Below are 115,343 nucleotides of genomic sequence, written 5' to 3' on the forward strand. Positions count from 1 at the left end.
GTATGGCGTACATTCGTCGAAGATCATCACCACATCTGAGCCCAGCGAGTATTGGATCTGCATCGACTTTTCCGCGTCCATGAAGATCTTTTCGCCGTTGATTGGCGAGCGGAAATGCACGCCCTCTTCGGTGATCTTACGAATGTCACCCAGGCTAAATACCTGGAATCCGCCTGAATCGGTTAAGATAGGACGCTGCCAATTCATGAAGTCATGCAGATCGCCATGCTTGCGCATGATCTCTTCACCAGGACGTAACCAAAGGTGAAAGGTGTTCCCCAGCAGAATATCGGCGCCCGTGGCGCGCACTTCTTCTGGTGTCATCCCTTTTACCGTACCGTAGGTGCCCACAGGCATGAATGCCGGGGTCTCTACCGTACCGCGTTCGAACACTAAGCGACCGCGACGCGCGCGACCATCGGTTGTATCTAATTCAAATTTCATTTTTAACCTCGCCAGAGAAACAGTCTGACTCTCTTGTGCCATTAAAACAGACACAGCTGAACAACAGAGATAAGGGCAAACAACTCAGTATCAACCCTTATCAATAAAAATCTCTAAAAAAATACCCACCTCAAGTGTGGGTGGGTATTTTAAAGCAAAATCATCGCTTAGATCGCTTTTTTAGTCACAAACATGGCATCGCCATAGCTGAAAAAGCGGTATTTTTGCGCAATCGCGTGCTGATAGGCGTTTTTCACCTCATCGAAGCCGGCAAAGGCGCTGATCAACATGATAAGGGTCGATTCCGGCAGGTGGAAGTTAGTCACCATGGCATCGACAATTTGAAACTCATAACCTGGGTAGATAAAGATGTCGGTGTCGTTGCTGTAGGCCTTAAGCTCTCCTTCACTGGCCTTGGCCGCACTCTCTAATGAGCGCACCGAGGTGGTGCCTACGGCGATGACGCGTTTGCCGGCCGCCTTGGTGGCCTTAATGCTATCGACCACATCCTGAGGCACCTCGGCCCACTCGGAGTGCATCTTATGATCTAAGATGCTGTCGACCCTAACCGGCTGGAAGGTGCCCGCGCCCACATGCAGGGTCACGAAGGCAACGTTAACACCTTTCTCTTTCAGCGCGACGAGCAGAGCATCGTCAAAGTGCAGACCCGCCGTTGGCGCGGCCACTGCGCCAGGGTTCTGATTGTAGACTGTCTGATAACGCTCTTTATCGGCATCCTCATCGGGACGGTCGATATAGGGCGGCAGCGGCATATGGCCAACCTCTTCGAGCACCTCGAGTATGGTGGACTCGCTATTGAGCTCAAGCTCAAACAGGGTGTCGTGACGGGCAAGCATGGTCATCTCGTAGCCGCCGTCTAAGCAGATGATGGTGCCGGGCTTAGGTGACTTGGAGCTACGCACATGAGCCAGAATACGCTTGTCGTCCAGCATACGCTCAACCAAGATCTCCAGCTTGCCACCGGTTTGCTTCTGACCGAAGACGCGCGCCGGGATCACTCGGGTGTTGTTGAACACCATGAGATCGCCAGGGTTAACCATCTCCAGGATATCGGTAAATTGCTTGTCCGCCACCGCGCCGCTATTACCATCGAGTGTCAATAGTCGGGACGCCGTGCGATTAGGCATGGGGTAACGGGCGATCAACTCATCGGGAAGATCGAAAGAAAAGTCGGCAACGCGCATAGTCTGTCTCTGCTTAGCATAAATCGGCCGCTAGTCTATTGGCTGATGATGATAAGATCAAGACACACAGCTTAGCTGGCCTTCTTCTCCTTGTCGGCCACGACAATATTGGCCTGTAGATCTAAGCTAGCTTTTCGATAACTGTGCTGTTCGAAGGGGATATCGACCTCGACCCGCCGCCGTCGAGAGGAAGATTTTTTGCCTAGGCGTTTCATTAACCAGTTCCACATCATCCATGATCCTTTAAACCGATAATTAATATGAGGAGTCATAGGTGCACATCCTGTCGATCCCAATACCTAAGCAAGCCGTCGGTGAAAGATAACGTCGCGTAGAATAAAGGTTTCATCGCACCTTCTGGCATGATAACGTGAAAAGCGTGATTTAACAAAGCAATTAACTTTATCTAATGAACTTTTTGGCTCATCTGCACCTGGCAGATAACAGTAAAACCGATCTTGCCGCCAACCTTGCCGGTGATTTTGCCAAGGGCAATATCGCCGACCATCCCAAGGCCCTGCAACAGGGGATCTGGCTGCACAGGCAGATAGACTCGCTTACCGATAGCCATGAACTCACCAAAGAGCTCAAGGCGGCCTTCCCCAAGACGCTGCAACGCGCCGCGCCGATACTGATCGATCTGGCTTTCGACCATATGCTGGCCAAATATTGGGAAGAGTATCACCACCTGCCACTGCCCGACTTTGCTCAGCAGGCTTACCTAGCGCTCAGCAGCGCCGAGCAGCTGCCTGTTAATCTGAGCGATCTCATCATTCGCATGCGCCAGGAAAACTGGCTAATCGCCTATGAGAGCCGTGAAGGGCTGAATCAAACCATTAAGGCGGTAAGCAAAAGGGTTTCAAAGCCGGAAATTTTCGATGGCGCCATCGACACGGTTAAGCGGATGGATACCGAGATAGAGATAGCCTTTCGCACCTTCTATCCTCAGTTGATGGCCTACAGCCGCATCTGGACCCGCCAGACGCCGCCCGAGTTTCTCTAACCGGTGAAGCGCTAAACCTAAGGGTTCAATTCTGTGTTATCGACCTTCAAAAGCCTGGCAAGCAAGCTAAAGCCGTTCGTTAGGCCTAGGCGCAAGCGGTATCGCTATCTCAGAGATGCCGCATTAATGGCGCTACTTGCCTTTGCTCTGCTCAGCTATCAGCAGCGCAACATGATCTCAGGCGAGGCGCCGCCCCTGCGCGGCATCACCACCCAAGGTCAGCCCATTGCACTTGAGCGGGGGCAAGTTACTCTGGTCTATTTCTGGGGCACCTGGTGCCCGGTCTGCCGCGTCACCTCGCCCATGGTCGACGGCGTGGCCGAGCAGCACAAGGTGATCAGCATAGCCGTCGCCTCGGGCACAGATGATGAGATCAACCAATTCATGGCGGAGCACAACTATCGATTTGACGTCATCAGCGATGAGGAGATGCTGCACCAGACCTGGGGGGCAAGCGTTTTCCCCGCCATCTACATCATCGACAAGCAAGGGCAAATTCGTTTTAAGACCTCTGGCGCCACCAGCAGCTGGGGCATGAGACTCAGGCTGTTGCTCGCGGCCTGGTGAGCTATCGCTTTAATTGACATAGACGCTATCAATATTCCTCAAGCAACAGCAGGCCGCTAATGCGGCAACACAGCTAATCTAGACCAGCTGATATTTCTCCAGCCGATAGAGAAAGGCCTTGTAGCTCAGGCCTAAACACTTGGCGGCCTTGGTACGATTACCTTCGAAACGGTCCAGGGCCTGGCGCAGGCAATCTTTCTCGAAACTCTCCCACTCGATACCCGCCTCGGGCAAGACAAAACGCCTGGTATCCAGCGGCTGCGGCGCGGCGCCGAGTTCCTGCACCATCTCATCTTCATCGCCGAGTAACACGAAACGTTCGATGCGATTCGCCAGCTCGCGCACGTTACCCGGCCAGCTATGATCCAGCAGCGACTTTAAGGTATCCCGGCTTAGCTTGGGCACCTCCATGCCATATTGATTGGCGTGGAGTTTAAGAAAGTGCTCCACCAGTCGGCCGATATCCTCGGGTCGCTCCCTAAGCGCCGGCATATGGATAGGCACCACGTTGAGGCGGTAATAGAGATCCTCGCGAAAACGCCCCTCGGCCACCTCCTGCTGCAGATCCCTATGGGTCGCGGCGATCACCCTGACATCCAGCTTGATCTCGCTGTTCTGCCCGAGGCGGGATATCACCCCCTCTTGCAAGAAACGCAGCAGCTTGGTCTGTTGCAGCAGGGGCAGCTCGCCTATCTCGTCGAGAAAGACGGTGCCGCCATCGGCCGCCTCCAACTTACCTATCTTCTGGGTATTGGCCCCCGTATAGGCCCCCTTCTCGGCGCCGAACAGCTCAGCCTCGGCCAGGGACTCGGGGATCGCGCCGCAGTTGATGGCGACGAAGGGTTTATGGCTACGGCCCGACAGCTGGTAAAGCGCCCGCGCCGCCAGCTCCTTGCCCGTGCCACTCTCGCCGCCAATCAGCACGGTTGCATCTGTGGCGCTCACCCGCTGTACCCTCTGATACACCTTCTGCATCAGGGAAGAGCGCCCCACCAGCCCCACCAGCTCCTGCTGCTGAGACAGCTCGGAAGAGAGGCGGCGGTTCTGCCGCTTCAGCGCAATAGACTTGGCCACCTTTTCGATGGCCAACAATAGACTCTGGCGCTGATAGGGCTTGGCCAGATAGTCGTCTGCCCCCGCCTGCATGGCGTCTACCGCGTGAGTGATGGTGCCGTAGGCGGTGGCGATGATAAAGCCCATATCCGGGTGTTCGCGGCGCACATAGTTAAGCAGATCCATGCCGGTTAACTGTCCCAACTTCCAGTCGGAAAACACCAGATCCGGCGCAGATGCCTTAATCATCACGATCGCCTGCTCGACGCTGTCGGCGCTCTCCACCAAATACTGGTTGGCCGTCAACATCTGCACGATCAATGCTCTCTGATCCGGCTCATCCTCTACCACCAAAATATGCAACTTAGGCTGCTCCATCATACTTCCTCTGTCTGGGGCTTATCTTCTTGCTGTGTTTTATTACTATCTGGCTTGGCGAAATAGAGGGTCACCAGAGTGCCGCCGCCGGGATTATCAGCAAAGGTGATGCGCCCACCGTAGTGCCCTTGAATCAAACGCTCGGCGATATAGATCCCCATGCCAGTACCTTCAGCCTTGGTGGTCACATGGGGCTGCGCCAGCTTATCACGCACCTCAGGGCTGATCCCCTTGCCGGTATCGGCCACCACTAAGGTATAACTCTCATCATTTTCCGCCAGGGTCAGGTCGATACGGCCTGTGTCCGGGGTGGCCTCCACCGCATTGATCACCACGGCGTGCAAGATGCTGCGGATCTCAGACTCGGCGCCCTGCACCTGGATCCCTTGATCCTCACAGTGAAAGGCGATGCTGGGCTTGCTGCCGTTGATCGACAGTTCCAGCAAGATATCCTGCACTGTGGCCGCCAATGGCACCCATAACTGGCGATTCACCTGGGTGCTCGACAGTGTCAGCAGAGATTGAATGCTCTTATCCATCATGGCGATCTTCTGCTGCATCTGGCTAAGCAGCTTGTTTGCATCCTCTATCGATTCTGACTGGGCGACCGCCTCAGACAAGAGCCCCAGGGTATGCAGCGGATTACGCAGGCTATGGGCGATCCCCCGGGTCACCTCACCCAGTTCAGCCAGCTGCTTCTGCTGCGCCATCTGCTTCTTCTGCTCGCTAAGGGAGGCGAGCTGACGGCTCATCTTATTAAAGCCGTTGAGGATACTCTTTAGCTCTTTGACCCCACGCTCATCCACCTGATAGCCAAGCTCCCCCTGCCCCAACTTCTTATGGCCCTTCGCTAGGGCCGATAGCGGCGCGCTGATCACATGGCTGAGCATATAGACCAATAAGAGGCCAGCCAGTGAGCTCATCAGAATCGCCCCTATCATGGACTCGCTGAAACGCTCCAACTGCTCATTGGTCTCCTGATTAGGCAAGTTGATATCATGGGCAAATTCCAGCGCAACCTTACCCTTCTCCGGCGCAGTGGGCGAGATAGGTGCGTCTATGATGGCCACGTTGCCCTTGTCGAGCCAGCTGTTGGTGTCTATCTCAATCTGGCTCACGGCGTCATGCAGGCGCCGGCGATACTCATCGGCGGCCTCGCGCTTGGCCTCGGCAATACTCGCTCTTTGGCGCTGCTTAAGCTCCTTCTCGTAGGACATCATGGCGTTGAGATGATCCCTAAGCTCCTGCTGCTTGGCCGCCAATTTGGCGCGAAAGAAGGCTTTCTGCTCGGCGGAGGCATCATCCGTCTCCATCTCCATGCGCACCACCTCTTCGCTAAGCTGGGCAATCGCCTGGGAGACAGATTCGATATCCTGCTCAAACTCCTGCCTGAGCGCCTCGGCATCTTGAAGTGACTCCTGCAGGACCTGCTCATCAAACTGCACCACAAACTCTTGCTCTGTGCCGACGTTGTCGATCAACACCTTCACCAGGTTTTGCGACAGATCCCGCGAGCGCTCACCGAGCTCGCTCTGCAACTGCGCCTTATAGAAATGGGACACCAGCAGCTGGCTGCCTCCCAATATCAGGATGAGCGCGCCAAATAGCACAAACAGATAACCTTTAATCGACATAGAGCCCTCTAGTTTCGATAACAATGCCGCGTCGGCGCTTGAGAAGATTAGTAATAGAGCGCCCGCCTCTCAGGTTATACAAAAACAGTACCAAGATAAAACCCCTTGTGGATCACCCGATTAACCTCCGGGTGTCTCTAGCCATGCCCAGACTCAGCCATGAATTTCCCCATATAGGGAAATCCATGTCCCATATGGGGGTGAATCGCCTGGGGCGATAGGCGAGTTTTTACGACAACTGCTCGCGAATGCCTTATCCAGTCTGGATTTCGCTAGTTTGGCACGCCTCTAGCAATACATAGGGAAATCATAATTCATCACTATGGAAGGAAACACCATGAAACTCAATAAACTCACTTCGCTTATCGCCTGCTCTGCGCTACTGTCATTTACCCTGGCGGCGGCACCTACCGATGTACGTCAAATCGATTTTAATGACAACCAACTCAAGGCCAACCTGATTCAAGATGGCGACAAGGACACTAAGTTGACCCTGGACCTCCAGGGTAAACAGCACCACTACAGCTTCAGCAATGATGAGATAAAAGATGAGAAGCTCATCAGGCAGAAGCTCGCCAAGCTGCCTAAAGAGACCAAAGATAAGATGGTCCGCCTGCTCAAGCAGATCGACGGTCACGAGTCTCACTACCATTACCTGCGCCACAGTGAGCTATCTGAAGCCGATCAGGCCAGAATGGACGCGCTCACCAAGAAGATGGCCAAGAAAGAGGCCGAACTAGCCAAGCACATCGCTAAGATAGAAGTTAAAGTTGCGGCCAAAAGTGCTGAAATGGAGACCAAAAGAGCCGAAATGGAACGTAAAGCCGCAGAGCTTGAAGCTAAGGCCCGTGAATTTGAGGTGATTATAGATACGCAAGATGGCGAGTTTAATAAAAACATAGAGCTGTTATCGGACGATATCGCCGAGATCGCCACCGAGATTGCCGAGATCGAAATGAAATACCACGGTGACGGTGAGCGAGAGTTTGTGGTGATAAGAGGCGATGACCAAGCCGATGTGGAGCAGCTGATCCAGCTTATCGAAACCGGCAAGCTGAGCGATGACCAAAGGCGCAAACTTCAACAGGCGCTAAACAATGATGATCGCAAATAAATGAAATTGTGAACAATGCGATAGAATGCGCCGCTGCCCCAAGGTAATCTGCCACCAAGATGTTTACTCTCACTCCGACAACTTGAGGCAATTATTATGTGGTGGCGCATTCTCATCATCTTTCTCGCTTTCGCACTGCTCGGTGCCCACTTTATGCGCTTCGGCCAGACGCTGATCAGCGCGGCCTTCATCGCGGCGCCACTATTGTTACTCATTCGCCACGTGGCCATCACCCGCACCCTACAGTTGGTGCTTATCTTAAGCGCCATCTTCGTCTGGGGCCTGAGCGGCCTGGATTATGTGCAGATGCGCATCTCGATGGACGCCCCCTGGCTAAGACTTGCCATCATAATGTCGGCGGTGACCCTGTTTACCCTGCTGGCATCATTCTGCTGCCAAGGCGTGCAGCGCCTGAGACAGGCTAGGCGCTAGACTCTCATTTAATAGTCATTCGCTAACGAGTCATGCACTAACGAGTCATTCGCGAACTTGTCTTTGGCAAAAAAGTTAGACCACGCAAGATACCTGGCCGACCGCCATCCCTTGATTCAGGCGCTTGGCCAGCATGCGCCGCGCCAAACTATCCACCAGCACGTTGAGTAAAGCGGTCACGATAAGCAGATAGAAGGCGTTGTTGTAACGTATCTCGCTAAAGGCGCTATCGATATAGAAGCCTAGCGTCATCACCCCCAGCACGCCAAAGATGGCGGTCTCCCGCAGTATCACCTCGAACCGATAGAAGAGTAGCGACATCAGGTTGGGATAGATGCGCGGCAACACCTCATAACCATAGTGGTCGCTGCGGCGCTGATACAGGGCGCTGGGGTTGACCAGGCTGTCCTGGCGCGTCAGCAGATAGGCGATCAGGGCGCCGTTGTGCAGCCCCAGAGCCAAGATGGCGGGCAACATGGAGGGGCCACAGAGCATCATGAAGATGAAGGCCAGAATATACTCAGGCATGGAGCGCATGATCAGCAGTAAAAGCTGCCCTATGGGCATAGAAAACTTGCCACGGCTATGTATGCTGGCAAAACGATGGCCGAAAAGTGCCAGCAGATGGGTTAGCCCCAGTGCGCTTATCGCCAGCACTAAGGTGGCCCCCACGCCGGGTAAGGCCTGCTCAACAGTCAAACGCTGCCACCAGCTGGCAAATCGCGACAGTCCCTGTGCAAACTCTTGCTGCCCATAGATCACCTCGCGGATCCCAGGAGGCAGAATATCTACCGTTAAGAACTGCCAAACCAGCTGCAGATCCACGCTGGTCAGCTTAGGCAGGGTAAACAGCGCCGCCAACAGATAGAGCGGCAGCAGACGCCTGCGAGACCAGAACGGGATAGTGCCGATCAGGACCACGAAGAGGATGAGCAGCGCCGCCCCCTCGTGATACTTACCCTGACGAAAGGCGGTCTCCAAGTAGAAACCTAGAGTCGGCATGCCAATGAAGCCCAGTACAGCGCTGCTGCGCAGGGCACACTCGAACCGGTAGCGCACATAGGCCAGCATCAAAGGCAGCACATGGCCAAGCTTTCCGTAGAAGTAAGCACTCAGCCTGTCGCAACCGAAAGGCAAGGTGTCATTGGTGCTACTGGGCGCCTGCTGCAGTATGTCATGAAATACCCTGGCAAAGGTGGCGCCATAGGGTAAGGCGATCGCCAGCACACCCGTCACCGGCGACAGGCCAAAAACTTGCAGAAAGAGCAGTGCCCAGAAGATCTCATGGATCCCCCGCACCATGGCACAGATCCCAGCTATCCAGGGCGAGCGATAAACCAATGCCAAGGGGGAGCCGAGCAGCAGGCCGAAACTCACCCCGAGCAGGGCAAAGCTCACCGTCTGCCACAGGGCATTGACCAGCGACTCGGTGGCGAAGAAATCTGGCGTCAGCAGCCCCTGCCCCATGCGCAGCAGCTCACCCCAGGGATCCAGACTGATGATCTCAATATCGACAAACAGCAGACTGATCGCCACCAGCAGCCAGAGGCCCAATGTCAGCCGCTGCCAGGGCCCGACAAACTTAAACATCTGATCTAAACATCGAATGTGAACATCTAATTTTAAACATCCCCGCTCGCCGCCATCTGGTTATCGAAGAAGCAGGCCAGCTGCTCACCATCGAGCTCACACGTCGGCTTATCGAGCACCAACTTACCCTCGCTAAGGCCTATGATGCGATCGAAGTGACTCAGGGCTAAGTCGCTGTCATGCAGCACCATGATCACGGTTTCGTGACGCGCCTTGACCAGACTCAGCAGGCGCTGGGCCATCACGGGATCCAGGGCCGAAAACGACTCGTCGCCGATGAAGCTAGGTTTTTGCTGATAGAGCGCCCGCGCCAGGGCAACCCGTTGACGCTGGCCGCCAGAGAGCGAAGAGACAGGCTTCTGCAGCGGCGCCTCAAGGTACAGCTCGGCGCACAGCTTGGCCACCTCTTCACGCCTTGCCGCCAATGGCCAGGCGAGATTTAACAGGTTATAGGCAAAGGAGTGCCTGGCCAGCGCGCCCATATAGACGTTATGGAACACGCTCAGGGCATCAACCAAACCTTGGGACTGACTGCATAGGGCGGCGTCTTGCTTAAGCTGCTCGTAAATATAACTCAGCAGCGTCGACTTACCCGCCCCAGAAGGACCGACTATGGCTAAAGACTCTCCCCGTTTAATCGACAAGTCGAGATCGTCGATGACCCGAGTCTCACGATAACTCAGGGAGAGTGATTCTATGTGGAGCACAGAATTAATCTAGCAGGCCGATCGCCGTGGCCACAGATTCGATAGGCTCATAATCTGCGTTGTCTGCCTCAACAAACGACTGACGTGGGAAGCTGGCTAGCAGATCCGGATCTTTCATCTCCAGTAGCGCCTTGGTCAGCTTCTCAGTAAAGCCTGCACCGAAACGTTGATCGGCGTCGGCACGTACCGTCCACTGATAGTCTGGATAGGCTGGGGTTTCCCAGATCACCTTCACCTTGCTGGTATCCACAGTGCCATTGGCCACCGCCGTTTCCCATACCTTGTAGTTTACCGCGCCCACCTGGTAGGCACCGGCCTCGACTTGGGCGATGGTGCGGCTATGGTCGCCAGAGAAACCGATACGGGTAAAGATATCTTTCACCTGCTTGCCCATGTTGCGCTCAATGTAAAATTGCGGCATCAGGCGGCCAGAGGTCGATCCTTTCGAACCGAAGGTAAAGGTATAACCGTTCAGGTTAGGGAAGTTGGTCGACTGCTCGAGCGGAGTCGAGGCATTGGCGATGAAGAAGCTCTTAAAGTATTGATCTTCATAACCCTGAGCAATCGCTTGTGAGCCAGGCACCAGACGTCTCGCCTGCACGCCAGAGAGGCCACCAAACCAGGCCAGCTGCACCTGATTGTTACGAAACGCGGTAACGGCTGCCGAGTAAGATTTGACCGGTACATAGTTCACCTTAACGCCCAGCTCAGTCTCCAGGTACTTTGCTACCTTGTTAAAACGCGTCTTTAGCTGACTCTCGTTTTCATCAGGGATGGCGGTAAAGGTAAAGGTTTCGGCTAATGTCGCCGGCACAAACAAACAGGTAAAGATTAAGGGTAGAATTTTAGCGAAGGACATATCTAGGCCTAAACGAGTAAGAAATTTACCGGATTCTAACCATTTGACAGGCAAATTAACAGGCGGAACATGACCTTATTGCTCACAAAAATCTAACAACTAAACTTTGTTTGAAGATGAGTCAGTCCCTGTTAAGCTAACCTATTATAAATTAATGTTTTATAAAACGTCCTCCGCTTGGCTAACAATTGCCCTAACGGGTCGCCGAGCGAGCACTTAAATAAACATAGGCAAAGCATATGAGAATTTTGGTCGTTGAAGATGATCCCCTACTGTCCCACCACCTCAAGGTACAACTGAGCGAGTTAGGCAACCAGGTTCAAGTCGCCCAAACCGCCAAAGAAGGCTTCTATCAGGCGACTAACTATCCCATAGACATTGCCATCATAGACCTTGGCCTGCCGGATCAAGACGGTATCTCGCTGATCCAGTCGCTGCGCAAGGCCGAACTCAAGGCGCCTATTCTCATCCTCACCGCCCGGGTCAACTGGCAGGATAAGGTCGAGGGGCTCAACGCCGGCGCCGACGACTATCTGGTGAAACCCTTTCAGAAAGAGGAACTGGTCGCCAGACTCGACGCCCTGGTGCGTCGCAGTGCGGGCTTCGTCAAGCCACAGATCACCAGCGGACCGTTGGAACTGGACTTGGCCGCCAAACAGGTCACGCTGGATCAGAGCCCCATGGAGGTGACCGCGTTCGAATATCAGATCCTTGAATACCTGATGCGCCACTGTCACGAGGTGGTGGCCAAACAGCGACTACTGGATGTGATCTATGGCGATAAGGAAGGCGATCCCAACACAATTGAAGTAATGGTCAGCCGTCTGCGCAAGAAACTGACCAAGGGCGGACTGGAAAACCCCATCGCCACCATTCGCGGTCAGGGCTACAAGTTTAATCTGTCATGCAAATAAGGTTTAAGCCCAAACAGCGTCTGCTCACGCGGATGTTTCTCACCTCGCTCTCCATCATCGCCTTGGTGGGCTTCGGCCTCGCCTGGCTGGTCAACCTGTTGTATGCCCAGAATAGCTACAACGAGGAAACCGCCGAGCTTATCGCCGAGATCCCCAAGGTAGCCGCCGAGCTGCGGGAGCACGACCTGATCCCAGAGACCTCAGAATGGCTGGACGAGAACAACACCCCGGAAAAATATATCATCGCCAGCTGCAACGAGGAGTTTAAGCAGGTATGGACCTCCTCTCTGGCCGTAGACCGTGGTCTGTTCGATACCTGCGAGCGCTTCAACGAGATACGCTTCGACTCGCCGCCCTACTACCTCAATCTCGCCGACAATAAAAACTACTTCGTCTACCTGCTCTCGGTGGAGATCGCCAAGCAAAAATACAACCTGCTGGTGATGAAAGATGCCCAGAAGCTGGAGCAGGAGTTCGACAAGTTCAGTCGCCGCACCTACTGGCGCCTCGGCATGATCTTGGCCCTGGCCTTGGTGCTATTAATCAGTGCCGGCTACTGGGGAATGCGCCCCTTGGTGCGTATGCGTAACGAGCTGCACCAGGTCAGCAGCGGCAAGGCCAAGGCGCTCTCCGAGGATTACCCAGTGGAGCTCGAAGGGGTCACCCAGGCGCTCAACCAGTTGCTGGTGCAATCCAGCGCCCAGCAGGAGCGCTACCAGAACGCGATGAACGATCTCGCCCACAGCCTGAAGACGCGTCTGGCGGCGGTGCACGCCATCACGGACGATCAGACCCTGAGCAAGTCGAGTGCCAGCGAGAAGATCATGGAACAAGTCAGTCAGATGGATCAGTTGGTCAAGTATCAGCTCAAGCGCGCCATGCTCGGTCGTAAGGGACTCAAGCAGGAGCAGACCCTGGTCGCGCCGCTGATCGACCAGCTATCGCAGATGTTGTTTAAGGTCTACCGTGACAAGCAGATCCAATTTAGCGCCGATATTCCGGATGATCAGGTGTTCCCCGGTGACAAAGGCGATTTGATGGAGCTGTGTGGTAACCTGATGGAGAACGCCTTCAAGCTCTGTATCAGCAAGGTAGCGGTCACCGCCCGTTACGGCGATAACAGCGAGTTTATCTTGATCGTGGAAGATGACGGCCCGGGGGTACCCGAAGCCATTCGTCAAAGGATCATTGAGCGCGGCGTGCGCGCCGACACTCAGAAGGCCGGCCAAGGCATAGGGCTTGCCGTCTGTAACGAAATCGTCTCCAGTTACAACGGCAGCCTCAGCATAGATACCTCATCCCTCGAGGGAGCGAGGTTCACCATCAAGATCCCGCTTTAACCCACAGGGGCGTATAGCTTCTCGGCGCGGTTAAACATCACCCAAGAGGTGGCGATATACTTGTCGCCACTGATGGGCATATTGCCCCTGTGACTGTGGGTGAAGCCTGCAGGGGCAATCACCATGGTACCCTTCTTCGGCTTAATTTTACGCTGCTGATAGAAGAACTCGGTTTCCCCCCCCTCTTCCACATCGTTCAGATAAAACATATAGAGCACGACCCTGTGCAGCGCCTCGTTGTGTCCCATCTGCGGAAACTGCTCCGAATGCCAATGGGGGTAGCCCCCCTTGCCCTGCTGGTAGTGTTGAATATTAATGGTGCCGCTGCGATACAGGTACTGCACCAATGGCTGTACCCTGTGCCTTCCCAGGGTATCGAAGTTATCCGGGGTCAGAGTCTGTGGCTTACCCTGTTCGTCCGCCAGAGTGACCGCCACCGCCCCCATCAAACCCAGGGCATATTTTTCAAAATATTGCGCACTGTGTTTTAGCGTATAATTAAGGAGTTCGTTTCTCAGTGGCAGTAACTCCTGAAAGTTATCCATGGTTATGTCACGGCTAATTTTCTTTTCCAGGTCAACACCATGACCCGTAATACCATCAATGACACCAGGATGTGTGTTGACGGTCTCGATGAGACGATCGCACAGTTCATCTGGGATGGCATTGGGGTAGACTTCGATGAAATCCATGTACAACTCGCTAAATTAGACAAATTTGTGATGCAACTATGCTGACACATAGCTTAAGTAATTGTAAAGCCAGCTGGTTCAGATAAAATAACGCGCAACTTAAGGCAAACGTAAAGACACATGAGCAGAAGCTGTAAGGTAAACACAAACCAACTACAAGTGGGCAATTTTGTTAGATTACCTGTCTCCTGGAAAGACCATCCCTTTCTATTTAATTCCTTTAGACTCAAGCAAGAAGCTCAGATCGAACTGATCAAAAAACTCGGTATCGAGTATGTGTTTGTCGACCTGGATAAGAGCTCTGCGCCGCCACTGGGCAAAGAAGATGCCTACGATGCCCCAAGCTTTAAAGATGACGGCGACCTGACCAAGCTCAGCCAGCAGATGAATCAAAACAAGCAGGAGCGTATCGAGCACCTCAAGAAACTCAAGCGCGACCTAAAGAAAACCGAGCAGGAATTTGACCGCTCAGTTGCCATGATGCGCAACCTGATCGCCAAGCTGAGAAATCGCCCGCTTAACGCCATATCCGATGCCAAGGAGCTGATCAACAGCATCACCGAAGAGCTGCTTAACTCCGACAACCTGGTGCTGCACCTGATGAGTGACGCCAAAGACAGCGACGGGATCTACTATCACTCCCTCAACGTGGCGGTGCTCTCAATGATGATCGCCAAGGAGCTGGACTGGCCAAGAGAAGATATCGAGGCCGTCGGCATGGGCGCCCTGTTCCATGATACGGGCAAGCTCAAGATCCCGCCTCAGCTGCTTCGCAAGAAGACGCCGCTCACCCAGCCCGAGCTGAACTTCATCCGGCAACACCCCGCCATGGGGATAGAACTGTTGAAGCTGGCCAATAACTTCCCCGAAGATGCGGCGCCAATCGTCAGAGACCATCATGAGTTTCTCGATGGCAGCGGCTATCCCAGGGGATTAAAGGCGGACCAAATCAGCCTGCCGACCCAGCTGGTCGCCGCGGTCAACCTCTACGATCAGCTCTGTCACCCAGAGGGACAGGTTAAGGCGCGAACCCCCTATGCGGCACTGGGCTACCTGTATAAGAACTACAAGGAGCGGCTCAATCAAGAGGCTATTGGTAAGCTCATCAAGATGCTCGGCGTCTATCCGCCTGGCAGTGTGGTGGAACTTTCCAGCGGACAATATGCCATGGTGATGGCGGTGAATCTCGAGAAGATCCTCTTCCCAAGGATCTTGGTCTACGATGCGCTCGTGCCAAAAGAGCAGGCGCCTATCGTGGATCTGGAGAGCGAAGGCCTAACTATCGTCAGGTGTATCGCCCCCTCGGCGCTGCCGGAAAAGATCTTCAAATACCTGAGTCCCAGAGAGCGGGTCAGCTATTTCTTCGGAGGCGATAAGAAGGCGTAACGTACGCCTGACTGTCTTTCTCCGCGGGCCAGACTAAAATTAGAGTACTGGCCTTGCATTATGGCGTTTATGCGCTAGGGGGAAAGAGTATGGTAGAGCTACCCGATTTCGACAGCCTGAAATGGCTGGCGCAGCATGCGCCGCAGCAACTGGCCACCCTGCAGAAAAATCTCAACAAGGCCTTGATCAGCGAGGCCCATGCCAACAACCGCGCCCAACTGGAAACCATTCGTCATCATCTTGAGTTCAAGCTGTCGCGCTGCAGCACGCCTTACGCCCGCTGTTATATGGCGCTGCGGCTGATGAATGACAAGTTCATAACCTTAAACCAAGTGATCAATCAGCCCGACCTTTACACAGATAACAGAGCCAAGGTGCTCTGTTATCCTGGTAAATAACTCACGCCGTTAAGATGTGCGTTTGGCTGCCGGCCAAAACTTTAAGCTAGGCCAGTGCCAAGCTCAGGCTGATATTAGAGCCAGCCTTTACGCTTGAAGAAGAAATAGGTTGAGGCCGCGCTGCCAATCATCATCATGATCGCCATAGGATAACCCCACTGCCACTCAAGCTCTGGCATGTTGGCGAAGTTCATCCCATAGGCGCTGGCAATCACGGTCGGAGGCAGGAAAATCACCGCCGCAACCGAGAAGATCTTGATGATCTTGTTTTGTTGTAGCCCACTGAAACCCATGGCCGCATCGAGCAAGAAGTTCAACTTATCGAAGATGAACTGACTGTGGGGCATCAGAGATTCGATATCCGACAACATCTCCCGCAGATCTTTCAGATCTTCATCGGTCAACTTGCCGCGATAATAACGCTGCATGTAGCGCAGGGAGCGCTGGGTATCGAGCAAACTCAGGCGTATCTTACCGTTGGAATCTTCCTGCAAGGTGATCAGCTTAAACACATCGTCGAGTTCACTGCTCTCAAACACCTGCTCACCCACACTATCCAGCACAGAATAGACATCTTCGATCAGATCCGAGAGGTAATCCACCTTAAGGTTGAACAGCTCCAGGAACAGTGCCTGTGGAGTCTGTACCTCTAAGCGGCCTAAACGCAGATAGTTACGCAGTAAGCGGATCAGCCCCACATCATCTTCCCTCAGGGTCACCAGAAACTGTGGACGCAGGTTGAAGGAGACGTTCACCCCTTTAACATCTTGTCCCACACGCTGGGGGAATAATGAGTTGATGTGTAGACCGTCCTTGTTTTGATAGAAACGCGCCGAGGCCTCAATTTCGTTAATATCTTCCTCGTCCGGTAGCTCCTCTACCGAATAACCCCTCAGCCATTCACGTTCGTCATCTTCAGGTTTGTAGAGATCCAGCCATAAGGTCCCCTCAGGAACACTGTCTCGAATATTCAACTCGACAATGGATAACTTATTCGCTTGAAAGACATAAGCCGTGATCATAGGACCTCCTGAAAAAGACACTTAGATGAAAACGCACCACATCCAAGCGCAGGGTATAATTTGGCGTTATTCTACCGAATAACGCGCCATTGAACAGCCTAATCGACTGCTAATGAAGGGAATATAACCAAAATAAAAATGAAGCGGTGTTAAAAACCAGCCTACCTTATATTCGGCGGGGTATCGGCAATCACGATCCGCTCTTGGGTCGACAAGCGTACCTTGAGGCCGTCGACTGTGGTGAAGGCATCGCTCTGTAACTCGCGTTTACGTACCAGGTAGACCTCTTTCGAGGCCGACGCCGGCGAGATAATGGTGACATACACCAGCTGATTGCCCTCTTGCCAGGACCAATACCAGTAACCACCACTCCCCAGCAGCGCCAGAGCCGCGATACCAAAGGCAAGGTATTTAAACACGATTCGCTGACCCAACTGACTGGCCGTCGGTTGGCTGACCACCTTAGGTCTTCGAAGATAGGCGATCGCCGCGGCAATCACTAACAGAGTCACTAATATTTTAGTTAACACGCTAAGCTCCTGGAATTAATCCCCACCATTATAGAGTCTTAGCAAGCAAATTACTGTAACCCAACACTCAGGATGCTCAAAAAGCCTAATGGCCGCTTGTAAAGTTGTCCAACTGGGCCACGAGGTGCTATAACACAGATAAATTATTCTTTTCCCGGTTTACCATGAAATCTTTAATCCATTGCCTATTCTTGATCCCACTCTTTTTTGTACAAGCGCACGCCGAAGTCACCATCACACTGCCAGATAGCGCAGAGCCACTGCTGCTTAACGGTAAGGATATCACTAGCCATCAGCTGATCTCGCAAAATGGCCCGCAGCAACTGGTCTTTAATGCCCGCGCCAGCTACCGCGAATTTGGCCAACAGAAGCGCTTCGTCTCAGAGACCCTTATCGTCACCTTTTCTGGCGAAAACAATCACTATCGCGTCAGCCTACCTAAGATCAGCTCACCTAAATCGGCGGAGAAATTTAACAACGCTCCTCAAATTAGCCTCACAGATACTCAGGGCAATAATGTCACTTACAAGATAGATAAGTTGCTAAAGGATGGCATTCAGATAGGCCGAGATTACAGCGAAGAGATAAAGGCCTACAACATGGGCCAAGGCGTTGCGGCCATCGCGATCAATCAGCCGATCCAGATGGCGCCTAGCACCTCAAACAGAGCCTCAAGCAGTACCTCAAGTAGCGAGGCAAACCCTGCAGCAGCCTCAACGACCTTGGCAGCGCAGCCTGTTGGCCAGCCAACTAGTCAACCAAGCACTCAGCCTGTAACTCAAACAGGCACGCCACGCCGCGATCAGATCAATGTCGGCCAGATGCTAGATTTCTGGTACGAACAAGCGGATGAAGCCACCAGAGAAGCCTTTAAAAAGCGTATAGGACTCATCGAACAGGAGCAGCGAGACGGGCATTAAGCCAGCCGGTTGGATACTACCGGTATCGATAGGCGCCATGACTTTCAGTGAAACAGCTTTAAGTAAAATAGCTTTAAGTAAAATAGCTTTAGCCAGCATAACTTTATGCGGCGCGCTTCAAGGTGGAAAGGCCATCCTCTTTCAGGAACTTAAATCCCGCCTGCCGCCCAAGTCGATAATCCCTATCAAGCTCTGCCGTCGAACTGCCGAGTAACTTGCTCGCCAGTGCCCGGCGGGGGAATAGCTGAATGATCTCCACGCCCTCAGGTGGATTGTCGATAAAGGAGAGTGAGCGCTTATATTCGGCTTCATGGTGCAAGTAATACTCAATCGCCCTCGGGCAGCGATTCGAGCTACAGATCCAAGACTTGAGACGATTCACCCAGGGGGTATAAGCCTGGTATTCCTCTGGCATGGTACGTATCACCACTATCTTAGTCGCCCCGCGCCGATAGGCCTCCTCTACCGGCAGCGGCGCCGACAGGCCGCCATCGACATAAAAACTGTCCTCTAAAGGCACCCCTTGACGATAGAGAAACGGCAGCGCGCTCGACGCCTTGAGTAACTCGAGCCAATTCTGCATATTGGGCTGACGAAATATCGCCTGATAGTTAGAACCATTGGTCATGCTAAACAGCAGCCGGCGATGGGTCAATGCCCGCATCCCTGCTGACAGATCCAAGCCTAAGGACTCGCCTTGCACCTGATTAAAGTACCAATCGAGATCCACAGTACTCTTCCCGGCAAGACCGCGACTCACCTTCACAAATTGCGGATCGCGGGACAAGCCCTTAATCGCCTGCTTGGCAAAGCCAATCTGCCCAGTGAGATAACTCGAGAGATTCTGCGCACCAGCGGAGGTCCCAATGAGCAGCGCAAAAGGGTTATAGCCTCTCTCAAGCCAGGCATCTAACACACCCGAGGTAAATATCCCCCGCTGCCCACCGCCTTCGGCGATCAACGCAGTGTTGGCCTGAACGGGCGTAATTACTCGCTCAATCTGGCTGCCCTCTCCCTTAGGAGTAAAGGATTGCCCCATCAGAGAAAGCGAGCCGGTAGAATCAGTATTTTGAGAACCAGTCTTAGGAAAACTGGCAGTAGGAAAACCAGTATTAAGAGAATGCGTCACAGATTTAGTGCCCCAGTTAGCCATTAGCTTCATAACCTAAATCTAAATCCCCCTAGCTCCCCTGTATAATTGAATGATCAAATCGTGCAGATAGAAAACATCTATTAACGCCCAAGTAAGCTCAAAGTAACTTATCCAAGCCTCTCACATAGAGGCTTACGACATCTGCTAATTCAGTGCTTATTAACGGATGTATTAACGGATGGAGATAAACTGCTAGGTCAAAGCCCAGCAAAAGCAATGGCATACGCAGACGGCCTCTCACATGGGGGCGTAAGGCATCCGTATATTAAGCGCAGCTTGATGGATGACTGAAGCGCGAAGCAGCTAAGCAGGGGGTCTAATGAATAAAAAGGAAAGGCGCCTGTCATGGCCAGCTTCTAGCCAGACATCAGATACTAACTCCGTCAATCTCACATGGGGGCGTAAGGCATCCGTTTATCAAGCGCAGCTTGATGGATGACTGGAGTGCGAAGCAGCTAGGCTGCGAGCTGAGGGTCTATTGAATCAAGAGAAAAGGCGCCTGTCATGGCCAGCTTCGAGCAAAGCTCTCCGCGTTCACCCCTTGCATCAAACTTTGTTTGATAAACGCAAGAGCTTCACCCTACTTCACATGGAAATGTACCTCACTGTGTTCGGCTCTTTATATTCCCCATGTTCGAGTAGATATTTCAAAGGCTGTTAAACGAAAAAAAACCCCAACACTAGGTGCTGGGGATTTCTCGTTTATTAGGCGCCTGGAAATGACCTACTCTCACATGGGGGTGAAAGTGAGGCGCTTTAAATACGCAGTATTTAGCCTCACTTGAACGCGGAGAAGCTATGCTTCGTAGCCGGAGAACCCGCTCAGCGGTGGGGCGACGTCGGGAGTAGGCATTCATGCCTACATAAGTGAATAAGCCACCTGACTTTAATTAAGGTGGTTTCGAGAGGGGATACTGATAATTTCATAAACCTCAAACGCAAAAAAGCCACCTTATTCAGGTGGCTTCTTCACTTAATTAGGCGCCTGGAAATGACCTACTCTCACATGGGGAGACCCCACACTACCATCGGCGCGATTGCGTTTCACTTCTGAGTTCGGGATGGGATCAGGTGGGACCACAATGCTATGGTTTCCAGACAAATTATTACTGGTTAATTCTTCGTCTGACGGCATTGTTTCCTCGCTGCAGTGCTCATGTACTCTAGTACACTCCGCGCTTCGCTTCGTTACGGCTTTGTCAGCCAAACAATTACCTGCGTAATTAACCAAAATAGTAAATTTAGAAAGCTGCTTGAGTTCGCACTTCAATCAAGTACTTTTGTATTCTTTTGATTACGTAAAACCATTACTTACTTTGCAGTAAAAACCCTTTTGGGTTGTATGGTTAAGCCTCACGAGTCATTAGTACAGGTTAGCTCAACGCCTCACAACGCTTACACACCCTGCCTATCAACGTCCTAGTCTCGGACGGCTCTTTAGAGACCTTAAAGGTCTAGGGATGACTCATCTTAGGGCTCGCTTCCCGCTTAGATGCTTTCAGCGGTTATCGATTCCGAACGTAGCTACCGGGCAATGCCATTGGCATGACAACCCGAACACCAGCGGTTCGTCCACTCCGGTCCTCTCGTACTAGGAGCAGCTCCCTTCAATCATCCAACGCCCACGGCAGATAGGGACCGAACTGTCTCACGACGTTCTGAACCCAGCTCGCGTACCACTTTAAATGGCGAACAGCCATACCCTTGGGACCGACTTCAGCCCCAGGATGTGATGAGCCGACATCGAGGTGCCAAACACCGCCGTCGATATGAACTCTTGGGCGGTATCAGCCTGTTATCCCCGGAGTACCTTTTATCCGTTGAGCGATGGCCCTTCCATTCAGAACCACCGGATCACTATGACCTGCTTTCGCACCTGCTCGACGTGTATGTCTCGCAGTTAAGCTGGCTTATGCCATTGCACTAACCGTACGATGTCCGACCGTACTTAGCCAACCTTCGTGCTCCTCCGTTACTCTTTGGGAGGAGACCGCCCCAGTCAAACTACCCACCAGGCACTGTCCTCAACCCCGATTCAGGGGCCAGAGTTAGAACATCAACACTACAAGGGTGGTATTTCAAGGATGACTCCACGAGAACTGGCGTTCCCGCTTCAAAGTCTCCCACCTATCCTACACATGTAGGGTCAATGTTCAGTGCCAAGCTATAGTAAAGGTTCACGGGGTCTTTCCGTCTAGCCGCGGGTATACGGCATCTTCACCGCAATTTCAACTTCACTGAGTCTCGGCTGGAGACAGCGTGGCCATCATTACGCCATTCGTGCAGGTCGGAACTTACCCGACAAGGAATTTCGCTACCTTAGGACCGTTATAGTTACGGCCGCCGTTTACCGGGGCTTCGATCATGAGCTTCTCCGAAGATAACCCAATCAATTAACCTTCCGGCACCGGGCAGGCGTCACACCGTATACGTCATCTTGCGATTTTGCACAGTGCTGTGTTTTTGATAAACAGTTGCAGCCACCTGGTATCTGCGACTCCCGTCAGCTTAGAGAGCAAGTCTCATCACCAACAGGAGCGTACCTTCTCCCGAAGTTACGGTACCATTTTGCCTAGTTCCTTCAGCCGAGTTCTCTCAAGCGCCTTGGTATTCTCTACCCGACCACCTGTGTCGGTTTGGGGTACGATTCCTGCTAACCTGAAGCTTAGAAGATTTTCCTGGAAGCATGGCATCAACTACTTCATCACCGTAGTGACTCGTCATCAACTCTCAGTATTAGGTACCCGGATTTGCCTAAGTACCCTACCTACAGCCTTAAACGCGGACAACCAACGCCGCGCTAGCCTAGCCTTCTCCGTCTCTCCATCGCAGTTAGCAGAAGTACGGGAATATTAACCCGTTTCCCATCGACTACGCCTTTCGGCCTCGCCTTAGGGGTCGACTCACCCTGCCCCGATTAACGTTGGACAGGAACCCTTGGTCTTTCGGCGAGGAGGTTTTTCACCCCCTTTATCGTTACTCATGTCAGCATTCGCACTTCTGATACCTCCAGCGTGGGTTACCCCTTCACCTTCAACGGCTTACAGAACGCTCCTCTACCGCACTAGCGCAAGCGCTAGTACCCATAGCTTCGGTGTATTGCTTAGCCCCGTTATATCTTCCGCGCAGGCCGACTCGACTAGTGAGCTATTACGCTTTCTTTAAATGATGGCTGCTTCTAAGCCAACATCCTAGCTGTCTAAGCCTTCCCACATCGTTTCCCACTTAGCAATAACTTTGGGACCTTAGCTGATGGTCTGGGTTGTTTCCCTTTTCACGACGGACGTTAGCACCCGCCGTGTGTCTCCCGAGTAGTACTCATTGGTATTCGGAGTTTGCAAAGGGTTGGTAAGTCGGGATGACCCCCTAGCCTTAACAGTGCTCTACCCCCAATGGTATTCGCTCGAGGCGCTACCTAAATAGCTTTCGAGGAGAACCAGATATCTCCCGGTTTGATTGGCCTTTCACCCCCAGCCACAAGTCATCACCGCATTTTTCAACATACGTGTGTTCGGTCCTCCAGTTGATGTTACTCAACCTTCAACCTGCCCATGGCTAGATCACCGGGTTTCGGGTCTACACCTTGCAACTAAACGCGCAGTTAACACTCGGTTTCCCTACGGCTCCGCTATTCGCTTAACCTCGCTACAAAATGTAAGTCGCTGACCCATTATACAAAAGGTACGCAGTCACGGTCTCAAGAACCGCTCCCACTGCTTGTACGTATACGGTTTCAGGTTCTATTTCACTCCCCTCACAGGGGTTCTTTTCGCCTTTCCCTCACGGTACTGGTTCACTATCGGTCAGTCAGGAGTATTTAGCCTTGGAGGATGGTCCCCCCATATTCGAACAAGATATCACGTGTCCCGTCCTACTCGTTTTCACCTAAAGTTAGTTTTCATGTACGGGGCTATCACCCTGTATCGCTGTGCTTTCCAACACATTCCACTAACACCCTCTAGGCTTAAGGGCTAATCCCCGTTCGCTCGCCGCTACTAGGGGAATCTCGGTTGATTTCTTTTCCTAAGGGTACTTAGATGTTTCAGTTCCCCTCGTTCGCCTCACTAAGCTATGTATTCACTTAGTGATGACACCTTATGGTGCCGGGTTTCCCCATTCGGACATCGTTAGCTCAAATGCTTGTTACTAGCTCGCCAACGCTTTTCGCAAGTTACTACGTCCTTCATCGCCTCTGACTGCCAAGGCATCCACCGTATACGCTTAGTCACTTAACCATACAACCCAAATGAGTTTCATCTGAGTCGCATCGCAACTAACGGTTTCTACTTTCGCCAAAAGAATACTCAAGTCACTTGATTAAAGTGTGTTTTGAGAACTCAATTATTTTTCGCAATAATCTTTCGATTATTACTATCAGCTTTCCAAATTTTTAAAGAGCGGGCTTAAAAAAGCCAAAGATAAATTCTGCATTTATCTTTGGCATCTCTAACCATAACTGCATGCTCTCTTTAAGAGCAAATGGTGGAGCTATGCGGGATCGAACCGCAGACCTCCTGCGTGCAAGGCAGGCGCTCTCCCAGCTGAGCTATAGCCCCATTACATGCAGCGAACAAAGTATACTATTGCCAATTCGAGTTGAAACAAGGCATGTATTGAGGACGTTTAGCCTGCTAAACGACGAAATACATAACGCAGTATCAACGAAGAATTGGTGGGTCAGAGTGGACTTGAACCACCGACCTCACCCTTATCAGGGGTGCGCTCTAACCAGCTGAGCTACAGACCCATTTCTTTTTGGTTTTTTAATCCTTACTCGGCGTTACTCTCTTCGTTTCTCAGTCATGTGCTTAAGCACACTCCCTGCGAGACTCATCAAGTGCCTTGATTAAGAATCAAAAGCCTCAAAATATCTTTCGATACTTTGCTCTATCTTTCTATCAAGTAATCTGTGTGAACACTCAACAAATATCGATTCAATCGTATAGGTAAGGAGGTGATCCAGCCCCAGGTTCCCCTAGGGCTACCTTGTTACGACTTCACCCCAGTCATGAACCACACCGTGGTAAACGCCCTCCCGAAGGTTAAGCTATCTACTTCTGGTGCAGCCCACTCCCATGGTGTGACGGGCGGTGTGTACAAGGCCCGGGAACGTATTCACCGTGGCATTCTGATCCACGATTACTAGCGATTCCGACTTCATGGAGTCGAGTTGCAGACTCCAATCCGGACTACGACCGGCTTTGTGAGATTAGCTCCACCTCGCGGCTTCGCAACCCTCTGTACCGACCATTGTAGCACGTGTGTAGCCCTACTCGTAAGGGCCATGATGACTTGACGTCGTCCCCACCTTCCTCCGGTTTATCACCGGCAGTCTCCCTAAAGTTCCCGGCATTACCCGCTGGCAAGTAAGGATAAGGGTTGCGCTCGTTGCGGGACTTAACCCAACATTTCACAACACGAGCTGACGACAGCCATGCAGCACCTGTCTCAGAGTTCCCGAAGGCACCAATCCATCTCTGGAAAGTTCTCTGGATGTCAAGAGTAGGTAAGGTTCTTCGCGTTGCATCGAATTAAACCACATGCTCCACCGCTTGTGCGGGCCCCCGTCAATTCATTTGAGTTTTAACCTTGCGGCCGTACTCCCCAGGCGGTCTACTTAATGCGTTAGCTTGAGAACCCAGTGTTCAAGACACCAAATTCCGAGTAGACATCGTTTACGGCGTGGACTACCAGGGTATCTAATCCTGTTTGCTCCCCACGCTTTCGTACCTGAGCGTCAGTCTTTGTCCAGGGGGCCGCCTTCGCCACCGGTATTCCTTCAGATCTCTACGCATTTCACCGCTACACCTGAAATTCTACCCCCCTCTACAAGACTCTAGTTGACCAGTTCGAAATGCAGTTCCCAGGTTAAGCCCGGGGCTTTCACATCTCGCTTAATCAACCGCCTGCGTACGCTTTACGCCCAGTAATTCCGATTAACGCTTGCACCCCTCGTATTACCGCGGCTGCTGGCACGAAGTTAGCCGGTGCTTCTTCTGCGAGTAACGTCACAGCTAACGGGTATTAACCGTTAACCTTTCCTCCTCGCTGAAAGTGCTTTACAACCCGAAGGCCTTCTTCACACACGCGGCATGGCTGCATCAGGCTTGCGCCCATTGTGCAATATTCCCCACTGCTGCCTCCCGTAGGAGTCTGGGCCGTGTCTCAGTCCCAGTGTGGCTGATCATCCTCTCAGAACAGCTAGGGATCGTCGCCTAGGTGAGCCATTACCTCACCTACTAGCTAATCCCACCTAGGTACATCCAATCGCAGAAGGTCCGAAGATCCCCTCTTTTCCCCCGTAGGGCGTATGCGGTATTAGCAGTCGTTTCCAACTGTTATCCCCCTCGACTGGGCAGTTCCCTAGGCATTACTCACCCGTCCGCCGCTCGTCAGCAAAGAAAGCAAGCTTTCTTCCTGTTACCGCTCGACTTGCATGTGTTAGGCCTGCCGCCAGCGTTCAATCTGAGCCATGATCAAACTCTTCAATTAAAAGTTTTTGTGCTTCACTCTTTATTCAAAAGGAAGCGACTCAATGAATTCTGATTCATCACTTAGACTCGGAAGAATCTAAGGATGTTTGTACATATTGCTATGGACCCTCATCGTTGCATTGAGATTTAAATCGTTTTCGATTAACTCAATACCTGTGAGTGTCCACACAGATTACTTGATAAATTGTTAAAGAGCGTGCTCACGGTGGCTTAAACACCTTATGAGCGCTAGCACATCTCGGCAGTTCCAAGTGGCTAGGGCTGCGTATTCTACTCAGGGCGACCGAGGCGTCAAGGCCTTTTCTCAGATTGTTTTATAAATTCGGCTCAAATGCTCAAACATCGAACAATGTGACGATTTAGCCATCATAAAAGGCACATTTTGAGGAATGATATAGTGATTTTCGGTCGCTTGGTTCGTCTAATCTAGTCGAGATAAACGAGCAAAAGGGCGATTCTGACTAGATTCGCCCATCAAAGGCATATAAAGACGACTTAATAGCTATTGAAAACACATTCATCAGATAACACATTCATCAGATAAGGACTTAATCCGATAATGACTTCATCACGAGCTTATAAGGACTTGTAACTAGTTTAGCGACGCCAGGTAAGTCGGCACATCGGCGATAGAGTCTAAAACAACAGTAGCCGCGGCTATGGCTTCATCTGTTACCGTTTTGCCAGTGCGCACTAAGATACGTGTAGGCACCCCTGCGGCTTCGGCAGCTAGCATATCGTCACGCTTATCCCCCACCATAACAGAGCGGCTCAGGTCTATCTTTAAAAACTGCGCCGCACTCTTGAGCATGCCGGGTTTAGGCTTACGACAATCACAGTCCTGCTTATACTCGCCAATGCCTTTTTCGTTGTGATGAGGACAGTAATAGATGCCATCGAGGTCGACCCCCTTATCGGCGAAGTTCCAGTCCATCCATTCGGTCAGACTGTGAAACTGATCTTCAGTGTAGAGTCCGCGGGCGATGCCCGACTGATTGGTCACCACCACCAGCTTATAGCCTTGCTGCTTTAACGCGGCGCACGCATCGAATACTCCCTCGACATATTCGAAATCATCGACCTGATGCACATAACCATGGTCGATATTAATCACTCCATCTCTATCCAGGAAAACGGCACGATTCACGAAAACTTCCCCAATCCGACTGAAACCAAAAATTAGTTGGCCATTATTATCACACTTGAATCAACAAAATGCACCGAACAATCACGAATAAAGTCGATGAGGACTAGAAATGAATAAAATATACAAATATAGTTAAGCCATTCGCATACCGCTATAAAGAGATAGGGATAAAGATGCCCGCAAACAGCCAATATGTAATTAGACGCCAACGCCTCATGGATAGCCTACCCGAGGACAGCTTTGTGATCCTCGTGGGTTATCAGCAAAAGGTGCGCAGCAAGAACATCAAGTATCACTTTCGCCAAGACAATGATTTTCTCTACCTGACAGGTTTTAACGAGCCCGATGCGGTTGCTCTGCTCTATCGTGGCCCGCAAGGCGAGATAAATTACACCTTGCTATGTCGCCCAAAGGATCCTCAACAGGAGGTTAGTTTCGGTGCCAGAGCGGGCATTACCGGTGCTATCGAAATATTCGGCGCGACTCAGGCCTTTGACATCGCCGAGCTAGATACCGTGATGGCATCGAGTCTCACCCATCAGCGTCAGGTATTTATCAGCGACGAACTGGGCCGCTTTAATCACAAATTGATCGATTGGTGTAACGTCCAGCGCCAGGCCAGCGGTTTCGATACACCCAAATGCTACCGGAGCATCACGCCACTGGCCAAATACCTTCACCCACTGCGAGTGATCAAAGATGAGAATGAGCAGGCGGCAATACGCGCCGCAGTTAACGCTTCTGTCGACGGCCACAAGGCTGTGATTAAGGCCTGCCGCGCAGACATCAATGAGGCTCAGCTGGCCGCAACCTTTAACTATGCTATCGCCGCACACGGCGCTAACGAGGTCGCCTATCCCAACATAGTGGCGGCGGGCAACAACGCCTGTTGCCTACATTATGAAGAGAACTGCTGTCAGACCCAATCTGGTCAGATGCTGCTGATCGATGCCGGCGCCGAGCTCAATCACTACGCCGCCGATATCACCCGCAGCTTTCCGGTAGACGGCCGCTTTACGCAGGCACAAAAAGCGATCTACCAACTAGTGCTCGACGCCCTCGATGCCGCCATCGCCAAAGTCAAACCTGGCACGCCCTGGAATCACCTCTATGAGACCTGTATGCAGGTGATGGCCCGGGGCCTCATCGAACTCGATCTGTTACAGGGGAGCTATGAGGAGGTGATGGCCAGCGAAAGCTACAAGCGCTTCACTGTGCATAAGACGGGGCACTGGCTGGGAATGGATGTCCACGATGTCGGCCCCTATCACGATGAGAATGGCGAGTGGCGCAGGCTTGAGCCTGGGATGATCTTTACCATAGAGCCAGGCATTTATATTCCGGCCTCAGCCACAGATGTGCCAGAAGCCTATCGCGGCATGGGGATCCGCATCGAAGATGATATCCTAGTTACTACTGACGGCCATGAAAACCTGTCAGAGCAAGTACCTAGGTCAATTGCCGAGATCGAGGCCTTCATGGCGCGCGGCTAGTTTTTAATGACGTGAGCGCTATAACAGCACTAGGGCTCTAATGACTCGAGGTTTCTTGGGCTTAGAACTCTAAAGAAGCTAATACGCGATAGCGCTCGCCACCCTCGCCTTGAGCACAGGCAATAATTCGGTTTCAAACCAAGGGTTACACCTGAGCCAGAGATTATTGCGAGGGCTGGGATGCGGTAGCGGCATGATCTGACTTCCATGACTCTGCCAGCCTTGCACGCACTCGGTCACCCCACCACACTGCTTACCGAAATGATAAGCCTGGGCATACAGGCCAATCACCAGAGTTAATTGAATATTCTTAAGATGTGCCAGCAGAGCCTCTCGCCAAGCCGGCGCACATTCGCCCCTTGGCGGCAAATCCCCTGAGCGTCCCTTCCCCGGATAGCAAAACCCCATAGGGACGATAGCAAACAGGGAAGAATCGTAAAACTGCTCGCGGTTAACCCCCAGCCAATCCCTGAGCCTGTCACCGCTGGGATCGTCGAAAGGAAGCCCGCTGGCCGCGGCCTTAGTGCCCGGCGCCTGACCGACAATCAACACCTTGGCGCTTGATTCGGCCTGCAGCACGGGCCGCACCTTATGACTAAGATGCGGCTGGCAGATCTGACAGCGGGCTATACGCTCTAGTAGTTGTTCTAAGGATTCCATAAAGGCTCCGGCAAAATATTATTAACCAATATAATGCTACAGCAATGCCAAAGCTAAATCGCAATCGAATCTTCACCGAGATGCGATCTTACAGACATGCATACCCGCCTTTCTTTTATCTCGTTATCCTTAAATCACTTACTATGTCTCATAGTCCGCCACCTAAAATCGGTCGATGCGATAAGGGGTCATATCGACCAAAGCCTCCTCCCTCTTGATGGTCTTCGCCATAAGCTGTGCGCTAAAGGCGGCCCAGGTGAGTCCCAGGTGCTGGTGACCAAAGGCAAAGAAGATCTTATCACTCTTAGGTGAAGCGCCCAGCACAGGCAGGGAGTCGGGCAGCGAGGGTCTAAAGCCCATCCAGCGCTCTCCCTGGGAGGTTTTAGCACTGGCCAACACATCTGGCAGCAGCGCCTTGGCATGGGGCAGCAAACAATCGGCCCTTGCCTCGACCAGTGGCGCCTTGAGACCGCCAAATTCAACCGTACCAGCCAGACAGCTTCCTCGGTTCATGGGAGTGATGATGAACTTGCGCTCGAAAGATGCCACCGGCCGCTGCAGACGACTTTGCTGTGGCATCATCAGATGATAGCCACGCTCGGTTTCCAGCGGCACCTTAAAGCCAAGCTGCTGCGCCAAAGGCTTAGACCAAGCGCCGGCGCTGAGCAGCAACCTATCACTATGATAAGTTACTCCGCTAGCGACACTGACATTAACACCTTTCTCTTCCTTATCTCCCTGACATTCAGCAGCTAACTGAGTCACCTCAGCGATCACCAGCTCGCCCCCCAGCTTCTCAAACTGCGTTGCCAAGCGGTGACACAGCTCGGCCGGATCCGGCGTATGGCCGACCTGGGTAAACCATAGTCCGTGGTTGATATTGGGGCTGAGATCCGGCTCCAGTGCCCTCACCTCCTCACCACTGATTAGCTTAACCGCCACGCCAGTATCACGATAGCTCTTGTATACCCGCTCGACCTCGATAAAAGGCGTCTGCTCAAACACCAAGAGACTGCCCTCGAGTTTGAGTAGCTCGGAGCAGCCACAATCGCTCACCAGTTGTTGCCAGGCTTGGATACTCTTTTGATTTAAGGCCTTGATCGCCGCCGAGTTATGGGCGCGTCTTGCGGGCACCATATTGACTAAGAAGCGCATAAACCAAGGCAAGGCCTTGAGAAAATAGCGCGGCTGAATGCGAAACGGCCCTAATGGGTCGAGCAACATGCCGGGCAGTTTGAGTAACATGGCCGGGTCGGCCAAGGGAAACACCTGCTCGGTGGCGAAGTGGCCCGCGTTTCCAAAGGAGGCGCCCGCCGCCACCCCTTGCTTGTCGATGACGCGCACGCTAAAGCCCGCCCTTTGCAGGGCGATGGCATTGGCAAGGCCTATAACGCCAGCACCTATGACAGTGATATCCGCGTTTCGGGTAGAAGACACGTTGGCCGGTGAGGCTTTATCCTGGCCAGTTAACTCGTGGTTTGTCATGTGATTAACCTCGATCATCTGAGCATAAATCCCTGCTGAAACTGATCCTTGGGATCTAAGATAAACTCATGACGCCCGGTAATAAAGGCGCGGCCACTCACCTCGGGGATCACCGCCGCCTTGCCATAAAAGTCGGCGTTATCCAGCGCGCAAACCTGCATGGCGCCATCGACAATACTCTCAATCTTCAGGCGCTCACCCAGTACGACCTCGCCTCGAGCGTGAAGCAAAGCTATGCGACCGGCCACCCCAGTGCCTGTGGGCGAGCGATCCACCTCGCCATCGGCAAAGACGCACACATGGCGCGAGTGGGCATCATTGGAGCTGGTCTTGCTCGAGGTAAATATGGTGCCGTAGAGAAAGCCTAAATCCGCTTCTAATGGATGAGCTAACGGATGCTGAGCCATCACGGCGTGCTTGATGCGCCGACCCCAATCGATCAGCTGGGCGACATTATCCGGCGCGCAGCTCAACCCCAGCGCATCGGCATCGACATAGGCGTAATAGGCACCGCCGAAACCTATGTCGTAAGCCACCTCGCCTATGCCCTCGACGGTTACGCGACAATCCAGCGCCTCGGCCCAGGAAGGCACGTTACGAAAGCTCACCTTGAGCTCTCCCGTCTCATCACGATAGGCCTTGGCATGGATAAGCCCTGCCGGCGCATCAATCTTTATCTCTCTTGGCATATCGCCGAGCGCTAGGGTGCCCGTCTCGACCGCCACAGTTACCAAGGCCAAGATGCCGTGACCGCACATGCTGCTGTATCCCTCGTTATGGAGAAACAGCACGCCAAAATCGGCGCCCGGGGTGATAGGCGCAGTGATGATGGCGCCGTACATATCGGCATGGCCCCTGGGCTCATGCATCAAGAGCTTACGATAATGGTCCAGATGCGCTGTGAGATATCTGCGTTTGGCCAAAATGGTATCCCCGGGGATCTCGGGATATCCCTCCAGCAGGATCCGCAACGGCTCGCCTTCGGTGTGAGCGTCGAGGGTCTTAAATCGGGTACAGGCATCGAGAAAGCTAGGACTTAAATCTAATAGGCGCATCGGGACTTCCTTTGTTATTGTTTGTATGCAATATATAGTATTTACCGGTGAGAGATAAAAACATAAATAGCGGCAATCTCACCAAGGGGCTTTTCTTCCCCTCAAAATTGTATACAATATACTATAGCTTTTGGTAAACGCCAAAACTTGATATCACTTTTTCGCCGCGCACGTTGCACGGCAATATCTATAGAGGTCTGAACATGAAAGTAAACTGGCAAGGTGTATTCCCAGCAATTTCTACCCAATTTAATGACGATGGTTCGATCAACTATGAGTCGAACGCGAGAATGCTGGAAGACCTCATTCGTGACGGTATCGATGGGGTGATCGCCCTGGGTACCATAGGCGAGAACGCCTCCCTTTCTCCGGAAGAAAAACGTGAATTCATCAAGCACACGGTCGAGACGGTCAATGGCCGCATCTTGGTGCTGTCTGGCTGCACCGAAAACACGGCCCAGCAGGCGGCAAAATACGCCCAGGATGTCGAGGCGCTCGGCGTCGATGGCCTTATGTTACTGCCCGCCATGGTCTACCGCGGCACAGACCGTGAGGTGATCGCCCACTACCAACACGTAGCGCGCTCGACCAAACTACCAATCATGATCTACAACAACCCTGTAGGTTATGGCGTCGACATCAACCTGGAGATGACCGCCGTGCTGGCCGAAGAGCCAAACATAGTGGCCATCAAGGAATCGACCACAGATACCCGCCGCCTCACCGAGTTGCAGAGCCGTTTCGGCGATCGTTTCAACATCCTCTGCGGTGTCGACGATATTGCGCTGGAGAGCATTTTGCTGGGCGCCACAGGTTGGATCTCTGGCCTAACCAATGTCTTCCCAAGAGAATCTGTTACTCTGTTTAAACTGGCCCGTGCCGGCCGTATTGAAGAAGCCCGTGAGATCTACCGCTGGTTCATGCCGCTGCTGCGCCTGGACACCATTCCGACCCTGGTACAGTGCATCAAATTTGCCGAGCAGATCGTCGGCCGCGGCAGCGAAAATGTGCGCCTGCCGCGCATGACCTTGATCGGTGACGAGCGTGCCTATGTGGAAAAGGTGATGGCTGAGGCATTGGCTACCCGCCTGGATCTCGACAAGTACAACCTCAACTAAATCTAGGGAGTATGGCATAGATGTTAAAAGGTACCTTCTTTTGCGTCGATGCTCATACCTGCGGCAACCCGGTCCGTTTGGTCACCAGTGGCCATCCGGACCTCAAGGGTCGCACTATGAGCGAGAAGCGCCAGGATTTCCTGGCGCAGTATGACTGGATCCGCAAGGCGCTGATGTTTGAACCCAGGGGCCACGACATGATGTCCGGCGCCTTCCTCTACCCCCCTTGCAGCGACAACGCCGATGCCGCCATCCTGTTTATCGAGACCAGCGGCTGCCTGCCCATGTGTGGCCACGGCACCATAGGCACCATCACCGCAGCGCTCGAGTCTGGCCTGTTAACCCCCAAGATGCCGGGTCAGCTCACCATAGACGTGCCCGCCGGGCAAATTAAGGTGCAGTACCAGCAAACCGGCGCCAAGGTGGATTGGGTCAAGATATTCAACGTACCCGCCTATTTAGCCCATAAAGATGTGGTGCTGGATATCCCTGGGCTTGGGCCGCTCAAGATAGATGTCTCCTACGGCGGTAACTACTACGCCATCGTCGATCCCCAGGCCAACTTCCCTGGCCTGCGCCACTGGAACGCCGGCGATATCCTGCGCTGGAGCCCGATCGTGCGCGAAATCGCCCACAGAGAACTAAACTGCGTGCACCCAGACGACCCCACGGTCAACGGCGTCTCCCACGTGCTCTGGACCGGCGACACCATCAGCGAAGGCTCAAACGGCGCTAATGCTGTGTTTTATGGCGACAAGGCGATCGACCGTTCACCCTGCGGCACAGGCACCAGCGCCCGTCTGGCGCAGCTCTATAGCCGCGGCGAGCTCAAGGTCGGCGATGAGTACACCCATGAGAGCATCATAGGTAGCCAGTTTGTCGGCCGCATCGAAGCCGCCACCAAAGTGGGCGAGTTTGACGCCATCATGCCAAGTATCAAGGGCTGGGCGCGCATCACCGGGCACAACGCCATCACGGTCGACGATGACGATCCCTATGCCTTCGGATTTCAGGTGGTCTAACCGGCCAGCCCAAAAGGACAATAGCAATGACACTAAGCATCACCAACAGATTAACCGGTCAGCATTACATCAATGGCGAGTGGCAGGGCGAAGCCTCCTCCTTTCAAAGCTTTAACCCCGTCGCTAATACTCAGATTGATTGGCACTTTGCCAGCGCAAGCGACGAGCAGCTCGCCCAGGCCACCAAGGCGGCTAAGCAGGCCTTTAACAGCTATCGCAACAAGAGCGACAGCGAGCGCGCCGCCTTTCTGAGCGCCATTGCCGAGCATATCGAGGCCGACAAAGAGGCGATCATAGAAGCCGCCCACCTCGAAACCGGCCTGCCTCTGGCCAGATTACAGGGCGAAACCGGGCGCACCTGTGGTCAGCTGCGCCTGTTTGCCCAAAACCTTGTTAACCCAATAGAGCAGTCAATTGCCGACATGGCTCAGCCAGAGCGTCAGCCGCTGCCAAAGCCAGATACCCGCCTAGGCAAGATTGCCTTAGGGCCTGTGGCCGTCTTCGGCGCCTCTAACTTCCCGCTGGCGTTTTCCACCGCGGGGGGGGACACCGCATCGGCGCTCGCCGCAGGTTGCCCCGTTATCGTCAAGGGGCACCCGGCGCATCCGGCCACCAGCGAACTGGTCACTCAGGCTATCGACAAGGCGATCAAGGCTTGCGACATGCCAGCTGGCGTATTTAGTCTGCTGCAGGGACACACCCCGGCGCTTTCCACTGGCTTGGTCGAGGCGACAGAGATCAAGGCGGTGGGTTTCACCGGCTCGCTAAAGGTGGGTCGCATCCTGGCCGATCGCTGCGCGGCGCGCCCCGAGCCAATCCCCTTCTATGGTGAGCTGGGCTCTACCAATCCGCAATTTCTACTGCCAGGGACACTCGCCGAGCAGGCTGAGACGCTGGCCGAGACTCAGGTGCAGTCTATGATGATGGGCCATGGTCAGTTCTGCACCAGCCCTGGGGGGATTGTCGCCATCAAGGGCGAGGCGCTAACCCGCTACTGCGATAGACTCAGCCAGGCCCTGGCCGAGCAAGCCGCCAGTGCCATGCTCACCCCTGGCATCGCCGCCACCTATCAGCAGCAGACAGAGGCACTGCTGGCACACCCGCAGCTGACGCTACTTGCTCAGGGCAAGGCAGCCGAGGCCAGCCACCATACCCGCCCGGTGGCGGTAAAGGTGGATGCGGCAGGTTATCTGGCCGACAGCGCCCTGCAACAAGAGGTCTTTGGTCCCTTCGCGATAGTGGTCGAGTGCCAGGACGCCGCGCAGATGCAGGCCGTTGCCGAGCAGCTCGAAGGGCAGCTCACCGCCACGCTTCATGGCAACGAGGGCGATTGGACAAATGCCCATAGCCTGGTAGATGCCATTGGCCAGCGTGTCGGCAGGCTTATCTTCAATCAGATGCCAACAGGCGTCGAGGTGTGTCACTCGATGAACCATGGCGGTCCCTACCCTGCCAGCACCGACAGTCGCAGCACCTCGGTGGGCAGCATGGCGATACACCGCTGGACACGGCCCATCTGCTATCAAAACATGCCAACCGCTTTGCTGCCCGAAGCATTGCGAGATGGACAAAGTCTCCTAAAGCGCTTCTAACAGGCATATTAAATAAAGGGAAACCACGGTTTCCCTTTATTTATAGTGCTATAAGCGGTAATCTTATGCGGATCACATATAATAACGAAAAGACATTACGGGAACTATGAGCCGAACAACTCCAATCGTTCATAAAACGCGCACCCAGGTCGTGGTGGAAGTCTTAAGAGAGAAAATCCTTTCAGGCGAAATTGCCGCCGGCGAACCTTTACGCCAGAGCGCCTTAGCCGAGGCACTGAACGTCAGTCGCATCCCGGTCAGAGAAGCCCTGCTGCAACTCGAAGCCGAAGGACTCGTAAAGTTTGAAGCCCATAAGGGCGCTACTGCCACCGAATTGTCGGTCGATCAGGTCACCGAGCTGTTTGAGCTAAGGGCCCTAATCGAAACCGATCTGCTTGCCAAGGCGATCCCGAATCTCGATGATGAGATGCTGGCTCAGGCCCAGGGTTACCTGGATGAACTGGAGGCGGCTTTCCAACAGGAAGATGCCGTGAGCAGCTGGAGTGAACTCAATACCAAGTTCCACACCTGCCTGTATCAGGCGGCCGATCGTCCTCACACCATGGATGTGGTACACGGTCTAAATACCAACTGTGATCGCTACATACGTCTACAGCTTCTGCTGGCAGGCGGCATCCCCAGAGCGGCGCAAGATCATAGAGACTTGCTCACCTACTGTCGTAACCAAGAAATTGACAAGGCAGTAACGCTTCTGAGAGACCACATATTACATGCAGCCAACGCCATACGTGAGCTGGTTGCCCAACAGGTGAGCTAAATCACTGTAGCTTGCTTGACTTATTGCTAGGCTTATTAGATTAGTTTGATAAGGCAGAGCTGATGTACTCTGCCTTTTTATTTTTGAGAGAATATTCAGATGCAGTACGCCACCATTACCGGCTGGGGAAAATGTGTTCCCCCCGCAACGCTTACCAACCATGATCTTGCCACCTTTATCGATACTTCCGATGAATGGATTAAGCCGCGTACTGGGATCAGTCAGCGACACATCAGTCATGTCAACACCTCTGAGCTAGCCACCGTTGCCGCCCAGCGCGCCCTGGCCGCTGCCGGTATTAAGGGCGATGAGATAGATCTTATCATTCTGGCCACCGCCAGCCCTGATACGCTGATTCCAAACATAGCATCAACCGTACAGGCCAACATTGGCGCCAGCTGCGGTGCGTTCGATATCAACGCCGCCTGTAGTGGTTTCCTCTACGGCTTAGGTTTGGCCAGCTCACAGATCAAGAGTGGTCAGTCGAAGAAGGTATTGGTGATCGGCGCCGAACGTCTCTCCTTCTACCTCGACTGGTCTCGCCGGGAAACTGCGGTCCTCTTCGGTGACGGCGCAGGTGCAGTGGTCGTCGAAGCCACAGATCAGCCTGGCGGCGTATTGGGCTATGAGCTCAACAATGACCCAGCCGGTCGCGATATCCTCAAGGCGGGCTTTGGTACCGCCATGGACAGGTTCAACGCCGCTTCACTGGATTTCTACATCGAATTCAACGGTCAAGAGATCTTCAAGCGCGCCATCGCCGGTATGGGCAAGCTCAGCAACACAGTGCTGGAAAAATGTGGCGTCGACAAAGACGAAGTGGATCTGGTGATCCCGCATCAGGCGAACGAGCGCATTATCGATACCCTGATCAACCGCATGAAGATCCCGAAAGAGAAGGCTGTGGTGAACATTGCCAACTACGGCAACACCTCGGCGGCCACTATCCCTATCGCCATCTGTGATGCGCTGGAGAAGGGTCTGATCAAGCCTAATCAAACCATCTTGTCTTGCGCCTTCGGCGCCGGCCTAACCTCGGCAGCAGTGCTGTTCAAGTGGGGCGAGCGCGTGACACCGATCAGCGAATCGGATGCCGAGCTACCGCCATGCGATCAGACGGGTATCGAGCTGGTGAAGCGTGCCGTGAACTACTTCTGCGGCGAATAATCGCCAGATTGAGAACAGAAAATGCCGACATAATGTCGGCATTTTTTTTAGCTTAAGACTTAATGAATTGACCTTCGAACCAGGCCCAAGCTAAGCCTTTCTTAATCACACTTAGCTATTGCCGCCTCATCCCAATAGATCGCCTGGGCGAAATGACTGGCCAGCAGATGATTAAACTTATCGAAACTCGAGATACTCAGCTCCTCGCCAGTAAGACAATACCAGACGAAGCGATGGCAGTTGTTATCAAACAGATCATAGTCGCGATACCGATAGATGGCCTGCTGCGCCCTCTCCAGCACGGATTCACCAATTAAGGGTCTATGTTGATGGTCACAGGCGACAAAGATGCGGCTACCTGTGCGCCCCCCCAAGAAACGCTTAGATGACACGGGCCGGATCAGACCGCTGCCATGCAGCTCTACTAAGGTATCGTCGCCAAGCCAGATCCCGGTATGCTCTATCACCCCGAAGACGAAGCAACACACTAGGGCACCGGGGGGCGGCGTGACCTTGACCTCGCCGAGGTGCAACACACTGGGCGCGAGCGGGCTCACCCGTTTACCCTCTGGCGCCTTGGGCGCACGGCCTAACCGCCTGTCTAAGGTCAACTGTCGTTGTTTCTGCTTAGCGTCGGCGATAAAGGCGGCCCCCAGAGCGGCCCCGCCGAGCCAGAGTAAAGGAAGCGCCATGATTAACCTCTTTGCTTATTACTTATGCCATGACTCAGGCCATAGCCGGACAATACCATCTAAATGGCTCCATCCAAGCTCCTGTCTCTATTGAGATAATGGCGGAAAGTCGCCAAAGATAAAGGCGCAAAATGTAACCAAGTATAACCGAGTATTAAGGCAGCAGCTCGGCGATCTTTACCTTAGTTGCGCCGCCCATGGCAGCCACCTGTGCCAGCAGCAACTCGCCGCAGGCCAGCGCATCGATCAGCGCGTTATGAGCCGCATACACGGGCAGACCGTAACGGGCGCGGCTTCGCCCCAGGCGCAGACTGCCCTCTTGCAGATGTTCCTGTTGCCTCAGTAGTCGCTGCTTCTCCAGCAATAAAGTATCTATGGCGAGAAGGCGCGGCTTCTCTCCCAAACAGGCCTGCAGGCCAGATTGTAAGAAGGCGAGATCCAGCGGCGCATGGTGGGCCACCAACACCTTGCCCTCACTCACGGATAAAAACCAGGCCATCGCCTGCTCCGGGGTCAAGGCCGCATCCAGATGAGTGTCTAAGATGCCGTGTATGGTGGCGCTCTGGCCGACGCTGCCCTCTATCTGCACCAACTTGTGCTGCGCCTCGCTAAGAATAAGCTGCCCCTGACGGATAGGCACCACGCCGATACTCAAGATCTGATCGAAGCTGGCATTGAGTCCTGTCATCTCGAGATCTATGGCCAGCAGCTCCACCTCAGACAATGGCTTGTCGATAACCGGCATCAGCGCCTGCTGATAGGCCTTGAGCCCGGCATCTTTTGCCTTCAGGGCTCGCCAACAGAGCTGGGATCTGACCTTAATCCCTGCCAGCACCTAGAAGCTCCGGGTAAATTTAAGTTTTAGACCCGCCTGCGCGTCATGTACCACCTTGAAGGCGTCACGCAGCTGATGACGCACCAGAGAGGAGAGCTGCTGGGGCATCAGATAATTAGTGAGGGGCTGGTTGTGAGTATACTGATAGCCCTGATTCGACAGGCGCATGTGGGCGATAAACTCGTGGGCATCGGCGAGATTCAGGGCATCTTTGCGATTGATGATGTTCTGCTCCATCAGTAGGCGGATGCGCTTGGCGGTGTTGACCTCGCTGATGCCCGCCGACAGGGCGTAAATCCTGGCGATATCGTTGATGAGTGCGCTGCCCTTGTGCTTAAGATCGATCCCCTTCACCTCCTGGCCGTCACGCTCCAGAACAAACTTCTTGAAGAAGCCCAGCGGTGGTGACACCTGTAGGGCGTTGCCCGCCATCCCCGCGAGGAAGATATCGTTATCCTTGGTGGATTCCAGCACCTGAGACTGCAGCCCCTCAAACAGGCTCGAAGGCCCATAGACGCAGCGCATATCGAAGAAGATGCTGGCATGCATCAAGGCTTTAGGCTCGGGGTGCTCGACCCAGTTGGCAAACTTCTGTTGCCACTGGGCTAGCGTCATCCGCCATTTGGGGTTCTGCGCCATGATATCCCCAGGGCAGTAGACATAACCGCAGCGATCCAGTCCGGCGCAGACCGCCTTGGTCAGGGCCTCGAAATAGCCCTGGGCATGCTCGTCCATCTCATGTGCCAGCAAGAGGCCATTATCCTGATCCGAACACGCCGCCTGATCCTGCCGCCCCTGAGAGCCGAACGCCAGCCAGCAAAATGGCATGGGCGCCTGACCGAGGATCTGCTGATTGAGCACGATCAGCCGCCGGGTCAAGGCATCGGTTACCGAGGTCAGCACCCTGCCTATCTCCTCGGCCCTCGCATCGGCGCTGATGAGGTTTTGCAGCAGCAGTGGGATCTGTTTAGAGACATGGATCAGGCTCTCGAGATCATGCTGACGCTCTATCTCGCCAATGAGCAGCAAGGGCTGCGAGCTCTGGCCCCGCAAAATATCGGTGCTGGTGATCACCCCTGTGGGGTGTCCCTCGTCCATGATAGGCAGATGGTGAATGTTGTGCTGGCTCATCAGCAACATGGCCTCGAACACCAGGGCATTGGCACTCAGGGTGGTCGGGGTTACCGTCATCGCCTGATGCACAGGCAGGCTGCCATCGAGGGACTCGGCTAGCACGCGGTTACGCAGATCCCTGTCGGTGAGGATCCCCGCAAGCTTTTGGTTATCTATGATAAGTACCGATGAGACCCGGTTATCCCGCATCAGACGGGCGGCGTCGCTGACGCTGGCATTGATATCCAGACACAGGGGCTGCTTGGACATCAGGCTGCTGACCCTGTTGGTGGAGCCAAGCTCCTTGGCCTTGAAGCGCCCCTGATGACGCAGCCGCTTGGCAAAGGCGCGGTTAAAGAAGCGATCAAACTCGCGGCTCTCGCTTCTCAGCTGATTAAAGGTTTCTGGGTCTAAGTGATACACAAGACCATCTTCGAGGATCTGTACTCTGTTGCTCACCTTCTCGCCGGAGAGCAGCGAGGGAAAGCCGAAAAAATCGCCGTCGCCGAGCCTGTCGATCAGGTCACCATCTTCGCCGCGCACCTCGAAGGCGCCACTGCGGACGATATAGAGCTGAGGATGCTCCTCATCCAGCGGCACATAGACAGAGGAGCGGCTGTAATAACCGACGGTGAGGGCGCGGCAGCAGCGCTCCAGCGTCTGCTCAGATAGGCTGTCAAAGGGCGTCAGCTGGCCAAGAAATTGGGTAATAGGTTGCAGTTCGCTCGCGTCCATGATCTCCCTCTTACGCTATGGTCGGCATCTCGCCCTGGACTCTCGCCAAGCATCGGCCGTTTTATTCACTATAGCCTTAACAAACAAACTCTTGTATACGACTAAAGGCCAGCCGATTCCCTAGCGCCGCCTGGCAATGATGAAGAGATCCACATCGCCCCGCTCTGGATAGTCCTGACGGTGGCAATTTAGCAGCTCAAAACCTGCCGAGCTCAGCTCAGCGCTGAGCCAGTCGCCGCAGTGATAATAGATGAAGGCCTGATCGCCACTGCTGGAGGTCTGCAGCTTTGAGGCGGCATAATCCCCCTCCATGGTGCTCAAGTAGAGCAGCCCACCAGCATTCAGCCTTCTTGCCATCGCCAAGATCAATACCTTTGCCTCCTCTTTATTGAGGTAAGGTAGGCAAAATCCACACACTATGGCATCAAACATTTCCGTTAGACTGTCGATGGCCAGGCAGTCCATCACCTCAAACTTGCCGGTGGGGTTATTCTCTCTTGCCAGGCTCACCATCTGCGGCGCCAGATCTGTCCCCAAGTAATCGAGCCGTGGATGGCGCGCCAACAGATAACGGGCGATGTTACCCGGGCCGCAGGCAAGCTCCAGCACCTTATCTTGCTCGCCGAGTAACTCACTCAAGCGGGCATAGGTGGGCTCGTAGAGCGGCATCTGCATATATTTATCCTGATACTGGCGCGCCAGCTTATTAAAGGTCGCCACAGATAATTGATAGTTACTCACCCCTACTCCCCTAAAACTCCAAACACAAACCCTGAGACTGCCAGATAAGCAAAAGGTAAATCAATAAGATATGAAATAAAAAAAGGGAGCGCACTGCGCTCCCTAGGTCGATAAGTCTATCGATTAGTGGTCGTGGGCCTCACCGGCTCCCTTAGGGAAGCGGATTGATTCCACCATATCAACCACATTCTGTGGTACTGCAGCCGTTACCTTGCTGACGATAAAGGCTACCGCGAAGTTGATGATCATACCCAGCATGCCTATACCTTCTGGCGAGATGCCAAACAACCAGTTAGCCGCGTTGTTATCACCTGGATTCACAAACTTGAAGTAGATGATGTAGCTTGCCGAGAACAGCAGACCTATCACCATACCAGCAATGGCGCCCTCTTTATTCATGGTACGAGAGAAGATACCCATGATGATCGCCGGGAAGAGTGACGATGCCGCCAGACCGAAGGCGATTGCCACCACGGCCGCTACGAAGCCTGGAGGATTGATACCAAAGTAACCCGCCATGACGATACCCAGCGCCGCAGCGATACGGGCATAGAGCAGCTCCTGCTTATCCGAGATATCCGGCATGAAGTTCTTCTTCAACAGGTCGTGCGATACCGACGTTGAGATAACCAGTAGCAGACCCGCAGAAGTTGACAGCGCCGCCGCCAGACCACCTGCCGCAACCAGAGCGATCACCCAGGCTGGAAGATTAGCGATCTCAGGGGTAGCCAGTACCATGATGTCGCGGTCAATCTTCATCTCGTTGGTTTCACCCTTGGCATAGTAGATCTTGCCGTCGTTGTTCTTATCGTCCCACTTGATCAGACCTGTCTTCTCCCAGTTCTTGATCCAATCTGGTGCCGTTTCATAAGCCACACCCGTTGACTCAGGACCATTGATTGTCTCGATCATGTTCACACGAGAGAAGGCGGCCAGTGCTGGAATAGTGGTGTACATGATGGCGATAAACACCAATGCCCAACCCGCTGAGACGCGCGCATCTTTCACCTTAGGTACGGTGAAGAAGCGAACGATAACGTGTGGCAGACCCGCAGTACCGAACATGAGTGCGCCCGTGATGAAGAAGACGTCGATCATCCCCTTAGAGCCCTCTGTGTACTGAGAGAAGCCAAGCTGAGCTGACAGTCCGTCGAGTTTTTCAAGCAGGTATACCCCCGTGTTGTTGCCCGCAGCATCCACCAACTCGGCGCCGAAGCCAAGCTGCGGCAGGATATGGCCTGTCATCATCACAGAGATGAAGATAGCAGGAACCATGAAGGCGAAGATCAATACGCAGTACTGAGCCACCTGGGTATAGGTAATGCCCTTCATGCCGCCGAGTACTGCGTAGAAGAAGACCACGGCCATACCGATATAAACACCGGTATCGACCTCTACTTCCAAGAAGCGTGAGAACACCACGCCCACACCGCGCATCTGACCGGCGATGTAGGTGAAACAGATGAAGATGGCACAGACTACCGCAACGGTACGGGCCGCCTGGGAGTAGTAACGATCGCCGATAAAGTCAGGCACGGTAAACTTGCCAAACTTACGCAGGTAAGGTGCCATACAGAGCGCGAGCAGCACATAACCGCCAGTCCAGCCCATCAGGTAGACGGAACCGTCATAACCGACGAAGGAGACGATACCCGCCAATGAAATGAAAGACGCCGCCGACATCCAGTCTGCCGCCGTGGCCATACCATTCATCACAGGGTGTACGCCACCGCCAGCAACATAGAACTCTTTAGTTGAGCCGGCGCGAGACCAGATCGCAATGCCAATATAGAGGGCAAAGGTAAAGCCCACAATCAAATAGGTTAACGTTTGAACATCCATCTCATTGCTCCTTAGTCTTCATGAACATTGTATTTTTTGTCTAAGGCATTGGCTTTCGCCACGTAGACAAAAATCAGTGCAACGAATACATACATGGCCCCCTGCTGAGCAAACCAGAAGCCCAGTTTGAAGCCCATGAAATGGATCTCATTGAGTACATCGACCAATAAAATACCGCAGCCAAATGACACTGCAGCCCAAATTGCTAGCAGTCCGAGCACTAGACGTAAATTTTCACGCCAGTAACCTTCTGCCTTTTCGTTATTTTCAAAAGCCATTGCGACTCCCCTGTGCTGATTATTATTAAGTCATGAATTAATCTAGCAAGCGCAGTCATTAGGACAATCGCGACTTTGGTCTAACGCCAGCGTCAACCTGAGCGCGAATTAAAACATTTTCGTTACAAAACAATAAGATCAAAGTTGACGTCAGCGTAAACCTATAATTTTCATAGGCTTGCAAACTAGACTAAGGTCGAACAGGATTGTTAATAGATTGTACAAAAAAGCCGCCAAGTGGCGGCTGATGGGATAGAGAGGCTCCCAATTAAGAGACTCTCTATTGAGGGACTTCCTAGTAAGAAGTGACCTATTTCAGGGTCGAAAGATAGGCAAGCAGATCGGCCAACTCCTCGGCGCTGCGCTGCTTATTGCTCACCAGGTATTTACCGTTCACCAGTAGCGAAGGCACCCCGCGGATCCCAGATAATTGTGCCTGAGTATCATAGTCGGCGATCGCCAACTTGTTATCTACCGACGCCAGCGCCTTGTCGACCTCTGCCTTCGACAGGCCCTGCTCGACAAAGAACTGACTCAGCTCCTCCTGACGCTTAAAGGCGCCGTTACCCTCATGGATCCGCTTAAACAGATTACCATGGGTCTGTTCGGTCACATGAAACTTCTTCGCTAAGTAGTAGGCTTCCTGGCTCAACTGCCAGGCCGCACGACCGCCCGCCACCGGCGTGCGCTCAAATGCCAGCTTATCACCCAGCTCCGCCTTTAACTTGGACACGGCCGAGGTAATCAAGCCATCCTGACGATAACAGTGGGGGCAGTTATAAGAGAAGAACTCACGCACCACAGGCTGATTCACCTCAGGGATCCCCGCCACCTTCACATAGTCGACCCCTTCGACATACTTAGCCTGGGCGCTGACCTGAAAGGCGGCCAGGGCGATAAACAACAGACTCACATAACGACATAGATTCACGACTCTTTTCATAACCAACTCTTCTTATTATTGAAAAAATGTTTCTACCCCAGGCTTAGCTGAGGCTATTTATTTATCTTGCAACCTTCTCTCACAATCTTCTCTTGCTATCTTCACTTACCATCTTCTCTTACCAAGACAAGGACTCATAAATTCAGTCAAAAGCGCAACCAAATACGCTTCGGCCTTTTGAACGCAAACCTTTATGAACATTAGCCTTCACGAACACTGGCTTTCACAAGCATTAGCCTAGCAATCGGCCAACATGGCTAGGGGATCGGTAAACTTATACTGATAGTTTAGCTCCCGGGTGATAAGGCCTCCATCAACGCGCTTATCTTCAGCTAAGTCACCCTCAATAAAGTTTGGCGGCGTGAGCCCCAACTGAGTCGCCGCCTTTTGATAAAATTCGGCTTTGGTGGGATGCAGCGGCGCGCAGAGATTATAGGCAGGCGATAAAGGCCCCTCGGCTTTCAGCAGTGAGGTCACGGCACCAATGCAATCATCGAGATGCACCATATTTACCGCCAGGTTACCACCAGGCACATCCTCTCTTCCTGCCAGGAAGCGCCCTGGATGCCTTTTGGGACCTATGAGACCGGCAAAACGCACGACGACGCAGTTATTGTTAGACTCGCCACCAGCGGAGTGATTGTTAGACACGCCATCGGCAGAGTTAGCACCAGAGAAGAGCGCCTCGGCGGCCAGTAAGGTCTCGCTCGCCGGGCTGTGGACCTTAGCATCGCTCTCGACACAACCACTCTCACCACTCTCGCTCGAAAAACAACCGCCACAGGCAGGATAGACACCAGAAGTGCTGATAAAAATGATACGGCGGTATTCGTGGTTGCCCATTAACGCCTTGAGGCGCTTGAGACGGTCCAGATAACCGTTATCCCCACGGCGAAGTCCGGGGGGAATGTTGATCACTATGGCATCGCAAGTGAGGCCTTGGGTTATCGCTTCACGGGTCTGAGAGGACAAACCTTCACTCTCGAGTGCTTCTAAATCCAGCGCAAAGCCTGCTATTCCATCGGCTGATAAGGCCTCGGCCTCCTGTGGCGAGCGTTTGGAGCCCGTGACCTTTAATCCTTGGCTCACTAACTCCTTGGCCAAAGGCAGACCAAACCAGCCGCAGCCGACGACGGCAACAGAAGTTATCATCTTGAATGCTCTAAATTAAAATATTTTGAATTGAAACCAGACTTCTAAAATAACGCAAGGGGACTAGGGGGTGCCAGCAAAATAAAAACTAATTCCACTGTCGGCCTGTAACACGCGCATTGCACCTTCGGTTAATTCTTCAAGCTTAAGCACACTATCGACAAACACCTCCTCCTGGCTGAGGAAACGCAGGCCGGGCTCGCTGCCGTCGGGATGACAGGCCCACACCTGAGGCTGTTTCACCGATTGAGTGGTGACCATCACCTTGCCCACATCGCCATCGCTGAGACGCACCAGAGTGCCCGGCGGATAGATCCCCAGCAATTTAACCAACACGGCGATCAGCGTCTCAGAATGCTTCCCCGCATGGTTCTTAAACAGATAACCCAGGGCTATCTGAGGCGAGCGGCTCTCTTCGGCCCACAGCTGACCGTCATAATCATTCGCCAGGCTCACCAGCTGAGTGGTGATGGGGATCTTCTTCTCTGTCAGGCCATCGGGAAAGCCAGAGCCATCGATAAACTCGTGATGATGCAAGACAATACTGAGCACCGCCTTATTAAACAGGCCCGTCTTGTTGAGCATCTCGTAGCCAAAGTTGGGGTGCATCTTGAGGAAATTGGCTTCTGAGGCCGTTAACGGTGTCTTCTTGCGCCGGATAGACTCGGGGACCTTGAGCTTTCCTATGTCGTGAAACAGGCAGCCCAAGGCGATGTCGCGCATGTCCGATTTGGGCAGCTCCATGGCCCTGGCGATCATCAGCGCCAATACAGCCACCGAGATACCGTGTTGGGTCACGCTATTATCGCTCTCACCTGCGGTCACTAACGCCAGGTGGGTCTGTTCATACTCAAACATATGCTCGATGAGCGACTCCACCAGCGAGGCGGCCTCGCGATAGGCGCCCTCGGGATCGCTGGCTATCTTGCTAAAGGTCGAGCGGCACTCGTTGACACAATCGATGAAGCGTTTCTGACTCAGACGCAGGGATTTACGCACATTGCGTTTGGCTTCTATGATGGGATCCACCACCTCTTCTGCCTTTTCAGCCTGCTCGTCCCCCTCATCATTCTCCTCTTCCAACAGTTCTTCACCCGACACCAACAGAACATAGGGCACGCCAAGACTCTTGATCAGCTCTATCTGCGCCTCTTCTTCAATCTTGATGCGGTTAAAAAGGAAAGGATGGTTTTTCCAAGACAAGGGTAACTTAACAGTGATACCTGTTTGTAACTTAGACAGGGGTAATTGTATCGGCTCAGTTCTGGCCACTCGAAGCAACTCCATTGATTTTCCCCATACCCATTGGGTCCCCTGCTCCAGATCTGGATGCGGGATGATCCCCTAAGAATATGAAAAGCAACCTAACTTTAATAACATAACTATAGTCAATAGCAACTCAATTTGTACAATCTGTCATTAAATTGACCACTTACGCACAGATTGACGCCAAAGTGCACCGAGAGACAATTAGCTGCTGGTTATAAGATATGCAAAAAAGTCTAAACTAAGATTGAAATTATTTATTGTATACAATATTCAATTAGTGTTAGTATGCTTCTGTTCTTTAGAGATACGTAGCAACCCCGGATTATGTTTCTTTAAAGAGTGTTGCTGTCAATTGTCCTTAATATAAGTCCTGTGAATTTGTTGTTTTTCACATTGATTTATAAGGTATTTTGTAACATTCCGATATCTTGAGACTGAATTTTCATTCAAAGAGATATGCTTAGCGCTGCTTCTTGCAGCGCTTTTTTTTGGCCGGGATTCGCTAATCCGCCTGATTGCGCCAATCCTGCAGGTAGTATTTAAGGTGCTTCGACTTGCCGATGTAGAGCAGGCTCCAGAAGAGAAACAGCGCGTCCAGGCCAAAGCTCCAGCTATAGAGAAAATGGTTATGAATGAGGCGCTGCAACAAGAGGCCGGCATCTACCATCAAAAGCACAATCAGCAGAGGTTTAAGTTGATTAAAGGCGGGTCTTAACCAGAGTGGAGCGCGTTTGCGCTCGGCGATCACTAATCCATAGAGAAATAAGCCACCGACGCCTGCGGCCAAGGCCATCAGAAAGTCAGACTTTTGCGGATAGATGAGGGCGACCAAACCGGCTCGATCGCTGGCCTGAGTCAGGGAGGCGATAAACACGCACCATCCCCGGGCGATAAAGGCCAACATCAGGTACAACATAAGCGGCGGCTTAAAGTGTCCCTTATCGTCTAACCAATTAATATGTCCAAAATTCAATAGTGTTCTCCCTCCCCCGTTTCTCTCTATATGGTGATGATGTCGTGGATTTCAACATCTGATAACAAATGGTGGCGGTGAAGGATAAAAAAAGCGCCATCTCTCGATGACGCTCTCGTTTAACTTCGACCTAATTTAGTCGGCTAATTCACACAGCCAATTTAAGAGCCTAGGATTGCCAAGAGCTCTGCCTCATCGATCACCTTAACTCCAAGCTCCTGCGCCTTGGTCAACTTAGAGCCAGCGGCCTCTCCGGCAACCAAGCAATCGGTATTTTTCGAGACGCTGCCTGCCACCTTGGCACCTAATGCCTGCAGCTTAGCCTTGGCATCGTTGCGATTGAGTTGCGTCAGGGTGCCGGTTAATACCCAGGTCTGCCCCTTCAGGGAAAGCGCCTCTTCGGCAACCTCTTCGATGTCGGGCCAGTGCACGCCGGCCTGCAACAGGCCGTCTATCACCTCAAGGTTATGGGGCTGCTCGAAGAAATGCACCAGATGCTGGGCGACGATCACCCCCACATCGTCAACCTTCATAAAGGTCTCGGCGTCCGCCTGCTTGAGTTTCTCAAGGGTCTTGAAATAGTTAGCCAGGTTGGCGGCGGTGGCTTCACCTACCTCCCTGATCCCCAGCGAATAGAGGAAACGGGCAAAGGTGGTTTGCTTGGCCGCTTCCAGGGCATTGACCAAATTAGTGGCCGACTTCATCCCCATACGATCCAGCATAGTGATCGCCGAGGCGGTCAACTTGAAGAGATCCGCAGGGCTGGTCACCAGCTCTTTATCGATCAGCTGCTCCACCACCTTGTCACCCATGCCATCAATATCTAACGCCTTGCGAGAGGCGAAGTGCTTGATCGCCTCCTTACGCTGGGCCTCACAATAGAGACCACCGGTACAACGGGCAACCGCTTCACCCTCGACGCGCTCCACGTCGCTGCCACACACGGGGCATTGCGGCGGGAACTGGATCGGCTGGGCATCACTCGGGCGCTTCTCGGGCACCACGGCAACGACCTGAGGGATCACGTCACCGGCGCGGCGGATGATCACGCTATCGCCTATCATCACCCCGAGACGGGCGATCTCATCGGCGTTATGCAAAGTGGCGTTGGAGACGGTAACCCCGCCGACAAAGACAGGTTGCAGGCGCGCAACCGGGGTCACCGCGCCGGTACGGCCCACCTGGAAGTCTACCCCTTCGAGCAGGGTGATCTCCTCCTGGGCCGGAAACTTATAGGCGGTGGCCCAGCGAGGCGCCTTAGCCACGAAACCAAGAGTCTGCTGCTGGGCGATATCATTCACCTTAAGCACCACGCCATCAATCTCATAGGCCAGCTCGCTGCGACGGGTCAGTATGTCCTGATAATAGGCCAGCACGCTGGGGATATCCTCACATACCTTGACTTCACTGCTCACCGGACTGCCCCACTCTTTAAGCTGCATCAACTGCTCGAAATGGCTGGCTGCCAGCGGCCAGGTTTCTGGCTCCACCACGCCCAGGGCATAGGCATAGAATGCCAAGGAGCGGCTGGCGGTGATCTTACTGTCTAGCTGACGCAGACTACCGGCGGCGGCATTACGCGGATTGACGAAAAGCTTCTCGCCCTTGGCGCGGGCCTTATCGTTGACCGCCTCGAAAGCTGCCTTAGGCATAAAGACTTCGCCGCGCACCTCGAGCAGTGGCGGGAAACCGCTGCCTCTAAGTCTCAATGGCACAGATTTGATGGTGCGCACGTTCTCGGTGATGTCTTCACCGACGGTGCCATCACCACGGGTGGCGGCGCGCTCAAACACGCCATCGCGGTAGAGGATACTCACCGCCAGACCGTCGAGTTTAGGCTCACAGCAAAATGCCGGCGCCTCCGGCAGCTTATCGCCGACACGCTTATAGAAGGCGTTGAACTCCTCTTCGCTAAAGACGTTATCCAGGCTCAACATGGGCTTGAGGTGAGCCACCTGATTAAACTTGCTCAGCGCCTCGCCCCCGACTCTCTGGGTTGGCGAGTCGGCCAGCGCCAGCTCGGGATGCTCGGCCTCCAGCTCCTGCAGGCGACGCATCAGACGGTCATATTCGGCGTCGGGGATCGAGGGCGCGTCATCGACATAGTAGCGATAGTTGTGCTGATTAAGCTCGTCGGTTAACTGTTTAATCTCGTCTTGTATGGCTTGCATGATTTCTTATCCAGTTTAAGCAACAGAGGCCGCTGATGCGGCCTCTACTTCAATGTCGGTCTAGGGTCTGTTGACCTTTCCTGTTTGTTTTTGCAGCATTTTGTAGGCGATTTATACCAGGCAGAGCCCGTGTAGTGTAGTTACTCTACATAAATGAGCGATAACGCAGTAGAAATGGCCTACAAAAGCTGCCCGAAGGGTTCATCTAAACGCGCCCTGCTTTTTGTTATTCGCAATTTACATAGTGCAACTATGCTTCATTGCTCTCGCCTTGAGCAAAACGCGTTTAAATTGAACAAAAAGTAAACCTGAAAGATAAACAGACCCTAAAGATCACATCTGCGCGCGAATGCGCTGCAGGTAAGACTGTTTGGTCTGCTCACTCCAGGCGCCGCGACCACCGTCGAGCACTTCGCCGCCGAGATCGTCGGCCAGCTGATGGGCCGAGTTAAGCATGATGGAGAAATTCATCAGAGGATCGCCATAGCAAGGCAGCGTCATAAACAGCACTATGCCCTGAGTGGTGAACTGCTCCATCTCATCAGGGTTGAACACCCCAGGCTTAACCATGTTAGCCAATGAAAACAGTACCTTGCCTGTACCAGCATTATCCTCATGACGATGGAAAATATCCATGTCACCAAACTTGAAGTTAAGGGTCAACAGGCTAGGTAGCAGCTCGGCGCCATTAAGGGCCTCACCTTCTTTGGCCACCACGTGCAGCACCAATACATCCTGCGGATCGCCAAGCGGCGCCTCTTCGGCCACTTCTGGCGCTGGCTCTGGTTCAACAGGCACAGGCTCTACAGATGCAGGCGCTACTGACTGAGTCGCTTCGACTCTCGGTGCGGGGCGAACTGCTTCCTGCTTACGCTCGGTAACAGGATCTTCAAACAGCGAAGGCTGCGCCGGGGCCTGACCCAGGCCAAGCTCCATCTGCTCGAGATGGGCGTCGCTAACTTCTTCGTTAGGGGTTACCGACATCACCGGCTCTTGACGCGAACGCGGCGCCTTCTGCTTAGGCTCATCCGACAGAGAGAAGCTAGGCGAGACTTCTGCTGGCTCACTCTCTTGCGCGCGAGCACCGGCAGGTGTGGCACGACTGGTCGAGGTGGCCTTAGGAATGCTGCGATCTTCGCCGTTATTTTTAATTACTCTTACAGGGCCAACGCCATCTGCGTCGAAACCGTCACTGTCACGTGTCTTATCTGTGTATAGCCCTGTCATGGGCGATTCTTTTAATGATTTAGGTTGCTGCCGCCTAATGGACCAAAAACCATGCACAAGTACCGCGATAATGGCTACCGCGCCTAACACGAACAATACCAGTTGCAAATTTTCCATTGATTACCCTGTTTTTCCCAAAATTATACTGCGTCGGCTAATGCCACCGCCTCATCGATATCGACGGCAACTATGCGTGAAACCCCCGGCTCGTGCATAGTGACACCTATTAGTTGATCGGCCAATTCCATGGTGATCTTATTGTGACTAATATAAACAAATTGCACGCTCTGAGACATCTCTTTTACCAGCCGGCAGAACCTGTCGACATTGGCATCATCGAGCGGTGCATCGACCTCATCCAACATACAAAATGGCGCTGGATTCAGCCTGAAAATCGCAAATACCAATGATAAAGCGGTTAATGCTTTTTCTCCACCCGAAAGCAGGTGAATCGTACTATTCTTTTTCCCCGGCGGTCTGGCCATGATGGTGACCCCAGTCTCCAGCAGATCATCATCGGTCAGCGCCAGATAGGCGCTGCCGCCGCCAAACACCTTAGGAAACAGCACACCAAGATCTTGGTTGACCTTATCGAAGGTCTCCTTAAAGCGCGTCTTGGTCTCGCGGTCGATCTTGCGAATTGCCTCCTCCAGGCTGCCGAGGGCCTTGGCCAAGTCCGCATCCTGACTGTCGAGATAGGCCTTGCGTTGACTCTGCTGCTCGAACTCTTCAATTGCAGCGAGGTTAATCGCGCCAAGATGTTCGATCTGCGCCTTTGTGCGCTCCAGCGCCTTCTGACGATGGCTCAGGCTCACGGTCAGATCCAGCGAAGCTTGCACCTCGGCGATATCCACCTCTTGGCTCCTGATCTGGGCTAACTGACTGTCAATTTGACCTTTTATCCCTTCGCGACGTAACTTTAACGCGCTGATGGCTTGAGTCAAGTGCTCTAACTTGCCAAGTTGTTGTTTTTGCTTGGCGCCGATCTCGTCTGCTTGATTTTGCAGCTCAGCCTGCTGCAGACGCAGGGCATCGAGCGCCGCCTGGGCTTCCCCCTGACGCGCCAGCGCATCATTGAGCTGGGCTGTCATGGCATCGGCTTGCTGCTTACCATCTAGCTTATCCTGCCCCTCGAGTTGCCCCTGAAGCTCGCTCAGCTCTTGGGCCAGCTCTTTCATCTGCCGCTTGAGCTGCTCACCCTGCTGGCGGCTAAGCGCCTGCTCGGTATTGATCGCCTGCAGCGACTGCTGTAGCTGCTGGGACTGCTCCGCCAACGTCTGCCGCTCGCGGCCCAGCGCCTTATGCTGGGCGCGGCAATCGGCAAGTCCTGCCACCTGGCTGTCGGCTGAGCGCGTCAGCTCAGTCAGCTGCGCCTCGTCTTGATCGCGGCGACTTGTCAGCTCACTCAGGCTTTGCTCCACGGCTTCTAGCTCGCCAGTCTGCTCTTCGAGCAAGGCCTTCAGCCTGGCTTGCTGCTCACCTTGCTGGGCGATTCGCTCCTGGGTCGCCTGAGCCTGCGCCATCAGGCGTTCACGCTCAAGCTGCGTCCCCTGCAAACTGGTATTAAGCTGGGTGAGCGCCTCACGCTGCTCATCCAAGCCCTGATTGACCTCGGCAAGCACCGCCCTACGCTCATCGATCGCCTCGACACTGGCCGCTATGCTGAGCTCCAGCGCCTGCTGCTCGGCCTTAAGCTGCACCAGCTGGCTGCCCTGCTCGGCCTTTTGCAGCACAAAGCCTTTACCTACTATGTAGCCATCGGCGGTCACTATGCGCTCGTCATCCTCAAGTGATCCCAGCATGGCTTTAGCCTGACTCAGGCTATCGACCCAGTTGAGCCTGGACAGCCAGGGCGCCAGATTGACCTCGCTGCTGAGGCCAGTCCACTTTTGAGATCGGCTTAACGCAAAGCCGCTCTCATTATCTGTTTCCTCTGTGCTGTGCTTGTCACTCACCTTCTGGGTGAGCAGACCGTCGAGCAACAGGTCAACCGCCGCTTCCCAGCCGGGCGTGACCTGAATCGCCTGCCAGAGGGCGCGGCCCTGAAGCGCGTCTTCCTGAGGTAAGATACGCTTGACTACCGCCAGACGCCCCCGCTCCTCGGCCAGTGACTGCGACAAGGCTTCGACCTGCGCCTGGGTCTGGCGCGCCTGCTCCTGTCGCTGAGACTGAGTGGCAGCCCCCTGCTCAATCTCGCCCTTAAGCTCATCGAGCCGCTCGGCGAGACGTTCACACTGAGCATGTTGCAGCGCAAGATTGGCGGTTTCATCCTGATGGGATAACTGCTCAAGCTGGCGTAACGCGCTCTCGTATTGCGACTTCAGCTGAGCCAGGGCGCCCTGCTTATGCTTGAGCTCCCCCTTGGTGAGTTCCAGGCGTAGCTGACATTGGTTAACCGCCTGCTTGGCCTGACTCTCGGCCTCCTGTGCCTGCTCCAGTGATAACTCGACCTCGCCAAGCTGCTCATCGAGTAGCTCGAGCTGCAGCTGCAAGGTCTGATGGGCCTCCCGGGCATCGTGCTGTCGTCCATCGAGATCGCCGCGCGCCAATATAAGCGCCTGCTCCTGCGCCTTTAACAGTGACAGCTTATCTTCGTCCTGCTTGATACGCTGCTTGAGATGCGCATCTTGCTGCTGACGATGCTTGACCTCCTGTTCGAGCTTGGCGATCTGATTACCGTTAAGATAGAAGGCCTCGACCTGTTGCTGCTCCTGGCGCTCAAGCTCATCGAGTTTGAGTTTAAGCTCGGTCAAGTTGCGCGACAGGGCTTCTCGTCCGGCATCACCCTCGCTCAGGGTCAGCGTCTTGGCCTCTATCTCCTGGGATAACTTGTCAGACTGAGCGCTCAGCTCCAGATATTTGGCCACCTCGAGCTGGGCATGTTGATCCCGCTCCGTCTGTTTCAGCGCCCGATATTGACGCGCAGCCTCTGCCTGCTCGGCCAACTTGTCTATCTGTCGGCCCAGCTCCTGACGGATATCCCCTAAGCGTTCGAGGTTCTCGCGGGTATGGCGGATGCGGTTTTCCGTTTCGCGTCGCCGCTCCTTATAGCGGGAGATCCCCGCCGCCTCTTCGATGAAGACCCTCAGCTCCTGAGGCTTAGATTCGATGAGACGTGAGATGGTGCCCTGCTCGATAATGGCGTAGCTGCGTGGACCTAAGCCCGTACCCATGAAGAGATCGGTAATGTCCTTACGGCGGCACTTCTGGCCATTGAGGAAGTAACTGGATTCACCGTCGCGGCTCACCTGACGTTTTACGGCAATCGCCTGATAGCTGGCATACTGACCGCCCAGACGGCCCTGCTGATTGTCGAAGCTGAGCTCGACGCTGGCCACTGAGACCGGGCGTCTGGCCGAGGAGCCGTTAAAGATAACGTCAGCCATGGAGTCGCCGCGCAGGTGTTTGGCAGAGCTTTCGCCCAGCACCCAGCGCACCGCATCGATCACATTGGACTTGCCACAGCCATTGGGGCCGATAATTGCCGTAAGCGGTTGGTTAAAAGGGATTTTAGTGACATCGACAAACGACTTAAATCCAGCAAGTTTTATCTGTGTGAGTCTCATTGTGCCAGTTTGGTCGTCTATTGGGAGGCGCGCTTGGTATCGCTGTTATTATTGCTAGCCACTTTATCAAAGCATGCCGCATTTTGTAACGTTTTTTCTGTTAAGCGACGTGATTTCACCCTTGTTTTTACAACAGGGCTGACACACAATCGGCCTTAAGCAAGACATAAGGATATTCAGATAAGACTATGAATCAAAAAGCAAGCAAGCCCGCTAAGAGTGGCGTGAACTATTTTCTCGACGGCTTTCGGCTGATCAAACAGCCCGGCCTGAGACGCTTCGTCTTCGTCCCGCTGAGCGTCAACCTGGTGCTGTTTGCGGCGGTGATCTACTTCGCCATCGGCCAGCTGGAGCAGGTGTTTCAGTGGATCAATGGTCAACTGCCCGAGTACCTGAGCTGGCTGAACTTCCTGCTCTGGCCGCTGGCGGTCCTCACCCTCTTGGTGGTGCTCTCCTTTATCTTCAGCTCCGTTATGAACTGGATAGCTGCCCCCTTCAACGGCCTGCTGGCGGAGAAGGTTGAGCAGTACCTGACCGGCAAAGACCTCAATACCGGCGGCACCATAGATCTGATTAAAGATCTGCCGCGCATCCTGGGGCGTGAGTGGATAAAACTGAAATATTACCTGCCCAGAGCCATACTGTTTCTCATCCTCTTCTGGGTGCCTTTCATCGGCCAGACCGCCGCGCCTGTACTCTGGTTTCTGTTTAGCGCCTGGATGATGGCGATCCAATACTGTGACTATCCCTTCGATAATCACAAGGTGCCCTTTAATGATATGAAGTTTGCCCTCAATCAGACCAAGGGCAGCAGCTTTAGCTTCGGCGCCGCGGTCACTCTGTTTTCGATGATCCCCATCATCAACTTTATCGTGATGCCAGTCGCCATCTGTGGCGCCACCTCTATGTGGGTCGACAAATACCGCGCCGCCTATCGCAATGAGCAGATTGCCCCTGAATAAAGCTCACTTCAAAAGAAAAGGCCTGCAATTGCAGGCCTTTTTATCACGAATCAGGCGCCACCGTATACCTCAGGGGAGCTCTCCTCTGCTGGGATTTCTCTTGGCTTAGAGAGATCAACAACGACAGTTTCTGAGATCTTATCTTGAATCGCCTGACGGTTAGCATCCCAATATATCTGTAGGAATCCGAGTAAACCTGTGGCGAAACCGGCGCCATAGCCACCATATCGTCCAAAGGCATCCCATAACGAGATAGACGAAGCGTCCAGCGGCACCACCCGAATGTTGAGCAGCTTCTTACCCAGCGTCTGGCCATCGAACCAGGCGGTAAAGATAGTAAAGTAGAAGGCGGCCCAGCCAAAGCCAAGCCCGAGATCGTTTAAGATACCTTTGGCCCATTCGAGCAGGCTGTAGGGCGAAGGCTTATCTTCCTCCTCATCAAGCTTATCCGGGTCAATCCCGAGCGCTGCTGGCTCATCTATCAAGGCTTGTTGGCTTGACTCGCTTGCCTCTTGCTCCACCGTGCTTTGTTTCACCGTCTCTTGCTTCAGTGCTTCTTGCTGCAGTGCTTCTGGCTTCACCACGTCTTGCTTAACCTCGCCTTGCTTCGCAGCATAGCCATTAGGATAAGCCTGCTTTAGGCGCTGCATCAGTGCTTGTTTTTCCTGACTCGGCAGAGACAGCTCGCCGATTAGCTGAGATGCCAACGCCACTTTTTCCCTGTCGCTTGCCTTTAAGCTGTCCATCGCGCTAAGCAGCTTAGTTAATTTCTCGTCGGCGCAGCTTGCCTCCTCACACAGACTTAGGGCTATGATCTGCGGCATGACCTTAAGTGCATTCAGCGACTCCGCCTGCTGGCCTGTGGTCTGCGCCACTTTCTCCCCGTTCTTGCCTTTATCCGCATCGCCGTAGGAGATGATGTTGTCGCTGGTGACCCAGATTGTCATCAAGAGCATGGCAAGATAGAGCCCCCACTTCAGCGCCTTGCCCAGTTGATGGCTGCGACGCTCAATCACTAAGGTTAAACCGACTAGGAGAATGAACAGAGCGCCGGCCTGCTCTGCTAACACGCTAATCAGCAAACCATCGATCAGCATCGCCAGACCACGCTTGAGTGGCGAGGCCAGCGGGGTATAGAGCAGCTCTGGCGCCACATGAAAGGCGAAGGGGGTAACTATTGTCTTAGGGTCCTTGCTCTTAGGATCTTTGGTCTTACGATCTTTGGAGTTTGGAGCTTTTGTCTTAGATTTTTTAGCTGAATCAGGGCTCGAAGATCCATGCGCTGTGCTCGGCATATTTGCCACATCCCCTATCCTATCGTTTGTGCTGCTCACTCATCTGCTCCCTGCGATTTATTCTGCTTATTTTGGCTAGCGGGCTTGATACATTTCGCTAACTTATCAATAGGATCCCCATTAGACCAGCCCCCTTAGCGATGTAATTATGATATAAGTGACAGCTTTTATAACAGAAAAGAATAACGAAGATGAAACTATCATTTCTAATGCGCCCAAACCACACTATGATTTAGCTGTATACATTAAGGAGCAAGTAATCCATGAGTAAAATTTTCGAAGACAATTCATATACCATAGGTAATACACCTCTTGTTCGCCTAAATCGCGTCAGCAAGGGAAATGTGCTCGCCAAGGTTGAGGCCCGTAACCCTAGCTTTAGTGTAAAGTGTCGTATTGGCGCGAATATGATTTGGGACGCCGAAAAGAAGGGCTTGCTCACTAAAGACAAAGAATTGATTGAGCCGACCTCAGGCAACACAGGTATTGCACTGGCCTATGTCGCCGCGGCCCGTGGTTATAAGCTAACCCTGACCATGCCAAACACCATGAGCCTAGAGCGTCGCAAACTGCTTAAAGCCTTGGGTGCCAATCTTGTGCTGACCGAAGGTGCCAAGGGTATGAAGGGCGCCATCGACAAGGCTGAAGAGCTGCGTCAATCTGCGCCAGAAAAATATCTGATCTTGGGCCAATTCGATAATCCAGCAAACCCAGAGATCCATGAGAAGACCACAGGTCCAGAGATCTGGAACGACACAGACGGTGAAGTCGATGTGGTTGTGGCGGGCGTGGGTACCGGCGGCACCATTACCGGTGTGAGTCGTTATATCAAGCAAACCCAAGGCAAGGCTATCACCTCGGTTGCAGTTGAGCCTGCAGACTCTCCTGTCATTGGCCAGACCATGGCCGGTCAACCTGTGCAGCCTGGTCCACATAAGATCCAAGGTATCGGCGCAGGTTTCATCCCAGGCAACCTAGATCTTGACGTGATCGATCGCGTAGAAGCCGTGACCAACGAAGAAGCGATCGAGATGGCCCAGCGCCTGATGAAAGAGGAAGGTATCCTGGTAGGTATCTCTTCGGGTGCAGCGGTTGTTGCGGCAAACCGTATCGCCGACTTGCCAGAGTTTGAAGGCAAGAACATCGTAGTGATCCTGCCATCTGCGGCCGAACGTTACCTCTCTTCTGTCCTGTTCCAAGGCCAATTTGGCGACGCGGAAAACGTTCAGTAAGACTCGCCTAATAAGGCTGGTTAGCTAACTTGAGGCCCCGATAGTTTTAAACTATTGGGGCTTTATTTTATGGCGCGCAGGATCTTGTCGATACAGGCGCCAAGGGTCTGCTGCAAAAAGTCGTTGTTTAGATTGCCACTGATAATGCTCTGATACTCCACCCAACGAATCAGCCCCAACAGCTGATGGGCATCGGCATTGGCCGTGGTTGATCCTAAGGCGGTAAAAAACTGCTCGATAGTGCTGACAAAGCCATTGTCCAACAGTTGAATCGCTTCGGCGAGCGCGGGATTACGCAGCGCCTCTTCGTGAAACGCGACCTCGAGAATGCGATCGTCCCTGTGACTCACTTGGGTTTGAATATGTTCACAGAGAAATTCGGTCAGATGCGCCACCACCTTGTCCGGGGCCATCTGGTGACTGTCTGCCTTAAGCGCCTCAAGTAGCTGAAAACTCTTCTGCTCCAGAGTGTTGTTCATCCACAGGGTCTTTTCGGCAAAGTAGGTTAAGGCGTCGCTAATCAGATCTTTGATATCTTTAAAATAATAGGTGGTCGAGGCAAGCGGTACCTGCGCCTCTGTTGCCACGGCGCGATGACGCACGCCGCGAACCCCCTCCTTGACGATCAACCTTAGAGTCGCTTCTAAGATGGCCACGCGCCGCGCCTCACCATCGGCCCTGTGGGTGATACGTCCAACATAACTAAGAGGTTGCTGCATTTATCCATCCTTATCGATCTAAGCCGTCGGCGACAGAGCTGATGCTATGTTAACACCTGAGTAACACTTGACCTAGCACAGCATCGTTACACGCCCCTCTCAACGATCAATAACGCCTTGTATCGTAGATAATTTCGGCTATCTTGGAACTGTTTTCGCGAGCCAGGTCGATAAAACGACATAGACTTGATGTCCTCAGCAGGGGATCGGGCTAGAGTGGATGGCATTTCACTCACTCAAGCGTCAAGACTCTGATGGACTTTTACCAATCGCCGAAACAGATATCGGCATTTGATGCCAAATTTGAAGCACAAAAAATCGCATTCGCTCCCATAACTTTCCAGGTTGCCCGTTGCCTGCTGAAATTCGATCTCTTAGCCCAAATCGAAGCTAAACCTGGCTCGAGCCGCGCACAGCTCGCCAGTCTGGTTGAACTTTCAGACTATGGCGTCGGCGTCCTGCTGGATATGGCCCTGAGCATGGGACTCGTCTGGCAAGATGATCAAGGCTTTCACCTAGACAAAATTGGCCACTTCCTGCTTCACGATGAGATGTCCAGAGTCAACCTTAACTTCAACCATGACGTTTGTTATCAAGGGATGTTCGAGCTCGACAAGGCATTGGAGAATGGCGAAGCCAGTGGGCTTAAAGTATTTGGCGATTGGCAGACCATCTATCCTGGTTTAAGCCTGTTGCCACCGGCGGCCAAGCAGAGCTGGTTCGAGTTCGACCACTTCTATTCCGATCACGCCTTTGGCACTGTGCTGCCGCTGATCTTTAAGACCAAGCCGAAGACACTAGTGGATATCGGCGGTAACACGGGAAAATGGGCCCTTGCCTGCACCCGCTACGATACCGACGTCGAAGTCACCATCATGGATCTCCCGGGTCAGCTGAAGGTCGCCATGGAAAATGCCAAGGAGAAGGGCTTGAGTGAACGTATCCATGGCTTCGAATGTGATCTGTTAAAGGCCGATACGCCTTTCTTTAAGGGAGGGGATCTCTACTGGATGAGTCAGTTCTTAGATTGCTTCTCCGAGGAGCAGATACTGACCATATTAAAACTAGCCGCCGCCAATATGGCTTCCCATAGCGAACTTTGCATCTTAGAGACCTTCTGGGACAGACAACCCTGCGAAGCCGGTGCCTATTGTGTCAATGCCACCTCGCTCTACTTCACCGCCATGGCAAACGGCAATAGCCGCATGTACCACTCGAAAGATCTGCTCAAGCTGATCTCATCGGCGGGCCTCTATGTCGACGAGGATATCGATAATATAGGCTTGGGCCATACCTTGCTGCGCTGTCGTAGAAAGCCTTAAATACTTAAACCTAAATTCTTAAATCTTAAATCTTAAATCTTAAATCTTAAATCTTAGGTAGACCAATGACCTCACGCTTGCGGTCTACCTAGCTCTCTATTTTCTCTAGTCTCTATAGTACCGATGTGTACTCTGTTAAATAGCGCTAGGTTTGGGTTAATAGATGTATAGACACTAGATTAATAAGCTTAATAGCCAACTCGGCTGGGCCAAATGTGTTGCTAAGCACCTTCTCAGCCAACAAACCGTCGCCCGTCAAGGTGACTTCCCTTTCCCTTTCCCTTTCCCTTCCTTTTGCCCTCTCATTGGTGCAAATAGTCGAGCGGAAAAGAGCAACACAGATTTAACAAGCCTAACCCTCAAACTTAATAATAATGACTTATCATGGGCGCCAAATAGACCATGAATTAAGAAAAGCACCGCACATTAGTATTAGAAATTAATCCCCTCACACCTTGCCGTTAACAATAAACAAACAATTAAACAGACATGAATAGCGGTGATTTTGGTCACAAACAAATCATTTCCACAATATTTTTCATATTTTTTGTATTTTTTTTAAATAACAAACAACACAAGTAAAAAACAACCACCCACAAAAATAAAAACAAGTGAAAAACAAATAACCCCACGAGATTTCACATCATCGCTACAGACAACCTCAAAATATAACATCTAGAAGTATTTTGAAATAAATCGCTTATTTAACACCCACTTTGCAATGTTAATTGTTTTTTATTTGTTAAAAAAAAGATAAAAATCTAAGTGCGTAAGCAGACGTATCGGCTGTAGCCGCCTTGTTGCAGTTGTTACCTCTCTATGATTATATCGAGCACGAGGTAAAGATTTATCAATATAAGTAAATATTTGAAAAGTTTTTACTAAATAAAGATCGACACTTAGATCGAATAAAAGCGGTCAGTCCATAAGTGTTCAAATCAAAAATTAAAATAAGTCTCAGGGAGAAACACAATGCAGCCTAATTCTATATTGGCTAAAGCTGTTCGTTTCGCATTAATTGGTGGTGCCGCGACGGCAGCACTAAGCGTACCTGCCGTTTATTCGGCGGACGAAGACAGCGTAGAACGTATTCAAGTAACAGGTTCACGTATTAAGCGTACCGATATGGAAACGGCTACACCTGTTACCGTCATGAGCGCAGAAGACATGGCGAAACAGGGTTTCACTAACGTTCAAGATGCGTTGGAAAGTCTAACTTCAACCACCAGTGCAATGACCACCCAGTCAGTTCATGGTTTCACACCAGCCGCCTCATCTATCAGTCTACGTGGCGCCGGTGCTAACCGTACTTTGACACTGATCAATGGTAAGCGTCTAAACCAATATCCAAAGCCATCTGGTGGTACCGATAACTTCGTAGATACTGCTAACCTGCCTATGGAAGCGGTACAACGTATCGAAGTACTGCAATCTGGTGGTTCTGCTATTTACGGTGCTGACGCCGTTGGTGGTGTGATCAACATCATCCTGAAAAAAGACTTCGAAGGTGTAGCACTTAAGTACCGTCACGGTGACACCACAAACGGTGGCGGCGGAAGTGACCGTATCGCGCTTTCTCTAGGTGCTTCATCTGATCGCGGTAACGTATCGACTTTCATCGAATTTACCGATAACGAGCAGCTAAAAGCGACTGATCGTGAAAACTTCGGTCTACACACTGACAAAGTACCATACAGCGAATTTTCTGCTTACAGCTCATACGGTGCTCGCATCGTAGGTTCTGGTACTGGCGCACGTCAACTGACTGAAGAAGAATGTACCGCTGGCGGTTACCTGTGGACTGGCTCTCTGTGTGGTTTCGACCGTTCAGAATGGCGCGACCTACAACCTAAGAGCTCACGTTTCATCAGCTCAACCAACTTCAACTATGAGCTGGCCGATGACATTAGCTTCGTAGGTCGTTTAGATTTCGCCGAAGCGAAATCTACCACTAACATCGAGCCTATGGCGATCAATGACTACGACATAAAAGTCGCAGGCAACAGCGTCACCGTAAGCAATGGCGATCTAAGCAAGACTTTCAACGACAAGACTACTGCCCTAGGCGGTGACTTCGCCAACGCAACCGATGGTGATTACAACTACCTACGTCGTCTACACGAGTTCAGCAACCGTGCTGGCGAGACTAAGACGCGTAACTACTTCTTCACCGCTGGTCTGGAAGGCACACTGGCTGATGAATACAGCTGGGATGCATCAGTTAACTACGGCCGTACTAACGTAGACGTGTTCCGCAGTGGCTATGCTACTGTTGGCGGCATGTTCGACTACATCACTGCCGGTGAAAACGGCAACTCTCTGCTGAAGAACATGAGCGCAGAAGATGTAGAACAAGCCTCTTACTCACCATTTGAGAAGGCTCAGTCTACTCAGAAGAACATCCAGGCTAACATCTCTGGTATGGCGTTCGAAATGCCAGCGGGTGACGCTCAGTTTGCATTCGGTGCTGAGTACACAGAGCAAGACTATGAAACCAACACAGATTCAGAGTCTAAGAAAGGTAACATCCTTACCACTGGTGGTTCTTCAGGTGCCGGTGAGCGTTCTTTCTGGGCAACTTATGCCGAATTGAGCCTACCTGTTCTTGACGTACTGACTGTCGACGCGGCACTACGTTATGACCGCTACGATGATTTCGGTGGCAACCTGTCTCCACAGTTGACTATTGAATACCGTCCACTAAGCGAACTATTGGTTCGTGGTTCTATCAGCTCAGTATTCCGCGCACCAGACATGCATCGTGTATATGGTGATGCGACTAAGGGCTTCTCTACTGTTATCGATTTCAAACAGTGTCAAGCACTTGGTGGTATTCCAGGTCAGGGCTACCCAGGCGATGAAACACTGAATGCTGTTTGTAAGGAACTTCACGTAGACACTACAACAGGTGCTAACAAAGATCTGGAAGCCGAAACTGGTTACACAGCTAACATAGGCGCGGTATGGGGCGGTGATGCACTCAACGCATCATTCGACCTATGGGAATGGAAACTGGATGACATGGTTAGCGACATCAGCGCTAGCAAGGCTGCTCGTGAATACGAACAGTACGAAAGCATGCTGACTCGTGATGCAAGCGGCACTATCACTCACGTGAACGCCGTTGCACAGAACCTGGCATTCCAAAAAGTACGTGGTTTAGATATCACTGCTGGTTATAGCTGGGATCTGGACAACATTGGTGAGCTGAAGCTTAACTTCACCGGTACTTACATCCTGTTGTCTGAGTACCAACTGTCACCAACTGATCCAGTTGAAGACGATCTAGAAAACGGTGGTCTGCCACAGTACCGTGCAAACGTTGTACTGGGTTACTACATCGATGACTTCGAAGCGACCTTAGGTGCTTACCACACTGCGCGTATGCACGGTGTTCAATACAAGACGTTCAAGCAATCTGCTATCGACAACAACGAAGCATTCGACGAAAGCGCACACGAAGTGGCATCACAAACTAAGTGGAACCTGACTGCAGGTTACAACATCACTGATGCTATCAAGGTGAAAGCTGGCGTAGTTAACCTGTTCGATGCAGGTCCTAACTTCGACCCAACCGATACTTCTTGGCCGCACTACCCACGTTCTGTGTACAACGCACGTGGTCGTGAGTGGTTCCTAGAAGGTGAAGTGAAGTTCTAATCTCACTGAACTTAAATGAAAAAACGGCATCCTAGGATGCCGTTTTTTATTGCCAAAATTAAAGACTTGCTCTTAGACAAAGCCGAGATAATGAGCGGCGACTACCACAAGGCTAGAGACCACAAACAGCGCTAGCATGAAACGCCAGATAAACTTGACCCAAATGCCCCAATCGACACGACAGACGCCTAATGTGGCCATCAATGACGCCGACGTTGGCACCAGCACATTGGTGAAGCCATCCCCCAACTGAAAGGCCAACACGGCCACCTGACGCGACACGCCGACGATATCGGCAAGGGGCGCCATCAAGGGCATGGTCAACGCGGCCTGGCCCGATCCCGAGGTCACGAAGAAGTTAAACACCGACTGGAACAGCAACATAAACCAGGCCGAGGCAACAGCAGGTAACTGGCCAATCAAGCTGCCTGCGCTATTGAGTAAGGTGTTGAGTACGCTTGGCTCATCGGGCTTACCGCCACCGAGAAGCAGCAAGATCCCCGAGGCGCAGCCTACCAGCAGAGCTGGCTCAAGCATGGTGCCTGCGCCTTGCTTGAAGCTAGTCGCCATACGATTAAGCGTCATACCATTGAGCCTGAAGATCACAGCAATCATCCCCACCACAACCCCCATGGCAAAGAACTGACTGGCGATCTCGGGAATAAACCAGGCGTTAGCGACAACGCCCCAGATCACCCAGATAACCGTAAGCAAGATGGTGAGCAGCACCAGGCTATCGCCAAGGTTAAACCGACTCTGTAACTCGTTCGCTCCATGATGCTCGCGAAAATATCTGTCCGACTCATAACAGAGTGAGCTTTGGGGGTTGGCCTGGATCTTAGCGCCGTAGCGCATGGTAAAGATCACCCCCATCAGGGTGAAGCCTGCCCACATGAGGCCCCTCACCCCAGCGCCGGAAAGCACGGGAATGCCGGCGATGCCCTGGGCAATTGCCACGCTGAAGGGATTCATCCAGGAGCTGGCAAAGCCCACCTGAGTCGCCACATAAGTCACCATCACAGTGGTGATGCCATCGAACCCTAAACGTATCATCAAAGGGCAGATGATGATGGCAAAGGCGATCGCCTCCTCCCCCATGCCAAACACGGCCCCCCCAAGGGAGAACAGTATAAAGAGCACGGGAATGAAGAGGCGCTCGTTGCCTTGGGTCTTATCAATAAGCCTTATGATGCCGTTATCTATGGTGCCGGTTTCCATCACGATGCCGAAGGCGCCGCCTATCACCAGCATAAACATGATCACCCCGATGGCGGTGCCCCATTTAGAACCCGAGGTTAAGCCTTCGAAGGCAAAGTTAAAGAAACCTATGCCTCCGCCTCCCTCAAACAGGGCGACCGGCTGCTTGAGATGCTCTCCGGCCTCATCCAGGCTAAAGCGAAACGAGTTCGGGTCGACCACACTACGCTGTTTTTCGACGCCATCGGCAAGATAATGGATCTCCTGGGTCTCGAATGAGCCGACTGGCACCAGATAGGTCAGCAACATGGCAGCCAAGGCCACGAAGAAGATTATCACTAAGGTATCGGGTAAAGGAATTTTCTTTTGCGGGTTCACCGCCGGGGAAGGCGCTTGATTTGCCATTGTTTTTCCATGGTTATTCTTGGAGTCTAAGTTATTGCCCGCCAATATAAACCAATTCCCCTTTTGCTGCACAAGAATCCCCCGCGCTGGCCAATAATGGATAACCCTCAGACTAGGCAGCCATAATGGCTCAAACATCCCTGGATAGGATTCACGTATTGGCAAGAAATGTCATGGGGCGCACAAGACGCCGCCAAAGAGTGAGGCAGGTCGAGTAACTTAGATAAAATCAACGCTTTACTTGTGAAAGCACTCGGGCGCTCATACAATCAATATCACACAAGCATCAATTTTATTGATAGTTTTCTTTATTGTTTAAATCAGTTAGGACGCCACAAGCTCGATGAAGTACTCACTTAAACAAATCATGGTATTCGATGCCGTAGCCAGCCTGGAAAGTGTGAGTGCCGCGGCGCGAAAACTGTCGATGACTCAGTCTGCAGTCAGCATGTCCCTTGGCCAGTTGGAGAACCTGCTCGGCCGCCCCCTGTTTATCAGACAGGGCAACCGCCTCACCCTCAGCCACTGGGGAAACTGGTTACGCCCAAGGGCGAGACGCCTGCTACAGGATGCACAACAGATCGAATTAGGCCTTCACGAACAACACCTTATAAGCGGTCGTTTTCGTTTATGCTCGAGTCAGACGGCAGCCGAGCATCTGCTGCCCGAGCTCATCAGTAAAATCGATACCGATTTTCCCGAACTTAGGATCGAGCTCACAGTGGAAAATACCGAGAACGTGGTCGAGGGCTTACTTAATTACGAATATGACTTTGGCATCATAGAAGGCCGTAACGACGACAGCCGACTCTATCAGGAGCAATGGTTAGACGATCATCTGGTGGTAGTCGCCTCGCCTCACCACCCCTACGCCAAGCAGACCAATATCAGCCTGGCGCAGCTTGAACAGGCAAGATGGGTGCTGCGCGAACAAGGCGCCGGGACCCGCCGCATCTTCGAGGGAGCCATCCACGGCGTCATCGAAAAGCTTCACGTATGGAAAGAGTATGAGCATGTCTCCCTGCTCAAGGCTTTAGTGAAGAATGGCCCCTATCTGAGTAGCCTGCCATTCCTGGATGTGGAGAAAGAGGTGGCCGCCGGCGAGTTGGTTATCCTACCGACCCCGCAGCTCAATATGCAGAGGCACCTCTCCTTCGTGTGGCGCTGCGATTCAGGCGAGAATCCGCTACGTGACTGCGTGATCACCGAGGCCAGACGCCTGAGCAAACATCGCCAGCACGCCAAAAGCAATAAATAGCGAATTTGGTTAGTTGCACAGCTCACTAACTGCTTAACTCATAGGTAAAATGAGTACACAATTGAACTGGAAATTGAAAGGGCAATTGAACTGCAAATCAAACAGACAATTGAGCTAGCAATTCAGTAGACATTAAAAAGGGGCATTCGCCCCTTTTTTGTTGTTTGCAGCAGGTCTTAGCCACTATTCGTAGATGGCGCATACCTTAGCTACGATGGCCTCTCGGTTAATCACCCCGACTAACTTGCCTTCACTGACCACTGGAAAACAGCTGGGCTTACTGGCGCTAGCATGACGCAGTCGCTCCTCGTAACTGGCATAGGTATGGCCGGTCAAAACGCCCATGTCACTCACGGGAAACAGCTTGTCACGATCTACCACCATCACCTCGATAAGATCGGCCACCGCATCATCTGCGGTTACCGTCAGCACCCTGGTCTGCATCAGATCGGCCACCTTGTAGCTAATGCCACGGACAAACTCTTCTGACCATAGGCTGCGCAACAGATCTTGCTGAGAGACAAACCCCAGCAGACGTTGCTTAGCATCAACCACAGGTGCGCCGCGCAGCTGCTTCTCGTTGAGCTGCTTAAGCCCCTCATACACAGAGAGCTCAGGCGCTAGGGTAAAAGGTGTCTGCTCCATCAGCGCGCTGACATTTAATTTTTGAATCGATTTAGGCATTTGGGTCTCTCCCCTACAAACTTTACTAGATAATATTGAGATTGAATTTGCAGCGAGCTCGCTGCCGTTGTCCTGTCTGTTACTCTGATCACTGCGGCTTAACACAGGCTCGAGATGCACCGCCATAGATGTCACCTGAGCGAGTGGGCCATCATGTGCCTTACTTGAATCTATCCACCAGTAACCCAGCCCCACCACTAGGCCACCGCCGACGATATTGCCCGCGGTCACAGGGATAAGGTTATTGGTCAGAAAATGCAGCAGCGTCAGATCACTAAATTGCTCGGCGGTAAATCCGGGGATCTGATACCAGTCCCAGATGGCCAACTGCTTAATGGCGATCCCCAGCGGCACCATAAAGAGATTGGCTATGCTGTGCTCGAAGCCGCTGCTGACAAACATCGCCACGGGTAGCATCAACAAGATGGCCTTAGTCAGCGCCTCCTTACTGGCGAAGGTCATCCAAACCCCCAAACAAACCAGCATGTTGCATAGGATGCCCAGGGCGAACGCCTGGCCCCAGGAGTGGTGCAGCTTATGTTGGGCGACCTTCAGGGCGTTGAGGCCCCAGAGTCCACCGTCTAACAGATACATCTTGGCACTGAGGATCAATGCCAGCATAAACATGGCACCGCAAAAGTTACCCAGATAGACGCGTCCCCAACAGGCCAGCAGCTCCCGCGTGCTGACACGCTTCTGCGCCCAGGCGACGCTGCTCAGCACGCTACTGGTAAACAGCTCGCCACCACAGATCACCACCAACATCAGCCCCAAGCTAAAGGCCAGGCCGCCAACGAGCCGCACCATGCCCCAATCGCCAGATGCCCCCGTGGTAACGGTGAGATAAAACACGAAGGCGAGCGCAATAAAGGCGCCGGCAAACATCGCCTGACCGATAGACTGCATCGCCTGCTTAGTCACCTTCTCCTGACCATAAGTCGCGGCGCGTTGACACAGGCTAGGCTCGATCGAAGGCGCTGGCTCGACCCGCCTGGCTGCAAGTGGCACTAGATTAGGTATCGTCATGGCGCGTCCATCTCCAGCCGAGCGTAAAACAGGGGTGAAATTTCATTAACATCATCTCCGCAAGTGCCAAGTCCCGAAAGACGGCGATTAATTAATAAATGTTTTTACAAAGAGTTAGCCTATTGCCTCACTCTCTGATGCCGAGATTAGCCATTAAAAGGAGGGAATAAAATTTGATAATAATGAATGAGACAATCAGTAAATTTGATAACCAAACCTGGAGGTAAGCAAGTTGTTAAGTCAGCAACAAATAACCTTTAAAGCGATTAAATACAATAGGTTATAAGAAAACAAATGTTACTTAGGAAAATAGAGATAAAAGCGCCCATGAGGTGTAAAGGCGTGCGGCTCACCAGGGCAAACTGGCAACTAACCACCTATTGCCTAAGCTATAAGGCATCTTGATTAACATCCCTGACGATTCCTTTGTGTGGGCGCGCAGGAGACGAAGCGGCAAGCCCAGACAAGCATTTGTGAGGTATCGCGCACATCGTACAGCCCTTTTGTGAAGCTGACCCAACCCAAAATTGTGAGCCGTGCGAGGCATCTCTAATTTGCTGAGAATGGGGGGAGTGGCTCCCAAAAGTGACAAAAGGCGCGATCCATATCCAAACGCAATATATATGCCTAATGTAAAAATTGATCTGAAATGGCGATACAAGATGTTAACTAGCTCCCAAATCATCTAATCACCAGTTTCAAGTTTATTGATAGTTAATGTCAGGTGAAATTCACTATGTTAAGATTTATGAGGTAAATTGGTCAGACCAATTTCAAACAGCGTTAGGGATGCAACTGCTCGCCGGATTTAGGGTGTTTTATCCATTCTAGGGGGCGGACAAGTTACTCGAGTGGCACCTGGGGGTTTTTCAACAAACGACACTCGCTGACTTGCAAGGATTACCTCTAAGTCTTCATCGAATTGATGAGTCAATAAGTTCTTTTCGGAGAATGAGAAATTATGTCAGAAACAGTCAAAAAAGAAGAGATGGAAGCCTCTGAGCTGACTTACAAGGCGCTTCACCGTCCTGCCAGCGAGTTTGCCACTCGTGAAGAATATTTAGACCACGAATTACAGATCATGAAGCCCAGACGTTGGGGCCTCAACCTTCCGGGACGCGACTTCCGCTTCGAGTGGGAAGACTTAGTACCCGCCATCGCTGGTACTATCGGCATCACGGTAATGTATTCCGCCGTAATGGCCGCCTGGGCTTCGGGCCTGAGTGAGCGCTGGGAACACATCAACCTGGGCGCCGAATTCGCCATTCAGGTGGTTCGCGTCGAAATGCTCATCCCCGCCCTGCTCTTCTGTATCATCAGTTCCGGCTTTATCAACCCTCGCGCTAACCTTGGCGGCAACCACGGCCCCATGATCCCGCTTATCGGTACCATCGCCTTAGCTGGTGCACACCCGTTAGCGCTTGCGATCCTTCTGGGTATTTTTGGTCTGCTGCTCAGTTACTTTAAAGGTGGCTCCAGGTTGGTAAACCTCACCTCCAGCGGCGTCGCTGGGGGACTCTTAGTGTTCCTGGGTTTCATGGGCGCCAAGAGTCAGATCACTTCGCTGTTTGACTGGGCCGGCGGCCTGCAGGCCAAGCACGCCCTGGACTATAGCCTGGGTTATGTGGCCTTCTTCATCCTCTTGGTGAACGTCGTCCTGTACGCCTATCTGGCCAAGGTGGGTAAACGCTGGCTGGCTATTCCGCTTTGTTCAATCGCGGCAATTGCGCTGGCCTTCGCCCTCGGCGCCGGCTTAGATCTGCAATTTGTTACCGCACCAGGCATCCCTAACCTGAACCCAGTGTACTGGTGGGGCTCTACCGAACACGGCTGGCAGCTAGGCTTACCTAACTTCGAACACTTCATCGCATCACTGCCTTTCGCCATCTTGGCGGTTGCCATGTGGTCACCAGACTTCCTAGGTCACCGTATTTTCCAGGAACTGAACTACCCGAAAGGCACAGAGAAAGTGCTGATGGATGTGGATGACACCATGACCACCTGCTCGCTACGTCAAATAGTTGGTACGGCTGTGGGTGGCGGTAACATCACCTCTTCATGGGGTACCTACATGATCCCGGCGGCGATCGCTAAGCGTCCTATTCCTGCCGGCGCCATCTTGCTGGGCAGCCTGTGTATCATAGTCGCGGTACTGGGTTACCCAATGGATGTCACCGTATGGCGTCCAGTAATGTCAATCGCGCTGCTGGTTGGCGTATTCCTGCCACTACTGGAAGCCGGCATGCAGATGGTGAAAGACACCCAAAGCAGCCAGGCGGCGGGGATCTGTATCTTCGCATCATTCGTCGCCAACCCTGTGCTGGCCTGGGCACTCACCATGCTGTTAGACAATAACGGCCTGATTGGTGATAAAGAACGTGCCGCTAGCCTGAGCCTAGCCGACAGGCTGATCATTCCGGGTCTGGCCTTTGTTATCTGTCTCGCCGCCATGCTCGCGGTGGGAATGATTCAAGGGATCCCGGCGCTACTTTAATCGCGCAAACGACAACGAAGAGGGCTTAGGCCCTCTTCATTTTTATCTCCCCTATACTTACATCAAACTTGCTGATAACAGGCATCAATATGCCCTATGGGCATGGCGCTCATAACGCCAGGGAATCGCCCTTATCCTCGATGTCATTGGCAGTCATACAAAGGTGTGAACCACCTCGCGCAAATAACCGACTCTTAGGTGAGATGCAAACGAAATTTTGCGCCAAAAATGATAACCCGATAGCAATTTTGGCATTAACTCGGGCAAAAGCGGACCGATTCAGATGCAGCGTCTAGGGAGATATGGTACTATCATTATGGTTAATTGGTCTTACCAATTTAACGATAACCGAATCGATTTAGACAGTGAGTGTCAAACGGCTTCGGATATCGCGTAAAACAGATTCAAATCGACACGGTTTACCGGTTCGATAATTCAGTTCCCATCATCCGGGTAATACATTGAAGGGAGCTGCGAAGAATAGCTATTGGTGTATCGCAACGTCTGCAGTGACAGCCTCTCGATAACCAATAACCTTTATCTCAAACAGAAGGTATTAGTACGATGACCGAAAAAACTGAGCTGTTCACCAAAGCGTGGGAAGGTTTTACTCCTGGTGATTGGAAGTCTGAAGTAAATGTACGCGACTTTATTCAAAAGAACTACAAGCCCTATGAAGGAGACGAATCTTTCCTAGCCGGCGCCACCGAAGCGACCAGTGCGCTTTGGGACAAAGTGATGGAAGGTATCAAACAGGAAAACCGCACCCACGCGCCGGTTGATTTCGATACCGACAAAGTCTCTACCATTACCTCTCATGCAGCAGGTTACATCGACCAAGATCTTGAAACCATTGTCGGTCTACAAACAGACGCGCCACTTAAGCGTGCCATGTTACCCAATGGCGGTATCCGCATGGTCGAAGGTTCATGCGCTGCCTATGGTCGCGAACTGGATCCAAACATCAAGTATGTCTACTCGGAACTCCGCAAGACCCACAACCAAGGCGTGTTCGACATCTACACCCCTGAGATCATGCGCTGCCGTAAGTCTGGCGTACTGACAGGTCTGCCAGATGCTTACGGCCGTGGTCGTATCATTGGTGATTACCGTCGTATCGCCTTGTACGGTATCGATTACCTGATGCAGGAAAAATTTGCCCAGTTCAGCTCACTGCAGACACAGTTTGAAGCGGGTGAAGATCTTTCTGCCACCATGCAGCTACGCGAAGAGATCGCCGAGCAGCACAAAGCCCTGGGTCAAATGAAGCAGATGGCTGCCAGCTACGGCTGTGACATCTCAGGTCCTGCAACCAACGCTAAAGAAGCGATTCAGTGGACCTACTTCGGCTACCTGGCCGCAGTGAAGAGCCAAAACGGTGCAGCTATGTCTCTAGGCCGTACCTCTAGCTTCCTAGATATCTACATCGAGCGCGACATCAATAATGGCGTGTTGACCGAGCAGCAAGCCCAGGAGATGGTTGACCATTTCGTGATGAAGCTACGTATGGTGCGCTTCCTACGTACTCCTGAGTACGACGAGCTATTCTCTGGCGACCCAATCTGGGCCACAGAGTCTATCGCGGGTATGGGTCTTGATGGCCGTACTCTGGTGACTAAGTCTAGCTTCCGCTTCCTGCACACACTGTACAACATGGGTCCAAGCCCTGAGCCAAACATCACAGTGCTTTGGTCAGAGAAGCTGCCGCTGAACTTCAAGAAGTACTGCGCTAAGGTCTCTATCGACACCAGCTCTATTCAGTACGAAAACGATGACCTGATGCGTCCAGATTTCGACTCTGACGACTACGCTATCGCCTGTTGTGTGAGCCCTATGGTTGTTGGTAAACACATGCAGTTCTTCGGCGCCCGCGCCAACCTGGCCAAGACCATGCTTTACGCCATCAACGGCGGTGTGGATGAGAAGCTTAAGACTCAGATAGGTCCTAAGTTTGAGCCAATCAAAGATGAAGTCCTGGACTTTGACGATGTGATGGGCCGCCTGGACACCATGATGGAGTGGCTAGCCACCCAATATGTGTCTGCGCTGAACGCTATTCACTACATGCACGACAAGTACTCTTACGAAGCGGCCCTGATGGCGCTACATGACAGAGACGTACGTCGCACCATGGCTTGTGGTATCGCCGGTCTGTCTATTGCTGCCGACTCACTGTCTGCCATCAAGTTTGCCAAGGTTAAGCCAATTCGTGACGAAAACGGCATCGCCGTCGATTTCGACATCGAGGGTGAATATCCTAAGTTTGGTAACAACGATGCACGCGTCGATGACCTGGCCACCGAGCTGGTTGAGCGCTTCATGGCTAAGATCCGTCACAAGAAGATGTACCGTAACGCGATCCCGACTCAGTCTATCCTCACCATCACCTCAAACGTGGTTTATGGTAAGAAGACAGGTACGACACCAGACGGTCGTCCAGCCGGCGCGCCATTTGCACCGGGTGCAAACCCAATGCACGGCCGCGACGAGAAAGGCGCTATCGCCTCACTGACTTCGGTTGCCAAGCTACCATTTGCTCACGCACAGGACGGTATCTCTTATACCTTCTCTATCGTGCCAAATGCCCTGGGTAAAGATGACGACGGCCGCCGCGCTAACCTGGCTGCGCTGATGGATGGTTACTTCGCTCACAACGAGACCCGCGAAGGTGGTCAACACCTGAACGTGAACGTGATGAACCGCGAAATGCTGGAAGATGCAGTGGTTAACCCAGACAAGTATCCACAGCTGACTATCCGTGTATCTGGTTACGCCGTGCGCTTCAACGCACTGACACCAGAGCAGCAACAGGACGTCATTACACGTACTTTCACCAAAGGGATGTAATTTCCGTCAATCGAGCGGTCAAACGCTAGATTTTTGGTGAATATAAGCTAGGCTGTGCACTAATTTAGCACAGCCTACTTTAATTGAAGTTTTCGGAGTCACAATGACAGTAAAAGGGCGGATTCACTCACTGGAATCCTTTGGCACAGTTGACGGTCCCGGCATTCGGTTTATCACCTTTATGCAAGGCTGTTTGATGCGCTGCCAATACTGCCATAATCGTGATACCTGGGATCTTCACGGTGGACGTGAAATTGAGGTCGACGAGCTGATGGAACAGATCATCAGCTATCGACCTTTTCTCGAGTCCAGCGGCGGAGGTGTAACCGCCAGTGGCGGCGAAGCCATACTGCAAGCCGAATTTGTCGCAGCCCTGTTCAAGGCCTGCAAAGCGCAAGGGATACATACCTGCCTAGACACCAACGGCTTCGTACGTAAATACACCCCAGTTATCGATGAACTTCTCGATAACACAGACTTGGTGCTGCTCGATATCAAACATATCGATGACGACCAACACATCGCCTTAACCCATGTCAGCAATCATCGCACGCTGCAATTTGCCCAGTATCTCCAAAAACGCCAACAAAAAGTGTGGATACGCTATGTGGTCGTGGGCGGCTATACCGATGATCTTGCTTCGGCAAAGGGCTTGGCAGAATTTATTAAACCTATGACCAACGTGGAGAAGGTAGAGCTATTGCCCTACCACGAGCTAGGAAAACACAAATGGGAAGCCATGGGCGAAGAGTACACCCTCAAGGATATCTCTCCCCCGTCGCGCGAAACCATGGAACAGATTAAACAGGTGTTTGTGGAAGCCGGCATAACTGCCGTGTACTAACAAAGGTTAGAGCGCTTCCCAGTAGTGCTTATCGAGACGCTCGAAGGCCATCTTCAAGATGACCGCCATGTCCAGATAACAGGCACTAGCACCTAGCGGGGGACAAGCCACCCCCATCCCCTGGAGCTTGGCGGACAAATTATTGCCCCAATCCAGCAGAGAAAGTGGCAGCGGATGCTTGGCGCGCCAACCGAGCCAGAGCAAGCCTTGAATAGGCAAGCTGATAAAGAATAAGGCGATGGTGATAGCCTGAGGTAACCAGGCCCAGCCATACAGATAGAGTTGACTGCCACCGGCCAGCAGGGCCAGCAGCGGCATCAAGCGAATCGCCAGAGCCGTCGCGCGGATCACGCGATACTCTGGAAAATAAAAACTAAGTTGTCTAACCATAGGCCAGGTCTTCATATAGCGACGACCGACCCCTAAGGTTTTTAACACTTGAACAGTCAATGATGACACCTAACACTTAAGAGACTGTCTTTACCATAGCACAAGGCGAGCGTCAGCCCCAAGCGGCATCGCCTTGGCAGAGACCGAATCTTAATCTCAGGAACGAGAATTTAAAGCGACACCGGCCCTAGGCTTTGTGGTCATTTAATTTTGGTGAATGCCAGTCATTCACTCACTTTGCAAAAGGTTTTAAACATGTCTAACAAACTGGTTTTGGTACTAAACTGCGGCAGCTCATCACTGAAGTTCGCCATTATCGACGCGCTTACGGGTGACGACCAGATCTCAGGTCTAGCAGAGTGCTTTGGTCTGGAAGATTCACGCATCAAGTGGAAAGTCGATGGCAACAAATTCGAGTCTAAGCTAGGGGCCTTCACCGCCCACCGCGAGGCGGTCGAGTTTATCGTTAAAGAGATTCTGGGCCAGTATCCTGACGTCGCCGCCCAGATCCAGGCAATCGGTCACCGTGTGGTTCACGGTGGTGAAAAGTTTACCCATTCGGTGGTGATCGATGACAGCGTGATCGCGGGTATCGAAGATTGTGCCGCTCTGGCACCGCTACATAACCCTGCGCACCTTATCGGTATTCGCGCCGCCCAGGCCTCTTTCCCTGGCCTGCCACAGGTAGCTGTGTTTGACACCGCCTTCCACCAAACCATGCCAGAGCGCGCCTTCGTGTATGCCCTGCCCTACAAGCTCTATCGCGAACACGGCATCCGTCGCTACGGCATGCATGGCACCAGCCACCTGTTTGTTAGCCGCGAAGCTGCCAAGGCGCTGGGTAAAGAGTTAGCCGACACCAACGTCATCTGTGCCCACCTAGGTAATGGCGCGTCTGTCACCGCGGTTAAAGGCGGTAAGAGTGTCGATACCTCTATGGGTCTGACACCACTCGAAGGCTTGGTCATGGGCACCCGCTGTGGTGACATCGACCCCTCTATCATCTACCACCTGGTAGATCGTCTGGGTTACACCTTAGATGAAGTCAACAACCTGATGAACAAGCAGAGCGGTCTGCTGGGCATCTCTGAGCTGACTAACGACTGTCGCGGCATCGAAGAAGGCTACGCCGAAGGCCACAAGGGCGCGACGCTGGCGCTTGAGATATTCTGCTACCGTCTGGCCAAATATATCGCCTCTTACACTGTGCCGCTCGGTCGTCTGGACGCCTTGGTATTCACTGGTGGTATCGGTGAGAACTCAGATCTTATCCGTGAGAAGGTGCTTAACCTGCTCACCATCTTCAACTTCGAAGTGGATCCAGCGCGTAACCAGGCGGCACGCTTTGGTAACCAGGGTCAGATCACCACAGATAATGGCCCAGTTGCCATGGTGATCCCAACTAACGAAGAGTGGGTGATCGCCGAAGACGCCGTTTCACTGCTAAAGTAATGTTATCGCAGCAGTAAATGCTATCGCGGCGCCTTGCGCCGCCACCAATTTTGACAAGACCCGGCCGTATGTCTGGCCGGGGCATAAGAGGTAACTATGTCTCGCAATATTATGCTCATCCCCAATGGTACCGGCGTCGGCCTGACTTCTATCAGTCTAGGCATGGTACGCGCGCTGGAGCGCCACGGGGTAAAGGTGAGATTCTTCAAGCCTATCGCCCAGCAGCGCCCAACCGATAAGGGTCCTGAGCGTTCGACCACCATCCTTAGCAAGTCGCCGACGGTAAACCCGCTCGAGCCCTTCGACATGGCTCACGCCGAGCACTTGATCCGCACCGATCAGACTGATGTCCTGATGGAGCAGATCATTGCCCGCGCCACCGAGTGCGCCGATCCAAGCGAGACCCTGATCGTCGAAGGTCTGGTGCAGACCCGCAACCACCCTTTCTCAGACGACATCAACTATGAGATCGCCAAGGCACTGGATGCTGACATCATCTTCGTCGCCGCGCCGGGTAACGAAACCCCGACCGCCTTGATGAACCGTCTCGAGATCGCCCATAACGCCTGGGGTGGCAGCAAGAACAAACGCCTCATCGGCGCCATCATCAATAAGATTGGTGCCCCGGTAGACGATGAAGGCCGCGCCCGCCCGGATCTGTCAGAAGTGTTCGATCACCAGGATGTACAGCGTCCAGACGCCGCCAGCATGTTCCAGCTTCCTGGCAAGAGCAAGCTGCGTATCCTAGGTAGCGTGCCATACAACCTGAATCTGGTCGCGCCACGCGCCTCAGATTTGGCCAAGCACTTGAGTGCCCGCATCATCAACGCCGGTGAGATGAATACCCGTCGTCTGCGCAAGGTCACCTTCTGCGCCCGCAGTATTCCTAACATGGTTACCCACATCAAGACAGACTCTCTGCTAGTTACGTCGGGCGACCGCTCGGATGTGATCGTCTCTGCCTGTCTGGCGGCGATGAACGGCGTTAAGGTGGGTGCACTGCTGCTGACAGGTAGCTACGAGCCAGAGCCTGAGATCATGGCCCTGTGTGAGCAAGCCTTCGAGACAGGCCTACCGGTATTCTTGATCGACACCAACACCTGGCAGACCTCGCTCAACATCCAGCGCTTCGACCATGAGGTGCCTGTGGATGATGCCGTGCGTATCGAAGAGGTGCAGGAATATGTTGCCAGCCACATCGATCAAAGCTGGGTAGAAAGCGTCACCATGAACTCACCGCGTGAGCACAGACTGTCGCCACCAGCGTTCCGCTACAAGCTCACCGAGCTTGCCCGCGCCGCGGCCAAGACAGTGGTTCTGCCTGAGGGTGACGAACCAAGAACCATCGAAGCGGCCGCCATCTGCGCCGAACGTGGCATCGCCCGCTGTGTGCTGATTGGTAACCCTGAAGAGATCCAGCGTATCGCCAGCCAACAGGGGGTAACTCTGGGCGAAGGCGTAGAAATCATCGAGCCTGAAACCGCTCGTGAGCGCTATGTTGCGCCTATGGTTGAACTGCGTCGCCACAAAGGCATGACAGAAGTGGTCGCCCGTGAGCAGCTGGAAGACAACATGGTACTGGGCACCATGATGCTGGCACAGGGTGAAGTCGACGGTATCGTCTCTGGTGCGGTAAACACCACGGCCAACACCATACGTCCGCCACTACAGCTGATCAAGACGGCGCCGGGTTCTAGCCTGGTTTCCTCTATCTTCTTCATGCTGATGCCGGATCAGGTACTGGTTTATGGTGACTGTGCCATTAACCCAGATCCAAACGCCGAGCAGCTGGCGGATATCGCCATTCAGTCGGCCGACAGCGCCGCCGCCTTCGGCATCGAGCCTAAGGTTGCCATGATCAGCTACTCAACCGGTAGCTCAGGCACAGGTTCAGACGTCGATAAGGTGCGTGAAGCAACCCGTATCGCCAAGGAGAAACGCCCTGAGCTGGTGATCGACGGCCCACTGCAATATGACGCCGCCGTGATGCCAAACGTGGCTCAGTCTAAGGCGCCTAACAGCCCTGTGGCCGGTCAGGCAACCGTGTTCGTCTTCCCAGATCTGAACACAGGTAACACCACCTACAAGGCGGTTCAGCGTAGTGCGGACCTGATCAGTATCGGCCCTATGCTGCAGGGTATGCGCAAGCCGGTTAACGATCTGTCTCGTGGTGCCCTGGTCGACGACATCGTCTACACCATCGCCCTAACGGCGATTCAAGCCTCACAGAACTAATCTGTACTCGCCGTAAGATCGAAAAAGCCTGTCACTAGACAGGCTTTTTTTATACTCAAACGGTTTGGCAAGATTAAAAAATATTCAGAGATGCACAATGCATCAAAAAATGACCACACAAATTTACCAATTAAGTTCAGTCACTTAAGAGTTATGCATCGACTCTTCAACATACTTGTCCACAGATTCTGTGGATAACCGTAACAATTTGTTCATTCAGATATGCCAGCCCAGCTCCTAAGAGTCAAGTACTTTTGACTGACGCGCCCCGCTTGCCAAGGCTTTAGAGAATCGCGATACTAGGCCAAAGCCTTTCGATTAAACCCTATGAAAAAATTACTCTTTATCTTCATTTTATTCTTAACGGCCTGCAGCCCAGACTCGGAAACCGTGTCGGGCGTCATGACACCTGAGCAGGTCTCATTAGGATTCTTTCGCGCTATCTATGTCGACAGAGATGTCGAGAAGGCCAAGCAGTTTGTCGATGAGCCGATGCAGAAGGTGCTGTCGCACTACTATATCGCCGCCTCGGTGCAGCGCCACGTGTTAAACCTTTCCATGCGCGACGTGACCCTGGAGATCGAAGAGATAGATATCGACTTCTTCCGCAAATTTACCAAGGATGTCACGGTGATCGTCAAGATGACGGGACTCAAGGGCGGCCAACCTTGGATAGACGATCGCACCATACGCCTGCACAAGGTTAATAAACGCTGGGTGATAGTGGAAATTTTGCCGGAGAAAGGCAACCTCAACTAAGCGCTAGTCTCTTCAAGCCCTAATCTCAACAAGCACTGGTCTCAACAACCTCTTGTCTCAACCGGAGTGGCCGATGCCAGAGTTCTAGCTTTGGAGGCCTAGCTTTAGAGACAGACCTAGCTTAGAGATCGAGCCTACACACGGGCAATAGTGTCGCCCATAAAGCGGCAAAACAATTAGCGTCACAACCACAAAAAAGAGCAGCCCTAGGGCTGCTCTTTATGTCTGAAGACTCTCACCTTAACGCACCCAGTTAGACTCGGCACCTAAGTGAAAATTCAGTTTGGATATTTCCTTAATCCAAAAACGCTTCGTCATCCATCTCAACGGGTAATGACTCAATTACTTCATCTTGTACTTGGTAATAAGCGCTTTCGTATTCACGGGCTTCCATAACGACTCCAGATTTTTGTGTAGGGTACAGGCATGCTTTTTTATTGGTGCATTTTGCCTTGGGTATAAGCTGCAACTATCTGCTAACTCATGGGCGCTAGTGTAACACTAAAAAAGTGTGACTTACAGAAAACTTTCAGTATTGTGGCCACATTTAGCAAATAAATGCCTAAAAGTGTCAATATTCAATGATCAGGGTGAAAGTCTTTCATTTTTTTACTGCTACGAAAACTAAAAAACATTTTCTTTACAATAAAACGATCTAATGACTCAAATGAGAACTGCTATCAATTAATTAATAGCGAATCGTTTGCGCAAGCAGGAGTGAGGTGATGCAATGAACACGCTGATCGAATTTGAGGCCCAAAGGCTAGCCGACCTGTTTATGCAGGGAGACACCTTATCTATCCACCTATTCATGGACTCGATGTCCATGCCCTTTGACGTACAAGAGAAACTGTTTAACGAAATTTCGGCATTAAAAAACCTGGACCACCAACAGATAGCCCAGGTCATCGAATCTCACGGTCAGTCCTTGATTCAGGAACTCTACCGCTACTAACTCTCCCCCTACAAACTAGAGGCTCATGGCTTTAATAGATCTGGCCATGAGCGCGGCTCATTAGCCCTTAAAGCCTATTCTGATTCTGCTTGGCGCTGACGATAGCGCAGCACCTTCAACGCCTTGTCGGGATCTTTATCTAGAAACACCTCGGGATTAGCCAGCTGCTCGACAAACTCCAGCGTCGGACTCTGCTCTGCCACCTGCTGTTTAAGAAAATCGATACCAAGCTCGGGCGCGTTGAGACAGAGCAGGACTTCGCCTTGCGGTGCCAACAGTTGAGGCAGACGGCGCAGCAGGCGCGCATAATCCTTAGTCGCCACGAAGCTGCCCCGCTGATTACTCGGCGGATCGGCGATGATGAGATCATAAGGCCCCATCTTGGTTAGCTTGCCCCAAGACTTGAAGATGTCGTGCCCTAGGAAGCGTGCACCATGGGGGAACTCGTTGAGCAGATGGTTCTGTTTGCCTATGGCTAACGCCCCCTTGCTCATGTCGATATTGACCACCTGATCCGCACCGCCCTGCAGCGCCATCACAGAGAAGCCGCAGGTATAGGCAAACAGGTTGAGCACATTGGCCTGGGCAGCATTAGCCTTTACCCAGGCGCGCCCGGCGCGCATATCGAGAAACAGGCCATGGTTTTGCCCGCGCAGCAGATGGATCTGAAAACGCGCCCCGTTTTCACTCACCAGATGTGGCTCGGGCACCTCACCATATAGCAGATGGGTCTGGGTCTGCCCAGCGCATCTGTGCTGGAATACGAGGTTAAAGCCCTGCTCTCCCTGCTCTTCTCTCCAACGCGCCTGAATCACCTGAGTCAACTCCTCAAGCGCCGCCTCATCGATCTCTTTGAAACTGGTGAGCAGGAGCACAGGGGGAAACCAGTCGAGACACAGATGCTCGGCGCCCTCATAACGACCACCACGGCCATGGAACAGCCGCTCGGCCTCATCAGAGAATTGCACCTGCTGTATTGCTTGCTTAAATGACTCCATCTAACGCTATTTACCTATTACTTTATGCTTTAACTAATGCTATTTGCATTATCGAATAATGAACTACTTTTCCGCGTCGGCTTGTTCGCTGGCGTCTGTTTGCTTGCTGGCCTTGCCACTTACCTGAGCATCGGCGTTAACCTGTACCTCAGCGTTAACCTGTACCTTGGCATTAACCTGTGCATCGGCGTTAACCAGGGTCTCATCGACGCGATCGGCCAGTAAGATGGCCAGCCAACCACCACTCTGACTCGACTCCAGCGCTATCTTGACGATCATGGTCAGCGGCACAGAGAGCAACATGCCCACAGAGCCCAAGAGCCAGCCCCAGAAGATCAAGGAGAGGAACACCACCAGGGTCGAGAGTCCCAGGCCGCGCCCCATATATTTGGGCTCGACGATGTTGCCCATCACGGTATTGGTCGCCAGATAGAGCAGCGCCGTGCCCCCCGCCCCCGCAGGGCCCAGTTGAATAAAGGCCAGTAGCACAGGCGGAATCGCGGCGATGATAGAGCCTATGTTGGGAATATAGTTAAACAGGAAGGCGACAACGGCCCAGAGCAAGGCATAATCGACACCCATCAGCGCCAGGCCTGTTCCAACCACCACGCCGGTCCCCACACTCACCAGTGTCTTGATCACCATGTACTGGTTAACCGACTGCAGGAACTTGTCTATCTGCTTGATGCGCATGTCAGGATCGTCCAGCGCGAAATGCAGCTTCTTGGGTAAGTCCTGAGCCTCAAACAACATAAACACTACGGTCAGAATGATCAGAAACAGGTTAGCCATCACGCCACCGACACTGGACAACATGTTGGTGGTCATCGACAGCGCAATACCCGGGTCGAAATAGGCCAAGATCTGCTCCTTGGAGACCTCGATATTCAGCGCCTGTAACTTGGTCAATACCCAGGAAAACTGCTCCACCAGCTGATCCCTATAAAGGGGCAACTGACGGGAAAATTCGTTGATTGAGCTCCCCACCAAGGAGGCCAGCCAGAGCCCCATCAGCACGATAAATACCATCATGATGGCCACCGCCAATGCGCGGGGCAGCTTAAGGCGGGTCATGCCATTGATTGCCGGGTTGCAGATCACCGCAATAAAGGCCGACAGCACAAAGGGAACCACGATAGGGCTGGCGGCTTTTATCCCTGCCAGAATCACGACGATAAACGCCATGATGGCAAAGCCTTTAAACGCGACCCCCTGATTATCAAATCGAGTCATCTAAATAAAGTCCTTCTGAATTACCCATAATATTGATAGGCTTAACTTAAATCTTACACAAGAAAAATTACGATCATGAAACCAGAAATCGCCATCATTCGAATTAAAAATCTTCGTCTTCGCACTTACATTGGCATCAAGGAAGATGAGATCAACAACAAACAGGACGTCACCATCAACGCAGAAATCCATTACTGCGCCGCTAAGGCCCGTAACAGCGACAACATGCAAGACGCCCTGAATTATCGCACGATAACGAAAAAAATCATTGCTTTAGTTGAAAACAATCGCTTCTCACTGCTCGAACACCTCACGGATCAGGTATTAAGCATTGCCAGCGATCATGAATGGGTCGATTTCGCCTCGGTCGAGATAGACAAGCCCCATGCCCTGAGATTTGCCGATTCGGTCTCGATGCAGCTCTGCTACAAGAAGGGCTAAGCCTCACCCATTCCCTAAGCGCCTGCCACCTAAAAGTGATCCGAATCCCTCGCTATGGTGTATATTTTTGATATCCCCTAAAAAATTGGAGTCGGCATGCGGATTTTGATCACCGGCGGAACCGGATTCATAGGCAAGGCCTTGGTGAAGGCCTTGGAAGGCGAACATCAACTCACCTTGCTCACCCGCTCGGCCGGCAAGGCCCACCTCACCCTTGGTAACCAACACAAGTTACTGGGTAACCTTGGCGCCCTAGCCAATCTCGACGGCTTCGATGCCGTCATCAACCTAGCAGGTGAACCCATTGCCGATAAGCGCTGGAGCCTGGAGGTAAAGCAGAAGATCTGCGACAGTCGTTGGGATACCACAGCGCGTCTGGCCAAACTCTTCGAGGCCAGCAAGACGCCGCCTAAGGTCTTCATCAGCGGCTCTGCCATCGGCATCTATGGCGATCATGACAAGCAGGTGCACCTGGATGAGAGTTTCGATCTCGCCCACTTCAAAGACACAGGCAAAGAGGAGAAATTCCCCCATAGCGTCTGCGCCAAGTGGGAAGAGTTAGCCCTGCAGTGCCAAGGGCTGACCCGGGTCTGTGTGATTCGTATTGGCCTGGTGCTAGGTTTAAACGGCGGCGCACTGAAGAAGATGTTGCTGCCCTTTAAACTGGGCGCTGGCGGCGTGGTGGGCTCTGGCAAACAGGGGATGAGCTGGATCCACAGAGAAGATCTTATCGCCATCATACTGTTTCTGTTAAATAACGAGCAGTGCCAGGGGATCTATAACGCCACCGCCCCTAACCCGGTCAGTAATCGCGAATTTACCAACTCTTTGGGCACCGCACTGAGCCGCCCCACCCTGCTGCCCATGCCCGCCTCTGTCCTAAGCCTAGCACTTGGCGAGATGTCCCAGCTATTACTTGAAGGCCAATATGTCTACCCTGATCGGCTAACCCAAGCGGGCTTTAGTTTTCATTACACCCATCTGGATGACGCTCTGACAAATCTATTTGGCGCCTCCACAAGCTAAAGTCTTACCCCTCGAGCCTAAAAGGCTTAAACCTTGAGCCTTGAACCTTGAGCCTTGAACTAGCGGCGCGCTAACCAATCGCACCGCTCTCCTCTTTTCCTTCCCGTTAGCCTTGCAAGAGTTGTCGACAGGACTTCTGCAATAGCTGTCGACAACGCCAGGTGCCCAGCAGGGCGACGATGGCCGAGCCGGCAAGCGGCGCCAACAGCCACCAGTCCCAATGCATATAGACCACCAGCTCAAACACCTGGGTCTTCAGCAGGTAGATGGTGAATTCGGCGACTATGGCGGCAAGCAGGCCGGCGATAAGCCCTAGCAGGGCAAACTCCAGTGCGGTGGCCATGCGCAGCAACCAGCCAGAGGCGCCGAATGTGCGCAGTACCGCCAGCTCGCGCTGACGTGTCGCCATCCCCGCCTCGGTCTGCGCTATCATCACCAGGCTGCTGGCCAGCAGAACCAGTACCAGCACCAGGGTCAGCGACAGGGATACCTGATCGATAATCTGCCTAAGCTGCTTCACCATGGCGCCGACATCTATGATGGATACCGTGGGAAAGTGTTTGATCAACTCGATCACCATGGGTCGCTTGCTGTCGTCCAGATAGAAGCTGGCCATTGAGGTATAGGCAAAGGGCACCAGGGCGTCGGGGTGGAAGATCATGAAGAAGTTTGGCTGCATCGTCTCCCAGTGTACGGCGCGAATGCTGGCCACCTTAACGGTCAGCGGCTGGTTATCTATCACATAGCTCAGCTCATCCCCAAGCCCGATACCGAGACGCTCGGCCACGCCGGACTCCACCGACACCTCATCGGCCTTTTGGTTAAAGTGACCCGACACCAGCTCGTTATTAGGCGGCAGAGAGGTCCGCCAGGTCAGATTCAGCTCGCGGGAAATCCCCACTCGGCCTTGGGCCCCCTCATCTGCCTGCTCTGCAGAGATCAACTTCTCGCCATTGATCGCCACCAGACGGCCGCGGATCACAGGATAGATATCGGTTGCCTTGACGCGATTGTCACTAAAATAAGCCTCCAGCGGCGCCTGCTCCTCGGGCGCTATGTTCACCAGGAAATAGTTGGGCGACTGCTCGGGCAGCTGTTTATGCCACTCATCGAGCAGGTCTTGCCTAAGCGCTATGATGGTCAGCAGCAACACCAGGGCGCTGCTAAAGCCCACCAGTTGCACCGCGTTTTGCCTAGCGCGGCGTCTCAGTCCCGCCAAGGCCAGCTGCATCGGATTGGTGGTCTTCATGCCTACGCTGTGACCAGCGCGGATCAATAAAAAACCAAACAGACTCAGCAAGACGCCGAGCAGCATCACGGCCGCAACCACAGTCAAGGTAAGTACCAGACTCTGTGAGTAAAGATACCCAAGCAGTGCCATCGCCGATAGGCTAAGCACCAGGTGCAGCCACATCCCCAGCTGGATCCCCTCCAGCTGGCGCTGCAACACCCTAAGGGGCGGAATGGCCAACAACCTCATCAGCGGATAAGCCGAGAACATGAAGGCCGAGATAAGCCCAGTGGCGACCCCTAAGGCGATAGGCCTAAATAGCGGCGGCGAGTACGCCGAGATCGAGGCAGGCAAATAGGCGCTGATCAACGTATCAAGTAGGAAACCGCCGATGAGCCCCAACGCGATACCCGCAAGAGTTACTAATAGTAGATGCAGGCCAAAGAGAATACGAATCTGACGGCTGGAAGCGCCGAAGGTCTTGAGCATGGCCACCACGTCGAAATGGCGCTGGCAGTAACGCTGGGCGGCTATCCCAATGGCGGCGCAGGCAAGTGCTATCCCCAGCAAGCTGGCAAGCAGCAAGAAGCGCTCGGCCCGTTTGACCGCGCCGGCGATGGGCGAATCCCCCGACTGCACATCGACCCAGCGCTGACTGTTGTTGAGCAGCGGTTTAACTTCGGCCTCGAAGGCCTTGAGCAGGTCAGCCTCTCCAGCGAACTGATGGATATAGCTCACCCGACTGCCAGGTTGAATCACCCCAGTCTTGGGCACATCTTGCAGACGCATCAGCACCACGGGAGATGAGGCGAAGGGGTTAAAGCCCGCATCGGGCAGCCTAGCTATCTCGGCGCTCAGGCTGAAGTTGGCATTACCTAGCTCAAGTTGCTTAGGGTATCCCAAGATCCCACCCAGGCGGGTCTCGTACCAGAGCTGATCCGCCTTGGGCAGCTTATCGGTCGGGCCATCGCTCAGTTCTATCACGCCTTTTAAGGGGTAACCGTCGCCAACCGCCCTTACCGTCACCAGCTGAAAGGCGTCTCTTGCGTAAGCCATGGAGTTAAACTGCATGCTGGCAACGTGTCTGAGCCCCAGTGCGTCGGCCTTGGCTAATATCTTTTCGTCCAGCGGAACCGGCGAGTTAATGATGCGATCGGCGGCGATAAACTTAGAGGCCTGACCGTTAATGGCAAGCTGCAGGCGCTCGCTCACCCGCGCAAGACCAGATACCGACAATACAGCCAGGGTGATCGCCAAAATGATGAGTAACAGCTGCCCCTGTAGCAGCTCTCGTTTAAACAACTTCCATGCGATGCGAGACTCCATTAACTCGCCTCCGCCGCGCTCGAACGGGCCATCTCTTGCTCGCCGCTGTTGTCAGTTTCGCTCATCACCTCACTCAACTGCCCCGCCTGCATGTTCAGGCGGCGCTGACAACGATTGGCTAGCTGGAGATCATGGGTCACCAGCACCAAGGTGGTGTCACTCTCGCGGTTGAGCTCAAACAGCATGTCCGCCACCCTGTCGCTGTTGGCCCCATCCAGGTTTCCCGTCGGCTCGTCGGCAAACAGCACCTTAGGCTCACAGATGAAGGCCCTGGCGATGGCAACACGCTGCTGCTCGCCGCCCGACAGCTGGTTGGGGAAATGGTTGAGTCTGTGGCTTAGGCCTACACGCTCGAGCATCTGCTGCGCCTTCTGCTTGGCGTTACTGATCCCCGACAGCTCGGCCGGTAGCATGACGTTCTCCAGGGCGTTGAGGGTATCGACCAGCATGAAAGACTGAAAGATAAAGCTGACTTTCTGTTTACGCAGTGCGGCCTTGCCTTCCTCATCCAAACCATTGAGTGTCACGCCATCGAGGACTATCTCCCCCTTGGTGGGCGAATCAAGCGCCGCCAGCAGTCCGAGCAGGGTCGACTTGCCCGAGCCAGAGGGGCCAAGAATCGCCACACTCTCCCCCGACTTGACATCCAGATTGATGCCATTGAGGATAGTAAGCTCTCCCTCTTGGGTAGTTACCGATTTATAGAGATCACTGACCTTGATAGCACTATTTTCTAACATAAATTCCTTCTCGCTTCGTCGCTTAAGCCGATTGGTGCAAGCCGCTTGCCTGCTTGTCTTCTTGATCCCCCAGGCCCATGCTAACCCGATATTGATCTTAGGTGATAGCCTAAGCGCAAGCTACGGCATGGAACAAGACAAGGGCTGGGTGCATCTTTTGCAGCAACAATCCCCCGGTGTCACCATCATCAATGGATCTGTGAGCGGTGAGACTTCGGCCGGCGGTCTGCGCCGACTGCCCGCCCTGCTTGACTCGACCAAGGCCAAGCGAGTCTTTATCGAGCTCGGCGGCAACGATGGCCTGCGCGGATTTTCGCCTAAGCAATTGAAAAATAATCTTACAAAAATGATACTGCTCGCCAAGGACTCAGGCGCCGAGGTGCTGCTCAGCGAGGTAATGGTGCCTCCCAACTATGGTCCGCGCTACGCCAAACAATTTACCCAGGTCTATCAGGAGCTATCGAGCGAGCAAGGGGTCACCTTAGTGCCCTTCTTCATGACAGAGATAGCCATTCATCCCCAGCTGATGCAGGCCGACGGCATACACCCCAACGAAGAGGCACAGCCACAGATCGTCAGCTTTATCCGCCCCTGGCTTATCGATACGCAGCAATCGAGTAAATAGGATCACCTGAGGCACGCATTTGGGCAGCCTATCCCGGTATGCACACCTGTTTGCCCGAGTGATTTATTCTTACGCCAAGTGCTGACAGCTCCCCCTAATTGTACACTTGGCCTTCCCTTCCTGTTTTGCACCAACCTGCGCCCAGATATCTCCCCAAGCCTTGCTTGCTCCAATCCATGCTTGCTCAAGCCCTTTCTTGCTCAAATCCCTGCTTGATCAAGCCCGTGCTAAGTCCCCTTCTGCCTATCGGTGGCTCGCCACAAATTGCCGCAAATGGCTTATAGCCTATATCCAGCCCTACCCGCTAAGCCCCAAGCCCCAAGCCCCAAGCCCCAAGCCCCAAGCAACAGCCCCAAAACAACGGTCCCAAACAACGGCCCCAAGGCTAACGGTTTAGGCTCCCTATCAGGCTTGAATGCTAAAATCAACTCATCCTACCAGTTTGGTGTGGCAAATTTTACCGTTTGATAAATTACACACCTCACTGTTTTCCCTCAATTTTATCTCAAACACCTGTTTAATAAATGTACTAAGCCACTGATTGTTACGGATGTTAATGATTTGTTGGCCAGATTTCACATTGCTTATCTAGTACGCCAGTGCAATCTAGAGTGGGAATAATAAAAATAAGTAGGAGATACTATGTTCAACAAGATGCCTTCGTGGCTGCTCCCAAGTCTAGTGGCCAGTGCAGTGGCCCTCTCCATCACCGCCTGTTCCTCTGATGATGAAGATACCCCTCAAGTAGAAACACCACCTGTTACCACCACACCAACGGATCCCGGCCCAAGCTTTCCGGTCGGCGCCATCATCATCGAAGATGGCGAGAACCTGACCACCCGCATTCAGGAAGCCTTGATCAACGCACAGAGCAATGATGTGATTGTGCTGCCTAAGGGACACTTTAAGATAGAGTCGACCCTGCTGTTTGACGGCGACGTAGACGGTGATGGTGCTTACGCCAAGAACATCACCATCATGGGCTACGGCATGGAAGAGACTGTGCTGGACTTCTCCGAGTCGATCACCGGCGATGGTATCTTCGTGCAGAACGCCGTTAACATCACTATCCAGGATCTGTCGGTCAATGAGGCCAAGAACAACGGCATCAAGCTGAAAAACACCAACGGCATCATCTTGAGACGCCTGGCCACCGTATGGGAAGGTGCGCTGGATGAAGATAACGGCGCCTACGGCCTCTATCCGGTGGAGTGTGAAAACATCCTCATCGAAGACACCTATGTGCGCGGCAGCGCCGATGCCGGTATCTATGTGGGTCAGTCTGAGTACATAGTGGTTCGCCGTAACATCGCCAAGGAAAACGTAGCCGGTATCGAGATTGAAAACTCTAAATACGCCGACGTCTACGACAATGAAGCCATGGGCAACACGGGCGGCATCCTAGTATTCGATCTGCCGATCAACAACCACAGATATGGCTCCAGCGTGCGTATCTTCAACAACAAGGTGTATAACAACAACACCCCTAACTTCGCCAACGCCTCCTCTAACCCTGCCGGGGTACATATCGTGCCGCCGGGCACTGGGGTGATCATCCTCTCCACTAACGATGTCGAGATCTTCAACAACGAGATCACCGGCCACGACACCTTAGGGGTGACCGTATCCAGCTTCTTCATCGCCGAGCCGGATATGACCAGCTTTGTGGGCAACTATGGCCAGCCGGGCCAACCCATAGAAGATGGCTGGCGCCCGACACCACGCAACATCTATCTGCATGACAACGTCATCACAGACTATGGCAAGAAGCCTAATGGCTATCTGATCGAAGATATCATCAAGGCCTACCTGCTGAGCCACGGCGCCTTCCCGGGGATCCTCTACGATGGCCTGGGCGAAATGCTCTCCAACAACGGCACCGCCGCCTATCTGGGGCTTAAGGAGTTGCCTTTTGCCGATGATGGCAGCGACAACATCTGTGCCCGCGATAACGGCGATGTCTCCTTCGGTCGTCTCTATGCCAACAGCAACACAGATATCAGCATCGCCGACGTCCTCTATGAGAAGACCCAGGATAAGATCATGAACTGTGCCCAGGTCAGTTTGCCTGTACATACTGTCACCTTTGGCGATCAGATCTTCGGCTGCGGCGTGGATGACGATGTCGAGGGCTGTGACGGCGGTAACCTGGTCGGTGGTGGCGGCACCATAGGCGAAGGTGAAGGTGGTCTGGTGGGCGATGGTGACCTTAGCCTGTGTAGCACCACCACCCCGGGCGTAAATTGGGATGCCCTGCAGGGCGCCAACTGCCCTAACCTCTCAGACTATCAGCTGTTTGCCGATACTAAGGATCCGAGCACTGGGGCGAACTCAGGCGGCATTCCTTACGATCTCAACACTCAGCTGTTTACCGACTATGCCAGCAAGTATCGCTTCGTCTTCGTGCCAGAGGGCAAGGTGGCCAACTACTCGGCCAACGAGAGCATGGACTTCCCCGTCGGTACTGTGATCACTAAGACCTTCGCCCTGCCAAGCGACACCAGCAAGCGCGGCGTGGCCAACGAGACACTGGTCGAGACCCGACTGTTGATTAAACGCGCCACAGGTTGGTCGGCCCTGCCCTATGTGTTTAACGCAGAGCAGACAGATGCCGTGCTGGCCAAGGCCGGTGCCATCCAGGCCAAGCAGGTGGTTCACAATGGTAAGACGCTGGACTTCGACTATGTGGTCCCCAGCATGAACCAGTGTAAGCAGTGTCACCAGTTCAAGAGTGACGATGCCAGTAACGCGGTATTCGTGCCCATTGGCCCTAAGGCGCGTCATCTGAACAAGGACTACGCCTACAGCGACGGCACCATGAACCAGCTGATGAAGTGGCAGGCCGCCGGTATCTTGCAGGACGTGCCAGACACGGCAAGCATCCCTACAGTCCCCGCCTTCCACGATGGCGACGAGGCTAAGGTGGCTGCCATGACAGATGCCGAGCTGATGCAAACCGCCAAGGGCTACCTGGATATCAACTGCGCCCACTGTCACCGCCCAGAAGGCAACGCCTCTAACACTGGCCTGAAACTGGAGTACTGGCGCACCTACGAGGAGGATAGCGGCTATTCTCACGGTACCTGTAAGTCGCCAATCGCCTATGGCGGTGGCTCGCTGAGCTACGATGTGGTGCCTGGCTCGAGCGAGACCTCTATCCTGCACTTCCGCATGGATAGCACGACACCTGGCGATCGCATGCCAGAGATAGGTCGCAGCCTGTCCCACACCGAAGGCACGGCCTTGATTGCCGAGTGGATCAAGCGATTACCGCTGGCCACTTGCTCTCAATAATCCCAACCCAAGGGCCGCCATCTGGCGGCCCTTTTTCTCACGAGCCGAAACTATGTTAACCAGCCCAGTAAAAGGTTTGCTGCCGCTTTCGAGCCCAGTTTTATTAGCTCTCTTGCTGCTATGCCTCACGGCCTGCGGCGGCAGCGATGACTCCTCGACCAATCAAACAGGCACAGACACCAACCAGCCTGGCACGCCTGTGACCCCGCCGGCGGGCGGAACAGATCCCTCTACGGATATATGCGATAGCCAGGAGGGGGAGATCAACTGGCAGGCGCTGATGGAGCAAGATTGTCAGCTTCTGTCCCAATATCGGCTATTTCAGCAGCCTGATAAACCAACCACAGCTCCTAATGGCCCAAGTTTTAGCTACGAACTCTCCAGCCAGCTGTTTACCGACTACGCCCATAAATACCGTTTCATCTTCCTGCCCGATGGCAGCCAGATCGACTATCACCCGAGCGATACTTTCGACCTGCCGGTAGGCGCCGTGCTGGTTAAGACCTTTGCCCTGCCGAGCGACACCCAGCTCACAGGGGAAGCCTACGAGACCCTGGTCGAAACCCGTCTGCTTATCCACCGCGAGAGCGGCTGGACGGCGCTGCCCTATCTCTGGCAAGGCGGCGAGGCGCGGCTCGCCGTTGCCGGTGCCAATCAGGCCCACAGCCTGACGCGTCAGGGCGAACAGCTCGAATTCACCTACCATGTGCCCAGCCGGGCAGAATGTAAGGTGTGCCATCAACGCGCTGGTGACAATGGCGCCCAGATCTATCCCATAGGCCTCAAGCCCTACCTGCTAAACCATGAAGTTTTAGTCGATAATCAGACGGTGAATCAGCTCGAACATTGGCGCGACCAGGGACGCTTAAACGGCCTACCGGCGGGCGGCGCCCCAGATTCGGCGCCTGCAATCACAGATGAGAGCGTCGAACTGACCATTAGAGCCAAGGGATATTTGGATATCAACTGCGCCCACTGTCACAGGGCCGAAGGCTTTGCCAGCATCTCGGGCCTGCGCCTGGGTTTCTATGTGGATCACACCAGCTATCAATATGGGATCTGTAAGCAGCCACCTGGCTGGGACGGCGGCGAGAAGGGCCTCTCCTACGACATCATCCCCGGCGATGGTGAGCACTCCATCTTGCTCTATCGCCAGATGCTCGATGCCCCCAAAGATCGTATGCCGCCCATAGGCAGAAGCCTAAGCCATGTGGAGGCATTGACCGTGCTGCAAAGCTGGATAGATGGCCTGTCGCCCAGTTTAGGCAACTGCCAGCATGCAGGCTAGATCTTGCGAATAAACTGGCCTGGCGGCAAGCCAAGCCAGTGTTTGAAGCTCTGACGGAAATGGCTCACATCGCCGAAGCCCATGATGTCGGCGATATCCACTATGCTCTTGTCGCCCTGAACGATGAGGCCGATAGCCGTCTGGCAGCGCACCTGATCCACCAGCTTCTGATAGCTGGTGCCGGCACTCGCCAGGTGTCGTCTCAGGGTACGATCACTCATGTTGAGTCTCAGCGCCATCGACTCCAGCTTAGGGTTATTAGGAAAATCCTGGTTTAGGATGGCCAATACCTTCTCGATCAAGGAGGTGTCATGCAGAGCCTGCTCATCAAGTTGCAGCAGAGAGAAGTCATACACAACAGGCAGCGAGAGCATTTCATGGGAGATGGCCCACTCGAAGAACTCGCCGTCGAAATCAACGTCGGCCTGGCAGAACGCCGCCAGGAACTCACTGTCGTGAACCGGGGTGGGCAGCAGCACCCGCTCGAGTGTCACCATCTGGCCCGTGAGCTGACGCGCCAGGGCTAACATGGAGCAGACGCTGTTTTGAAACTGCAGGCTGAAATAGGGCGCCGAGATCTTCGCCGTATTGAGCCAGCGAAAATAGAGGCTTCGCTCGCCATGGCTCACCAGGGTATCGGAGACGCTGCCCACCAGCTCGGGATGGGCGATAACAAACTCAAGGCATTCACCTAAGGTCTGACACTTGGCCAGATAGGGCCAGATAAGCGCCAGCTCTTCCACCCTGTAGGTCTCGCCGAGCCGCGCGCCTATCTGAGGGTCATCGGCTAAGTTCCCCAAAAACGCCATGGCGTAATCCACCTGCCAGACATAGACAAAGTTTAACTTGGCCAGCTCGTTTAGCCCCAGGCCTATCTCCTGACACAGCTGCTCGGCATGATGCTCGCCGTAACGCTCGGCTAGGAAATGAACCAGACTTCTCAGTTCATAGGCGGGATAAGATTGATCGCCAACTTTTAATGTCGCCTGATAGCGGGTATTACTCGTCATCTCATCATTACAACATCCAAGGATAATAGTATTTTGTATAAGATTTTAGGGGCGAGTAAAAGCCCAGTAGGGATAAAAAGTTACAAATATGTAAAAACCCGCCGAGGGCGGGTTTTTATCCGGTGAAAGTCACAAGCCTTAGTTAAGAGGTTGATTCTTTTCCGCCAAGCGATTGAACACGGCATTGACCGCCAGAGAGGCGCTGTGGGCAAGCTTGTCGGCGATCTTCTTCTTCAGCTGATAGCGAACCTTGATCACTGTCTTCTCTTCGGCAAGCTTCATCACCACATCGTCACTGGTAGAGAGGCCATCGACCAGACCAAGATCCAACGCCTGCTGACCATACCAGTGCTCACCGGTCGCCACCTTGGCGATGTCTAGCGTAGGACGGTACTTGCTGATGAAGGCTTTAAACAGTACATGGGTCTCTTCCAGCTCTTCCTGGAACTTCTGTCTTCCTTCGTCGGTATTTTCACCAAACAGGGTCAGGGTACGCTTGAAGTCACCGGCGGTGTGCTGCTCATAATCGATATCATGCTTCTTCAGCAGACGATTGAAGTTAGGGATCTGCGCGACCACGCCGATAGAACCTACGATGGCAAAAGGCGCGGCATAGATGGTATTGGCCACACAGGCCATCATATAGCCGCCGCTCGCGGCCACCTTGTCGACGCAGATGGTCAGTGGGATCTCGGCGCTGCGCAATCTATCGAGCTGGCTCGCCGCCAAGCCATAGCCATGGACCATGCCGCCGCCACTCTCGACATTGACCACCACTTCGTCGCCTTGCTCGGCAATCGCCAGGATGGCGCTGATCTCTTCTCGCAGTGACGCCACCTCATGGGCATCTATGCTGCCCTTGAAGTCGATAACAAATACGCGAGGCGTAGGCGCCGCTTCGCCATCGGCCTTCTCTGCCTTCTCCTTGGCTTTGGCCTCGGCCTTGAGGCCCTTCTCGTAGGCCTTAAACTGCTTCTTGCTCAGCAGTTCTTCCTTTAAGTCGTGTTTGAGTGCCTTAAGATCTTCTGACACATTGGTCAGCTTAAACTCACCCTTATCGGCCTTCTGCTTTACCGCAGATGCCAACACCAGCACCACGACGGCGACGATAGCCACCACTATGGTGACGGCTTTTGCCAGAAAGAGTCCATACTCATACAAAAATTCCAAAATTCAGCTCCGTGATCAGGCCTTTAAAATCTGGCCGCTATTCTATCAGCCCTGAGGGCAATAACAAATCCAGCCATAAAAAAACCCAGCCAGGCTGGGTTTTTATTTAGTCCTTTTTGGATTTAGGCTTAGTTAGCCGGCACCGCGCAAGGCTGAATCACCGAATCATCCTGCACCAGTACGCTCGCCTGGCCCTTACCCGCAGTCAGGGCAAACGCGGCAACTTGCTGCTGCATCTCAACCGTAGCCGCGGCGGCGCTACCATCTGTCACGCCTGGGACCTCACTTGGGCTAATCAGCGAGCTGTGATGACCCTTGCTAAAGCGCACGGCGCCAGAGCCAACTGTCGTGGTATCTATACACTCAAGACCCAGGTTGGCAATCAGCGGCTCGGTACCCGCCACAGGGAACTTGTCTACGCGATTAGGTAGTACCTGATCTCCTAAGTTGCTGCCATCCCCCACGACTTCAATCAGATGTACAGGCAGGCCAGTCGATTTAAGCGTCGCTGCATGGTTGATAGGATCCGCACCATCTACCGCCGTCTGTACCGCGAAGGCGAAGGTTGGAATGAACTCGGCGTACACAGCCTGAACCAGGGCCGCATACTCTGGCGTACCAGGCTCATAACCGGCAACGTTAGCCTCATCCACCAATGCCTTGAAGGTATCGCTGGCGGTTACGTTTTCAAACAGCAGCGGGCCGAAGGTGGCAGAGCCGATGAAGGTGCCCGATAAGCCACCAGTTGGCGCAACCAGAGAAACCGCATTGAGCTTATGCACATAGCTAAGGTCCGCACCGTTAGCCGGATGGCTCAGGCCAGAGTTAGCATAGGTAGCAAAGTCGGTGCCGACGATGGCGCCAAGACTCAGGCCCTGTGCGCTTATTTTGGTGATATCGAACATCTGCGGCATCTGTGCGGCGGCTAGGCCACCGGCAAGCCCGGTGAGGGCGGCGCGAAGCGCCAGATGGTCAACCGTTGCCTGTCTGAAGTTATCACGTACCGCCAGAGTGCTCGCAATGTTAACAAACACCAAGGGGTTACCATTCTTAAACGCATCTGGGTTACCTATCACAGCGCCAAATGCTGGATCTGAAGCCGATACCTCATAGATGCCGTCACCGTTAGCATCGAATGAGCGAGCGCCGTGCAGCGGCATATCGATGGCGATAGTGGCAACGCCCATGGCGGCATAACTACCGGCATAGGCCAGTGACATCTCTTTACCACCGCCTAGGCCATGCATGGCGATGGTAGTCGGCCAACCACCAGTTGGCGGCGTAAAAGGTAATCCCTGAGAGGAGTAGAACTGCGCCAGACGCTCGGCGTTTGGCATAGAGATCAACACAGGGACCTTCTCTGCGCCAGTTGGAGCAGGGATAGGGTTGAACTTAGTCAGGTGCTTGGCCTTATCGGCAGGTGTGCCATCATCGAGTAGCCATGCCTTACCCGCTAACAGGGCAGGATCGGCCAGACCCGCTGCGGGGTCGATACCGTGCGCCACGGCCTGAGCGCCGTAATTTTGCTGACTCAGGGTACCCGATTGCAGGGCTAACAATACGGCTACAGGGCTGTCGCCCAGCGCATGCCAGTTACCGTTAATGCCATTACACATCACAGAGTTACAGGCGCCATAAGTAGGCAGAGTCAGCTCTGCAACATAAACATCGGCCAGGCTAGAGACCACATAGGCCACGCCATCGGCTGGTGTCAGGCCAGCCGCCTGGGCAACTGTGATCCCCAGCGGATGCGGCTGAGGCACAGAGAGAGACGGCGCAAAAGGGGTGCCCTCTTGCAGCATCAGTAGCTTAGTCGTCTCATAGACATCGCTGATCGCCTGGGTAGTAAACAGGCCAGCATAGCTGATAGTCGCGCTATCTACGCCGTGAGCGGCGGCCATGCCCTTCTCATAACTGTTCACCAGCGTTTGCAGCATCAGCTGATCGGGTGTCTGCAGCGGCTTGGTCTCGATATCGAGTTTCAGCGTGGCATAGGTGGTCGACGGCGCAATAGGGCGGCCTGCCGAGTCTTGAATCAGGTCTGTGGTCGCATACACATAAGATTGGCCCGCCTTGAGGGGCTTGAGCGGTACGATAGCGATAGTGTTGCCCGAGGCGCTGGCGACAAAGTCGACGCCAAACTGAAGCTCGTTGCCGATCTTACAGGCCGACACAGATGGCGCAGACTGACACTCGGGATCCGATGATAGCGGACCACCTACAGTGGCTTCGAACATGCGCACCGCGCCAGGCTGGGCCACAGAGGCTGCCGCCAGCGTCAGCATAGTGCCGTCATGGTCGGTAGCAGGTTCAACCGTGATAGAGATGGGAGAGGTGGTCGACCAACCATCAAGCGCGCCCAACGCCATCTGAGGGTCGGTGTAATCGCTTGAGCCGTCGGCTTTTTCGCCCGGCATGGTCAGGGTACCGTCGGTGGTGCCACTAAAGAGTAGATCGTTGGGTAATGGTACCTTGCTGTTAGCAGGATCGAATACCATGTGTGAAAGAGGGATTAGCGGCTCAGTCTTCTCTGCGAGTTGATCGACGCTATCTTCGCTACAACCAGCCACTCCCAATGCGGATGCAATTGCGACACCCAAAAAGAGTCTTTTCATCTTTTTTCCCCAAATCTTGTTGTAATAATTTTGTTTTCCCCAAAAATTGGTCACAATAGTCTTCCTTGTGTGACCAATAGGACTTTTAGTGTCCTTATGGCTACTCAAGTTAACGCAAAATTATTGAGTTAGCTACAATTTTGTCACACACAAACAACAGAACGATGGTCATTAATCAGTCATTTGTTTTAAACATTCGTTTCAGGCTCAAATAAATCATAGAAATGGCGGGGAATTCCGCTAACAGGAAAAATTGACTCATGTTGGAATATCAGGCAGCAAAAGATTTACTTAAAGATAAAACGATACTGGTCACAGGCGCCGGAGATGGTATTGGTCGCGCCGCTGCTCTGGCCTACGCTGAACATGGTGCCACGGTGATCTTGCTGGGCAAGACAGTCAAGAAACTGGAAGCCGTCTATGATGAGATAGAACAGGCCGGCTACCCTACCCCCGCTATCGTGCCACTCGATCTCAAAGGCGCCACAGAGCAAAACTATCAGGACATGGCCGAAACCATAGAGCAGCAGTTTGGTCACCTCGACGGCCTGCTGCACAACGCCAGCCTGCTGGGCGTGTTAGGCCCGTTCGAACATATCTCGATGGATTCGGTCAAGGAAGTGCTACAGGTTAACCTGGTCGCCGAGATCATGATGACCAAGGCGCTGCTTCCCGTGATGAAGAAAGCTCCTGCTGCCTCTATCCTGTTCACCTCCAGCAGCGTTGGCCGTCAGGGACGCGCCTTCTGGGGCGAGTATGCCATCTCAAAATTTGCCACCGAAGGCATGATGCAGTCTCTGGCCCACGAATATGAAGACAGCAACCTGAGAGTCAACAGCATCAATCCTGGCGCCACCCGCACCAAGATGCGCGCCAATGCCTACCCTGCCGAGAACCCACAGGATCTCAAGGCGCCAGAAGAGATCATGGCGACCTATCTCTACCTCATGGGTGACGATGCTAAAGGCGTCACGGGCCAGCAGTTTAACGCCCAGTAGTTTAAGGCAGGTAGCTTAAAGCTCGGTGGTTTAAGCCTCAGTCATCAGAAACGCGCCCGCTTTAATGGGCGTGTTTCACTTTTTATCAGTAAGATGACCAGCAGAAGCGAGACACAAAAAAGGGAAGCATCTGCTTCCCTTTTCTAATCACAATCAATAATGTCTGAGCAATTACTTGTACTTGCGCATGACCAGGGTAGCGTTTGTGCCGCCGAAGCCGAAGCTATTGCTCATGATAGTGTTAAGCTCGGCATCGCGATATTCGGTCACGATAGGCATACCTTGAGCCTTCTCGTCGAGAGTATCGATGTTGATGCTTGGTGCGATGAAGCTGTTCTCCATCATGATCAGGCTGTAGATCGCCTCATGCACACCCGCGGCGCCCAGAGCGTGACCAGTCAAAGACTTGGTCGATGCGATAGCAGGCAGGTTGTCACCGAAGGTTTCGGCCAAGGCTTCCAGCTCACGCATGTCGCCAACAGGCGTTGAAGTACCATGGGTGTTTATGTAGTCGATTGGTGTGTCTACACCTTCGAGGGCCATCTTCATGCAACGCACCGCGCCTTCGCCAGATGGTGCAACCATGTCGTAACCATCTGAAGATGCGCCGTAACCTATCACTTCGGCATAGATCTTAGCGCCACGAGCGAGCGCATGCTCAAGCTCTTCGACAACCACGATTCCGCCGCCACCAGAGATAACGAAACCATCACGGTCCGCATCATAGGTACGAGAAGCCTTCTCAGGGCAATCGTTATACTTAGTCGACAGTGCGCCCATGGCGTCGAAGCCCATGGTCAGGGTCCAATCCACCTCTTCTGCACCACCGGCGAAGACCATGTCTTGCTTACCCATCTGAATCAACTCGACCGCATGGCCGATACAGTGAGCACTGGTGGCACAAGCCGAACTGATTGAGTAGTTCATGCCCTTGATCTTAAATGGCGTGGCCAAACAGGCGCTAGCCGTGCTCGACATGATGCGTGGCACGATATAAGGACCAACGCGCTTCACACCTTTCTCACGCAGAGTATCGGCAGCCTGAACCTGGTTAGCCGATGACGCGCCGCCAGTACCGGCAATGATACCGACGCGGTGATTTGAATATTGTTCTTCGGTGAGGCCAGCATCGGCTATCGCTTGCTCCATGGCAATATAAGCGTATGCGGCTGCATCACCCATAAAACGTAATGCTTTACGGTCGATATGTTCTTTAGGGTCTAACTTAATGTCGCCCCAAACATGGCTACGAAGCTTCATTTCTTCAAACTGATCTGAGTGGGTAATACCACTGCGACCCGCTTTGAGTGACTCGGTGACTTCTTGCTTGTTGTTACCGATACTTGACACTATGCCAAGGCCGGTGATCACGACTCTTTTCATTATTTACTATCCATTCCGTACGTCTAGTACCAATTTAGCTGCGCCAATAGTATCGCTTTTACTGCATTTAAGTGGTCAGCTTTCCATAAAGGCAGGTAAAATAATGCCTAATATCCCCTTGAGAGTAAATTCATTGGCCACCGAACACCCGAATAACGCACAAAATAATGACAAAATGCCTACATTCGACGCAATTTTCAGCCATTTATCGCCGGTAAAGAGTCAAAACTCTCACCAAATTATCGCCCTACTCCCAAGCAGTGATGCCAACTGGCCAGCCGCGCTTATAACAGAGCGACTAACACAAGCCGGTTCAAAGCAGCACCTTCAAAAGCAGCACCTTCAACTACACCTGTTCGCCCAGCATCAGGCAAGCTGGCTTAAGGCCCTTGCCGAGAGTGAAACCCTGGCGTCACCAGCCAAAGAACAAATTAAGGCAATTTACGACGCTCGGGTGTCGGGCTGTCACAGGCTCAAGCTGGTAAATGCGCGGCTTATCATAGACATCCATCTTGGCGATCCGCTTACCCAACTCAAAGACTTAGTGTCCCCAAACCTAGCAAGTCAAGCCATCCAAAGCTGGCTGGCCGATACCCAGGCTACCGATGAGGCGCTTATCTGGCAGATGGCGCGCCTCAGCCAAGATAACGCCGACCTGCTCCTTCTCGAGAATAGCGACGTCAATCTAGACGAGACTTCAGATAACGCCAATACAAACTTACTGACCCAGTTGATCATCAAGGCGGGTTTTACCTGCTATCGCCTTAACTTATCTCCAGAAGATGACCTGCTCGTGACTCTACTCGAAAAACCAAGTCTAGCGTCGCAGGATATCGCCATGGTGGAGCGGCGCGCTCTTAGGCGCCAACAATTAGATCAGTTTGCCTTCAACCCCTTAACACAAGGTCGTGAAGGAGAAATCGCCATCATAGGTGGTGGGGTCGCCAGCACGAACCTGGCGCTATCGCTGGCTGAGCGCGGCAAAAAGGTTAGCTTCTTCTGTATGGATAAGGCGCCGGGCGAGCAAGCCTCGGGCAATAAACAGGGCGCCATCTATCCCCTGCTCACCCCAGAGCATGGCAGCCTGAGTCACTATTTTCTGCAGGGTTACCTCTTTAGTCGTCAAAGGATCAAGCAGCTCCTTGAGGCGGGCCATGAGATCCCCCATGATTTTTGCGGCGTGCTGCAGACCGGCCACGATGAGCGCAGCCATAAGCGCCTCGCCAAGATAATCAATGCTCAGCCCTGGGCCGAATCTATTGCACGCCCCGTCGATGCAACCCAGGCCTCGGCGCTCGCCGGGGTCACCATAGAACACCAGGGGATCTACTATCCGCTCGCAGGCTGGGTGTCGCCCCAAGCCTTTACCCGCGCGGCCATCAGCCAGGCCGAGCAGTTAGGTAAACAGACCAGCCACTACCAATGCCAAATCACGGCGATTAGATTCGTAAACCAGCAGTGGTATCTCAGCGCCATTCAAGATGCTCAAGAAGTCGAATTGGGCCCCTTTGCCAATCTGGTGCTGGCCAATGGCCGCCACCTGACCGACTTTGCGCAAACCGCCCACTTACCCATCAGCGGTTTTCGTGGTCAGGTCAGCCATATCCCGGCAAGAGCGCCACTTAAGGATCTTAAGACGGTGCTCTGCGCCCACGGCTACCTAACCCCTGCCCACGATAAGCTGCACTGCACAGGGGCCAGCTATGTGAAAGACGCCAGCAATCTCGACTACAGCGCGGTGGAGCAGGTGGAGAATTTAGACAAGATCCGCACAAGCTACGGCGGCGAGTGGACCAAGGCGGTAGATATTACAGGCCATAGCGCTCGCGTAGGTGTGCGTATGGTCACACGGGATCATGCCCCCATGATGGGCTGTGCACCCGACTTTGAGGCGATATCGGCAACCTATCTCAACCATCAGCAAACCAAGAAGAGTACCAAGGAGAGCGCCAAGTGTTGGCAGGTGACTCCAGCCCCCGTTCATCAGGGACTGTTTATTCTCGGAGGACTTGGATCGCGGGGCCTCACCTCTGGCCCGCTGGCGGCAGAGATCTTAGCCGCCCAGCTTTGCGGCGAGCTCCTGCCCGCCACTCAGGATATATTAGCCCTGCTCAACCCCAACCGCATGTGGATGCGAAAGCTGATTAAGGGAAAGGCGCTGTAAGCGCTAACTTGAGAGATTAGGGGTAAGCAATGAGTACCAAGGGCTAGTAGTTAAGCCCTTGGTAAGTGATCCACCAGATGAGTTAGGCTTTGACCCTGACGCGGTTGTTGGTGTCGCGACTGGCACGAATGAGGTCATCGCCCGAGAGATGCTCCCCCTTGGCCAACCTGTCATAAAGCAGTACATTGACCGAGGAGGCCAGATTCATACAGCCCACGGTCGGGACATAGACCACCTCATCGGCGCAATCGATAAGCGCCTGATCTAGGGTGCCATCTTCAGGGCCGAATAGGTAAATCGCCTTCTGCGGATGGCTAAAGGCTGGCAATGGCGTGGCGCCTTCCACCAGATCGACGCAGATCACCTTGGTATCGGCATCGAGTGAGTCAAGCAGCGACTCTACGCCATTGAGGGGAATATGCTGACTCACCCGCTTGGTGTCGGTATTGTACTGCTCGCCCCTGTGCTGGGCGGCCAGCGCATAACGTTTACCCGTGTAACGCACCTCATCGGCGCGATAACAGCCGGCGGCGCGCATCACGCCGCCCACGTTCGTCGGGCTCTTTGGGTTTTGCAGCCCAATGATCACCTTGCTTGCATTAGCCATGACTAGGCGTTTGCTACCTGAGCTATCTTCTCGCGCAGCTCAGCCCAGGCATTAACCACCAGGGCAAGATCGGCAGGCTCGAGCTCAGACTTGGCCGTTTCCAGACAGACCTGCATCTTAGCCTCCAGCGCCTCGCTGTCTTGCACCGTTTCCTGCTCGAGCTCTGACAGCACCACGGCCACATGCCCCTGTAGGTAACCACTGGCAAAGAGTTGGTCGTCATCACCACCTGCTACCTTGGTGGCGATCCACTCGTCTAATGCTTGCTCATACTGCTCTAACATTGTGTCTCCAATTGTCATCTTGCTACTCAGGCTGCCCAATTACATCTGGGCTGACTAAATCTAGGCTGATTAGGTCAGGATTAGCCACCTGATACATCACATAATCGTGGTAGCCGGTCACGACTTTATAATAACCACATAATTCGCTGTCTAACTCTGGGTCGCCACTATCCACAATTAAGGGCCGACCTTCAAGTGCTTTTAACTTAGTTTTTGTCGCCAGGATGATAATATTCTCTTTGCCCACCTGACGAATAAGCGCCGGCGACAACTGTTGGTTGCCCCGCCCCAGGATATGCCCCTGGCCGCCGATGAGGGTGATCACTAACTTACACTCACGGCCTAAGGTTGCCTCGAGCAGTGCTTTAGCGCTGAGATCGCTGGCAAGCAGCTCACCCGCGTCAATCAAATCCACCCCGAGCAGAGTGTTATCCAGCCCAAGTTCCTCCATCACGGCGGCGACTGTGCTGCCCGAGCCCATGATGGCGAGCCCATCGTCTATCTGCTCAATCGCTTCGGCGGCGATATCCGCCAGCACCAGCTCGTCGACCTCTTTGCCGCCCATCTTGACCGCCTGAATGTAGCGGGGCTCGGCAGGCACCTGCATCTCGCCGAATCGGCGCGCCCTTACCACTCCTTGCCTGAAGGCCACCTCGTCGATATCCATCACATCGGCGGACATCAGGCTCACCAAAGCCCCCTCGAGCAGCAATTTGACCACCATGCCCGAGGCGTGCGGCGTGATGCCATAGACACCCGAATGAATCTTCACCCCGGCCGGCACACCCAGCACAGGCTGAGCCTCATCGACCACCTCAAACAGATCACGCGCCGTGCCGTCGCCACCGGCAAACAGCAAGAGATCCACGCCTGCGGCCTGCAGCGCCTTGGCGGCGGCTTGGGTATCGCTGGCCGCGGTGGTATCACCCGCCTGATAAACCACCTGATGATTAAATCCCATCTTCGCGGCTAAATCGGCGCCCATGGCACCGGATGCGGAAACGACAATGATCTTATCCAGATAAGGTTTAATCACCTCTAGCGCCTGGGCCATTCTCAGATGAGCCTTAGGCTCGGCGCCGCGGGCTATCGCCTCATCTGCCACGCCATCGCTACCCTTGAGAGCCACACTCCCCCCAAGGCCTGCCAGAGGATTGATGATCACGCCGAGGCGAAATGTCTGTTTCATGGATATTTCCTTATCATCTCTTATTGTTTTGCAATTTCGCGCGCCTTAGGGATTAACAGTACCGCAAGCATGGACAGCAGAGCACAAACGGCGGCCGCCAACCAACTCAGCCAAGCCTGGGAACCATCGCCCCAGATAAAGCCGCACAGCCAGGTGCCCAGCGCGCCGCCGACACCGAAACTCAGGCTGGCATAAAGCGCCTGCCCCTTACTGCGGTGGCGCACGTCGAATCTTTGATGAACGAACTGAATCGAGGCCGCATGCACCAGACCAAAGGTGAAGGCATGCAGCAGCTGACTAACCCCGAGCCATATCATGTTGCTGGCGCAAAAGGCCATGAGTAGCCACCGCACCGCCGTGAAGCCGATAGAGATCACCAGCAAGGCACTGACCCCATATCGACCCAACAATCTTGGTGCAAACATAAACATGACAATCTCGGCCAGCACCCCAAGAGCGACATAGATGCCGGCGCTGGACTCGCTGTAACCCACCTGTTTAAGGTAAAGCACAAAAAAGCCGTAGAAAGGTCCGGCGCTCATCTGCAGCAACATGGCCGATAGCAAGAACCAGACGATACCCGCATCTAGCTTTAGAGGTGTGGGCACCTGACTCTTATCGACCTTCACCCGGGTACTTGGCAGAGACAGGGAGCAGCCCAGCAAGCCAAGGAACAGAGCCAGGCCGACGAAGGGCAAGATCTCTGTGCCGAACTGGCTGATGGCAAAGCCTACGCTGACCACGAACACCAGATAACCCAGGCTGCCGAAGCTGCGGATCTTACCATAGCCCCCGGTGTTCTCCCCCAGGGTCTCTAGGGTGATCACCTCAAGCTGGGCCAAGATAGCGTTCCAGAAGAAGGTATAGATGCTGAGGCTGATGGCCAGATAGACAAAGCCACCGTGATAGAAGAAGCTCATGAAGGTGACCGCCGAACATGCCGCCCCCATCTTCACCAGCTGGCCACGCATGCCCGTCTTATCGGCCACCATGGCCCAGATATTCGGGGCTATGATGCGCGTAGCCATCAGGATGGCGAGCAAAAAGCCAATCTGCTGAGCATCGAAGCCCCGGTTCTCGAAGAAGACCCCGAGATAAGGCACCAGCACGCCGAGGATCGCGAAGAAGAAAAAGTAACAGGCGCTAATCCAATGCAGTTGGTGTTGTGGATCAGGCTGTTGCATGCCGTTAGGAGACATACTCGTAGATGACTGGGCGTTGGACGACATTTGTGTAGGGCTATTCCTATGTGTAGAGCGATTTCTAGCAGGGTTACTATCTGCTCTCGAGGTGACTCGGAGCGACTTCTTATAATGACTTTTTATTCTGACTGGAACCCATTGCATTAATGGGCTCCATAAAAGAAGGCACAATACTGTGCCCTCTTTTTCGCTCAATTGCGTCTTACTTCATCCCTATCACAGGGGTAATGCTCTCGACATTCATGTTTTGTGCCCTGTGCCTGAGGAGATGGTCCATCAGGACGATAGCCAACATGGCCTCGGCGATCGGCACGGCGCGAATCCCCACACAGGGATCGTGACGCCCCTTGGTAACCACCTCGGCGCGCTCACCCTGCACCGTCATGCTCTCACCCGGCACGCTGATGCTGGAAGTCGGCTTCATGGCGATATGCGCAACGATAGGCTGACCCGACGAGATCCCGCCAAGAATACCGCCCGCATGGTTAGAGGCGAACCCGTCTGGCGACATCAGATCTCTGTGCTCGGAGCCCTTCTGGTTTACCACGGCAAAGCCATCACCAATCTCCACCCCTTTGACGGCGTTGATCCCCATCAGGGCGTGAGCGATATCGGCATCGAGGCGGTCGAAAACCGGCTCACCCAGTCCCACAGGCACATTGGTCGCCACCACAGACACCTTAGCGCCTATGGAGTCACCGCTCTTTTTAAGCTCTCGCATATACTCGTCGAGTTGCTCGAGCTTGCTGGCATCGGGAAAGAAGAAGGCATTCTGCTCAACCTGATCAAAATCCAGCGTCTCGGCGCAGATAGGCCCAAGTTGTGACAGATAACCCTTGATCTCTATGCCATGCACCTGTTTTAGATACTTCTTGGCCACAGCGCCGGCTGCCACACGCATGGCGGTTTCCCGCGCCGATGAGCGCCCGCCACCGCGATAATCACGCAGGCCATACTTTTGCTGGTAGGTATAGTCGGCATGGCCCGGACGGAACTGATCTTTGATGTTGGAGTAATCCTGGCTACGCTGATCGGTATTCTCGATCACTAAGCCGATAGAGGTACCGGTAGTTTGCCCCTCGAACACACCCGAGAGGATCTTCACCTGATCGGGCTCGCGTCTGGCTGTGGTATAACGCGAGGTGCCCGGACGGCGCCTGTCGAGATCATGCTGCATATCGGCTTCATCGATCGCCAGACCCGGAGGGCAGCCATCGATAATACAACCTAAGGCTTTACCATGGCTCTCACCAAAAGTCGTCACCACAAAATTTTGACCGATACTGTTACCCGACATTCGCTTACTTCACCTCTACTTGATTATTTGCCTCAGCATAACCTAAAGCCGCCACTGGCTATATTCCTAAATCGGCTTAGTCATTCTAAGCCGACAAAACATTGGCCAATCAGACTCTAGCCGACCATACATTATTCACTATCTTTGTAGATGGCGAAAAGTGATTCATTTTCAACTAACTGATCGCGAGTCAGCACAAACACGCCGTCACCACCATGTTCGAAGTTAACCCAGGTAAATGGCACCTCGGGGAACTGTTCCACAAGGTGAACCATAGAATTACCCACCTCGACCACCAGCAGACCATCTTGAGTCAGGTAATCCGCCGCATTGGCAAGGATGCGCTTGGTGAGATCCAAACCATCGCGACCCGAGGCTAAGCCTAGCTCTGGCTCATGATGATATTCCTCTGGCATGTCACCGATATCTTCGGCGTCCACGTAAGGCGGATTAGAGACAATCAGATCGTATTGCGGCCCCTTAGGGATGGCGGCAAACATGTCAGACTCGATAGGGAATACCCTGTCCATCACCCCTAATGATTCAATGTTGATCTGCGCCACTTCCAGGGCATCGCTGCTGATGTCGATAGCATCGACCTCGGCATCTTCAAACTCATAGGCACAGGCGATAGCGATACAGGCGCTGCCGGTACAGAGATCCAGAATACGGTTGACCGGCTTGTTATAGAGCCAAGGGCTGAAACGATTGGCGATCATCTCGGCGATCGGCGAGCGCGGCACCAACACCCTGTCGTCCACATAGAACTCCAGGCCAGCAAAGAAGGCGCGGTTGGTCAAATAAGGCACGGGCAGACGCTCGCGTACCCGGCGAATGATGAGCTCGACAATCTTATGCTTTTCACTGCTGGTGAGATTGCTATGGATCACCTGCTGACCAATCTCTTCTGGCAAATGCAGCGCATGGAACACGAGAGCGATGGCTTCATCCCAAGCGTTATCGGTACCATGACCATAGTAGATATTGGCATCGTTAAAGCGGCTTACCGCCCAACGTAACATATCGCCGATTGTACGTAATTCCGTCACGGCTTCATCAACAAAAATCTTGTCCAAAACTGGCTCCCGCTAGATAGTTCCGCCTCATTGTAACTGAACTCTATTCATATGGCATCGGATTCAATAAAATAGCGCCATGAATAAAGAAAATGATGATGAATTGGCGCTTTTTTCGGCGTTAACCAAAGGGATAAAGCCGCTTAAACAGGATAAGCGTCATTTCGCCGCGCCGCAAAAACCAAAGCGAGAGCTGGAGATAGCCACCACCCAGCTGCACGCCGACAGCTATTTTTCCGATACCTACCAGCCCCTGCTGCCCCTAGAGGGTGCCATGCGCTGGTCGCGAGAAGATGTCGACAGCCACGAACTCAAACGGCTCAGACGCGGCGACTATCAGCCGGATCTGCTGCTGGACTTACACGGCATGCGCCAAACCGAGGCCAAACTTGAACTTGCGGCCCTAATCCAGGCCTGTGTTAAACAGCACAGCCACTGCTGCTGCGTGATGCATGGCCATGGCACTGGCATCTTAAAACAGAATCTTCCCATGTGGCTGGCCCAGCACCCTCAAGTTAAGGCCTTTCACAAGGCGCCTAAGGAATGGGGCGGCGATGCAGCCCTCCTGGTGTTGATTGACGTTGGCGAATTGCCGAGCTGGGATTAATCCTTTGTCTTTTGGGAATGTGGCCAGCGGAAACGATGAAGCTCACTGCTTAATTGACGAGATGAGTGAAGTGCCGCCTTCTTATTTCAGTAGAGATCAAAAAGGACGCCTTGGCGTCCTTTTGTTTATGTAGTCAACGGTTACGCAAATGCGTTAATGCATTTTTCTCTGAGTTAGCTCACCGTGTGAGGGGTGTGCTGCCAGCTGAGCGAGCCACGCTCGCCATGACGGTCGATCAGGGTCACACCTGAGGTGGCAAACAGCGGCGGCTCTATACCAGGCACCAACTCGCTTACCATATAACCCAACAGCGGCATGTGGGCAATCACTAACACACTGTCCGCCTTATACTGTTCGGCGTAGGCCAGGGTCAGATCGGCGGCCAGAGTCGGCTCGGCCGATGGAGTCAGCTCGTCTAATACCAGCCACTTTCTCGGTTCGGGGAAGTGCTTACTCACTTCCTGCCATGTTTGCTGCGCACGCAGATAGGGACTCACCAACACGAGATCGAACTCGGTCACATCACGGGCCAGCCAATTACTCATCAATTCAGTCTGATAACGGCCGATTTCTGTCAGTACTCGTTCTCGATCTGAGTGGGCGTGATAACCCGCCTCGCCATGTCGCATCAAATATAGCTTCATACTACTCTCGCTATGATTATTCTTGTTCTACTATGAATTGTAGCGTTAAAGTGCAGCGCAACAAACCTTAACCCTGTTATTAATTAGTCGAATAATGGATAAGATATTTGCCAAAGTCTTTTTTGAGGCTCAATATGTAGGCTTACCGCTTTAGTCGCCTAAACTCCGATGAATATCATACGTTTGTCCAGCATAAGGATGGAGCCAGCCATTGCAAACATCTATGCCGATCACTAAAAGCCCCAACGATCATCGCCAGTATCAGTATCTGCAGCTGGACAACGGGCTACGTGTATTGCTAGTGGAAGATCTCCAGGCGCAACAGGCCGCGGCATCGATGGCAGTCAACGTCGGCCATTTTGACGATCCCGCTTCGCGCCCCGGCATGGCGCATTTTCTCGAGCATATGTTGTTTCTGGGCACGGAAAAATACCCCAAGTCTGGCGAATACCATGCCTTCATCAATCAACACGGCGGCAGCAACAACGCCTGGACAGGCACGGAGCAGACCAACTTCTTCTTCTCCATCGACGCCGAGGTGTTCGAGGAGTCGCTGGATCGCTTCAGCCAGTTTTTTATCGCGCCCTGCTTCGATCTTGAGCTGGTCGATAGAGAGCGTCATGCCATCGAGTCCGAATTTAGCCTCAAGCTCAAAGATGATATCCGCCGCACCTATCAGGTTCAGAAGGAAACGGTTAATCCGGCTCATCCCTTTTCAAAGTTTTCGGTTGGCAATCTCAAGACCTTAGACGGCGATGAGAAAACACTGAGGCAAGAGCTGCTGGATTTCTATCAGACCCATTACAGCGCCAACCTGATGACCCTGTGTCTGGTAGCACCCTTACCACTAGATGAACTCTTGGCATTGGCCGAGAGCTATTTTGTGCCGATTGAAAACCGCAAGCTGGCAAAGCAATACCCAAATGTGGCCATCTATGAAGCGGCTCAGCTTGGCCAGCAGATCAACATAGTACCGCTGAAAGAGCAGCGCCGCGTGGCGATCACCTTTCCTCTACCCGCCATCGACCGCTTCTACAAGCGCAAGCCGCTGACCTTTATCAGTCATCTATTGGGCTATGAGGGCAAAGGCAGCCTGCTGAGTCACCTAAAGGATCAGGGACTGGCCATCAATCTCTCGGCCGGTGGCGGGGTCAATGGCTATAACTTTAAAGATTATAACATTAGCATCCAGCTGACCGAGAAAGGCCTGCTACAGCTCGATGATGTGATTCAGGCGAGCTTCGAATACCTGAAACTCATTAAGACCCAGGGCATGCAGGCCTGGCGCTATCAAGAGCGAGCCAACCTGCTCAAGCTTGCCTTCAAATATCAGGAACAGATAAAACCACTGGATCTGGCCAGTCATCTCAGCATCAATATGCACCACTACGAGGTATCTGATCTCATCTATGGTGACTATCGCATGGATGGTTTGGATGTAGCTCAGGTCACCGAATTGCTGGACCTGATGAGCCCGGATAATTTGCGTATTCAGCTGATCTCACCTGATTTAGACACAGAGAAACAGGCCGCCTGGTATCACTCACCCTATCAGATGAAGCCCATAGATGCACAGCGACTCAAGCATTGGCGCGAGCCTGAGATTCGAGAGGCACTTAAACTGCCGGAGCCTAACCCCTTTATTATCGAAGACTCGATCGCCAGAGACGTTAAGAGTGACCATCCGGTGCCTGTCGTCGTCTGTCAGGAAACCGGCTATCGTATTTGGCACAAGAAAGATGACGAATTTAACGTACCTAAGGGGCATATGTACTTGTCCCTGGATTCACACCAGGCCGCCACAACCCCAAAACACGCGGCGCTGACCCGCCTCTACGTGGAGATGTTGCTCGATTATCTGACCGAGTTTACCTATCCGGCCGAAGTCGCAGGGCTCAGCTACAACATCTACCCTCACCAGGGGGGGATCACTCTGCATCTGACCGGATTAACCGGTAAACAAGAGGCTCTGCTGTCACTGCTGATCAACAAAGCCAGAGAACGTAACTTTACCCAGGACAGGTTTAAGCAGATAAAGAAACAGATCCTACGCAACTGGTTTAACCAGAGCCGCGCAAAGCCCATCTCTCAGCTATTTACCAGCCTGACGGTGACGCTGCAGAAACGCAGTTTCGAGCCGCAACGTATGGCTGAGGAGCTAGAAGACATTACCCTGGACGACCTTCACAACCATGTTCGGGCCTTCTATGAGAAGATCCATCTCGAGGGTCTTGTCTATGGCGACTGGCTGACCGAAGAGGCTCAGGCCCTGGGTAAACGGTTAGATCACATACTCTCATTGGTCTCCTCACCCAGCGGTGAGTCCGAACGAGAGCTGATAAAACTTGAAAATGTCGGCACCCTGATGCGTGAGGTCAGCGTCAATCATCAGGACAGCAGCATCATAGTCTACTACCAATCGGCCCAGGCAACGCCGCTAAAGATGGCGCTGTTCAGCCTGTTAAATCACACCATGTCCTCGACCTTCTTCCACGAGCTGAGAACCAAGCGTCAGCTAGGTTACATGGTGGGCACAGGTTATCTGCCGCTGAATCGTTATCCTGGGATGATCTTCTATGTACAGTCCCCCACTGCCGGCCCCCTGAAGCTACTGGAGGCCATAGATGAGTTTATTGCCGACTTTAACTACGCCGTCATGCAGATTACCAATGATCAATGGGAACTCACCAAGCAAGGGTTGATCAACCAGATCATGGAACACGACCCCAACCTTAAGACCCGGGGGCAGAGATATTGGTCGAGCATAGGAAACAAAGACTACGACTTTAATCAGCGAGAACTGGTTGCCGAGCAAATTGGCGAACTCACCCGTTCTGATCTGATTAAGTTTATGATGCAGAAGATGCGCACCAAACACGGCGACCGCCTGATCCTCTTCACCACAGGAGAGCAACACAGAAATCAAGACCAGCTAACCTCAGACAATATGATCACAGATCTGAGGAGCTTTAAACAGCGAGCCGCCAAGTTTAGCTATTAGGCCAACGCCCTTCCCTAGAGTCTGGCAGCTTAATGTTTAAGGATTTGCAGTTTGGGCTTTGGGCTTTGAACCTAAATAGCCACAGTGTTAAGACACTTTACTTGAGGTAGCGTTCTTCTAATAGTGTGCTAAAGAGCTTTTTCTTGCTGGATACTAGTTCACTCTGCGTGTTTAAGATTGAGTTGCTAGCCTCAGTACTTGATACATTCGTCCTAATCCTTTGGTGAGTCCTTTGATTAGTTCTTGTGTTTTAAGCGCTACCCCCCTATCTGACCGACTATGAGACTACAGGGTAGAATCGTTAACAGATCGAACCTGCTTTTACCTCACTGCGCCGAGCCTACATTCCCCCAACGCCAGTACACTGATTCTTAGCGTCTTTTTTGCTTCAATCGCTAAAATACGCGATATAGTACAAACGCCTGATTGGTTCCCACACAACAGACAAAGCCAGATCGCGAAGAAGATTTAGCAGTACAAAACCCTAAAATACAATGAAAATGAAAGTAATTTGCAAACAAGAAAATTCAGTGTTCTTTTGACAAATCCCCCTATTTCTGAATAAAGTAGGTTAAATAACTGTTGCCTATGCATTATTGGCTAATAATCAAACTAATAATTATGCCTAAAATCCTCTCAAGATTGCTACTCTCACTGCTAATGGCCCTGACCGTATCGGGAAGCCTTTTGGCCGAAGAAAAGCTTTACTCCCCGACACTTTTAAAAACTAAGACCTACAGTATTTCTGATGGATTATCTCAGATAGATGTGACATCCATAGAAGAGGGTAATAGTGGTCATATATGGATTGGAACGGTTAACGGTTTAAATCGGTTTGATGGTAAACAATTTAAACATTATTTTGCAGATGAGTTTTCGGGATTACCCAGCTCATTTATTCGAAGTCTGATGCAAACAAAAACGTCACTTCTAGTTGGAACTGATAAAGGTTTAGTACAATATAACCAGGCTGATGATTCATTTAAAAAGGTCATTGCTCTATCCGACATTGGAGATAAAGCAATCTGGTCTATCAGTAGAGTTGATCAGGGATACGCATTAGCCACAGATGAAACAGTATATATTTTAAACGACAACCTTAGCATTGTTAAAAAATATACTGGTAAATTTAACGGAATCAAGAAAACAATTAAGTTTAACAAAAATTATTACATCAGAGAATATGATGGAAAAGTTGTAAATATTGACAAAGAAAATGTAATTGCAAAACAAACCAACGATCTTTCTATCGTCGATGGCAATTTATTAATTTACACAGATAATGGCACATACAGCGTTCAACAAGACAATGTTATAAAAATCAACAACAAGATAATTAGACTAGCGAACAAACAAATTGGAAAAAATATATTCTTAGATTCAGAAAACAACATTTTCTTAGACAAAGTGAATCTTGGAAGAATAACTTCCCCCTCTGTAAACGCTATTTTTTCTGGAAGGAACAATATATACGCCTCAATAAAAAGCTCAGGATTTGAAGTAATCCCAAAACATTTAAACACAGTTTCTCAAGTTGATTTTGACGAAGAGTTTGGGAATATTTGGTCAATATCAAGTGATAATCAATCTAAAATAGCAATAAGTACAGACTCTAAGTATATATATATCTACGACTTGTCTTTTAATAATAAAGTACAAGTCAACAGTGACATTGAAGGTCCTAAGTCAATTTTAATAAAAAATGACAGTCTATACATCGGCAGCAATTTAGGCATATACGCTATAGATCTAACAAATCACAGCATCAAAAAAATAAATAAAAACAGTGTATTTACAATAAAGTTTGATTCAGAGCAAGAGCGGATTTTAGCGGGAACGCCATCAGGGGAGTTAATAACTATTGACCTGAAAGACTACTCGTCTAGAGAAGTGCTTATCGACAAAGGCAATCCAATATTCGATATTTTAGTCGATGACAATGATATTTATGTGGCTACACAAGGTGGTTTACACAAGGTGATAAACCAGAGTGTCACCAACCTGTATAAAAATAACTTTGTAGTTAGTTTGAGCGACTCAGGGAACAACATATTCTTTGGAACAAGCAGCTCCTTGAAAAGTTACAATAAAGCATCAGGAAAAATCCAAACAGTCTACAACAATAAGAAACCGATATTCTCTACCACTATAATTGACAACTTGTTATTTGCAGCCTCAATAAAAGAGGTTGTTGTAATAGACATACTGACAAACAAAATATTTAGTCTGACTGACAAATATGGAAGTCAAGATGAGTACAATGCACAATCTGCACTTAAACTAGCTAATCACCTTTATCTAGGTGGGATATCAGGCCTCAGTGAAATATCCTCTGAAAAGTTAAAAGATTTGATCGACTCTGCCCCGACTCCAACGGCTGACTTAGACGATCTTTTAATCTTCAACTTACCAGAGAGTATTACAGGCAATGTTTTAAATAAGCCACTATCTCTAACACAAAGGATAAAGCTAAAGTATTCAGATTATCCTTTCACCATTACATTTAACAGTCCAAACACGCCATTTAAAAGCGTCAATTACAAATACCAAATGAGTGGGCTTTCTGACTCTTGGATTGATTCACAAGGTACTAACTCTGCTACATATACCAACCTGTCGCCTGGGGAATATACATTTAACGTATATGCAATTGAGCCTCTTACTCAAAAGGCTGGAGATGTAAGGAGTCTGTCTATTGAAATCACTCCTCCTTGGTGGTTATCGATTCAGGCTAAACTCGTCTACCTACTTATTACCCTCTTAATCACGGGTGCCATAGTCAAAGCAGCATTAAGAAGAAGAGAGGTACAGCGTCAGATCGCTAAGTCTGAAGAGCGACTGAAGCTCTCCCTGTGGGGTAGCGGTGATGAGATGTGGGACTGGGATATCGAAACAGGTCAAATCTACCGCTCAAATATCTGGGGATCTCTCGAGTTTCCACGTGATGGCCAGCGCTCCGGTGAGGAAGGTGAAGAGAGTAACATTCACCCTATGGATCAAGAACGTGTTAACACGGCGCTGAATAAACACTTCTACGGTGAAACCGATCACTTCGAGGCAGCCTATCGCGTTAAGGGCAAAGATGACCAGTGGATCTGGATCTTGGACAGGGCAAAGATCGTTGAACGCGATGAAGAAGATAAAGCCCTGCGTATGACAGGTACAATAAAAAACATCAGCAACTTTAAGCAAGCCGAGGAACAGCTAAGACTGTTCGAACGCGCCATCGAGAACATCTCAGAAGGCATGTTCATCCTGGACAACAAATT

At 52.7% G+C, this 115,343-nt stretch carries 86 protein-coding genes, 2 tRNA genes and 3 rRNA genes (2 of these 91 running past the window's edge); 37 read left to right on the forward strand and 54 right to left on the reverse strand.

Going from position 1 to position 115,343, the window contains the following annotated elements; all coding sequences use genetic code 11:
• From tgt to K0I31_RS12195, 3 genes are all read right to left on the reverse strand, one after another.
• Positions 1-444, reverse strand: the start of a protein-coding gene (gene tgt / locus K0I31_RS12185) for a tRNA guanosine(34) transglycosylase Tgt (protein ID WP_011866134.1). It extends 681 nt beyond the left edge of the window; only the first 444 of its 1,125 coding nucleotides appear in the window; the start codon lies at positions 442-444; its stop codon lies off the left edge, out of view.
• Between the two features lie 167 nt (positions 445-611).
• Positions 612-1,649, reverse strand: coding sequence for a tRNA preQ1(34) S-adenosylmethionine ribosyltransferase-isomerase QueA (gene queA / locus K0I31_RS12190; protein WP_220078559.1), 1,038 nt, complete (start codon positions 1,647-1,649; stop codon positions 612-614).
• Between the two features lie 71 nt (positions 1,650-1,720).
• Positions 1,721-1,882: a hypothetical protein gene (locus tag K0I31_RS12195; protein WP_186300684.1), complete on the reverse strand. Its 162-nt coding sequence runs from the start codon at positions 1,880-1,882 to the stop codon at positions 1,721-1,723.
• Between the two features lie 176 nt (positions 1,883-2,058).
• Here K0I31_RS12195 and K0I31_RS12200 point away from each other — a divergent pair, with 176 nt between their 5' ends.
• Positions 2,059-2,652: an acyl carrier protein phosphodiesterase gene (locus K0I31_RS12200; RefSeq protein WP_220042720.1), complete on the forward strand. Its 594-nt coding sequence runs from the start codon at positions 2,059-2,061 to the stop codon at positions 2,650-2,652.
• A 126-nt stretch (positions 2,653-2,778) separates the two neighbouring features.
• A complete protein-coding gene (locus K0I31_RS12205; protein ID WP_220078560.1) occupies positions 2,779-3,219 on the forward strand; it encodes a protein disulfide oxidoreductase in 441 nt (146 codons plus the stop codon).
• A 78-nt stretch (positions 3,220-3,297) separates the two neighbouring features.
• Here the strand turns inward: K0I31_RS12205 and K0I31_RS12210 are convergent, their stop codons facing one another.
• Both K0I31_RS12210 and K0I31_RS12215 read right to left on the reverse strand, forming a co-directional pair.
• Positions 3,298-4,650 (reverse strand): sigma-54-dependent transcriptional regulator, encoded by a 1,353-nt coding sequence (locus K0I31_RS12210; protein ID WP_220080837.1) that lies wholly within the window; start codon positions 4,648-4,650, stop codon positions 3,298-3,300.
• The gene (locus K0I31_RS12215) at positions 4,650-6,284 is read right to left on the reverse strand and encodes a sensor histidine kinase (protein ID WP_220078561.1); all 1,635 of its coding nucleotides are present in this window, start codon (positions 6,282-6,284) and stop codon (positions 4,650-4,652) included. The genes K0I31_RS12210 and K0I31_RS12215 overlap by 1 nt, the downstream gene beginning before the upstream one ends.
• A gap of 337 nt (positions 6,285-6,621) precedes the next feature.
• Between K0I31_RS12215 and K0I31_RS12220 the strand changes: the two genes are divergently transcribed.
• Together K0I31_RS12220 and K0I31_RS12225 are read left to right on the forward strand one after the other, a co-directional pair.
• Positions 6,622-7,398, forward strand: coding sequence for a hypothetical protein (locus K0I31_RS12220; protein WP_220078562.1), 777 nt, complete (start codon positions 6,622-6,624; stop codon positions 7,396-7,398).
• Positions 7,399-7,494: 96 nt separating this feature from the next.
• Complete coding sequence (locus tag K0I31_RS12225) at positions 7,495-7,830, forward strand: hypothetical protein (protein ID WP_220071723.1); 336 nt, start codon at positions 7,495-7,497, stop codon at positions 7,828-7,830.
• A gap of 75 nt (positions 7,831-7,905) precedes the next feature.
• On the opposite strand, the gene K0I31_RS12230 is transcribed toward K0I31_RS12225, so the two are convergent.
• From K0I31_RS12230 to K0I31_RS12240, 3 genes are read right to left on the reverse strand one after another with little or no spacing between them, the layout of a single operon-like run.
• Positions 7,906-9,420, reverse strand: a complete 1,515-nt coding sequence (locus K0I31_RS12230; RefSeq protein WP_220078563.1) for a PhnE/PtxC family ABC transporter permease — start codon at positions 9,418-9,420, stop codon at positions 7,906-7,908.
• A 32-nt stretch (positions 9,421-9,452) separates the two neighbouring features.
• Positions 9,453-10,127: an ATP-binding cassette domain-containing protein gene (locus K0I31_RS12235; protein WP_220078564.1), complete on the reverse strand. Its 675-nt coding sequence runs from the start codon at positions 10,125-10,127 to the stop codon at positions 9,453-9,455.
• A 4-nt stretch (positions 10,128-10,131) separates the two neighbouring features.
• Complete coding sequence (locus tag K0I31_RS12240; protein WP_011866144.1) at positions 10,132-10,986, reverse strand: putative selenate ABC transporter substrate-binding protein; 855 nt, start codon at positions 10,984-10,986, stop codon at positions 10,132-10,134.
• Positions 10,987-11,225: 239 nt separating this feature from the next.
• Between K0I31_RS12240 and K0I31_RS12245 the strand changes: the two genes are divergently transcribed.
• Both K0I31_RS12245 and K0I31_RS12250 read left to right on the forward strand, forming a co-directional pair.
• Positions 11,226-11,900, forward strand: a complete 675-nt coding sequence (locus tag K0I31_RS12245) for a response regulator (protein WP_220078565.1) — start codon at positions 11,226-11,228, stop codon at positions 11,898-11,900.
• Complete coding sequence (locus tag K0I31_RS12250) at positions 11,891-13,240, forward strand: ATP-binding protein (RefSeq protein WP_220078566.1); 1,350 nt, start codon at positions 11,891-11,893, stop codon at positions 13,238-13,240. The genes K0I31_RS12245 and K0I31_RS12250 overlap by 10 nt, the downstream gene beginning before the upstream one ends.
• Here the strand turns inward: K0I31_RS12250 and K0I31_RS12255 are convergent.
• The gene (locus K0I31_RS12255) at positions 13,237-13,932 is read right to left on the reverse strand and encodes a 2OG-Fe(II) oxygenase (protein ID WP_011866147.1); all 696 of its coding nucleotides are present in this window, start codon (positions 13,930-13,932) and stop codon (positions 13,237-13,239) included. The genes K0I31_RS12250 and K0I31_RS12255 overlap by 4 nt on opposite strands.
• Positions 13,933-14,052: 120 nt before the next feature.
• Here K0I31_RS12255 and K0I31_RS12260 point away from each other — a divergent pair, with 120 nt between their 5' ends.
• Complete coding sequence (locus tag K0I31_RS12260) at positions 14,053-15,318, forward strand: cyclic di-GMP phosphodiesterase (RefSeq protein ID WP_220078567.1); 1,266 nt, start codon at positions 14,053-14,055, stop codon at positions 15,316-15,318.
• Positions 15,319-15,407: 89 nt separating this feature from the next.
• Positions 15,408-15,716, forward strand: a complete 309-nt coding sequence (locus K0I31_RS12265) for a DUF3135 domain-containing protein (protein ID WP_220042728.1) — start codon at positions 15,408-15,410, stop codon at positions 15,714-15,716.
• 74 nt (positions 15,717-15,790) lie between these two features.
• Here K0I31_RS12265 and corA read toward each other — a convergent pair whose 3' ends face one another.
• Both corA and K0I31_RS12275 read right to left on the reverse strand, forming a co-directional pair.
• Complete coding sequence (gene corA, locus K0I31_RS12270; RefSeq protein WP_011866150.1) at positions 15,791-16,738, reverse strand: magnesium/cobalt transporter CorA; 948 nt, start codon at positions 16,736-16,738, stop codon at positions 15,791-15,793.
• A 161-nt stretch (positions 16,739-16,899) separates the two neighbouring features.
• Positions 16,900-17,268, reverse strand: coding sequence for a hypothetical protein (locus tag K0I31_RS12275; RefSeq protein WP_220078568.1), 369 nt, complete (start codon positions 17,266-17,268; stop codon positions 16,900-16,902).
• A 191-nt stretch (positions 17,269-17,459) separates the two neighbouring features.
• Between K0I31_RS12275 and K0I31_RS12280 the strand changes: the two genes are divergently transcribed.
• Positions 17,460-18,188, forward strand: coding sequence for a DUF2057 domain-containing protein (locus K0I31_RS12280; RefSeq protein WP_220078569.1), 729 nt, complete (start codon positions 17,460-17,462; stop codon positions 18,186-18,188).
• A 103-nt stretch (positions 18,189-18,291) separates the two neighbouring features.
• Here K0I31_RS12280 and K0I31_RS12285 read toward each other — a convergent pair whose 3' ends face one another.
• From K0I31_RS12285 to gmhB, 7 genes are all read right to left on the reverse strand, one after another.
• Positions 18,292-19,227 carry a patatin-like phospholipase family protein gene (locus K0I31_RS12285; protein ID WP_258406489.1) on the reverse strand — a complete coding sequence of 312 codons (936 nt, stop codon included), beginning with the start codon at positions 19,225-19,227 and terminating at the stop codon, positions 18,292-18,294.
• A 1,097-nt stretch (positions 19,228-20,324) separates the two neighbouring features.
• Positions 20,325-20,440: ribosomal RNA gene (gene rrf / locus K0I31_RS12290) — 5S ribosomal RNA — on the reverse strand.
• A gap of 243 nt (positions 20,441-20,683) precedes the next feature.
• A 23S ribosomal RNA gene (locus K0I31_RS12295) occupies positions 20,684-23,576 on the reverse strand.
• Positions 23,577-23,821: 245 nt separating this feature from the next.
• A tRNA-Ala gene (locus K0I31_RS12300) sits at positions 23,822-23,897 on the reverse strand.
• A 114-nt stretch (positions 23,898-24,011) separates the two neighbouring features.
• A tRNA-Ile gene (locus K0I31_RS12305) sits at positions 24,012-24,088 on the reverse strand.
• Positions 24,089-24,288: 200 nt separating this feature from the next.
• Positions 24,289-25,833, reverse strand: a 16S ribosomal RNA gene (locus tag K0I31_RS12310).
• The 16S, 23S and 5S rRNA genes sit together here with 2 tRNA genes alongside, the layout of an rRNA operon.
• Before the next feature lie 594 nt (positions 25,834-26,427).
• Positions 26,428-26,982, reverse strand: a complete 555-nt coding sequence (gmhB, locus tag K0I31_RS12315; protein ID WP_220078570.1) for a D-glycero-beta-D-manno-heptose 1,7-bisphosphate 7-phosphatase — start codon at positions 26,980-26,982, stop codon at positions 26,428-26,430.
• 173 nt (positions 26,983-27,155) lie between these two features.
• On the opposite strand from gmhB, the gene K0I31_RS12320 reads away from it, so the two are divergent.
• Positions 27,156-28,475, forward strand: a complete 1,320-nt coding sequence (locus K0I31_RS12320; protein ID WP_220078571.1) for an aminopeptidase P N-terminal domain-containing protein — start codon at positions 27,156-27,158, stop codon at positions 28,473-28,475.
• A 78-nt stretch (positions 28,476-28,553) separates the two neighbouring features.
• Here K0I31_RS12320 and K0I31_RS12325 read toward each other — a convergent pair whose 3' ends face one another.
• The 3 genes from K0I31_RS12325 to K0I31_RS12335 form a co-directional block, all read right to left on the reverse strand.
• Positions 28,554-29,135 carry a uracil-DNA glycosylase family protein gene (locus tag K0I31_RS12325; RefSeq protein WP_220078572.1) on the reverse strand — a complete coding sequence of 194 codons (582 nt, stop codon included), beginning with the start codon at positions 29,133-29,135 and terminating at the stop codon, positions 28,554-28,556.
• A 162-nt stretch (positions 29,136-29,297) separates the two neighbouring features.
• Positions 29,298-30,638: an NAD(P)/FAD-dependent oxidoreductase gene (locus K0I31_RS12330; RefSeq protein ID WP_258406490.1), complete on the reverse strand. Its 1,341-nt coding sequence runs from the start codon at positions 30,636-30,638 to the stop codon at positions 29,298-29,300.
• Positions 30,635-31,675: a proline racemase family protein gene (locus K0I31_RS12335; protein WP_220078573.1), complete on the reverse strand. Its 1,041-nt coding sequence runs from the start codon at positions 31,673-31,675 to the stop codon at positions 30,635-30,637. The genes K0I31_RS12330 and K0I31_RS12335 overlap by 4 nt, the downstream gene beginning before the upstream one ends.
• Before the next feature lie 203 nt (positions 31,676-31,878).
• Between K0I31_RS12335 and dapA the strand changes: the two genes are divergently transcribed.
• The 5 genes from dapA to K0I31_RS12360 all read left to right on the forward strand — a co-directional run bounded on the left by dapA (position 31,879) and on the right by K0I31_RS12360 (position 37,352).
• Entirely contained in the window at positions 31,879-32,793 is a 915-nt protein-coding gene (gene dapA / locus K0I31_RS12340) for a 4-hydroxy-tetrahydrodipicolinate synthase (protein ID WP_011866159.1), read from the forward strand.
• Positions 32,794-32,813: 20 nt separating this feature from the next.
• A complete protein-coding gene (locus K0I31_RS12345) occupies positions 32,814-33,815 on the forward strand; it encodes a 4-hydroxyproline epimerase (RefSeq protein WP_220078574.1) in 1,002 nt (333 codons plus the stop codon).
• Positions 33,816-33,841: 26 nt separating this feature from the next.
• Positions 33,842-35,407 (forward strand): aldehyde dehydrogenase (NADP(+)), encoded by a 1,566-nt coding sequence (locus K0I31_RS12350; RefSeq protein ID WP_220078575.1) that lies wholly within the window; start codon positions 33,842-33,844, stop codon positions 35,405-35,407.
• Positions 35,408-35,513: 106 nt separating this feature from the next.
• Complete coding sequence (locus tag K0I31_RS12355) at positions 35,514-36,185, forward strand: GntR family transcriptional regulator (RefSeq protein ID WP_011866162.1); 672 nt, start codon at positions 35,514-35,516, stop codon at positions 36,183-36,185.
• 99 nt (positions 36,186-36,284) lie between these two features.
• Entirely contained in the window at positions 36,285-37,352 is a 1,068-nt protein-coding gene (locus K0I31_RS12360; RefSeq protein WP_220078576.1) for a ketoacyl-ACP synthase III, read from the forward strand.
• A 101-nt stretch (positions 37,353-37,453) separates the two neighbouring features.
• On the opposite strand, the gene K0I31_RS12365 is transcribed toward K0I31_RS12360, so the two are convergent.
• The 13 genes from K0I31_RS12365 to smc form a co-directional block, all read right to left on the reverse strand.
• Positions 37,454-38,044, reverse strand: a complete 591-nt coding sequence (locus K0I31_RS12365; RefSeq protein ID WP_220078577.1) for a lecithin retinol acyltransferase family protein — start codon at positions 38,042-38,044, stop codon at positions 37,454-37,456.
• Between the two features lie 154 nt (positions 38,045-38,198).
• Positions 38,199-38,876 (reverse strand): exonuclease domain-containing protein, encoded by a 678-nt coding sequence (locus K0I31_RS12370; RefSeq protein WP_220080840.1) that lies wholly within the window; start codon positions 38,874-38,876, stop codon positions 38,199-38,201.
• A gap of 3 nt (positions 38,877-38,879) precedes the next feature.
• Entirely contained in the window at positions 38,880-40,727 is a 1,848-nt protein-coding gene (locus tag K0I31_RS12375) for a DUF294 nucleotidyltransferase-like domain-containing protein (RefSeq protein ID WP_220078578.1), read from the reverse strand.
• A 120-nt stretch (positions 40,728-40,847) separates the two neighbouring features.
• Positions 40,848-41,468, reverse strand: a complete 621-nt coding sequence (locus K0I31_RS12380; RefSeq protein WP_220078579.1) for a class I SAM-dependent methyltransferase — start codon at positions 41,466-41,468, stop codon at positions 40,848-40,850.
• A 123-nt stretch (positions 41,469-41,591) separates the two neighbouring features.
• Positions 41,592-43,310, reverse strand: a complete 1,719-nt coding sequence (locus K0I31_RS12385; RefSeq protein WP_220042760.1) for a sodium:solute symporter family protein — start codon at positions 43,308-43,310, stop codon at positions 41,592-41,594.
• Between the two features lie 11 nt (positions 43,311-43,321).
• On the reverse strand, positions 43,322-43,588 hold the full coding sequence (locus K0I31_RS12390) for a DUF4212 domain-containing protein (protein ID WP_011866169.1): 267 nt from the start codon (positions 43,586-43,588) through the stop codon (positions 43,322-43,324).
• 310 nt (positions 43,589-43,898) lie between these two features.
• The gene (locus K0I31_RS12395) at positions 43,899-44,531 is read right to left on the reverse strand and encodes a thiol:disulfide interchange protein DsbA/DsbL (protein ID WP_220078580.1); all 633 of its coding nucleotides are present in this window, start codon (positions 44,529-44,531) and stop codon (positions 43,899-43,901) included.
• 237 nt (positions 44,532-44,768) lie between these two features.
• Entirely contained in the window at positions 44,769-45,683 is a 915-nt protein-coding gene (locus K0I31_RS12400) for an SDR family oxidoreductase (protein ID WP_220078581.1), read from the reverse strand.
• Positions 45,684-45,746: 63 nt separating this feature from the next.
• Entirely contained in the window at positions 45,747-46,955 is a 1,209-nt protein-coding gene (locus K0I31_RS12405) for a cyclic di-GMP phosphodiesterase (protein ID WP_434086925.1), read from the reverse strand.
• 499 nt (positions 46,956-47,454) lie between these two features.
• Positions 47,455-47,925 (reverse strand): DUF2919 domain-containing protein, encoded by a 471-nt coding sequence (locus K0I31_RS12410; protein WP_220078583.1) that lies wholly within the window; start codon positions 47,923-47,925, stop codon positions 47,455-47,457.
• A 161-nt stretch (positions 47,926-48,086) separates the two neighbouring features.
• Positions 48,087-50,096 carry an NAD-dependent DNA ligase LigA gene (ligA, locus tag K0I31_RS12415; protein ID WP_220078584.1) on the reverse strand — a complete coding sequence of 670 codons (2,010 nt, stop codon included), beginning with the start codon at positions 50,094-50,096 and terminating at the stop codon, positions 48,087-48,089.
• A gap of 333 nt (positions 50,097-50,429) precedes the next feature.
• Positions 50,430-51,440, reverse strand: a complete 1,011-nt coding sequence (gene zipA / locus K0I31_RS12420) for a cell division protein ZipA (protein ID WP_220078585.1) — start codon at positions 51,438-51,440, stop codon at positions 50,430-50,432.
• Between the two features lie 23 nt (positions 51,441-51,463).
• On the reverse strand, positions 51,464-54,889 hold the full coding sequence (smc, locus tag K0I31_RS12425) for a chromosome segregation protein SMC (RefSeq protein ID WP_220078586.1): 3,426 nt from the start codon (positions 54,887-54,889) through the stop codon (positions 51,464-51,466).
• A gap of 188 nt (positions 54,890-55,077) precedes the next feature.
• On the opposite strand from smc, the gene cysZ reads away from it, so the two are divergent.
• Positions 55,078-55,851 carry a sulfate transporter CysZ gene (gene cysZ, locus K0I31_RS12430; protein ID WP_220078587.1) on the forward strand — a complete coding sequence of 258 codons (774 nt, stop codon included), beginning with the start codon at positions 55,078-55,080 and terminating at the stop codon, positions 55,849-55,851.
• A gap of 50 nt (positions 55,852-55,901) precedes the next feature.
• Here cysZ and K0I31_RS12435 read toward each other — a convergent pair whose 3' ends face one another.
• Complete coding sequence (locus K0I31_RS12435) at positions 55,902-57,146, reverse strand: RDD family protein (RefSeq protein ID WP_220080841.1); 1,245 nt, start codon at positions 57,144-57,146, stop codon at positions 55,902-55,904.
• 263 nt (positions 57,147-57,409) lie between these two features.
• Here K0I31_RS12435 and cysK point away from each other — a divergent pair, with 263 nt between their 5' ends.
• The gene (cysK, locus tag K0I31_RS12440; protein WP_011866179.1) at positions 57,410-58,378 is read left to right on the forward strand and encodes a cysteine synthase A; all 969 of its coding nucleotides are present in this window, start codon (positions 57,410-57,412) and stop codon (positions 58,376-58,378) included.
• A gap of 62 nt (positions 58,379-58,440) precedes the next feature.
• On the opposite strand, the gene K0I31_RS12445 is transcribed toward cysK, so the two are convergent.
• Entirely contained in the window at positions 58,441-59,097 is a 657-nt protein-coding gene (locus K0I31_RS12445) for a TetR/AcrR family transcriptional regulator (protein ID WP_220078588.1), read from the reverse strand.
• A 254-nt stretch (positions 59,098-59,351) separates the two neighbouring features.
• Between K0I31_RS12445 and K0I31_RS12450 the strand changes: the two genes are divergently transcribed.
• Together K0I31_RS12450 and K0I31_RS12455 are read left to right on the forward strand one after the other, a co-directional pair.
• Entirely contained in the window at positions 59,352-60,419 is a 1,068-nt protein-coding gene (locus K0I31_RS12450) for a methyltransferase (protein ID WP_220078589.1), read from the forward strand.
• A gap of 972 nt (positions 60,420-61,391) precedes the next feature.
• Positions 61,392-64,079 (forward strand): TonB-dependent receptor, encoded by a 2,688-nt coding sequence (locus K0I31_RS12455; protein ID WP_011866182.1) that lies wholly within the window; start codon positions 61,392-61,394, stop codon positions 64,077-64,079.
• A gap of 72 nt (positions 64,080-64,151) precedes the next feature.
• Here K0I31_RS12455 and yfcC read toward each other — a convergent pair whose 3' ends face one another.
• A complete protein-coding gene (yfcC, locus tag K0I31_RS12460) occupies positions 64,152-65,681 on the reverse strand; it encodes a putative basic amino acid antiporter YfcC (RefSeq protein ID WP_220078590.1) in 1,530 nt (509 codons plus the stop codon).
• Positions 65,682-66,024: 343 nt separating this feature from the next.
• Between yfcC and K0I31_RS12465 the strand changes: the two genes are divergently transcribed.
• Positions 66,025-66,939 (forward strand): LysR substrate-binding domain-containing protein, encoded by a 915-nt coding sequence (locus tag K0I31_RS12465; protein WP_220078591.1) that lies wholly within the window; start codon positions 66,025-66,027, stop codon positions 66,937-66,939.
• Between the two features lie 183 nt (positions 66,940-67,122).
• On the opposite strand, the gene focA is transcribed toward K0I31_RS12465, so the two are convergent.
• Positions 67,123-68,649: a formate transporter FocA gene (gene focA / locus K0I31_RS12470; RefSeq protein WP_220078592.1), complete on the reverse strand. Its 1,527-nt coding sequence runs from the start codon at positions 68,647-68,649 to the stop codon at positions 67,123-67,125.
• A 961-nt stretch (positions 68,650-69,610) separates the two neighbouring features.
• Here focA and K0I31_RS12475 point away from each other — a divergent pair.
• The 3 genes from K0I31_RS12475 to pflA all read left to right on the forward strand — a co-directional run bounded on the left by K0I31_RS12475 (position 69,611) and on the right by pflA (position 74,834).
• Positions 69,611-71,143, forward strand: a complete 1,533-nt coding sequence (locus tag K0I31_RS12475; RefSeq protein WP_011866186.1) for a DUF3360 family protein — start codon at positions 69,611-69,613, stop codon at positions 71,141-71,143.
• Positions 71,144-71,707: 564 nt separating this feature from the next.
• A complete protein-coding gene (gene pflB, locus K0I31_RS12480; RefSeq protein WP_220078593.1) occupies positions 71,708-73,990 on the forward strand; it encodes a formate C-acetyltransferase in 2,283 nt (760 codons plus the stop codon).
• A 103-nt stretch (positions 73,991-74,093) separates the two neighbouring features.
• Positions 74,094-74,834 carry a pyruvate formate lyase 1-activating protein gene (pflA, locus tag K0I31_RS12485; RefSeq protein WP_220078594.1) on the forward strand — a complete coding sequence of 247 codons (741 nt, stop codon included), beginning with the start codon at positions 74,094-74,096 and terminating at the stop codon, positions 74,832-74,834.
• Positions 74,835-74,840: 6 nt separating this feature from the next.
• Here pflA and yfbV read toward each other — a convergent pair whose 3' ends face one another.
• On the reverse strand, positions 74,841-75,284 hold the full coding sequence (yfbV, locus tag K0I31_RS12490) for a terminus macrodomain insulation protein YfbV (protein WP_011866189.1): 444 nt from the start codon (positions 75,282-75,284) through the stop codon (positions 74,841-74,843).
• 195 nt (positions 75,285-75,479) lie between these two features.
• Here yfbV and ackA point away from each other — a divergent pair, with 195 nt between their 5' ends.
• From ackA to K0I31_RS12510, 4 genes are all read left to right on the forward strand, one after another.
• Complete coding sequence (gene ackA, locus K0I31_RS12495; RefSeq protein WP_220078595.1) at positions 75,480-76,676, forward strand: acetate kinase; 1,197 nt, start codon at positions 75,480-75,482, stop codon at positions 76,674-76,676.
• Between the two features lie 96 nt (positions 76,677-76,772).
• Positions 76,773-78,911, forward strand: coding sequence for a phosphate acetyltransferase (gene pta, locus K0I31_RS12500; protein WP_011866191.1), 2,139 nt, complete (start codon positions 76,773-76,775; stop codon positions 78,909-78,911).
• A gap of 327 nt (positions 78,912-79,238) precedes the next feature.
• Positions 79,239-79,670, forward strand: a complete 432-nt coding sequence (locus K0I31_RS12505; protein WP_011866192.1) for a hypothetical protein — start codon at positions 79,239-79,241, stop codon at positions 79,668-79,670.
• A 730-nt stretch (positions 79,671-80,400) separates the two neighbouring features.
• Positions 80,401-80,625 (forward strand): hypothetical protein, encoded by a 225-nt coding sequence (locus K0I31_RS12510; RefSeq protein ID WP_220078596.1) that lies wholly within the window; start codon positions 80,401-80,403, stop codon positions 80,623-80,625.
• A gap of 74 nt (positions 80,626-80,699) precedes the next feature.
• On the opposite strand, the gene K0I31_RS12515 is transcribed toward K0I31_RS12510, so the two are convergent.
• Both K0I31_RS12515 and K0I31_RS12520 read right to left on the reverse strand, forming a co-directional pair.
• Positions 80,700-81,623 carry a class I SAM-dependent methyltransferase gene (locus tag K0I31_RS12515; RefSeq protein ID WP_220078597.1) on the reverse strand — a complete coding sequence of 308 codons (924 nt, stop codon included), beginning with the start codon at positions 81,621-81,623 and terminating at the stop codon, positions 80,700-80,702.
• 63 nt (positions 81,624-81,686) lie between these two features.
• Positions 81,687-82,856: an AI-2E family transporter gene (locus tag K0I31_RS12520; protein ID WP_220078598.1), complete on the reverse strand. Its 1,170-nt coding sequence runs from the start codon at positions 82,854-82,856 to the stop codon at positions 81,687-81,689.
• Between the two features lie 75 nt (positions 82,857-82,931).
• Between K0I31_RS12520 and folX the strand changes: the two genes are divergently transcribed.
• Together folX and K0I31_RS12530 are read left to right on the forward strand one after the other, a co-directional pair.
• Positions 82,932-83,297 (forward strand): dihydroneopterin triphosphate 2'-epimerase, encoded by a 366-nt coding sequence (gene folX / locus K0I31_RS12525; protein ID WP_220078599.1) that lies wholly within the window; start codon positions 82,932-82,934, stop codon positions 83,295-83,297.
• 96 nt (positions 83,298-83,393) lie between these two features.
• A complete protein-coding gene (locus K0I31_RS12530) occupies positions 83,394-84,323 on the forward strand; it encodes a TIGR01777 family oxidoreductase (protein ID WP_220078600.1) in 930 nt (309 codons plus the stop codon).
• A gap of 106 nt (positions 84,324-84,429) precedes the next feature.
• On the opposite strand, the gene K0I31_RS12535 is transcribed toward K0I31_RS12530, so the two are convergent.
• Both K0I31_RS12535 and K0I31_RS12540 read right to left on the reverse strand, forming a co-directional pair.
• Entirely contained in the window at positions 84,430-86,880 is a 2,451-nt protein-coding gene (locus tag K0I31_RS12535; protein ID WP_220078601.1) for an ABC transporter permease, read from the reverse strand.
• Positions 86,880-87,620 carry an ABC transporter ATP-binding protein gene (locus K0I31_RS12540; protein ID WP_011866199.1) on the reverse strand — a complete coding sequence of 247 codons (741 nt, stop codon included), beginning with the start codon at positions 87,618-87,620 and terminating at the stop codon, positions 86,880-86,882. The genes K0I31_RS12535 and K0I31_RS12540 overlap by 1 nt, the downstream gene beginning before the upstream one ends.
• A 34-nt stretch (positions 87,621-87,654) precedes the next feature.
• Between K0I31_RS12540 and K0I31_RS12545 the strand changes: the two genes are divergently transcribed.
• From K0I31_RS12545 to K0I31_RS12555, 3 genes are all read left to right on the forward strand, one after another.
• Entirely contained in the window at positions 87,655-88,245 is a 591-nt protein-coding gene (locus tag K0I31_RS12545; protein ID WP_258406491.1) for an arylesterase, read from the forward strand.
• 642 nt (positions 88,246-88,887) lie between these two features.
• A complete protein-coding gene (locus K0I31_RS12550; RefSeq protein WP_220078602.1) occupies positions 88,888-91,539 on the forward strand; it encodes a parallel beta-helix domain-containing protein in 2,652 nt (883 codons plus the stop codon).
• A 52-nt stretch (positions 91,540-91,591) separates the two neighbouring features.
• Positions 91,592-92,827 (forward strand): SO2930 family diheme c-type cytochrome, encoded by a 1,236-nt coding sequence (locus tag K0I31_RS12555; protein ID WP_220078603.1) that lies wholly within the window; start codon positions 91,592-91,594, stop codon positions 92,825-92,827.
• Here K0I31_RS12555 and K0I31_RS12560 read toward each other — a convergent pair.
• The 3 genes from K0I31_RS12560 to K0I31_RS12570 all read right to left on the reverse strand — a co-directional run bounded on the left by K0I31_RS12560 (position 92,824) and on the right by K0I31_RS12570 (position 97,622).
• A complete protein-coding gene (locus K0I31_RS12560; RefSeq protein ID WP_220078604.1) occupies positions 92,824-93,837 on the reverse strand; it encodes a helix-turn-helix transcriptional regulator in 1,014 nt (337 codons plus the stop codon). The two genes, K0I31_RS12555 and K0I31_RS12560, sit on opposite strands and share 4 nt — an antisense overlap.
• A gap of 138 nt (positions 93,838-93,975) precedes the next feature.
• Positions 93,976-95,007, reverse strand: a complete 1,032-nt coding sequence (gene sohB, locus K0I31_RS12565; RefSeq protein ID WP_220078605.1) for a protease SohB — start codon at positions 95,005-95,007, stop codon at positions 93,976-93,978.
• A 128-nt stretch (positions 95,008-95,135) separates the two neighbouring features.
• Positions 95,136-97,622, reverse strand: coding sequence for a VolA/Pla-1 family phospholipase (locus K0I31_RS12570; RefSeq protein WP_220078606.1), 2,487 nt, complete (start codon positions 97,620-97,622; stop codon positions 95,136-95,138).
• 260 nt (positions 97,623-97,882) lie between these two features.
• On the opposite strand from K0I31_RS12570, the gene K0I31_RS12575 reads away from it, so the two are divergent.
• Positions 97,883-98,620, forward strand: a complete 738-nt coding sequence (locus K0I31_RS12575; protein WP_011866206.1) for a YciK family oxidoreductase — start codon at positions 97,883-97,885, stop codon at positions 98,618-98,620.
• Between the two features lie 171 nt (positions 98,621-98,791).
• Here the strand turns inward: K0I31_RS12575 and fabB are convergent, their stop codons facing one another.
• Complete coding sequence (gene fabB, locus K0I31_RS12580; protein ID WP_011866207.1) at positions 98,792-100,003, reverse strand: beta-ketoacyl-ACP synthase I; 1,212 nt, start codon at positions 100,001-100,003, stop codon at positions 98,792-98,794.
• A 175-nt stretch (positions 100,004-100,178) separates the two neighbouring features.
• Between fabB and mnmC1 the strand changes: the two genes are divergently transcribed.
• Positions 100,179-102,167: an FAD-dependent 5-carboxymethylaminomethyl-2-thiouridine(34) oxidoreductase MnmC1 gene (gene mnmC1, locus K0I31_RS12585; protein ID WP_258406492.1), complete on the forward strand. Its 1,989-nt coding sequence runs from the start codon at positions 100,179-100,181 to the stop codon at positions 102,165-102,167.
• 82 nt (positions 102,168-102,249) lie between these two features.
• Here mnmC1 and K0I31_RS12590 read toward each other — a convergent pair whose 3' ends face one another.
• From K0I31_RS12590 to prmB, 6 genes are all read right to left on the reverse strand, one after another.
• Positions 102,250-102,774, reverse strand: coding sequence for an RNA methyltransferase (locus K0I31_RS12590; RefSeq protein ID WP_220078608.1), 525 nt, complete (start codon positions 102,772-102,774; stop codon positions 102,250-102,252).
• Between the two features lie 2 nt (positions 102,775-102,776).
• Positions 102,777-103,058, reverse strand: coding sequence for a YfcL family protein (locus K0I31_RS12595; protein WP_220078609.1), 282 nt, complete (start codon positions 103,056-103,058; stop codon positions 102,777-102,779).
• Positions 103,059-103,080: 22 nt separating this feature from the next.
• Positions 103,081-104,247, reverse strand: a complete 1,167-nt coding sequence (locus K0I31_RS12600) for an ATP-NAD kinase family protein (protein WP_220078610.1) — start codon at positions 104,245-104,247, stop codon at positions 103,081-103,083.
• A 20-nt stretch (positions 104,248-104,267) separates the two neighbouring features.
• Positions 104,268-105,431: an MFS transporter gene (locus K0I31_RS12605; protein ID WP_220080843.1), complete on the reverse strand. Its 1,164-nt coding sequence runs from the start codon at positions 105,429-105,431 to the stop codon at positions 104,268-104,270.
• A 220-nt stretch (positions 105,432-105,651) separates the two neighbouring features.
• Complete coding sequence (gene aroC / locus K0I31_RS12610) at positions 105,652-106,746, reverse strand: chorismate synthase (protein WP_220078611.1); 1,095 nt, start codon at positions 106,744-106,746, stop codon at positions 105,652-105,654.
• Between the two features lie 131 nt (positions 106,747-106,877).
• Positions 106,878-107,822 carry a 50S ribosomal protein L3 N(5)-glutamine methyltransferase gene (prmB, locus tag K0I31_RS12615; RefSeq protein WP_220078612.1) on the reverse strand — a complete coding sequence of 315 codons (945 nt, stop codon included), beginning with the start codon at positions 107,820-107,822 and terminating at the stop codon, positions 106,878-106,880.
• Between the two features lie 79 nt (positions 107,823-107,901).
• On the opposite strand from prmB, the gene smrB reads away from it, so the two are divergent.
• Complete coding sequence (gene smrB, locus K0I31_RS12620; RefSeq protein ID WP_220042797.1) at positions 107,902-108,429, forward strand: endonuclease SmrB; 528 nt, start codon at positions 107,902-107,904, stop codon at positions 108,427-108,429.
• Between the two features lie 173 nt (positions 108,430-108,602).
• Here the strand turns inward: smrB and sixA are convergent, their stop codons facing one another.
• Positions 108,603-109,073: a phosphohistidine phosphatase SixA gene (gene sixA / locus K0I31_RS12625; protein WP_144200613.1), complete on the reverse strand. Its 471-nt coding sequence runs from the start codon at positions 109,071-109,073 to the stop codon at positions 108,603-108,605.
• Between the two features lie 211 nt (positions 109,074-109,284).
• On the opposite strand from sixA, the gene K0I31_RS12630 reads away from it, so the two are divergent.
• Together K0I31_RS12630 and K0I31_RS12635 are read left to right on the forward strand one after the other, a co-directional pair.
• Positions 109,285-112,074: an insulinase family protein gene (locus K0I31_RS12630; RefSeq protein WP_220078613.1), complete on the forward strand. Its 2,790-nt coding sequence runs from the start codon at positions 109,285-109,287 to the stop codon at positions 112,072-112,074.
• 621 nt (positions 112,075-112,695) lie between these two features.
• Positions 112,696-115,343: the 5' portion of an EAL domain-containing protein gene (locus tag K0I31_RS12635; RefSeq protein WP_220078614.1), read on the forward strand. 1,612 nt of this gene lie beyond the right edge of the window; 2,648 of the gene's 4,260 nt are visible here — the first part of the coding sequence; it begins with the start codon at positions 112,696-112,698; its stop codon lies off the right edge, out of view.

Origin of the sequence: Shewanella spartinae, assembly GCF_019457555.1 — a bacterium.
Classification (GTDB): Bacteria; Pseudomonadota; Gammaproteobacteria; order Enterobacterales; family Shewanellaceae; genus Shewanella; species Shewanella loihica.

Excerpts from the sequence above, each read along its gene's own strand:
- ackA (WP_220078595.1), top strand. The coding sequence starts at position 75,480 with ATGTCTAACAAACTGGTTTTGGTACTAAACTGCGGCAGCTCATCACTG.
- pta (WP_011866191.1), top strand. The coding sequence starts at position 76,773 with ATGTCTCGCAATATTATGCTCATCCCCAATGGTACCGGCGTCGGCCTG.
- K0I31_RS12390 (WP_011866169.1), bottom strand. The coding sequence starts at position 43,588 with ATGGCTTTTGAAAATAACGAAAAGGCAGAAGGTTACTGGCGTGAAAAT.
- pflA (WP_220078594.1), top strand. The coding sequence starts at position 74,094 with ATGACAGTAAAAGGGCGGATTCACTCACTGGAATCCTTTGGCACAGTT.
- pflB (WP_220078593.1), top strand. The coding sequence starts at position 71,708 with ATGACCGAAAAAACTGAGCTGTTCACCAAAGCGTGGGAAGGTTTTACT.
- K0I31_RS12245 (WP_220078565.1), top strand. The coding sequence starts at position 11,226 with ATGAGAATTTTGGTCGTTGAAGATGATCCCCTACTGTCCCACCACCTC.
- K0I31_RS12350 (WP_220078575.1), top strand. The coding sequence starts at position 33,842 with ATGACACTAAGCATCACCAACAGATTAACCGGTCAGCATTACATCAAT.
- K0I31_RS12320 (WP_220078571.1), top strand. The coding sequence starts at position 27,156 with ATGCCCGCAAACAGCCAATATGTAATTAGACGCCAACGCCTCATGGAT.
- K0I31_RS12355 (WP_011866162.1), top strand. The coding sequence starts at position 35,514 with ATGAGCCGAACAACTCCAATCGTTCATAAAACGCGCACCCAGGTCGTG.
- K0I31_RS12260 (WP_220078567.1), top strand. The coding sequence starts at position 14,053 with ATGAGCAGAAGCTGTAAGGTAAACACAAACCAACTACAAGTGGGCAAT.
- smrB (WP_220042797.1), top strand. The coding sequence starts at position 107,902 with ATGAATAAAGAAAATGATGATGAATTGGCGCTTTTTTCGGCGTTAACC.
- K0I31_RS12510 (WP_220078596.1), top strand. The coding sequence starts at position 80,401 with ATGAACACGCTGATCGAATTTGAGGCCCAAAGGCTAGCCGACCTGTTT.
- K0I31_RS12570 (WP_220078606.1), bottom strand. The coding sequence starts at position 97,622 with ATGAAAAGACTCTTTTTGGGTGTCGCAATTGCATCCGCATTGGGAGTG.
- K0I31_RS12385 (WP_220042760.1), bottom strand. The coding sequence starts at position 43,310 with ATGGATGTTCAAACGTTAACCTATTTGATTGTGGGCTTTACCTTTGCC.
- K0I31_RS12445 (WP_220078588.1), bottom strand. The coding sequence starts at position 59,097 with ATGCAGCAACCTCTTAGTTATGTTGGACGTATCACCCACAGGGCCGAT.
- K0I31_RS12345 (WP_220078574.1), top strand. The coding sequence starts at position 32,814 with ATGTTAAAAGGTACCTTCTTTTGCGTCGATGCTCATACCTGCGGCAAC.
- zipA (WP_220078585.1), bottom strand. The coding sequence starts at position 51,440 with ATGGAAAATTTGCAACTGGTATTGTTCGTGTTAGGCGCGGTAGCCATT.
- K0I31_RS12330 (WP_258406490.1), bottom strand. The coding sequence starts at position 30,638 with ATGATCGAGGTTAATCACATGACAAACCACGAGTTAACTGGCCAGGAT.
- focA (WP_220078592.1), bottom strand. The coding sequence starts at position 68,649 with ATGACGATACCTAATCTAGTGCCACTTGCAGCCAGGCGGGTCGAGCCA.
- fabB (WP_011866207.1), bottom strand. The coding sequence starts at position 100,003 with ATGAAAAGAGTCGTGATCACCGGCCTTGGCATAGTGTCAAGTATCGGT.
- K0I31_RS12325 (WP_220078572.1), bottom strand. The coding sequence starts at position 29,135 with ATGGAATCCTTAGAACAACTACTAGAGCGTATAGCCCGCTGTCAGATC.
- mnmC1 (WP_258406492.1), top strand. The coding sequence starts at position 100,179 with ATGCCTACATTCGACGCAATTTTCAGCCATTTATCGCCGGTAAAGAGT.
- K0I31_RS12365 (WP_220078577.1), bottom strand. The coding sequence starts at position 38,044 with ATGGCGCTTCCTTTACTCTGGCTCGGCGGGGCCGCTCTGGGGGCCGCC.
- K0I31_RS12335 (WP_220078573.1), bottom strand. The coding sequence starts at position 31,675 with ATGCGCCTATTAGATTTAAGTCCTAGCTTTCTCGATGCCTGTACCCGA.
- K0I31_RS12375 (WP_220078578.1), bottom strand. The coding sequence starts at position 40,727 with ATGGACGCGAGCGAACTGCAACCTATTACCCAATTTCTTGGCCAGCTG.
- K0I31_RS12555 (WP_220078603.1), top strand. The coding sequence starts at position 91,592 with ATGTTAACCAGCCCAGTAAAAGGTTTGCTGCCGCTTTCGAGCCCAGTT.
- cysK (WP_011866179.1), top strand. The coding sequence starts at position 57,410 with ATGAGTAAAATTTTCGAAGACAATTCATATACCATAGGTAATACACCT.
- K0I31_RS12400 (WP_220078581.1), bottom strand. The coding sequence starts at position 45,683 with ATGATAACTTCTGTTGCCGTCGTCGGCTGCGGCTGGTTTGGTCTGCCT.
- sixA (WP_144200613.1), bottom strand. The coding sequence starts at position 109,073 with ATGAAGCTATATTTGATGCGACATGGCGAGGCGGGTTATCACGCCCAC.
- K0I31_RS12505 (WP_011866192.1), top strand. The coding sequence starts at position 79,239 with ATGAAAAAATTACTCTTTATCTTCATTTTATTCTTAACGGCCTGCAGC.
- corA (WP_011866150.1), bottom strand. The coding sequence starts at position 16,738 with ATGATCACGGCTTATGTCTTTCAAGCGAATAAGTTATCCATTGTCGAG.
- K0I31_RS12465 (WP_220078591.1), top strand. The coding sequence starts at position 66,025 with ATGAAGTACTCACTTAAACAAATCATGGTATTCGATGCCGTAGCCAGC.
- K0I31_RS12575 (WP_011866206.1), top strand. The coding sequence starts at position 97,883 with ATGTTGGAATATCAGGCAGCAAAAGATTTACTTAAAGATAAAACGATA.
- ligA (WP_220078584.1), bottom strand. The coding sequence starts at position 50,096 with ATGCAAGCCATACAAGACGAGATTAAACAGTTAACCGACGAGCTTAAT.
- K0I31_RS12220 (WP_220078562.1), top strand. The coding sequence starts at position 6,622 with ATGAAACTCAATAAACTCACTTCGCTTATCGCCTGCTCTGCGCTACTG.
- K0I31_RS12285 (WP_258406489.1), bottom strand. The coding sequence starts at position 19,227 with ATGGGGCAATCCTTTACTCCTAAGGGAGAGGGCAGCCAGATTGAGCGA.
- K0I31_RS12395 (WP_220078580.1), bottom strand. The coding sequence starts at position 44,531 with ATGAAAAGAGTCGTGAATCTATGTCGTTATGTGAGTCTGTTGTTTATC.
- smc (WP_220078586.1), bottom strand. The coding sequence starts at position 54,889 with ATGAGACTCACACAGATAAAACTTGCTGGATTTAAGTCGTTTGTCGAT.
- K0I31_RS12240 (WP_011866144.1), bottom strand. The coding sequence starts at position 10,986 with ATGTCCTTCGCTAAAATTCTACCCTTAATCTTTACCTGTTTGTTTGTG.
- K0I31_RS12530 (WP_220078600.1), top strand. The coding sequence starts at position 83,394 with ATGCGGATTTTGATCACCGGCGGAACCGGATTCATAGGCAAGGCCTTG.
- K0I31_RS12475 (WP_011866186.1), top strand. The coding sequence starts at position 69,611 with ATGTCAGAAACAGTCAAAAAAGAAGAGATGGAAGCCTCTGAGCTGACT.
- K0I31_RS12605 (WP_220080843.1), bottom strand. The coding sequence starts at position 105,431 with ATGCAACAGCCTGATCCACAACACCAACTGCATTGGATTAGCGCCTGT.
- K0I31_RS12265 (WP_220042728.1), top strand. The coding sequence starts at position 15,408 with ATGGTAGAGCTACCCGATTTCGACAGCCTGAAATGGCTGGCGCAGCAT.
- K0I31_RS12590 (WP_220078608.1), bottom strand. The coding sequence starts at position 102,774 with ATGGCTAATGCAAGCAAGGTGATCATTGGGCTGCAAAACCCAAAGAGC.
- K0I31_RS12225 (WP_220071723.1), top strand. The coding sequence starts at position 7,495 with ATGTGGTGGCGCATTCTCATCATCTTTCTCGCTTTCGCACTGCTCGGT.
- K0I31_RS12215 (WP_220078561.1), bottom strand. The coding sequence starts at position 6,284 with ATGTCGATTAAAGGTTATCTGTTTGTGCTATTTGGCGCGCTCATCCTG.
- aroC (WP_220078611.1), bottom strand. The coding sequence starts at position 106,746 with ATGTCGGGTAACAGTATCGGTCAAAATTTTGTGGTGACGACTTTTGGT.
- queA (WP_220078559.1), bottom strand. The coding sequence starts at position 1,649 with ATGCGCGTTGCCGACTTTTCTTTCGATCTTCCCGATGAGTTGATCGCC.
- K0I31_RS12200 (WP_220042720.1), top strand. The coding sequence starts at position 2,059 with ATGAACTTTTTGGCTCATCTGCACCTGGCAGATAACAGTAAAACCGAT.
- folX (WP_220078599.1), top strand. The coding sequence starts at position 82,932 with ATGAAACCAGAAATCGCCATCATTCGAATTAAAAATCTTCGTCTTCGC.
- K0I31_RS12435 (WP_220080841.1), bottom strand. The coding sequence starts at position 57,146 with ATGCCGAGCACAGCGCATGGATCTTCGAGCCCTGATTCAGCTAAAAAA.
- K0I31_RS12600 (WP_220078610.1), bottom strand. The coding sequence starts at position 104,247 with ATGAAACAGACATTTCGCCTCGGCGTGATCATCAATCCTCTGGCAGGC.
- K0I31_RS12195 (WP_186300684.1), bottom strand. The coding sequence starts at position 1,882 with ATGATGTGGAACTGGTTAATGAAACGCCTAGGCAAAAAATCTTCCTCT.
- K0I31_RS12535 (WP_220078601.1), bottom strand. The coding sequence starts at position 86,880 with ATGGAGTCTCGCATCGCATGGAAGTTGTTTAAACGAGAGCTGCTACAG.
- dapA (WP_011866159.1), top strand. The coding sequence starts at position 31,879 with ATGAAAGTAAACTGGCAAGGTGTATTCCCAGCAATTTCTACCCAATTT.
- K0I31_RS12455 (WP_011866182.1), top strand. The coding sequence starts at position 61,392 with ATGCAGCCTAATTCTATATTGGCTAAAGCTGTTCGTTTCGCATTAATT.
- K0I31_RS12595 (WP_220078609.1), bottom strand. The coding sequence starts at position 103,058 with ATGTTAGAGCAGTATGAGCAAGCATTAGACGAGTGGATCGCCACCAAG.
- K0I31_RS12515 (WP_220078597.1), bottom strand. The coding sequence starts at position 81,623 with ATGGAGTCATTTAAGCAAGCAATACAGCAGGTGCAATTCTCTGATGAG.
- K0I31_RS12450 (WP_220078589.1), top strand. The coding sequence starts at position 59,352 with ATGGACTTTTACCAATCGCCGAAACAGATATCGGCATTTGATGCCAAA.
- yfcC (WP_220078590.1), bottom strand. The coding sequence starts at position 65,681 with ATGGCAAATCAAGCGCCTTCCCCGGCGGTGAACCCGCAAAAGAAAATT.
- K0I31_RS12210 (WP_220080837.1), bottom strand. The coding sequence starts at position 4,650 with ATGGAGCAGCCTAAGTTGCATATTTTGGTGGTAGAGGATGAGCCGGAT.
- K0I31_RS12205 (WP_220078560.1), top strand. The coding sequence starts at position 2,779 with ATGGCGCTACTTGCCTTTGCTCTGCTCAGCTATCAGCAGCGCAACATG.
- K0I31_RS12250 (WP_220078566.1), top strand. The coding sequence starts at position 11,891 with ATGCAAATAAGGTTTAAGCCCAAACAGCGTCTGCTCACGCGGATGTTT.
- K0I31_RS12360 (WP_220078576.1), top strand. The coding sequence starts at position 36,285 with ATGCAGTACGCCACCATTACCGGCTGGGGAAAATGTGTTCCCCCCGCA.
- K0I31_RS12540 (WP_011866199.1), bottom strand. The coding sequence starts at position 87,620 with ATGTTAGAAAATAGTGCTATCAAGGTCAGTGATCTCTATAAATCGGTA.
- K0I31_RS12550 (WP_220078602.1), top strand. The coding sequence starts at position 88,888 with ATGTTCAACAAGATGCCTTCGTGGCTGCTCCCAAGTCTAGTGGCCAGT.
- K0I31_RS12520 (WP_220078598.1), bottom strand. The coding sequence starts at position 82,856 with ATGACTCGATTTGATAATCAGGGGGTCGCGTTTAAAGGCTTTGCCATC.
- K0I31_RS12230 (WP_220078563.1), bottom strand. The coding sequence starts at position 9,420 with ATGTTTAAGTTTGTCGGGCCCTGGCAGCGGCTGACATTGGGCCTCTGG.
- cysZ (WP_220078587.1), top strand. The coding sequence starts at position 55,078 with ATGAATCAAAAAGCAAGCAAGCCCGCTAAGAGTGGCGTGAACTATTTT.
- K0I31_RS12560 (WP_220078604.1), bottom strand. The coding sequence starts at position 93,837 with ATGACGAGTAATACCCGCTATCAGGCGACATTAAAAGTTGGCGATCAA.
- K0I31_RS12255 (WP_011866147.1), bottom strand. The coding sequence starts at position 13,932 with ATGGATTTCATCGAAGTCTACCCCAATGCCATCCCAGATGAACTGTGC.